87 protein-coding genes and 2 tRNA genes (1 of these 89 running past the window's edge) are annotated in these 95193 nt (G+C 72.3%); 34 read left to right on the top strand and 55 right to left on the bottom strand.

What is annotated here, in order from left to right:
- The 4 genes from E0H26_RS12495 to E0H26_RS12480 all read right to left on the bottom strand — a co-directional run.
- Positions 1-3142 (bottom strand): hypothetical protein (locus E0H26_RS12495; RefSeq protein ID WP_206025035.1); only part of this gene is annotated, 3142 nt, incomplete at its 3' end.
- A 14-nt stretch (positions 3143-3156) separates the two neighbouring features.
- Complete coding sequence (cutA, locus tag E0H26_RS12490) at positions 3157-3477, bottom strand: divalent-cation tolerance protein CutA (RefSeq protein ID WP_131303751.1); 321 nt, start codon at positions 3475-3477, stop codon at positions 3157-3159.
- A 9-nt stretch (positions 3478-3486) separates the two neighbouring features.
- On the bottom strand, positions 3487-4503 hold the full coding sequence (locus E0H26_RS12485; RefSeq protein ID WP_131303750.1) for a 1-acyl-sn-glycerol-3-phosphate acyltransferase: 1017 nt from the start codon (positions 4501-4503) through the stop codon (positions 3487-3489).
- Positions 4503-5333: a patatin-like phospholipase family protein gene (locus tag E0H26_RS12480; protein WP_131303749.1), complete on the bottom strand. Its 831-nt coding sequence runs from the start codon at positions 5331-5333 to the stop codon at positions 4503-4505. Before E0H26_RS12480 ends, E0H26_RS12485 begins: the two co-directional genes overlap by 1 nt.
- A gap of 238 nt (positions 5334-5571) precedes the next feature.
- Between E0H26_RS12480 and E0H26_RS12475 the strand changes: the two genes are divergently transcribed.
- Complete coding sequence (locus E0H26_RS12475) at positions 5572-7146, top strand: serine/threonine-protein kinase (protein ID WP_131303748.1); 1575 nt, start codon at positions 5572-5574, stop codon at positions 7144-7146.
- A gap of 15 nt (positions 7147-7161) precedes the next feature.
- Here the strand turns inward: E0H26_RS12475 and E0H26_RS12470 are convergent, their stop codons facing one another.
- The 7 genes from E0H26_RS12470 to E0H26_RS12440 form a co-directional block, all read right to left on the bottom strand.
- On the bottom strand, positions 7162-8223 hold the full coding sequence (locus E0H26_RS12470; RefSeq protein WP_131303780.1) for a glycosyltransferase family 4 protein: 1062 nt from the start codon (positions 8221-8223) through the stop codon (positions 7162-7164).
- A 159-nt stretch (positions 8224-8382) separates the two neighbouring features.
- Positions 8383-9057 (bottom strand): BON domain-containing protein, encoded by a 675-nt coding sequence (locus tag E0H26_RS12465; RefSeq protein WP_131303747.1) that lies wholly within the window; start codon positions 9055-9057, stop codon positions 8383-8385.
- A gap of 215 nt (positions 9058-9272) precedes the next feature.
- On the bottom strand, positions 9273-10847 hold the full coding sequence (locus E0H26_RS12460; protein ID WP_131303746.1) for a S1C family serine protease: 1575 nt from the start codon (positions 10845-10847) through the stop codon (positions 9273-9275).
- Positions 10848-10909: 62 nt separating this feature from the next.
- A complete protein-coding gene (locus E0H26_RS12455) occupies positions 10910-12463 on the bottom strand; it encodes a HAMP domain-containing sensor histidine kinase (protein ID WP_131303745.1) in 1554 nt (517 codons plus the stop codon).
- The gene (locus E0H26_RS12450; RefSeq protein WP_131303744.1) at positions 12460-13161 is read right to left on the bottom strand and encodes a response regulator transcription factor; all 702 of its coding nucleotides are present in this window, start codon (positions 13159-13161) and stop codon (positions 12460-12462) included. The genes E0H26_RS12455 and E0H26_RS12450 overlap by 4 nt, the downstream gene beginning before the upstream one ends.
- Positions 13162-13229: 68 nt before the next feature.
- A complete protein-coding gene (locus tag E0H26_RS12445; RefSeq protein ID WP_131303743.1) occupies positions 13230-14168 on the bottom strand; it encodes a lysophospholipid acyltransferase family protein in 939 nt (312 codons plus the stop codon).
- Positions 14165-14929 (bottom strand): GNAT family N-acetyltransferase, encoded by a 765-nt coding sequence (locus tag E0H26_RS12440; protein WP_131303742.1) that lies wholly within the window; start codon positions 14927-14929, stop codon positions 14165-14167. Before E0H26_RS12440 ends, E0H26_RS12445 begins: the two co-directional genes overlap by 4 nt.
- A gap of 164 nt (positions 14930-15093) precedes the next feature.
- Here E0H26_RS12440 and E0H26_RS12435 point away from each other — a divergent pair, with 164 nt between their 5' ends.
- From E0H26_RS12435 to E0H26_RS12410, 6 genes are all read left to right on the top strand, one after another.
- Entirely contained in the window at positions 15094-15741 is a 648-nt protein-coding gene (locus E0H26_RS12435) for a hotdog family protein (RefSeq protein WP_131303741.1), read from the top strand.
- 146 nt (positions 15742-15887) lie between these two features.
- Complete coding sequence (locus E0H26_RS12430; RefSeq protein ID WP_131303740.1) at positions 15888-16823, top strand: ABC transporter ATP-binding protein; 936 nt, start codon at positions 15888-15890, stop codon at positions 16821-16823.
- Positions 16820-17635 (top strand): ABC transporter permease, encoded by an 816-nt coding sequence (locus tag E0H26_RS12425; protein WP_131303739.1) that lies wholly within the window; start codon positions 16820-16822, stop codon positions 17633-17635. The genes E0H26_RS12430 and E0H26_RS12425 overlap by 4 nt, the downstream gene beginning before the upstream one ends.
- 279 nt (positions 17636-17914) lie before the next feature.
- A complete protein-coding gene (locus tag E0H26_RS12420) occupies positions 17915-21652 on the top strand; it encodes a multifunctional oxoglutarate decarboxylase/oxoglutarate dehydrogenase thiamine pyrophosphate-binding subunit/dihydrolipoyllysine-residue succinyltransferase subunit (protein ID WP_131303738.1) in 3738 nt (1245 codons plus the stop codon).
- 90 nt (positions 21653-21742) lie between these two features.
- Positions 21743-21922 carry a DUF6104 family protein gene (locus E0H26_RS12415; protein WP_131303737.1) on the top strand — a complete coding sequence of 60 codons (180 nt, stop codon included), beginning with the start codon at positions 21743-21745 and terminating at the stop codon, positions 21920-21922.
- A 5-nt stretch (positions 21923-21927) separates the two neighbouring features.
- Positions 21928-22974 (top strand): glycoside hydrolase family 6 protein, encoded by a 1047-nt coding sequence (locus tag E0H26_RS12410; protein ID WP_240742118.1) that lies wholly within the window; start codon positions 21928-21930, stop codon positions 22972-22974.
- A gap of 214 nt (positions 22975-23188) precedes the next feature.
- On the opposite strand, the gene E0H26_RS12405 is transcribed toward E0H26_RS12410, so the two are convergent.
- Entirely contained in the window at positions 23189-25414 is a 2226-nt protein-coding gene (locus tag E0H26_RS12405) for a bifunctional polysaccharide deacetylase/glycosyltransferase family 2 protein (protein ID WP_131303736.1), read from the bottom strand.
- A complete protein-coding gene (locus tag E0H26_RS12400) occupies positions 25407-26150 on the bottom strand; it encodes a hypothetical protein (protein ID WP_131303735.1) in 744 nt (247 codons plus the stop codon). The genes E0H26_RS12405 and E0H26_RS12400 overlap by 8 nt, the downstream gene beginning before the upstream one ends.
- Before the next feature lie 391 nt (positions 26151-26541).
- Between E0H26_RS12400 and pta the strand changes: the two genes are divergently transcribed.
- Together pta and E0H26_RS12390 are read left to right on the top strand one after the other, a co-directional pair.
- Positions 26542-28632, top strand: coding sequence for a phosphate acetyltransferase (gene pta / locus E0H26_RS12395; RefSeq protein ID WP_131303734.1), 2091 nt, complete (start codon positions 26542-26544; stop codon positions 28630-28632).
- Positions 28629-29744, top strand: a complete 1116-nt coding sequence (locus tag E0H26_RS12390) for an acetate/propionate family kinase (RefSeq protein WP_131303733.1) — start codon at positions 28629-28631, stop codon at positions 29742-29744. The genes pta and E0H26_RS12390 overlap by 4 nt, the downstream gene beginning before the upstream one ends.
- Positions 29745-29750: 6 nt before the next feature.
- On the opposite strand, the gene E0H26_RS29285 is transcribed toward E0H26_RS12390, so the two are convergent.
- Positions 29751-29921, bottom strand: coding sequence for a hypothetical protein (locus E0H26_RS29285; protein WP_165521829.1), 171 nt, complete (start codon positions 29919-29921; stop codon positions 29751-29753).
- A gap of 152 nt (positions 29922-30073) precedes the next feature.
- Here E0H26_RS29285 and E0H26_RS12385 point away from each other — a divergent pair, with 152 nt between their 5' ends.
- Together E0H26_RS12385 and E0H26_RS12380 are read left to right on the top strand one after the other, a co-directional pair.
- Positions 30074-30934, top strand: coding sequence for an alpha/beta hydrolase family protein (locus E0H26_RS12385; RefSeq protein ID WP_420812829.1), 861 nt, complete (start codon positions 30074-30076; stop codon positions 30932-30934).
- Positions 30935-31117: 183 nt separating this feature from the next.
- Positions 31118-32101 carry an alpha/beta hydrolase family protein gene (locus E0H26_RS12380; RefSeq protein WP_131303732.1) on the top strand — a complete coding sequence of 328 codons (984 nt, stop codon included), beginning with the start codon at positions 31118-31120 and terminating at the stop codon, positions 32099-32101.
- A gap of 63 nt (positions 32102-32164) precedes the next feature.
- On the opposite strand, the gene E0H26_RS12375 is transcribed toward E0H26_RS12380, so the two are convergent.
- The 3 genes from E0H26_RS12375 to E0H26_RS12365 all read right to left on the bottom strand — a co-directional run bounded on the left by E0H26_RS12375 (position 32165) and on the right by E0H26_RS12365 (position 34914).
- Positions 32165-33127 carry a zinc-binding dehydrogenase gene (locus E0H26_RS12375; protein WP_131303731.1) on the bottom strand — a complete coding sequence of 321 codons (963 nt, stop codon included), beginning with the start codon at positions 33125-33127 and terminating at the stop codon, positions 32165-32167.
- 76 nt (positions 33128-33203) lie between these two features.
- Positions 33204-34382: an NAD(P)-dependent malic enzyme gene (locus E0H26_RS12370; RefSeq protein WP_131303730.1), complete on the bottom strand. Its 1179-nt coding sequence runs from the start codon at positions 34380-34382 to the stop codon at positions 33204-33206.
- Positions 34383-34521: 139 nt separating this feature from the next.
- Positions 34522-34914 carry a S24/S26 family peptidase gene (locus tag E0H26_RS12365; protein ID WP_420812823.1) on the bottom strand — a complete coding sequence of 131 codons (393 nt, stop codon included), beginning with the start codon at positions 34912-34914 and terminating at the stop codon, positions 34522-34524.
- A gap of 25 nt (positions 34915-34939) precedes the next feature.
- On the opposite strand from E0H26_RS12365, the gene sodN reads away from it, so the two are divergent.
- Positions 34940-35344, top strand: coding sequence for a superoxide dismutase, Ni (gene sodN / locus E0H26_RS12360; protein ID WP_131303729.1), 405 nt, complete (start codon positions 34940-34942; stop codon positions 35342-35344).
- Positions 35345-35496: 152 nt separating this feature from the next.
- Positions 35497-35904, top strand: coding sequence for an ATP-binding protein (locus E0H26_RS12355; protein WP_131303728.1), 408 nt, complete (start codon positions 35497-35499; stop codon positions 35902-35904).
- 8 nt (positions 35905-35912) lie between these two features.
- Here the strand turns inward: E0H26_RS12355 and E0H26_RS12350 are convergent, their stop codons facing one another.
- On the bottom strand, positions 35913-36302 hold the full coding sequence (locus E0H26_RS12350) for a hypothetical protein (RefSeq protein WP_131303727.1): 390 nt from the start codon (positions 36300-36302) through the stop codon (positions 35913-35915).
- Positions 36303-36344: 42 nt separating this feature from the next.
- Between E0H26_RS12350 and E0H26_RS12345 the strand changes: the two genes are divergently transcribed.
- The gene (locus E0H26_RS12345) at positions 36345-37289 is read left to right on the top strand and encodes a diacylglycerol/lipid kinase family protein (protein ID WP_131303726.1); all 945 of its coding nucleotides are present in this window, start codon (positions 36345-36347) and stop codon (positions 37287-37289) included.
- A 444-nt stretch (positions 37290-37733) separates the two neighbouring features.
- Positions 37734-37991, top strand: a complete 258-nt coding sequence (locus E0H26_RS12340) for a WhiB family transcriptional regulator (protein WP_007072794.1) — start codon at positions 37734-37736, stop codon at positions 37989-37991.
- A 133-nt stretch (positions 37992-38124) separates the two neighbouring features.
- Here E0H26_RS12340 and E0H26_RS12335 read toward each other — a convergent pair whose 3' ends face one another.
- The 4 genes from E0H26_RS12335 to E0H26_RS12325 are packed head-to-tail and all read right to left on the bottom strand — an operon-like array spanning position 38125 to position 41585.
- Positions 38125-38904 (bottom strand): sirohydrochlorin chelatase, encoded by a 780-nt coding sequence (locus E0H26_RS12335; protein WP_131303776.1) that lies wholly within the window; start codon positions 38902-38904, stop codon positions 38125-38127.
- A gap of 26 nt (positions 38905-38930) precedes the next feature.
- Entirely contained in the window at positions 38931-39695 is a 765-nt protein-coding gene (locus tag E0H26_RS12330) for a phosphoadenylyl-sulfate reductase (protein ID WP_131303725.1), read from the bottom strand.
- A complete protein-coding gene (locus tag E0H26_RS29280; protein WP_165521828.1) occupies positions 39692-39850 on the bottom strand; it encodes a hypothetical protein in 159 nt (52 codons plus the stop codon). Before E0H26_RS29280 ends, E0H26_RS12330 begins: the two co-directional genes overlap by 4 nt.
- A gap of 22 nt (positions 39851-39872) precedes the next feature.
- The gene (locus E0H26_RS12325) at positions 39873-41585 is read right to left on the bottom strand and encodes a nitrite/sulfite reductase (protein ID WP_131303724.1); all 1713 of its coding nucleotides are present in this window, start codon (positions 41583-41585) and stop codon (positions 39873-39875) included.
- A 334-nt stretch (positions 41586-41919) separates the two neighbouring features.
- Here E0H26_RS12325 and E0H26_RS12320 point away from each other — a divergent pair, with 334 nt between their 5' ends.
- Complete coding sequence (locus E0H26_RS12320) at positions 41920-43449, top strand: glycosyltransferase family 39 protein (protein WP_131303723.1); 1530 nt, start codon at positions 41920-41922, stop codon at positions 43447-43449.
- A gap of 3 nt (positions 43450-43452) precedes the next feature.
- On the opposite strand, the gene E0H26_RS12315 is transcribed toward E0H26_RS12320, so the two are convergent.
- The gene (locus E0H26_RS12315) at positions 43453-45015 is read right to left on the bottom strand and encodes a PAS domain-containing sensor histidine kinase (protein WP_131303722.1); all 1563 of its coding nucleotides are present in this window, start codon (positions 45013-45015) and stop codon (positions 43453-43455) included.
- 25 nt (positions 45016-45040) lie between these two features.
- Positions 45041-46072, bottom strand: coding sequence for an SIS domain-containing protein (locus tag E0H26_RS12310; protein ID WP_131303775.1), 1032 nt, complete (start codon positions 46070-46072; stop codon positions 45041-45043).
- Positions 46073-46265: 193 nt separating this feature from the next.
- On the opposite strand from E0H26_RS12310, the gene E0H26_RS12305 reads away from it, so the two are divergent.
- The gene (locus tag E0H26_RS12305; protein WP_131303721.1) at positions 46266-48176 is read left to right on the top strand and encodes a tetratricopeptide repeat protein; all 1911 of its coding nucleotides are present in this window, start codon (positions 46266-46268) and stop codon (positions 48174-48176) included.
- Between the two features lie 127 nt (positions 48177-48303).
- Here E0H26_RS12305 and E0H26_RS12300 read toward each other — a convergent pair whose 3' ends face one another.
- Positions 48304-49884 carry an MDR family MFS transporter gene (locus tag E0H26_RS12300; protein WP_131303720.1) on the bottom strand — a complete coding sequence of 527 codons (1581 nt, stop codon included), beginning with the start codon at positions 49882-49884 and terminating at the stop codon, positions 48304-48306.
- A 108-nt stretch (positions 49885-49992) separates the two neighbouring features.
- Between E0H26_RS12300 and E0H26_RS12295 the strand changes: the two genes are divergently transcribed.
- The gene (locus E0H26_RS12295; protein ID WP_206025033.1) at positions 49993-50577 is read left to right on the top strand and encodes a TetR/AcrR family transcriptional regulator; all 585 of its coding nucleotides are present in this window, start codon (positions 49993-49995) and stop codon (positions 50575-50577) included.
- 98 nt (positions 50578-50675) lie between these two features.
- On the opposite strand, the gene E0H26_RS12290 is transcribed toward E0H26_RS12295, so the two are convergent.
- The gene (locus E0H26_RS12290; protein WP_131303718.1) at positions 50676-51176 is read right to left on the bottom strand and encodes a GNAT family N-acetyltransferase; all 501 of its coding nucleotides are present in this window, start codon (positions 51174-51176) and stop codon (positions 50676-50678) included.
- Positions 51173-51388: a biotin/lipoyl-binding carrier protein gene (locus E0H26_RS12285; protein WP_013735733.1), complete on the bottom strand. Its 216-nt coding sequence runs from the start codon at positions 51386-51388 to the stop codon at positions 51173-51175. The genes E0H26_RS12290 and E0H26_RS12285 overlap by 4 nt, the downstream gene beginning before the upstream one ends.
- Positions 51389-51586: 198 nt before the next feature.
- Here E0H26_RS12285 and E0H26_RS30585 point away from each other — a divergent pair, with 198 nt between their 5' ends.
- Positions 51587-51661, top strand: a complete 75-nt coding sequence (locus E0H26_RS30585; RefSeq protein ID WP_369752275.1) for a 50S ribosomal protein bL37 — start codon at positions 51587-51589, stop codon at positions 51659-51661.
- 85 nt (positions 51662-51746) lie between these two features.
- Here the strand turns inward: E0H26_RS30585 and rsrA are convergent, their stop codons facing one another.
- The 5 genes from rsrA to E0H26_RS12260 all read right to left on the bottom strand — a co-directional run bounded on the left by rsrA (position 51747) and on the right by E0H26_RS12260 (position 55091).
- On the bottom strand, positions 51747-52034 hold the full coding sequence (rsrA, locus tag E0H26_RS12280; protein WP_131303717.1) for a mycothiol system anti-sigma-R factor: 288 nt from the start codon (positions 52032-52034) through the stop codon (positions 51747-51749).
- Between the two features lies 1 nt (position 52035).
- The gene (locus tag E0H26_RS12275) at positions 52036-52851 is read right to left on the bottom strand and encodes a sigma-70 family RNA polymerase sigma factor (RefSeq protein ID WP_165521827.1); all 816 of its coding nucleotides are present in this window, start codon (positions 52849-52851) and stop codon (positions 52036-52038) included.
- 222 nt (positions 52852-53073) lie between these two features.
- Complete coding sequence (locus tag E0H26_RS12270; protein WP_131303716.1) at positions 53074-53688, bottom strand: alpha/beta hydrolase family protein; 615 nt, start codon at positions 53686-53688, stop codon at positions 53074-53076.
- A 101-nt stretch (positions 53689-53789) separates the two neighbouring features.
- Positions 53790-54182 (bottom strand): WhiB family transcriptional regulator, encoded by a 393-nt coding sequence (locus E0H26_RS12265; RefSeq protein ID WP_131303715.1) that lies wholly within the window; start codon positions 54180-54182, stop codon positions 53790-53792.
- 198 nt (positions 54183-54380) lie between these two features.
- Entirely contained in the window at positions 54381-55091 is a 711-nt protein-coding gene (locus tag E0H26_RS12260; protein ID WP_131303714.1) for an SOS response-associated peptidase, read from the bottom strand.
- A gap of 103 nt (positions 55092-55194) precedes the next feature.
- Between E0H26_RS12260 and aroA the strand changes: the two genes are divergently transcribed.
- Genes aroA through E0H26_RS12240 form a run of 4 tightly spaced genes read left to right on the top strand, consistent with a single transcriptional unit; the run spans position 55195 to position 59485 of the window.
- Positions 55195-56496, top strand: coding sequence for a 3-phosphoshikimate 1-carboxyvinyltransferase (gene aroA / locus E0H26_RS12255; protein ID WP_131303713.1), 1302 nt, complete (start codon positions 55195-55197; stop codon positions 56494-56496).
- On the top strand, positions 56466-57611 hold the full coding sequence (gene rsgA / locus E0H26_RS12250) for a ribosome small subunit-dependent GTPase A (protein WP_131303774.1): 1146 nt from the start codon (positions 56466-56468) through the stop codon (positions 57609-57611). Before aroA ends, rsgA begins: the two co-directional genes overlap by 31 nt.
- Before the next feature lie 54 nt (positions 57612-57665).
- Positions 57666-58469, top strand: coding sequence for a histidinol-phosphatase (gene hisN, locus E0H26_RS12245; RefSeq protein WP_131303712.1), 804 nt, complete (start codon positions 57666-57668; stop codon positions 58467-58469).
- Between the two features lie 59 nt (positions 58470-58528).
- The gene (locus tag E0H26_RS12240; protein WP_206025037.1) at positions 58529-59485 is read left to right on the top strand and encodes a hypothetical protein; all 957 of its coding nucleotides are present in this window, start codon (positions 58529-58531) and stop codon (positions 59483-59485) included.
- On the opposite strand, the gene E0H26_RS12235 is transcribed toward E0H26_RS12240, so the two are convergent.
- Positions 59440-60642: a glycosyltransferase gene (locus E0H26_RS12235; protein ID WP_131303710.1), complete on the bottom strand. Its 1203-nt coding sequence runs from the start codon at positions 60640-60642 to the stop codon at positions 59440-59442. The two genes, E0H26_RS12240 and E0H26_RS12235, sit on opposite strands and share 46 nt — an antisense overlap.
- A gap of 136 nt (positions 60643-60778) precedes the next feature.
- Here E0H26_RS12235 and E0H26_RS12230 point away from each other — a divergent pair, with 136 nt between their 5' ends.
- Both E0H26_RS12230 and E0H26_RS12225 read left to right on the top strand, forming a co-directional pair.
- Positions 60779-61777: an SDR family oxidoreductase gene (locus E0H26_RS12230; RefSeq protein WP_240742117.1), complete on the top strand. Its 999-nt coding sequence runs from the start codon at positions 60779-60781 to the stop codon at positions 61775-61777.
- A 74-nt stretch (positions 61778-61851) separates the two neighbouring features.
- Entirely contained in the window at positions 61852-62424 is a 573-nt protein-coding gene (locus E0H26_RS12225) for a DUF5709 domain-containing protein (protein ID WP_131303708.1), read from the top strand.
- A gap of 82 nt (positions 62425-62506) precedes the next feature.
- Here the strand turns inward: E0H26_RS12225 and E0H26_RS12220 are convergent, their stop codons facing one another.
- Positions 62507-63151 (bottom strand): response regulator, encoded by a 645-nt coding sequence (locus tag E0H26_RS12220; RefSeq protein WP_131303772.1) that lies wholly within the window; start codon positions 63149-63151, stop codon positions 62507-62509.
- Positions 63152-63165: 14 nt separating this feature from the next.
- On the bottom strand, positions 63166-64401 hold the full coding sequence (gene macS, locus E0H26_RS12215; protein WP_165521826.1) for a MacS family sensor histidine kinase: 1236 nt from the start codon (positions 64399-64401) through the stop codon (positions 63166-63168).
- Positions 64402-64518: 117 nt separating this feature from the next.
- On the opposite strand from macS, the gene E0H26_RS12210 reads away from it, so the two are divergent.
- Positions 64519-64989, top strand: coding sequence for an ATP-binding protein (locus E0H26_RS12210; protein ID WP_131303707.1), 471 nt, complete (start codon positions 64519-64521; stop codon positions 64987-64989).
- 1 nt (position 64990) lies between these two features.
- On the opposite strand, the gene E0H26_RS12205 is transcribed toward E0H26_RS12210, so the two are convergent.
- From E0H26_RS12205 to E0H26_RS12180, 6 genes are all read right to left on the bottom strand, one after another.
- Complete coding sequence (locus E0H26_RS12205; RefSeq protein ID WP_131303706.1) at positions 64991-65824, bottom strand: phosphoribosylaminoimidazolesuccinocarboxamide synthase; 834 nt, start codon at positions 65822-65824, stop codon at positions 64991-64993.
- A gap of 84 nt (positions 65825-65908) precedes the next feature.
- Positions 65909-66148, bottom strand: coding sequence for a hypothetical protein (locus tag E0H26_RS12200; protein WP_131303705.1), 240 nt, complete (start codon positions 66146-66148; stop codon positions 65909-65911).
- A gap of 113 nt (positions 66149-66261) precedes the next feature.
- Positions 66262-66335 (bottom strand) — tRNA-Met (locus E0H26_RS12195).
- A 330-nt stretch (positions 66336-66665) separates the two neighbouring features.
- Positions 66666-66739 (bottom strand) — tRNA-Met (locus E0H26_RS12190).
- A gap of 217 nt (positions 66740-66956) precedes the next feature.
- A complete protein-coding gene (locus E0H26_RS12185) occupies positions 66957-69959 on the bottom strand; it encodes a UPF0182 family membrane protein (protein ID WP_206025031.1) in 3003 nt (1000 codons plus the stop codon).
- A 192-nt stretch (positions 69960-70151) separates the two neighbouring features.
- Entirely contained in the window at positions 70152-71165 is a 1014-nt protein-coding gene (locus tag E0H26_RS12180; protein ID WP_206025029.1) for a YlbL family protein, read from the bottom strand.
- 114 nt (positions 71166-71279) lie between these two features.
- Here E0H26_RS12180 and E0H26_RS12175 point away from each other — a divergent pair, with 114 nt between their 5' ends.
- A complete protein-coding gene (locus E0H26_RS12175) occupies positions 71280-72578 on the top strand; it encodes a zinc-dependent metalloprotease (protein WP_165521825.1) in 1299 nt (432 codons plus the stop codon).
- 89 nt (positions 72579-72667) lie between these two features.
- Here the strand turns inward: E0H26_RS12175 and E0H26_RS12170 are convergent, their stop codons facing one another.
- Together E0H26_RS12170 and E0H26_RS12165 are read right to left on the bottom strand one after the other, a co-directional pair.
- Positions 72668-73330 (bottom strand): hypothetical protein, encoded by a 663-nt coding sequence (locus E0H26_RS12170; protein ID WP_131303703.1) that lies wholly within the window; start codon positions 73328-73330, stop codon positions 72668-72670.
- Positions 73331-73448: 118 nt separating this feature from the next.
- Positions 73449-73970, bottom strand: a complete 522-nt coding sequence (locus tag E0H26_RS12165; protein ID WP_131303702.1) for a M48 metallopeptidase family protein — start codon at positions 73968-73970, stop codon at positions 73449-73451.
- A 530-nt stretch (positions 73971-74500) separates the two neighbouring features.
- On the opposite strand from E0H26_RS12165, the gene E0H26_RS29275 reads away from it, so the two are divergent.
- The 3 genes from E0H26_RS29275 to E0H26_RS12155 all read left to right on the top strand — a co-directional run bounded on the left by E0H26_RS29275 (position 74501) and on the right by E0H26_RS12155 (position 77296).
- The gene (locus E0H26_RS29275; protein ID WP_012014940.1) at positions 74501-74668 is read left to right on the top strand and encodes a DUF5679 domain-containing protein; all 168 of its coding nucleotides are present in this window, start codon (positions 74501-74503) and stop codon (positions 74666-74668) included.
- 194 nt (positions 74669-74862) lie between these two features.
- Complete coding sequence (locus E0H26_RS12160; RefSeq protein WP_131303701.1) at positions 74863-75957, top strand: TOMM precursor leader peptide-binding protein; 1095 nt, start codon at positions 74863-74865, stop codon at positions 75955-75957.
- Positions 75958-75967: 10 nt separating this feature from the next.
- Complete coding sequence (locus E0H26_RS12155; RefSeq protein ID WP_131303700.1) at positions 75968-77296, top strand: ABC1 kinase family protein; 1329 nt, start codon at positions 75968-75970, stop codon at positions 77294-77296.
- 504 nt (positions 77297-77800) lie between these two features.
- On the opposite strand, the gene E0H26_RS12145 is transcribed toward E0H26_RS12155, so the two are convergent.
- The 3 genes from E0H26_RS12145 to E0H26_RS12135 form a co-directional block, all read right to left on the bottom strand.
- Entirely contained in the window at positions 77801-78166 is a 366-nt protein-coding gene (locus E0H26_RS12145) for a WhiB family transcriptional regulator (protein ID WP_131303698.1), read from the bottom strand.
- A 132-nt stretch (positions 78167-78298) separates the two neighbouring features.
- Entirely contained in the window at positions 78299-78559 is a 261-nt protein-coding gene (locus E0H26_RS12140) for a hypothetical protein (RefSeq protein WP_131303769.1), read from the bottom strand.
- Positions 78560-78723: 164 nt separating this feature from the next.
- Positions 78724-80874, bottom strand: coding sequence for an ATP-dependent DNA helicase UvrD2 (locus tag E0H26_RS12135; RefSeq protein WP_131303768.1), 2151 nt, complete (start codon positions 80872-80874; stop codon positions 78724-78726).
- 91 nt (positions 80875-80965) lie between these two features.
- On the opposite strand from E0H26_RS12135, the gene E0H26_RS12130 reads away from it, so the two are divergent.
- A complete protein-coding gene (locus E0H26_RS12130) occupies positions 80966-81208 on the top strand; it encodes a mycoredoxin (RefSeq protein WP_131303697.1) in 243 nt (80 codons plus the stop codon).
- 72 nt (positions 81209-81280) lie between these two features.
- On the opposite strand, the gene E0H26_RS12125 is transcribed toward E0H26_RS12130, so the two are convergent.
- Both E0H26_RS12125 and E0H26_RS12120 read right to left on the bottom strand, forming a co-directional pair.
- Complete coding sequence (locus tag E0H26_RS12125; protein ID WP_165521824.1) at positions 81281-82402, bottom strand: M14 family zinc carboxypeptidase; 1122 nt, start codon at positions 82400-82402, stop codon at positions 81281-81283.
- A 390-nt stretch (positions 82403-82792) separates the two neighbouring features.
- Positions 82793-84085, bottom strand: coding sequence for an MFS transporter (locus E0H26_RS12120; protein ID WP_131303695.1), 1293 nt, complete (start codon positions 84083-84085; stop codon positions 82793-82795).
- 221 nt (positions 84086-84306) lie between these two features.
- On the opposite strand from E0H26_RS12120, the gene E0H26_RS12115 reads away from it, so the two are divergent.
- From E0H26_RS12115 to E0H26_RS12105, 3 genes are all read left to right on the top strand, one after another.
- Positions 84307-85287: a helix-turn-helix domain-containing protein gene (locus E0H26_RS12115; protein WP_131303694.1), complete on the top strand. Its 981-nt coding sequence runs from the start codon at positions 84307-84309 to the stop codon at positions 85285-85287.
- Positions 85288-85355: 68 nt separating this feature from the next.
- Positions 85356-85592 carry a DUF397 domain-containing protein gene (locus tag E0H26_RS12110; RefSeq protein WP_131303693.1) on the top strand — a complete coding sequence of 79 codons (237 nt, stop codon included), beginning with the start codon at positions 85356-85358 and terminating at the stop codon, positions 85590-85592.
- 268 nt (positions 85593-85860) lie between these two features.
- Positions 85861-86127: a hypothetical protein gene (locus tag E0H26_RS12105; protein ID WP_131303692.1), complete on the top strand. Its 267-nt coding sequence runs from the start codon at positions 85861-85863 to the stop codon at positions 86125-86127.
- Between the two features lie 219 nt (positions 86128-86346).
- On the opposite strand, the gene nudC is transcribed toward E0H26_RS12105, so the two are convergent.
- The 7 genes from nudC to E0H26_RS12070 form a co-directional block, all read right to left on the bottom strand.
- On the bottom strand, positions 86347-87378 hold the full coding sequence (nudC, locus tag E0H26_RS12100; protein WP_131303691.1) for an NAD(+) diphosphatase: 1032 nt from the start codon (positions 87376-87378) through the stop codon (positions 86347-86349).
- Positions 87375-88700: a M16 family metallopeptidase gene (locus E0H26_RS12095; protein ID WP_131303690.1), complete on the bottom strand. Its 1326-nt coding sequence runs from the start codon at positions 88698-88700 to the stop codon at positions 87375-87377. The genes nudC and E0H26_RS12095 overlap by 4 nt, the downstream gene beginning before the upstream one ends.
- A complete protein-coding gene (locus E0H26_RS12090) occupies positions 88697-90007 on the bottom strand; it encodes a M16 family metallopeptidase (RefSeq protein ID WP_131303689.1) in 1311 nt (436 codons plus the stop codon). The genes E0H26_RS12095 and E0H26_RS12090 overlap by 4 nt, the downstream gene beginning before the upstream one ends.
- A gap of 76 nt (positions 90008-90083) precedes the next feature.
- On the bottom strand, positions 90084-90290 hold the full coding sequence (locus E0H26_RS12085) for a hypothetical protein (RefSeq protein ID WP_420812820.1): 207 nt from the start codon (positions 90288-90290) through the stop codon (positions 90084-90086).
- A 203-nt stretch (positions 90291-90493) separates the two neighbouring features.
- Positions 90494-90697, bottom strand: a complete 204-nt coding sequence (locus E0H26_RS12080) for a cold-shock protein (protein WP_013735772.1) — start codon at positions 90695-90697, stop codon at positions 90494-90496.
- 234 nt (positions 90698-90931) lie between these two features.
- Positions 90932-94288 carry an ATP-dependent helicase gene (locus E0H26_RS12075; protein ID WP_131303688.1) on the bottom strand — a complete coding sequence of 1119 codons (3357 nt, stop codon included), beginning with the start codon at positions 94286-94288 and terminating at the stop codon, positions 90932-90934.
- Between the two features lie 26 nt (positions 94289-94314).
- A protein-coding gene (locus E0H26_RS12070; RefSeq protein ID WP_131303687.1) for an ATP-dependent helicase crosses the window boundary here: on the bottom strand, positions 94315-95193 show its 3' portion. It continues 2643 nt past the right edge of the window; 879 of the gene's 3522 nt are visible here — the last part of the coding sequence; the start codon falls outside the window, past its right edge — the gene reads right to left on this strand; the stop codon is at positions 94315-94317.

The following is a 95193-nucleotide window of genomic DNA, read 5'->3' as shown; positions in this document are numbered from 1 at the left end:
AAGCCGGCGCCGTGAAAGCCGGCGCCGTGAAAGCCGGCGCCGTGAAAGCCGGCGCCGTGAAAGCCGGCGCCGTGAAAGCCGGCGCCGTGAAAGCCGGCGCCGTGAAAGCCGGCGCCGTGAAAGCCGGCGCCGTGAAAGCCGGCGCCGTGGAAGCCGGCGCCACCGGGGAAGGGGGCGTGACCGGGGAAGGGGGCGCGGCTGTGGTGGTGTTCCGGCGGCCGGGTACGAACGCGGCCAGGGCGAGCGCGACAACGGCGACGCCGAGCACCGCGAACGCGGCTGCCCGCAGCGGCAGGCCGCCGGCCAGCGGGGCGGCGATGGCGAAGCCGGTCGCCGAGGTGACGGCGATCAGCCAGCCGGACACGCGCACCGCGAAGTGGCGGGCGGCCACCCCGGCCACGGTCGCGGCGACCACCAGCAGGCCCAGCCCGGCGAGCGTCCCGACCCGGGTGGCCTGGAGGTTGAGCAGCCCGGCCCCGGTCAGTACCAGCCCCACCGGCACACCGACCGCGACGAACGGAGCCCGCGCGGGCCGTACCGCGACGAGCAGCAGGAGCGCCACGCCACCGAGCAGCACCGCCGCCGGTACCACGGGCCAGGGCGCGCCGGCGGCCACCAGCAGCACCGGCCCGGCGAGGGCCACGAACGGCAGCACCGCCGCGCCGAGGCGCCACCCACCGGCCCGGTCGGTCGGCCAGGTCACCAGCACCGCCGCCAGGGCCAGCACCGTCAGGGCCAGGCCGACCGGCACCGCGCCGGCGACCGGCTGCACCGCAGGCGCACCGGACCAGTTGGCCGGCGGCGGCCCGTACGGGGTGAACAGAGCGGTCAGGGCCACTGGGACGGCGGCCAGCACCGCCACGCCGGCCAGGCCGAGACCGGCCACCGACAACGCACCCGAGGGTCGGGTCCGGAACCCGGCCAGCGCGATCAGCAGGGCCGCCCCGGCCGCGTAGAGGGTCAACGGCTCGTCGGCCGGTACGGCGATTGGCGCGAGACCGGTCAGCGCGGCCACCACGGCGAGGCCGGTCGAGGCGTACGCCCGCAGGTCGGGCCAGTGTGGACGGAGCGTGACCAGCGCGATCGCCGGCAGCGCGAGGGCGGCCAGCGCGGCCCGCGACTGCCACCACGGCGGTGCCCCCGCGCCGATCAGCGCGATCGCCGCACCGGCCGGCAGCACGAGCACCGCCGCGAGCAGCGCGTACCCGGCCACGACGCGTTGCGCGGGACCGCCGCGCCGGCCGACGGCCGCCACCCCGAGGCCGGCGGCCAGCACCACCGCGCACGCCGCACCGGCCCCAGCCGCGCCGGCCAGGCCCACCAGTAGCCCGTGCCCGAGCAGCGCGGTTCCGGCCAAGGCCGAGGTCACCACCGTCGCGGCGCGGTCCACCGGACGGGCCACCGCGACGGCCAGCAGTGCCACGGCGACCAGCAGGTCGACGGCGACCACGGCCGGCCACGGCGCGGCCCACGCGGCCGGCAGGGCGAGCGCCGTCGCGGCGACCCCGACCGCCGCGATCGCCGGTCGGGCGGCCCGGGGCAGCAGCCAGGCCACCGCCGCCGAGCAGAGCGCCACCGCGACCGGCAGCTGCCAGCCCCACGCGAGGACCGACGCCGCCGTGGCCCCCCGCCACGGCGGCAACGACCGGCCCACCGTGGCACCGGCCAGTACCACCGCCGTCAGCATGGTCAGCTGCGCGGCGCCGGCCGCCACCAGCAGGGCGCCGATCCGTGGGCCGGCCCGCCAGCCCGCCGGGAGCAGCCGCACCACGCCGGCCAGCGCCGCCACCACCAGTGCCGCCACCACCAGCACCACCGACCCGCGCAGTTCCGCCACCGGGCGGATCAACGCGAGCGCCAGCACCGGCACCAGCGCGCCGGCCGTCACCGCCCGCGCCGTCGACCCCCCGAGCAGCAGCGCCGCACCGAACAGGGCCAACCCCACCAGCAGCATCGGTACGCCGGCCAGCACCACCACTCCACCGGCCTGGCCGACGAGCAGCGGCACCAGGGCACAACCGGCGGCGAGCAGCAACGCCACGGCATACCCGGCCCCGGCGCTGACCTGCCCGGCGAGCAGCGCCGCCGAGGTCGTCGTGGCCCCCTCGCCCGCGACGTCCCTCGGCCGGCGCCGCAGCGCCACCAGCACCGCCAGGTCGACCAGCGCCACCCCGACGAAGACCACCGCCCAGCCGGCCGGCTCCGGCCGGGCCTCGGCGGCGAGCAACGGCAGCACCGGCTGCCCGGCGAGCAGTGCCGCGAACCACGGCACGGTCAGCCGGCTGAGTCGGCCGTACCCGACGGCCAGGGCCGCGCTGCCGGCGGCGACCAGGGCGGCGTACCGGCTGCCCGGCCAGCCGGCCACCCCGAACAGGTTCACCGACCAGGCGGCGTACCCGTCGAGCACCACCAGCAGCAGCCCGACGGCGGCGAACGTCTCGGCGGTGCCCCGCAGCCCGCGCCAGCGCGCCACCAACGGCACGGCGAGCAGCAGCATCGTGAACGCCAGCAGGATCAGGGCCCGGCCGGCCACCCCGACCGACGCCCAGGCCACCGCCGTGAACACCGTCGCGGCGGTGCCCAGCAACAGTCCACCCAGGACGAAGAGCAGACCCTGTACGGTCCGTGTCGAGGTCTCCGCCCCACCCGGACGGGACGCCACCGCCGGGTCGACCGGCGTCATCCCCCGCCACCCGCCCGGCCCCGAACCCACCGCACCCGGCACCGGGCCAGTCGGCACGACCGGCGCCGGGGTGGGCGGTACGACGGAAACCGGAGCCGGCGGCACGACCGGGGCCGGAGCCGGCGGTACGACGCCGGGGCTGGCGGCGTGGCCCGGTGCACCGGGCGGGCGGGCCACGATCGGCGTCGGGAACTCGGTGCGGATCGCGGCGGCCAACTCGGCCCGCCGTCGCTGCATCGCCACCAGCCGACCGGTCAGCCCTTCGTACGCCGCCCGGGCCCGTTGCGCCTCGGCGCCGAGCTGGACGATCTCCCGGTCGAGCTGGATCACCTCGGCGGCGGCCGGGTACGGCGGCCGGCCGCAGCCGGAACAGCCCGAGGCAAGGGTCGCCGACGCACCACACGCCGGGCAGGGGTAGCCGTTCACGCAGTCATCCTCGACCCGGGTGTCCAGTCGCACCAGAGCCCGGGTACTCAGGGACGGGTGTGCTCGAACACCCAGGCGGCGTACTCGGGGTGGCCGCACTCCACCCGGCTGACCAGGATCTCCGGCACCTCGTACGGATGGCTGGCGCGAATCTGCTCCACCAGGGCGTTGACCCGGTCCGGTGCGGTCTTGAACTGCACCGACCATTCGGTGCTGGTCTCCACCCCGGACCGCCACCAGTACGTGCTCTCCACCTGGCCGCCCACCTGTGCGCAGGCCGCCAGCCGTCCAGCCACGGCAGCGGCGGCCAGCAGGTCAGCGACCGACCGCGCGTCGACCACCGTCGTCACCACGCTGATCTGGTCCATCCACGAACCCTACGCGGCGCCGTCCCGATTCGCGGCGACCCACGCGTCAATCCGACTCCACCAGTCGTAGAGCCAGTCGATGCGCTGTTGCCGCCCGGCCGGGATCTCCTCCGGTGGCACCGACCAGAACCGCATCAGCAGTTGCTTGTCCATCGGCAGTTCCCGCCACACGTCGGCGACGGTGAGCATCTTGTCCAGGCCGGTGTGCGCCACGAAGATGACCCCCGCGTCGGGTGCCGCGTCCAGCGCCGCCAGCAGCCCGCCGGGCTGCGGGGCGAGCACGTGCCGCATGGCCTCCGCCTTGAGTGCCATCCGCTCGTGCCCCCGGTCCCGCAGCCGGGCGATGGCCCGCAGCCGGCGCCTCGGGGTGAAGTTGCCCCCCTCCGGAAAGATCACGAAGGCGTCGTCGTCGTCCAGTCCGGTGGCGAGGTGGCCGACCTGCTCGCTGAGTGAGCCGCGACCGTCCCGCCCGGGTGCGATGAACCGGCTCGGCAGCCGGTTGAGCAGCACGTCGATCGCCGGATCCCACTGGAGGGTGTCCTTGAGGACGATCCGTGGCTCGCGCCGGAACCAGTTCACCAGGGCATGGATCAGGATGAACGAGTCGCCCGGCCCGGCGTGCCGGCTGACGACCAGCTCGGGCCGCCCCGGCAGGGCGGTGTCCGGGTCGGTGCCGACCACGTCGATACTCAGCCGCAGCGTCCACCGGGCCTGCCAGAACATCACCCGCAGGAACCAGCCGGCCAGCACGTAGTGGGCGCGCTGGAAGGCCGGCGCGTTCACCCGCCACCCGAACCCGGAGGCGACCCAGAGCACGAACAGGCAGATCAGCGCCGCCGCGTCCCAGAGCAGGTAGAAGATGCCGATCCAGAGCAACCGCAGCGGGCGCAGCCGCCCGGGTACGAACGGCGAGGCGGCCAGCGCCAGCAGGGCCCACAGTGGCACCGTGGTCACCAGCAGTACGGCCAGCAGCACCACGCCGGGTGCCAGCAGCAGCCGGCGCAGCCACCTGGGCGGAAGCGGCATCAGTGGTCCAGGTTCGCCAGGTAGTGCCGGGACGCCGCGTAGGCGCGGCTGATCCGCCGGCCCACCGCCGCCATGTCCCGGTACGCCCACGGGGTGTCGTCGCGGGGCTCCAGGCCACCCGTCGGCAACACGTGCACCTCCACCCCGGCGGGCAGGGCGGCCATCTCCCGGGCGAACCGGTGCCGGCGGGCGATCTCGAACGCGACCTGGGCGATCTCCCAGGGCCGCCGGGGCGGTGTCAGCGCCCGTTCGATCCGACCCACCTGGAGTACGAAGATCCGGCTGGCGCCCGCCGTGACCGCCTCGCCGATCGGGATGGAGTTGACGATCCCGCCGTCGACGTAGTGCTGGTCACCGATGCGTGCCGGCGGCAGCAGCCCTGGCACGGAGGCCGACGCGAGCACGGCGGGCACCACCGGACCGCTGACGAACCAGTGCTCGGCGGCCCGTTCGATGTTCGCCGCACAGCAGCGGAAGGGGATCTTCAGGTCGGCGAAGGTGGTCTCCGCGCCCAGTTCGCTCTCCAGCAGCTTGCGTAGCGGTCGAGGCGAGTGCAGGTGGGTACGGGCGGCGAAGCGCCGCAACTGTCGGGCGACCGAGTCGCCGTACACCTCGCTCGCCTCCGGCGAGGCCCAGAGCCGGACCAGCCGGTCGGTGACCGCTTCGGACGGATCGGCGGCGACCAACGCACCGTTGACCGCGCCGATCGACGTGCCGAGCACCATGTCCGGGCGGATCCCCGCCCGGAACAACGCACGCAGCATGCCCACCTCGACCGCGCCGAGCACTCCCCCGCCGCCGAGCACGAACGCCACCGGTCCCCGCGCCATGCCTTTCATCCTGGCACGCCGGGGCCGCAACCCGTTCACCCTGGTACGCCCGCCAGCACCAGCGCCACCCGACGCTCGGGCGAGCGCGGCGGCGCGCTGCGGCCAGCCCGGCGACGCCGATGGCCGGCAGCGTGTCCGGGTCCACCACCGACACCCGTCGTGTCGGGGCCGGTACCACCGGTACCCGAGGCCGTTGACAGGGAGGCAACATTCGCGCAACCTGATACCGCTCCCAGCTATGAGGCAGGTGCGAACCGTGAAGCCAGCACTGCAGCCCGGCCGGTTGCTGGCCACCCGATACCGGCTGATCGACCAGATCGGTGCCGGTGGCATGTCGGTGATCTGGCGGGCCCACGACGAGGTCCTCGACCGGATGGTGGCGTTGAAGGTGCTCGCCCCGTCGCTGGCCGCCGACGCCCGGTTCCGCGACATGGTCCGCGAGGAGGCCCGCGCCGCCGCGCAGCTCGTGCACCCGCACGTGACGTCGGTCCACGACTACGGCGAGACGGTGTCACCGGACGGCACCATCACCTCGTTCGTGGTGATGGAGCTGCTCTCCGGCGAGGAGTTGGAGTGCCGGCTGACCGAGGGCCCACTGCCCTGGCCGGAGGCGGTGGAGATCGCCGCCCAGGTCGCCGACGCGCTCGCCGCCGCGCACCGGCTCGGCATCGTGCACCGGGACGTCACCACGGCCAACGTGATGATGACCCAGGTCGGGGCCAAGGTGCTCGACTTCGGCATCGCGACCCGGATCGGTGCGCCCGACGAGGACGAGGACGGCGCCACCTTCGGCACCCCGGCCTACGTCGCCCCGGAGCGGCTCGACGGGGCACCGGCCCAGCCGGCCACCGATGTCTACTCCCTCGGTGTGCTGCTGCACGAGACGTTGACCGGCCGAGTGCCGTACCCGGCGGAGACCTGGGAGGAGCTCAGCGCCGCGCTGGCCGACCGGTCGCCGCCCACGCTCACCGAGGTGCCAGAGCTACCGCCCGCGGTGGCCCAGATCTGCCTGCGCTGCCTGTCCCGCGATCCGGCCGACCGGCCCACGGCCCGCCAGGTGGCCACCGCGCTGCGCGACCAGATGTTGCCCGCCGACCCGCAGGCGCTCACCATGCTCGCCCCGACGGTCACGCTGCCCGCGGTCCAGCCGGCAGCGGCCACCGCGACGGTCGCGGTGGCATCGACGCCGGACGCCGTAGGCGGAGCACCCGTCACCGCCGTACCGGGATCCTCTCCCGCTGCGGTCGGCGCGGTCCCGACCGGCGATGCGGACCCGCGCCCCACCGACACCGCCGACCGATCGTGGCTACGCCCGGTGCTCGCGGTGCTGGTGCTGCTCGTCGGGGCGGCGCTGGTGGTGCCGGCGTTCCTGCCGGACGACGCCGATCCGCCCGCCGGGCTGCCGACCAGCGGGCCGACCGAGCCGCCCCAGCCGGCCCCCTCAGCCACCGAGACCGCCAGCCCGCAGCCGCCGGCCCCCACACCGACCAGCCCGGCGGCACCACCGAGCCCGAGCCGGACCCCGTCCCCGCCGGCACCGAGGGACACCCTGGTCGAGGCGGCGAACCGGCTCGAAGACGTGATCGGCTCCGGGCTCGCCGACGGCGGCATCCGCGAGGACGTCGGCCTCGACCTGCGCAACGAACTGCGCAATCTGACCCGTGCGGTCAGCCTCGGCGAGGGGGAACTCGGCCCGGGGGTGGCCCGGCTGCGCGAGAAGGTGGCCACCCGGCTCCGCGAGGAAGGGCTGAGCCCGGCGTACGCCCAGCAACTCGACGCGGCGATCATCGCCCTGAGCGCCGCCCAGGTCTGACCGGGCGGGCGGGGATCAGCCCGGTGTGATCCGCGCGGGTTCCCGCACCACGGTTCGCGGCGTCGCCGCCACCAGGAAGCGGCGGTACACCTCCTCGTAGCCGGCCGCCATCCGCTCGGTGGAGAAGATCCGCGCGACGTGCTCGACGCAGTCGGCGGGCGCCAGGTGCGGCGCCTCGCGCAGCGCCGCCGGCAACTCCTCCGGCCGCTGGCAGATCAACCCGGTCACACCCGGCCGGACCAGTTCCGGTACCGCTCCCCGGTTCAGCGCCACCACCGGCGTACCGGTGGCCATCGCCTCCAGCATCACCAAGCCGAACGGCTCATCCCACTGAATCGGCATCACCAGACACCGCGCCTCCACCAGCAGGCGGAGCACGGCCTCCCGGTCGGCGTCGAGCACGACGGTGATGTCCGGGCCGAGCATCGGCGCGACGACCTCGTCGTAGTAGCGCCGCTCGGCCGGCTCGTTGCACTTGCCGGCCAACACCAACGGCAGGCCCGCCGCCCGGCACGCCTTGATGGCCAGATCCGGCCCCTTGTCCGGGCTGAACCGGGCCAGCCACAGCACCGGTCCGTGACTTGGCGCGCTCTTACGCGGGAAGTCGCCGACCTCCATCGCGTTGTGCACCGTACCGATCCAGGGCAGTCGGGGGTTCAGCCGCCGTTGGGCGTGCGAGATGGCCACCAGACCAACGCCGCGGTCGGTGTCACTGAGTACGGTGCCGTACTCCCCCACCGGGTTGCCGTGCACGGTCGCCACGGTGGGCACGTCGCGTCGCCCGGCGACCAGGGGACCGATCGTGCTGTGGTCGTGGACCACGTCGAAGTCGGCCGCGCTGATCAGATGGTTCACCCGGGCCAGGTGGGCCAGTTCGGGCAGCGACTCACCGAGCCGGTCGTACTGCAACTCGTCGACGGTGGCGAGGAATTCGCCCGTCGTGCCGTGTTCCTCACCGGCGCCCATCAACGTCACCGCGTGTCCCCGATCAACCAGCCCGTCCACCAGGCCGGCCACCACCTGTTCCAGCCCGCCGTAACCGGGTGGCGGCACCGACAGCCAGGGTGGCACCACCATTGCGATCCGCAACGGCCGTTCACCCCCAGCATGGTTGTGGGCCACGAATCCTCCCCCGTCGGTCGGTGGCGTCGGCCCGGTCCGCAGCTACTACGCGGCCCCGGGGATCGAAGCGGTTTCCCGGTGCCCGGCACCGGCAAACCGGACACGTGGCGATGCTCAACCGCCCACCAGCAACTCGTTGCGTACCCCGCAGACGCCCTCGGCCGACCATGCCACCCGGTCCGCCTGGTCCCGTTCCCACCAGGAACGCACCATCCCGGTCAGGGTCACCGTGTCGCCATGCACCTCGACCGTCACCCGCTCGGTGCCGATCCCCCGCAGCAGTGCCCGCTGCACGGCACGGCGGGTCCGGTCGGGATCCGGACGGGCCGGCGGCCGCACCTCGACCAGGTTGGTCACCCCGCGTACGCCCCGGATCCGGCGCAGCTCCCGTTCGGCGGTACGCCGCTGCCAGCCGAACTCCACCTCGCCGCGCAGCATCACCCAGCCGTTGGCGACGGTGAGGTCCAGTTGCTGCGCCGGCACGAAGCTGTTCCACTCCAGCGCCCGGCTGACCGCGATGGCCAGGGCACCGTCGGTGATGTCGACCGGCCCGACCGGGATCACCTCGATGTCGTCGGCGACCGCCCGTACCCCGCGCATCCGCTGCGCACCGCGCACCGCGGCCCACTTGCGGGCGGCGCTGTCCACCTGGCCGGTCAGGGTCACCACGCCGTCGCGCACGGAGACACCGATGTCGGTCGCGCGCAGTTGCGCGTCCCAGGCGAGTTCGTCGAGCACGTCACGCTGGATCTGGTCGTCGGTCCGGTAGACCGATGCGGTGGTGGCCATGTCACCCCCTGAGGTCTCACCGCAGAGGCTGCCCCGGCAGGGGGTGAGCCGGGCTCATCCGCTGCGGGTGATCCCGCGCGCCGCACCGAGGGGACGTGCGGGCCGCGAGCCAGGGACGGGACCGGGGTGCCGCGACCAAAAGGAGGGGCGGCGGGTGCCGCGACCAACCCCCTTGGCCGCGCCACCCGCCGCCCGGGAGGGAGGCAGGTCTTGACTTATGACGCTTCGGCGAGCGTCACGGTTGCCGTGGTTTCGGCACCATTTCGCTGATAGGTCACCTCGACCTGGTCACCGACCTTGCCGGCCTGTACGGCACCGACGAGATCGTTCGAGTCGTTGATCACCTTGTCACCGAACCGGGTGATCACGTCGCCGCGTTGCAGCCCGGCCCGCTCGGCCGCGCTGCCCGGGTTGACCGCGTTGATCAGCGCGCCGCCGTCGGCCGCGCCGGTCACGCTCACCCCGAGCGACGGATGCGTGATCTTCTCACCCCGCTGGAGCTTGTCCGCGACGTCCTTGGCCTTGTTGCTCGGGATGGCGAACCCGACCCCGATGTTGCCGGTGTTGCCCTGCCCGGCGGTGGCGATCGCGGTGTTGATGCCGATCACCTCGCCCCGGGTGTTGACCAGGGCCCCACCGGAGTTGCCCGGGTTGATCGGCGCGTCGGTCTGGAGCAGCCCGGAGATCGAGCTGACCCCCTGGCCGGGCAACTGCTGGCCGCTGCCGGCCTGGATGGTGCGGTCCCGGGCGCTGAGGATGCCGGCGGTCACCGAGCCCTGGAGGCCGAGCGGGCTGCCCAGCGCGAGCACCTGGTCGCCGACCTGCATCGCGTCGCTGTCGCCGAAGGTGGCCGCCTTGAGGTCGCTCAACCCGTTGACCTTCAACACCGCAAGGTCGGTCTTCGGGTCGGTGCCGACAATCTGCGCCTGGGCGTTGGTGCCGTCGGCGAAGATCACCCGAACGGTGTCACCGCCCCCGGCGATCACGTGGTTGTTGGTCAGCACGTAACCGTCGGCGCTGAGCACCACACCAGAGCCCTCGCCGCTGCCAGTGGTGATCGACACGACGCTGTCCTGTACCGACGCGGCGATGCGCGGCAGGTCGGCTCCGTCGATCACGGGAGCGGCGGAGTAGGTGCGGGTTACCGAACCGCCGTCGGACAGCGCCAGGGCGAGTGCTCCACCGGCGACGCCGCTGCCGAGCATCAGCGCGAACACCGCGACGCCGGCGCCGATGAACTTGGCGACCCGCCCCGGGCCAGGCCCGTTGGACGGCGGCGGCGCCCACGGCGCCGGCTGGCCCGGGTAGCCGGTGGACTGAGTGCCCGGATGTCCGGGCTGCCCCGGGTATCCCGGGTGCCCACCCGGCGCGCTCGACTGGGGCGGCCCGGCCCAGCCGGACTGGCCCGGATACCAGGGCGCACCGGGATAACGCTGCCCGGGCTGGTACGGCTGAGGGCCGGCCGGAGCCCAGGCGGGCTGGCCGGAGCTGGGCGGGCCGGGATGCGGCGGCGGGCCGGCGGGCGACTGCGGGCCGGCGTGCGGCGGCGGGGGCGAGCCGGCGACGGGCAGCCCCGCCAGCGTCGGCTCGGCGTACTGGCCGGCGGGGGCCGGCGGCTCGACGGCACGGACCGGGACGGTCGGTGCCTCGGCGGTGGAATCGGCACTGGCGCCGACCGCCGGACTGGATGGGGAGTCGGACCGCGCGTATTCGGCGCGGGGCAGCTCGGGGTGCGACGGCTCGGCGTCGGTGGGGGCCGGCCGGCGCGGGTCGGACTCGTACTCGGTCATGTACTCACCTTCTCCCATCGCTCTGCGTTCCGCCTTAGCCTGAACTGAGCGTTCGCTGAAAGTCACTCGGGCTCGTCGTCCAGGTCCGGGGCGAGCGGCAGCCGGACCCGGAACGTGGCGCCGCCGCCCGGCGTGTCGCTCACCTCGACGGTGCCCTGGTGCACGGTCACCAGCGCGGCGACGATGGCCAGGCCGAGTCCGGTGCCGGTGTTGCCGCCGACCCGCCGGGTCCGGGCGGCGTCCGCCCGGTAGAAGCGCTCGAAGACCCGCTCCGACTGCTCGGCGGTGAGCCCGGGGCCGGTGTCGGCCACCTCGATCACCGCCAGGTTGCCCGGTTCGGCCCGCAGTCGCAGCGTCACGGACGCCTCCGGCGGGGTGTGCCGCAGCGCGTTGGTCATCAGGTTGCCGATGACCTGCCGCAACCGCGCGTCGTCGCCGCGTACGACCAGTGGTCCCGAGCCCGGTTCGATCTCCAGCTCGGTCCGCCGGTCGGGTGCCATCGCCCGGGCGGCGGCCACCGCGTCGGCGGCCAGCACCGGCAACTCCACCGGGGCGAGCGAGAGCGGGCGCTCGCGGTCCAGCCGGGCCAGCAACAGCAGGTCTTCCACCAGCAGGCCCATCCGGGCCGCCTCGTCCTCGATCCGGCGCAGCAGGTCGGCGGTCTGCTCGGGGGCGCGGGCGGCACCCTGCCGGTACAACTCGGCGAAACCGCGGATGGTGGTCAGCGGGGTACGCAGCTCGTGCGAGGCGTCCGCGACGAACTGCCGCATCCGTTCCTCGGAACGGCGGGCCCGGGCCTCGGAGGCGCGGGCCGCCCCGGCGGCATCCCGGGCCGCCGCCTCGGCGGACCGGGCGGCGGACTCGGACGCCGCGCGGGCGGTGAAGGCCATCTCGATCTGGCTGAGCATCGCGTTCAACGCCCGGGACAGCCGGCCCAGCTCGGAGGTGGGGCAGGGCTGCCCGTGCTCCGGGTCCGGTACCCGGCGACTGAGGTCACCGCCGGCGATGGCGGCGGCGGTACGTTCGATCTCGACAAGCGGTTTCAGGCTGGTCCGGACGATCGCCGCACCGATCGAGGCGAGCAGGATCAGCACCGCCCCACCGACCAGTACGTCTATCCAGACCAGCCGGGTGACCGCCCGATCGACGTCGATGAGGTGCTGGGCGATGGCGACCCGCTGCCCGTTGGGCAGTTGGGTGTAGAGGATGCGCCAGCGCACCTCGCTGCCCTGGGCCCGGGCGGTACGCGGCTCGCCGGCCAGATCGTCGAACCCGGCCGCGTTCCCCGGCAGGCGGGGCAGGTCGGCGCTGCTGAACCGCCGGTTGTCGAAGTAGATCCAGTCGGCTTCCCCGGTCCCGGCGTCGGTCGCCGCCAGCAGGTAGTCGGTGGGAATCGGCGCGCTGGGCCGTTCCAGGGCCGCCACCTGCTCGATGCTGCGCGCCTGGGCGGCCAGCTCCGAGTCCACCTCGCCGAGCAGGTAGCTACGCAGGAAGAACGTGGTCAACGAGCTGATCACCAGCAGCGCGGCGGCGACCAGTGCGAGCACGGCCGCGACCAGCTTGACCCGCAGCGGTACTGCGCGCAGCCGGGTCTTGCCCTGCTGTAACGCGTTCACGCCGCCGGCTTGCGCAGCACGTAGCCGACCCCGCGCAGGGTGTGGATCAGGCGCGGCTCGGCGGTGTCGACCTTGCGCCGCAGGTACGAGATGTACGACTCGACGATGTTGTCGTCGCCCCGGAAGTCGTAGTTCCACACGTGGTCGAGGATCTGCGCCTTGGACAGCACCCGGTTGGCGTTGAGCATCAGGTAACGCAGCAGCTTGAACTCGGTCGGCGAGAGCTGAACCCGCTGGCCGGCGCGGTAGACCTCGTGGGTCTCCTCGTCCAGTTCCAGGTCGGCGAAGGTGAGGCGGGCCGGCGCCTGCTCGCCGGTGCTGGTGCGGCGCAGCACCGCGCGGATCCGGGCGGTCAACTCCTCCAGGCTGAACGGCTTGGTGACGTAGTCGTCGCCGCCCAGGGTGAGGCCCCGGATCTTGTCGTCGGTGGCGTCCCGGGCGGTGAGGAAGACCACCGGGGTACGCGTACCGCCCTCGCGCATCATCCGGATCACCTCGAAGCCGTCGAGATCCGGCAGCATCACGTCGAGCACCACCAGGTCGGGCCGGTGGTCGCGGGCGGCATTGAGCGCGGCGCTGCCGCTGGTCGCGGTGGCCACGTCGAAACCCGCGAAACGCAGGCTCGCGGAGAGCAGTTCGAGGATGTTGGGATCGTCCTCGACGACGAGCAGTCGCGCCTCGGTCTGGGTAGCCGCCATGCCGCCCATCATCCGCGTCATCGCTGCACCCATGCTGGGCGGTTACTGAAAAAAGCCTGTGAGCTGGATCAGGCTGCCAGGGAAAGCCCGCGACCGGGCGGACCGACCGGCGATCTCGGCTGGGTGGGCAGTTGCGGGGGTGGCGCCGACGGGGCCGCCGGACGTGACGATACCGCCACCGACGGCACGAGATGGACCACCGATTCGGCGACCCGGGCCAGGGCCCGGCGGTCGGTGTCGGCGCCGGGATGCAGCGGGGCACCGATCTCCACGCTGACCTGCAACTGCCGGGCGGCCAGCAGGCGCCGCACCGACCGCAGCAGGGTGTCGTCGCCGACGAAAGCCGCGACACTTGTCGACGTGCCGGTCGCGGCACACCGATAGCCGATCCGCAGCGGCACCACGGGCGCCCCGGTGTCGATCGCGGCCTGGAACATCGCCGGCCGGAAGCCGGTGGCCGGCCGGCAGTCGGTCCGCTCGCCGCACCAGGTGGTCCCCTCCGGGAACACCGCGACGGACCGGCCGGCACGCAACGCCGCCGCGACCCGACCGACGGCCCCGGGCAGTTCGCGGGGGCGGGCTCGATCCACGAAGATGGTGCCGGCCGCACGGGCCAGCAGTCCGACCAGCGGCCAACGGCCCACCTCCTGTTTGGCCACCAGCCGGGCCGGTGCGACCGTCAGGATCGCCAGGATGTCCCACCACGAGACGTGGTTGGCCACCAGCAGCGCCCGACGTCGCGGCAACCGGCCCCGAACCGTCAGCCGTACGCCGCAGGCGCGGGCCGTCGCCCGCGCCCAGCCGCGGGTCGCGGCGTGCCGCTCCCGGGCGGGCAGCACCGGAAGCAGCGCCGCCAGCCCGATCCCGAGCCCGAGCATGCCCAGCAGAGCCACGCCCCGCCCCAGTTGCCGGGCCAGCGGCACGGCCGGTGACCGCCCGGGCAGCGGCAGGCAGCCGGGGCCGCAGCCGGAACTGGGCCGCCACAGCGGGTGCGTCGCCGTGGTCACGGCTGCCCGCCGAGGAAGTGCCGCAGGTAGCGGGGATTCATCCGGTCCATGGACAGCAGCACGTAGAAGTCGGCGACCCCGAAGTCCGGGTCGTACGCCGGCTCGCCGCAGATCCAGGCGCCGAGCCGCAGGTACCCACGCAGCAGTGGGGGGACCAGCCGGGTGGATCCGGTCACCGGCTGCCCGGGTACGCCCGGTTCGGCGAACCAGGGCCGCAGTGGTCGTACCCGCAGCGGCGGCGGCGCCAGGTGCCGGGCCTGGGCCTGGGCCCACACCTCGGCGGCGGCCAGACCGCCGTCGGCCACCGGCACCGAGGCGCACCCGCCCAGCCAGCGCAGGCCACGCAGGTGCAGGTAGCGGGCGATACCGGCCCACATCAGGTTGATCACCGCACCGCTGCGGTGATCCGGGTGCACGCAGGAGCGTCCCGCCTCGACCAGTTGGGCGCGCAACGGGTCGAGCGCGGCCAGGTCGAACTCGCCCTCGGCGTAGCGGCGAACGGTCCGGCCCGGCGGCAGCAGCCGGTACGTCCCGACCACCTCGCCGGTGCTCTCCTGCCGTACCAGGAGGTGGTCGCAGTAGGGGTCGAAGGCGTCCCGGTCCAGGCCGGCCGGGTCCGTGGACACGGTCGCACCCAGCTCACCGGCGAACACCCGGTGACGCAGGCGTTGCGCGGCCTCGACCTGACTGTGGTCATCGGCGACGGAAAGGGTGTAGCCGCTGGTGGTCAGAGACACGTCCGCGGCGGGTAGAGCGGCCATGCCCTCTGTGTAGTGCCCGGCGGGTTGCCGGCCCTGGTGGGCGGCGGTGTCGATCCGGTGAACGCCGGCCGGCGATCGGGCGCTGGCCCACCGGCGGGGCTCCGGTGGGGCCGTGCGAGGCTGCCGGGGTGGCCGGCGACGGCCGGTACGGCGGGAGGACTCCGATGATCATCGAGGCGCGGTTCAACGGACCGCCCGGCTCGGGCAACGGCGGCTGGAGTGCCGGTGTCTTCGCCTCGGCGTACGGCGGGGACCGCCAGGTCGAGGTGACGCTGCGCCGACCGCCGCCGCTGGACACCCCGCTGACGCTGACCGGCGACCAGGTGCACGACCCGGCTGGGGAGGTGGTCGCCCAGCTCCGTCCGGCGGAGGAGCTCGACGACGTGGTGGCGCCGGTCGACCTGGCGACCGCACGGGCCGCCTCGGCGGCGTACCCGGGGCTGGCGGAGCACCCGTTTCCCGGCTGCTACGTCTGCGGACCGCAGCGCGTCGACGGGCTCCGGATCTTTCCGGGGCGGTTGCCCGACGGCCGGACGGCCGCGCCGTTCTCGGTGCCGGCGCAGGTGACCGCCGCCACCGTCTGGGCCGCCCTGGACTGCCCCGGCGGCTGGGCGGTGATCGAGGCCGACCGGCCGTACGTGCTGGGCCGGATCGCGGCGCGGGTCGAGGCGCTGCCCCGGCCCGGCGACGAGTGCGTGGTGACCGGCGAGCTGGTCGACGTCGTGGGGCGCAAGGCGATGGTGCGGACCAGCCTGTACGGACCGGACGGCGCCCTGCTCGGCCGCGCCCGCGCCACCTGGATCGCTGTGTAGACACGATCGTCGATCGGGTCGTACCTGGGGATGAGGCGACTCCTGCCTGGGGTGGATCACGATCTCCGGAGCGCGCCCGATTGATTTGGTTGACCTCTACCGTCACGCTGTGCAACGGCGCACCCCGGCGCCACGGGAGGAGAATGATGTCCGACGGGCAGTCACGCCCCACCAATGACGCGCAGATCGTGGTTTCCGGCCTGAGCAAGCAGTACCGCAACGTGCTCGCGGTCAACAACCTGTCGTTCACGGTCGAGCCAGGTCGGGTCACCGGCTTCCTCGGCCCGAACGGCGCGGGCAAGACCACCACGCTGCGCATGCTGCTGAACCTGGTCACTCCGACCGCCGGCACGGCGACCATCGGTGGCCGCCGGTACCCGGAGTTGGCGGAACCGCTGCGGCACGTCGGCGCGGTGCTGGAGGCGTCCAGCGCGCACAAGGGCCGCACCGGGATCAACCACCTGCGGGTGATCAGCGCGGCGGCCGGGCTACCGCGACAGCGGGCCGACGAGGCGCTCGCGCTGGTCGGCCTGACCCCGGCGGCGAAGCGCAAGTTCAAGGGCTACTCGCTCGGCATGAAGCAGCGGCTCGGCATCGCCGCCGCGATGCTCGGCGACCCGCGGGTGCTCATCCTCGACGAGCCGGCCAACGGGCTGGACCCGGAGGGCATCCGCTGGATGCGCGGGTTCCTCAAGGGCCTGGCCGCCGAGGGCCGTACCGTGCTGGTCTCCAGCCACCTGCTGTCGGAGATGCAGCTCCTCGCCGACGACGTGGTGATCATCGCGGCCGGGCAGCTGGTCCGCCAGGGCCCGGTCGACCAGGTGATCGGATCGATGGCGCAGGGCGTCCGGGTTCGGGTCCGCACCCCGCAGGCCGAGGCGCTGACCAGTGCGCTGGCCGGTGGGCCGGCCAGGGTGCAGACCGACGAGCACGGCGCGTTGCTGATCGCCGGGGTGGACGCCCCGACGGTCGGCCGGGCGGCGCTGGGCGCCGGTGTCGAGCTGCACGAGCTGACCACCGAACGACCCGACCTGGAACGTGTGTTCCTGGAGCTGACGGCTGGAAAGGCGGGCATTCGATGAGCAACCTGGTCCGCTCCGAACTGCTCAAGATCCGTACGACCAGCACCTGGTGGTGGCTGGCGATCGGGGCGTTCCTGTCGATCGCCATGGCCTTCCCGCTCAACGCCTGGCTGTTCAACACGGCGGTCGAGGGCAACGCCGAGGACGTCGGGCTCACCGGCGACGCGGCGTCCGCTCCGGCGCAGGCGGCGAACCTCTACACCTCCGGCCAGTACCTCGGCCTGATGTTCGTGATGCTGATCGGCATCCTGATGGTCACCAACGAGTTCTTCCACCAGACCGCGACCACGACCTTCCTGGCCACTCCGCGACGCACCGCGGTGATCGTCAGCAAGCTGATCGCGGCCAGCCTGCTCGGGTTCGTGTTCTGGCTGGTCACCACGGTGATCGACCTCGGCGCCGGGGCCATCTTCCTGACGTTGAACGACCACGGCACCCTGCTCGGTGAGTGGGAGGTGCAACGGGCGCTGCTGCTCAACCTGATGGCGTACGCCATCTGGACCGTGCTCGGCGTGGGCATCGGCACCCTGATCACCAACCAGCTGGGCGCGGTGATCACCGCCTCGGTGCTCTACCTGATCGGCACCCAGGTCGTCAGCGTGCTCTTCTTCATGCTGTCGAGCTGGCTGGACAGCCTGGCCGTACTGAAGTGGCAGGTGCTCTGGCCGGCCGTCGCGTCCCAGGTCATGATCACGCCGGGCGAGAACGAGATGCTGCCGGCCTGGTGGGTGGGCGTGCTCGTGCTGATCGGCTACGCGCTGGTCAGCGGCATCATCGGGGTACTACTCACCCGGCGGCGCGACATCTCCTGACGTCTCGCGGGCCGCAACCGCCCGCTCGACGGCCCACGATGGGCCCGGCACACCGGCGAACGACCGGTGTACCGGGCCCATCAGGTCGTTACCGCAAGCATCCGGACACGCGGCGCTTACCGAACTTCTAGCATCTCTTGTGAATCGGACCACGCGGCGGAGGCGGAAATGCCTTAGCGATCGGTACGGCGTAGCCTGGGATCCGTCCTGTGCGCCCGTCCCGGCGCTGGCGGACCCCGCGTGACACACAAACCCGCGTGAAAGAGGCGATTACCGGCCGTGTCGACCCAGCAGACTTCGCAGGAGAACCCACTGGCGGGTTTCGGCCCGAACGAGTGGGTCGTCGAGGAGATGTATCAGCGCTACCTCGCCGACCCCAGCAGCGTCGACCCGGCCTGGCACGACTTCTTCGCCGACTACCGGCCCGGCCCGGGCACGGCCCGCTCGGCCGACGGTGACGGCGCGGGCCGGTCGACGACCACCACCGCCACCCGCAAGGAACCGGCCCCGGCCAAGACCGAGGCGGCGGCCAAGCCGGACTCGGCCACCAAGACCGCGCCGGCCGCCAAGGCCGAGCCGCGTACCGCGCCGGCTCCGGCGAAGGCCCAGCCGGCGAAGACCCCGGCCAAGGCCGCGCCGGCGAAGACCGCGCCGACCGCCACCGGCCCGCAGAACACCCCGTTGCGCGGCGTGGCCGCCAAGATCGTCCAGAACATGGACGCCTCGCTGGCCGTGCCGACCGCGACCAGTGTGCGCGCCGTGCCGGCGAAGCTGCTGGTGGACAACCGGATCGTGATCAACAACCACCTGGCCCGAGGGCGTGGTGGCAAGGTCAGCTTCACCCACCTGGTCGGCTACGCGCTGGTCCGGGCGCTGGTCGCGCACCCGGAGATGAACAACTCCTTCGCCGAGGTCGACGGCAAGCCGACCATGGTCCGCCCGGAGCACGTCAACCTGGGCATCGCCATCGACCTGGCCAAGCCCGACGGCAGCCGCAACCTGGTGGTTCCCTCCATCAAGGGCTGCGAACAGATGGACTTCCGGCAGTTCTGGCAGGCGTACGAGGACGTCGTCCGGCGCGCTCGCCGCAACGAGCTGACCATGGACGACTACTCCGGCACCACCATTTCGCTGACCAACCCGGGCGGCATCGGCACCGTGCACTCGATGCCGCGCCTGATGCAGGGCCAGAGCGCGATCATCGGGGTCGGCGCGATGGAGTACCCGGCGCCGTACCAGGGCATGAGCGAGGCCACCCTGGCCGAGCTGGCGGTCAGCAAGGTCATCACGCTGACCAGCACGTACGACCACCGGATCATCCAGGGCGCGCAGTCCGGCGAGTTCCTCAAGGTGATGCACGAGCTGCTGCTCGGCGAGCACGGCTACTACGACCAGATCTTCACCTCGCTGCGCATCCCGTACGAGCCGGTGCGCTGGATGCGGGACGTCGCGGTCGACAGCGAAGGCCAGATCAACAAGACCGCACGGGTGCACGAGCTGATCCACTCGTACCGGGTGCGCGGCCACCTGATGGCCGACACCGACCCGCTGGAGTTCAAGATCCGCAAGCACCCGGATCTGGACGTGCTCCAGCACGGGCTGACCCTGTGGGACCTGGACCGCACCTTCCCGGTCAACGGCTTCAACGGCCGGCAGCGGATGCGGCTGCGGGAGATCCTCGGTGTGCTGCGCGACTCGTACTGCCGGCGGGTCGGCATCGAGTACATGCACATCCAGGACCCGGCCGAGCGCCGCTGGATCCAGGAGCGGGTCGAGCGCAGGTACGAGAAGCCCCCGGCCGACGAGCAGAAGCACGTGCTGAACCGGCTCAACGCGGCCGAGGCGTTCGAGACCTTCCTACAGACCAAGTACGTCGGCCAGAAGCGCTTCTCGCTGGAAGGCGGCGAGTCGCTGATCCCGCTGCTCGGCGAGGTGCTGGAGGCCGCCGCCGAGGGCGACCTGGACGAGGTCGTGATCGGCATGGCCCACCGGGGCCGGCTCAACGTGCTGGCCAACATCGTCGGCAAGCCGTACGAGAAGATCTTCTCGGAGTTCGAGGGGCACCTGGACCCGCGTTCCACCCAGGGCTCCGGTGACGTGAAGTACCACCTCGGCCAGAACGGCAAGTTCACCACCCCCGACGGTGACCACTCGGTCAAGGTCTCGGTGGTGGCGAACCCGTCGCACCTGGAGGCGGTGGACCCGGTGCTGGAGGGCATCGTCCGGGCCAAGCAGGACCGCATCGACCTCAAGCTGGAGGGCTACACCGTGCTGCCGCTGGCGGTGCACGGCGACGCCGCCTTCGCCGGTCAGGGTGTGGTGGCCGAGACGCTCAACCTCTCCCAGCTGCGCGGCTACCGCACCGGCGGAACGGTGCACGTGGTGGTCAACAACCAGGTCGGCTTCACCACCGCCCCGGAGTACAGCCGCTCCAGCCTCTACAGCACCGACGTGGCCCGGATGATCCAGGCGCCGATCTTCCACGTCAACGGCGACGACCCCGAGGCCGTGGTCCGGGTCGCCCGGCTGGCCTTCGAGTACCGGCAGACGTTCAACAAGGACGTCGTGATCGACATGGTCTGCTACCGGCGGCGCGGCCACAACGAGGGCGACGACCCGTCGATGTCCAACCCCCAGATGTACAAGATCATCGACTCGAAGCGTTCGGTCCGCAAGCTCTACACCGAGGAGCTGATCGGCCGCGGTGACATCACCGTGGAGGACGCGGAGGAGCTGCTGCGCGACTACCAGGCCCAGCTGGAGCGGGTCTTCAAGGCCACCCGCGACGCGGCCACCACGCCGCGCCAGCTCAGCCGGCCGGCCCGGCAGGACGAGCCGGAGCCGCAGGTCGAGACGGCCACCGAGGCGTCGATCGTCAAGGCCATCGGCGAGGCGCACGTCAACCTGCCCGACGGCTTCACCCCGCACAAGCGGATCCAGCAACTGCTCGACCGGCGGGCCAAGATGGCCGTCGAGGGCAGCATCGACTGGGGCTTCGGCGAGATCATCGCCTTCGGTGCCCTGCTGCACGACGGGGTCACCGTCCGGCTCGCCGGGCAGGACTCGCGGCGCGGCACCTTCGTGCAGCGGCACGCCTCGATCGTCGACGCCCGGACCGGCGACGACTACCTGCCGTTGAAGTCGCTCACCGGCGACGGTGAGCGCTCCCGGTTCTTCGTGCACGACTCGCTGCTCTCCGAGTACGCCGCGATGGGCTTCGAGTACGGCTACTCGGTGGAGAACCTCGACGCGCTGGTCTGCTGGGAGGCGCAGTTCGGCGACTTCGTCAACGGTGCCCAGTCGGTTATCGACGAGTTCATCTCCTCCGGCGAGGTGAAGTGGGGCCAGCGCTCGGCGGTGACCCTGCTGCTGCCGCACGGCCACGAGGGACAGGGCCCGGACCACACCTCCGGCCGCCCGGAGCGCTTCCTCCAGCTCTGCGCCGAGGACAACATGCGGGTGTCCATCCCGACCACCCCGGCGAACTACTTCCACCTGCTGCGTCGTCAGGCACTGTCGCCCAAGCGCAAGCCGCTGGTGGTGTTCACGCCGAAGTCGCTGCTGCGGCACAAGCTCTGCGTCTCCTCGGTGGAGGACTTCACCACGGGCACCTTCGCCCCGGTCCTCGGCGACCAGGCGGCGCCGGCTCCGGAGCAGGTCAAGCGGGTGCTGCTCTGCTCGGGCAAGGTCTACTACGACCTGTTCCAGGCCCGGCAGGAGCGCGGCGTCACCGACACCGCGATCATCCGTCTGGAGCAGCTCTACCCGATGCCGGTGGAGGAGATCCGGGCCGCTCTCGCCCAGTACCCGAACGCGGAGGACTTCGCCTGGGTGCAGGAGGAGCCGGCCAACCAGGGTGCCTGGTCGTTCGTGGCGCTCAATCTGCTGGAGCACCTGGACGGGGTCCGGCTGCGCCGCATCTCCCGCCCGGCCGCCGCCGCCCCGGCGGTCGGCTCGGCGAAGATGCACGAGGTCGAGCAGAACGCCCTCATCGAGGCGGCACTTCCCCGATCCTGACGAGATCCATCCCGGTCCCGTTCCACCCTCGGGTGGGGCGGGACCGGCCGGCTTCACCGGTACGGCACCGGTGAGGAAGCGAGTAGGCGGATGTACTTCACCGACCGGGGCATCGAGGAGCTGGTCGAGCGGCGCGGCGACGAGCAGGTCAGCCTGGAGTGGCTGGGTGAACGGCTGCGCGACTTCGTCGACCTGAACCCGGAGTTCGAGACGCCGATCGAGCGTTTCGCCACCTGGCTCGCCCGCCTCGACGACGAAGACGACGACTGATCGCGGTGCGTACCTCCCCACCGGGCCGCCCGGCTTCCCGGCTGGCCGCCGGCCAGCGGCGCGGTGGCATCGCGGCGGCCGGGCTCGCCCTGGCGCTGCTGGCCGGGTGCAGCGACCAGGCCGCGCCACCGCCGGTAGCGCCCGAGGTGGCCGGCTCCGCGCTGCCGCCCGCCCCGCCGGAGTTCTTCGTCGACCCGGCGAACCCGGCCGACGCGGAGGCGCAGCGACGTGCGGCCCGTGGCGACCTGGCCGACGCGGAGGCGTTGCGTGAGCTGGGCCGCCGGCCGAGCGCGAAGTGGCTGACCGGCGGACCGGCCCGCGACGAGGTCGACGCCTTCCTGGCGCAGGCCACCCGCTCCGGCCAGACACCGGTCCTGGTGCTGCACAACGTGCCGCAGCGGGACTGCGGGCGGCAGGGCAAGGGTGGTGCTCGTTCCGGCACGGCGTACCAGTCCTGGATCCGTGAGGTCGCCGCCGGCATCGCCGGCCGCCCGGCCATCGTGGTCCTCGAACCGGGCGCCCTGCCCGACGCGGTGACCGGCTGCGTGGCCGACCCCGAAGGCCGCATCGCGCTGCTTCGGGACGCGGTCGCCGTGTTGGCCAGCACCGGTACCGCGCGGATCTACCTCGACGCGGGCCACCCGGACTGGGTCTCCGATGTCGAGAAGCTGGCGGCGGGACTGCACCGGGCCGGCGTCGACGAGGCCGCCGGGTTCGCCCTCAACGTGGCCAACTTCGTCCGTACCGAGGACACCGTCGACTACGGCCACCGGATCTCCGACGCGCTGGGCGGCGAGACCCGCTTCGTCGTCGACACCAGCCGCAACGGCAACGGCCCGTACCCGGCGGACCGGGTGAAGGGGGCGCCGAGCTGGTGCAACCCGCCGGGCCGGGCGGTCGGCGAGGATCCCACCACGGACACCGGCCTGCCCCGGGTGGACGCGCTGCTCTGGGTCAAGTTCCCCGGCGAGTCCGACGGCGACTGCCGACCCGGCGAGCCGGACAGTGGCGAGTTCTGGCCCGAGTACGCCATCTCCCTGACCCAGGACTGACGCTTAACCTCGCGCGCCGTACGGCGGCCCGGCCGGCGCCTACACCGCGCTGCCCGACCCCCACCTCCCCCGACGCACCCCTTTGCTCTGCTTCAACCCGCGCAACGATTTCCGCGCGATACCGCCGCCTGCGTTGAAGCAGAGCAAAGGGCGGCTGAGGGGACTTCCCTGCCGGCCGGGGAGGCGGGTGTGGTCTCCCACCGCAGCGCGACGATCAACGTGGCGGGATCGGCGCCGGGTGCGGGTTGGCCGACTGGTCGGGGGTGAGGCCGGTGCGGCGGAGTTTCTGCCAGCCCAGGCGTCCGCCGGTGAGGGCGGTGACCACCGATTGGATCATGACCAGGTACATCAGCTGCCGGTACGCGAACTGCTGCAACGGCAGCACCCACAGCACGCTCAGCTTCTCCCGGTCGAGCCGGAACGCCACCACCGCGGTCAACAGCTGCAATCCCAGCATGACCAGCCAGGCCACCGCCGTGGCGGTCCGGTCGAGGAAGAACAGGCCGTAGAGCGCGAGCAGGTCGATCACCGGCGCCAGCAGCGGCAGGAGCACCCCGAACAGGCTGAGGAAGAGCAGGCAGCGGCGGGTGAACCGGCCCGACGCGCCGCTGTCCAGCAGGGAGCGGCGGTGCTTCCACATCGCCTGCATGGTGCCGTAGCTCCACCGATACCGCTGCTTCCACAGCTGGCCCAGCGTGGTCGGCGCCTCGGTCCACGCCCGCGCCGTCTCCTCGTAGACCACCTTCCACCCGGCCCGGCCCAGCGCCATGGTGATGTCGGTGTCCTCGGCCAGGGTGTCGTCGGTCATCCCGCCGGCGTACGTCAGCGCCTGGCGGCGGAACGCGCCGATCGCCCCGGGCACGGTGGACATGCAGCGCAGCGACTCGTAGAGCCGACGGTCGAGGTTGAAGCCGATGACGTACTCGATGTGCTGCCACTTGGCGATCAGGCTGTCGCGGTTGCCCACCTTGACGTTGCCGGCGACCGCGCCGACCTGCGGGTCCGCGAACGGCTGGACCAGCCGGCGTACGGAGTCCCGCTCGAACACGGTGTCCCCGTCCACCATGACGATCAGCTCGTTACGGGCCAGCGCCACGCCGGTGTTCAGGGCGCTCGGCTTGCCGCCGTTGGGTTTGCGGACCACCCGCACGTTGGGCAGGCCGAGCGCCTCGGCGATCTCCGCTGTCCCGTCGGTCGAGCCGTCGTCGACGACGATCACCTCGATCCCGCCCGGATGGTCCCCACCGGCCAGCGAGCGGACCGCCGCCGCGATCCCCTCCTTCTCGTTGTACGCGGGCACGATCACCGACACCGGCTCGGTCACCGGCGGTCCCCACGCCCAGTCCTTGGCGCGGCGACGACGGGCGTGCCGGCCGGCGAGCAGGAACAGCAGGACGCTGCGCCCGACGGTGAGCACGCCCACCCCGATGAATAGCCAACCGAGTACGCCGAGCGTCCGGTCTGCCCCCTGCACCGCCCAGATCAGCATCCGGCCGCGCCAGCGCTCCCCCGGTCCGGCCGGCTGGTTGGCCTCGGCCCGGTGCTCGATTCCGGCCTCGGCGAGCGCGAGGTTTACTCCTTCGGTCACCGTCACGAACCGGTAGCCACGGTCCTTCATCAGCGGGATGAACCGGTCGAGCGCGGCCAGGGTCTGGGCCCGCTCACCGCCCGCGTCGTGCCAGAGCGTGATGGCACCCGAGTATCCGGCCGGGGTCACGTTGGCGATGATCTGGTCCAGTCCGGGCCGCGCCCAGTCCCGGCTGTCGGTGTCGTTGAGCACGCTGAGGTAGCCCAGGTCGCCGGCGTGGGTGAACACCGGCCAGTCGTCGTTGCCGATGGCCATGGGAAACGACGAGTACGGAAACCGGATCAGCGCGGTACGCACCCCGGCCGCGCTGGCCACGGCCAACTGGGTCTGGGTGTACTCCAGCTGACGTCGCCAACCGGGCAGGGCGGCCAGGTCCGGGTGGGTGAAGGTGTGGATGCCCAGTTCGTGGCCCTTGGCCACCAGCTCCCGAACCTGGTCCGGATGGCGAGCCACCTGTGACCCGACCACGAAGAACGTTCCGGGTACCTGGTGCGCCTCCAGCACCCGCAACACGGCCGGCGTCCAGACCGGATCCGGGCCGTCGTCGAAGGTGAGCGCGATGGTCCGCGGCGGCAGCCGGTAGGACTGGTGCTGGTCACCGCTGGTGCTGATGATCGGGCCGCCGCTGATCACCGATTCCGGTACCTGGTCCTGACGGACGGGCTGCGCCTCGACCAGTTCCGGGTCGCTCTCGTCGCGGTCCGGGGCGAAGGAGGCGTTGGCGTACGCGCCGACCAGCAGCACGCCGGCCAGCACCGCGCAGAGCACACCGAGCAGCGTCCAACTTGGTGGCGGCACAACCCGGCGACCCAGTGCGGGCCGGCGGTACCGCCGCGATCGCGGCTCAGCCATCGACGCGCGCGGCGACGTCCGGGCTCGGCGGCGGGTCGATCACCGGCGACGGGTCCGTGGACGGCGGTTCAATGCTGGGCGGAGGCGCCGCCGGGGTGCTCCGGCTGGGGCGAGGTTCGGCCGATGGCGACGACACGACGCGGCTCGGCACGGTCGTGACGGCCCGCGACGGGGTGGCCGACGCCCGGGTGGTGCCGCCAGACGAAACGACCGGCGCGGCCGGGCGGGTCGGGGTGGCCGACGTGGGTGCCACAGCGGGTAGCGACGGCGCCGGGGGCGGCTGCCAGGGCTGCTGCTGCCGGGTCGGCTCCACGAAGGGCAGCACCGTCTCGGAGTTGACCGGAGCGCCGACGAAGCTCGCCGCGACCAGCCCGGTGTAGAGCGCCCCGGCCAGCCCCAGGCCGTACGCGATCCACCGCAGCCGGGACCGGCGGCGGCCGCTGGGGTCGACGAACACCGGTGGTGGCGAAGGAATCGCCGCGATCACGCTGGTCGGGCTGTCCCCCCGGACCATCAGCACGGTCGGCGCGTCCACCGTCGCCGGCTGCACCGTCGGGGCGGCGGTCGCCGGCTGGACCACCGTGGGGGCGTCCACGACCCGTCGGCCCGGGCCGACCCCGTCGGCCTCCGGCCACGCCAGCCGCGCGAGATCGGCAGCGCGTTCCTGCGCTGCGGGCTGCCGGCCGTCGTGCGCGCCGGGTGCCCCATAAGCGCCGGTCAGCCGGTCCCCAGTCATGGGTCGGCAGTCTAGGAGTGAGGGGTGTTCGAGTTGCGCGCGGAGTCGGCGACCGAGATGCAATTTGCATCCCGACAATCATCGCGTGGCCGGGTTGCTGCGGAGCGTCACAATCCGCTCGTCCGCCGGGTCCACCAGGAGCCCACACCGGCGCCCTGAGCTGGCCGATCCCCATCCCGACCGGGTCGAACGGCCAGATGTTGATCAGATCAACGGCGACCAAGGTCATCCGGACCGGTCTCCGCGACCGGCGAAGCGGCCATAAATGCAGGTCCGCCCAGTGGTTCCCGGGTCGACCCTGGCCGCCGCCAGCGTGCCGACGACACCGACGCCGGGCGGCCGGAATGCCCGGGTACGAGGACCCGGGCGGGAGTGACCTGGATCTTGTAGCGTGAGTCCCGTGGCCCGAAGCGTGTACCTGACCAGCGTCGGCTCGGGCGGGGGGAAGTCGACGATCGCCCTCGGCCTGGCCGAGCTGCTGTCCCGGCAGGTCGGCCGGATCGGCGTGTTCCGTCCACTTGTCACGCCAGGCCGGCCGGACCCGATTCTCGCCCTGCTCAGCGAGCGGTACCGGGTCGGGTTGCCGGTCGCCGACCTCTCCGGCACCACGTACGCCGAGGCGACCGCACTCGTCGCCGACGGCCGGCGCGAGGAGCTGATCGCCCGGATCGTCGAGCGCTACCGGAACGTGGAACGGCAGTTTCCCGCCATGGTCGTGGTGGGCAGCGACTTCGCCGACGCCGGTGACAGTGCCGGGCCGCGCGAACTGGCGTTCAACGCCCGGCTGGCCACGGAGTTCGGCAGTGTCGTGGTGCCCGTGGTGGACGGCTTCGGGCAGCAACCGGCAGCCATCACCGCGGCCAGCCGAGGGGCGTACCACGATGTGGTGGACCTCGGCGCGACCGTGCTCGCCGTGCTCGCCAACCGGGTGCCGGGCACCATGTCGCTGCCCCGCCTGCCGGTGCCCGCGTACGCCATTCCGGAGGTGCCCAGCGTCTCGGCGCCGACGGTGGCCGAGGTGGCGGCGGCGCTCGGCGCCACCCTGCTGGCCGGCGACGACACCGCGCTCGCCCGCGACGTGCTCGACTACGTGGTCGGCGCGGCACATGTGCCGACCCTGCTGGAGCACCTGACCGAGGGAGCCCTGCTGATCATGCCGGGCGACCGCGACGACCTGCTGGTCGCCGCGAGTGCGGCGCACGTGGCCGGTCAGGTCTCACTGGCCGGGCTGGTGCTCACCCTCGGCGTGCCCCCCGACCCCCGGGCGATGCGGCTGGTGGAGGCGCTCAACGCCCGCCTCGCGGTGCTCTCGGTGCCCACCGACAGCTACCACACGGTGGCCGCGTCGAGCCGCATCGAAGGTCGGCCCAGCACCGCGAACCCGCGCAAGGTGGAGGCCGCCCTCGGTGCCTTCGAGGCGCACGTCGACACCGCCGAGCTGGCCAGCCGGTTGCGGGTCAGCCGCTCCGCGCGGGTCACCCCGCTGATGTTCGAGTACGACCTGATCGACCGGGCCCGGGCCCAGCGGCGGCACCTGGTGCTGCCCGAGGGGAGCGAGGAACGGATCCTGCGCGCCACCGAGATCCTGCTGCGCCGGGGGGTGGCCGACCTGACCCTGCTCGGTCGACCCGAGGAGGTCGCCCGCCGGGCCCGGGAGCTGGGCGTGGACGTCGGCGCGGCCCGGGTGGTGGATCCGGCCAGCAGCCAGTGGCGCGACGAGTTCGCCGAGGCGTACGCGAAGCTGCGCGGCCATCGGGGCGTCACCGTCGAGCTGGCGTACGACATCGTCGCCCAGCCGAACTACTTCGGCACCATGATGGTGTGGGCCGGCTACGCCGACGGCATGGTCTCCGGTGCCACCCACACCACCGCCGCCACCATCCGGCCCGCGTTCGAGATCGTGAAGACCGTGCCGGAGGTTTCCGTCGCCTCCAGTGTCTTCTTCATGCTGCTCGCCGACCGGGTGCTGGTCTACGGCGACTGCGCGGTCAACCGCGATCCGGACGCCGCCCAGCTCGCCGACATCGCGATCTCCTCGGCCGACACCACGGCCCGGTTCGGCATCGAACCCCGGGTGGCCATGCTGTCGTACTCGACGGGCAGTTCCGGCGCGGGTGCGGACGTGGAGAAGGTCGCGGCGGCCACCGCGCTGGTCCGCCAACGCCGGCCCGACCTGGCCGTGGAGGGTCCGATCCAGTACGACGCCGCGATCGACCCGGCGGTGGCGGCGACGAAACTGCCGGACAGCACGGTCGCCGGGCGGGCCACCGTCTTCATCTTTCCGGACCTGAACACCGGCAACAACACGTACAAGGCGGTGCAGCGCTCGGCCGGGGCGGTGGCCGTCGGGCCGGTGATGCAGGGCCTGCGCCGCCCGGTCAACGATCTCTCCCGAGGGGCCACCGTGCCGGACATCGTCAACACCGTCGCGATCACCGCCATCCAGGCCGCCGCGCTCGCCGACGGCGGGGCCGCGTCGTGACCAAGGCGCTCGTGCTCAACTGCGGCTCGTCCTCGGTCAAATACCGGCTGTACGACGCCGATCAGGTCCTCGCCAAGGGCACCGTGGAGCGGGTCGGCGAGCCGGGTGGCGGGCCGCCCGACCACGCCGCCGCCGTCCGGCAGATCCTCGGCGGGCTGGACCTGAACGGGCTCACCGTGGTCGGGCACCGGGTGGTGCACGGCGGTCGGCGGTTCACCGCGCCGACGCTGGTGGACGACGCGGTGCTGGCCGCCATCACCGACCTGGTGCCGCTGGCCCCACTGCACAACCCGGCGAATCTGGCCGGCATCGCGATGGCCCGCGAGGCACTGCCGGAGGTGCCGCAGGTCGCCGTCTTCGACACCGCGTTCCACCACACGCTGCCCGACTCCGCCGCCACCTACGCGATCGACCACGACATCGCGCAGCGGTACGGCATCCGGCGGTACGGCTTCCACGGCACCTCGCACTCGTACGTCTCCCGGCGTACCGCCGAACTGCTGGAGCGTCCGTACGACCAGGTCAACACGGTCAGCCTGCACCTGGGCAACGGGGCCAGCGCGTGCGCGGTCGCCGGTGGGCGCAGCGTCGCCACGTCGATGGGCATGTCCCCGCTGGAGGGCCTGGTGATGGGCACCCGCAGCGGCGATCTGGATCCGACCATCGTGTTCCACCTGCGCCGGGAGGGCGGGATGGGGGTGGACGAGATCGACGACCTGCTCAACCACCGCAGTGGCCTGCTCGGGTTGACCGGCGCCAACGACATGCGCGAGGTACTGACCCGCCGGGCGGCCGGGGACGCGGCGGCGGCGCTCGCCTTCGACGTCTACTGCCGCCGGATCACCGGGTACGTCGGGGCGTACTACGCCCTGCTCGGACGGGTGGACGCGGTCACCTTCACGGCCGGCGTCGGTGAACACGCGGCACCGGTGCGGGCCGCCGCCCTCGCCGGGCTCGACCGACTGGGCATCACCGTCGACGCGGACCGCAACGCGGGCAGCGGCGACCGGTTCATATCACCGGCCGGCGCCGAGGTGGCGGTCTGCGTGATCGGCACCGACGAGGAACGGGAGATCGCTCGCGCGGCCCGGGCGGTGGTCGCCGCCGGCTGACGCCGCTCAGTTGACGGCGAGCCAGCCGGCGAGGGCGACCAGCAGCACCACGAGCACGGCCACCCCGATGATCAGGCCGGTACGGGACGACGACTCGGCCGGTGTCTCGGTGGTGTCGGCGGCGAAGGCGCGGAATGCCTGTGTGTTGCCGCTGGGGTCGGTGTAGTTCTCAGCCATGCCGGGAACCATAGCGAAGCTGGACCGCTCGGACGGCCCGTGACGGTCGGCCGAACGGCTGGCGTACGCCACCGGGCAACCGGACCCGGGCGGACGGCCGGTGGCTCTACCGTGATGCCGTGGGGATCAGGCGGCGGCTCGCCGCGTCGACGATGACCGTGCTGTTGGCCTGGCTGACGGGTTGCGCCTCGGCCAGCGTCCCGCCCGCGCAGCCGGCACCGACCGGGCCGGCACCGCAGATGTCGTACGCGGTCGGGGTCCGCACCTTCGTCGTGGATCCCCATTCGGCCCGCCCACTGCCGGTGACCGTGTGGTATCCGACCGTGGGCACCCGGGTGGCCGACGGCCGGTTCCCGGTGGTGCTCTACAGCCACGGTCTGGCCAGCCTGCCCGAGCTGCACGCCGGCCTGACCGCCCGGTGGGCCGCCGCCGGTTTCGTGGTGGCCGCCCCCGCGTACCCGCACACCCGGCGCGGCGCCGCCCACTTCTCCCGGGCGGACGTACGCCACCAGCCGGCCGACGGGTGGCGGGTGATCCGGCATCTGGTCCGGCTCGACCGCCGGGCCGGTGAACCACTCGCCGGTCACCTCGACGTGCAGCGGATGGCGGCGGCCGGCCATTCGGCCGGCGGCTTCACCACCTCGGGCATGTTCACCAGCGGGCGCCCGGCCCGGCTACGGGCCGGCATCGTGATCGCCGGTGGCGGGATGGCGGGCGGCTTCGCCGAGCCACCCGCGCCGATGCTCTTCGTGCACGGCACCGCCGACCAGGTGGTACCGCTGAGCGTCGGGCGGGCCGCCTACCGCCGGACGATCGGCCCGGCCAGCTTCCTGAGCCTGCTCGGCCAGGGGCACGGCGAGTACCTCATCCCCGGCCGCCCCGGCTTCACCCAGGTCCTCGGCATCACCACCGACTTCCTCCGCTGGACCCTCTACGGCGACCAACAGGCCGCCCGCCGCCTCCCCACCCACGCCCACCCCCCCGCCATAACCACCCTAGAAACCCACCCCTAACCCACCCCTAACCCACCCCACCCCCACGCCGCCCCCCGCCCCACCCGCCACGTCGATCTTGCACTTTCTGCCGCGACATCTACTGCCGAAAGGTGCATTTCGGCGACGAGAACTGCAAGATCGGCGCGGCGGGAGGGGGTGGGGCGGCGTGGGGGCGGGGTGGGGGTGAGGGAGGATTGGTTCATGTTTCGTCGTGGTGCTGCTTTGGTGCTCGCTGGTGCGTTGGCCGCTGGGGCGTTGGTGGGGTGCTCCAGCGACACCGAACCCGCCTCGACAGCGGGTGCCACCGCCACACCGGAGGCCACTCCGGCGCCCTCGGCCAGCGCGTCGGCGCCGACGATTCCCGCCGGTAGCGCACCGGAACAGAGCTTCGCGGTCGGCGTACGGCAGCTCAAGCGCAACCGCGACGGCGACCGGCCGTTGCCGATCACCATCTGGTACCCGGCGGCCGGACGGGCCGGCGGAAAGGCCACCAACTCGGCCCGGGCGGCCGACGGGCGGTTCCCGGTCGTCATGTTCAGCCACGGCCTGGGCGGCCGGCCCGCGGACTACCAGGCCCTGCTGACCCGGTGGGCGGCGGCCGGCTTCGTGGTGGCCGCGCCGACCTTCCCGCACACCTCCGGATCGGGCCAGCCCAACGTGCTCGACGTGCTCAACCAACCGGCCGACGTGTCGTACGTGCTGACCCAGGTGCTCGCCCTGGACACCCGCGACGGTGACCTGCTGCGCGGCCGGCTGGCCACCGATCGGGTGGCCGCCGCCGGGCACTCGGCCGGCGCGGTGACCACCATCGGGCTGTTCACCGCCGGACGGGACGAGCGGCTGGCCGCCGGGATCGTCTTCGCCGGCACCGCGCTGGGCGTCGGCACCGCCTTCGCGGGTGCGGCGGCACCGCAACTGTTCGTGCACGGTGAGGCCGACGAGGTGGTGCAGTACGCGGCCGGCAAGGCGGTGTACGACAAGGTGCCCTGGCCCAAGGCGATGCTGAGCCTGCCCAACGGCGACCACGGCCGGGCCCTGCTGGGTAACGGCACCTCGCTACGGGTCGTCGCCGACACCACCATCGAGTTCCTGCGCTGGACGCTCTACGGCGACGGCGACGCGAAGGAGCGCATCGACGCTGCCGCCGCCCGCGACGACGTCGCCACCCTCGACAACCGGCTGTAACCGAAGGAAGGGCACCTTCTTAACGCCTCAGGTAGAGGAAGGGCCCCCTGTTAACACCTCGCGTCACGCGGTGTGGTCGACCACGACCTTGCCGAAGACGTCTCCCGAGTGCAGCCGGGCGAAGGCCTCCTCGACCCGGCTGAACGGCACCACGCTGTCCACCACCGGGCGCACGTCCCGCTCGGCGCAGAAGGCGAGCAGATCGGCCAGGTCGGCCGGGGTGCCCATCGAGGTGCCCAGAATCTCCAGTTGCATGGCGAAGACCCGGCGCAGGTTGACCTTCGGTTCGTGCCCGGCGGTCGCGCCGGAGACCACGATCCGGGCCCCGGCAGCGGCGGACTTGAGCGAGTGGTCGAAGGTGGCCGCGCCGACGGTCTCGATCACCACGTCGACCCGTTCGGGCAGCCGCGCACCGGGTTCGACGGCGGTCGCGCCCAGGCCGGCGATCCGCTCCCGCTTGGCGGCGTCGCGGCTGGTCGCGTACACCCGTTTGCCCATCGCGGCGGCGAGCGCGACCGCCGCGGTGGCCACGCCGCCCCCGGCGCCCTGGACCAGGACGGCCTCGGCCTCGGCCACGCGGCCCTTGGTGGTGAGCATCCGCCACGCGGTCAGCCAGGCCGTCGGCAGGCACGCCGCGTCGGTCGCCGCCAGGCCCGCCGGCAGCGGCAGCAGGTTCCACCGGGGTACGGCCACCCGCTCGGCGAGCGTGCCCGGGAAGTGCTCGGAGAGGATGGACATTCCGCGCGGGTCGCCCGGGGTCGGCACCACCGGGTAGACCACGACCTCGTTGCCGTCGGGGTCGATGCCGACCGCGTCGCAGCCGAGGATCATCGGCAGTTGGTCGGCGCGCAGCCCGACGCCGCGTAGCGACCAGAGGTCGTGGTGGTTGAGCGAGCTGGCCGTGACGCGCAGGGACACCCAGTCGTCGTCGGGCAGGCTCGGCTCGGGCTGATCACCGACGGTGAGCGCGGCGAGCGGGTCGGCGTCGTCGAAACGGGAGGCGAAGGCGGCACGCATGATCGGCACGGTAACAAGCCGCCCGCCTGTTAAGAAGGGCCCCTTCCTATACACGAGGCGTTAAGAAGGTGCCCTTCCTTACACCTCAGGCGCGGGCAACGCCGTCGCGGCGGGCGGCTTCGGCGACCGCTGCGGCGACGGCGGGGGCGACCCGCGGGTCCAGCGGGGAGGGCACGATCGCCTCGGGAGTGAGCGTCTCGGCCACCACGGAGGCGATGGCGTCGGCCGCCGCGACCTTCATCGCGTCGGTGACCCGGCTGGCCCGGGCCTGCAACGCTCCCCGGAACACGCCCGGGAAGGCCAGCACGTTGTTGATCTGGTTCGGATAGTCGCTGCGACCGGTGGCGACCACCGCGACATGCCGCGCGGCCACCTCGGGGTGCACCTCCGGCGTGGGGTTGGCCAGCGCGAAGACGATGCCACCGGGCGCCATCCCGGCGACCGCGTGCTCGGGGATCTGCCCGCCGGAGACGCCGATCAGCACGTCGGCGTCGCGCAGCGCCTCGGCGACGTCGCCCTGCCGCCCGTCGGCGTTGGTCAGCTCGGCCAGTTCCGCCTTGGTGCCGGTCAGCCCGTTGCGGTACGCGGAGATGATGCCCTGTGAGTCGCAGACCACCACCTGGTCCGGGTCCACTCCCCCGGCCACCAGCATCCTGGTCACCGCCACGCCGGCCGCGCCCGCGCCACTGACCGCCACCCGCAGGTCGCCGAGCTTGCGGTTGAGCAAAGCGGCGGCGTTGCGCAACGCGGCCAGTACGACGATCGCGGTGCCGTGCTGGTCGTCGTGGAAGACCGGGATGTCCAGCGCCTCGTCGAGCCGGCGTTCCACCTCGAAGCAGCGGGGTGCGCTGATGTCCTCCAGGTTGATTCCGCCGAACGAGGGTGCCAGCGCCTTGACCACCGCGACGATCTCGTCGACGTCCTGGGTGTCCAGGCAGACCGGTACCGCGTCGACCCCGCCGAACTGCTTGAACAGCACGGCCTTGCCCTCCATCACCGGCAGCGCGGCGCGCGGGCCGATGTTGCCGAGACCGAGTACGGCAGAGCCGTCGGTGACGACCGCGACGGTGTTCGACGCCCAGGTGTAGTCGTGGGCGAGCGTCGGGTCCTCGGCGATGGCCTCGCAGACCCGGGCAACCCCCGGGGTGTACGCGAGGGAGAGGTCGTCCCGGCTGGTCAGTGGCACCGTCGAGACGACGGCCATCTTGCCGCCCCGGTGCAGTTGGAAGACGGGATCAGCAGGGTCCACGGTGGACGAAGGCATGGTGACTCCAGGATCTGGCGAGCAGATGGACCAGCCGGTCGGGCACACGGTGAGGCAACGAGCGGCGGCACGTGGTGCGGGGGGTCACCCGGGCACTTCCGAGCATAGTGGGGTGGGTAGGTCCAGTATGTGAGCAGGGTCATAACGGTCTGGGCGGCACCCGGCCGGGGCGCGGCCAGTACCGGGCCACCACCCGACCCACCACGTCGGCCACTCCGTACGCCCGGGAGTCGTCGGTGACCAGATCGTTGTCCCCGTGCAGCCACCATCCGCCGTCGATCGGGCGGACCGCACGCTTGACCACCAGCAACTCGGGGCGGCTGCGGAAGACCGCGATCACCACGTCGCCGGGGCGGATCGCCCGGCCACCGCGACGGACCAGCACCGCGTCGCCGTGCCGCAGCGTCGGCGACATGGAGGGACCGGTGACGAGTACGGGGGACAGTGGCCACCGCAGCCAGGGCGCGGACACCGGTTTCACCTCCAGCGGCCTCGGGGACCCACCTCCAGGAGTAATGTCGTCTTGGATCATCGCAAACTTCCCATGGAGGATCCTGATGCGACTTGCACGCATCCTCGCGCCTCGCGTGACCGCCAGCGCGCACTGCGACCTGCCCTGCGGTGTCTACGACCCCGCCCAGGCTCGGATCGAAGCCGAGTCGGTGAAAATGATCTGCGAGAAGTACCAGGCCAACACCGACCCCGAGTTCCGTACCCGGGCCATCCTGATCAAGGAGCAGCGGGCGGAACTGGTCAAGCACCACCTCTGGGTGCTGTGGACCGACTACTTCAAGCCGCCGCACTTCGAGAAGTACCCGCACCTGCACCAGCTGTTCAACGAGGCCACCAAGCTGGCCGGTGCGGCCGGCGCCAAGGGCGCCACCGACCCGGCCAAGGCCGACGAACTGCTGCAGAAGATCGAAGAAATCTCCAAGATCTTCTGGGAGACCAAGCAGGGCTGAATGCCTGCCGACGGCGGCCGGCCCACCCCGACCGGGGCGGGCCGGCCGCCGTCGTCTGTGGCGGCTGCCCGGCGGCAACCGTCGGTAATGGTGACGTGCGCCAACCGTCCGCCCGACTGAGCGGGTAGAGTCCCCGACCGGGGGGATGAGTGGTGACTCAACTGACCGGCCAACCGACGACCGACGACGACATCGTGCACCTCACCGTGCCCGCCGACGGCGGGTACCTCGGCGTGCTCCGCACCGCCACCGCCGGCCTGGCGGCTCGTCTCCAGTTCGCTCTCGACGAGATCGAGGATCTGCGCATCGCGGTCGACGAGGCCTGCGCCATGCTGCTCGCGATCGCGCCCCGGGGGGCCGAACTCGACTGCCGCTTCGCGGTCACCGAGGATGCGCTGACCGTCGAGGTGACCGTGCCCACCGTACCGGGCGCCAGACTGCCGGCCGAGAGTTCGTTCGCGTGGAAGGTACTCACCGCGCTGACCACCTCGGCGTCGGCGGCCGCGGTCGACGGCCGGGCGACCATCTCCCTACTCACCCGCCGCGCGTCTGGCTGGTGAGGACGCGCTCACTCGAACCCGAGGGCGCGGGTGGTGGGCGGGCTCACCAGCAGCCAGGTGACGCCGAGGCCGAGCGCGATCAGCGGTACGCCGAGCCAGCCCATCCCCCCTTGGATCATGAACCAGCCGATCGGCAGCAGCATGAGCTGAAGCACGATGGCGGGCGCCCGGGCGCCGGCCCGGTGGCGCAGCAGTGCGCTTCCCAACGCCCAGAGCGCGACCGCGGCACCGATGGCGAAGGCGGTGACCAACAACGCCGACGTCAGGTGCGTGGTGGTGGCCGTGAGGTCGGCGACGACCAGCCAGGCGGCGACCAGCCCGACGGCGACCGCCTCGACGCGCAGCAGTCGAACCGCCCAACGGAGTGTGACAGGGGTCGGGTCGGAGTCGATGGTCACGCGGTCACGATACCCGTGCCGTCGCGGAGTACAGTGCCGCCCATGCGGGCCGTCCTGCTGGTCAATCCGAAGGCCACCACTACCAGCGAGCGTGCGCGGGACGTACTGGTCCGGGCGCTGCGCAGCGAGGTCGATCTCTCCGTCCGGTACACCCGGCAGCGAGGTCACGCCACCACACTGGCCAGAGAGGCCGCCGCCGAGGGCGTCGACGTGGTGGTCACCCTCGGTGGAGACGGCACGGTCAACGAGGTGGTCAACGGGCTGATGTCGGCGACCAGCGCCGACGGCCAGCCGCCCACCGCCGACCGGCTGCCCGCGTTGGCCACCGTGCCGGGCGGCTCGACCAACGTCTTCGCACGGGCGCTGGGCCTACCCCGGGAGTGGGCGGAGGGCGCCAGCATGATCCTGGAGGGGCTGCGGCTGGGCCGGCGCCGCACGATCGGCCTCGGTCGCGCCGACGACCGCTACTTCACCTTCTGTGCCGGCTTCGGGCTCGACGCGGCGGTCATCCACCGCGTCGAGGAGGCCCGTCGCCGGGGTCGGGTCTCCTCGCCGGGGCTCTACTTCCGCGCCTTCACCGCGCAGTTCCTGTTCGGCGCCGAGCGGCGCCACCCGGCGATCCAACTGGAACAGCCGGGCGAGGCGACAGAGGGTGAGCTGGCGAGCATCATCGTGCAGAACACCGCCCCGTGGACGTACGTCGGTGACCGGGAGGCCAACCCGAACCCGGAGGCGTCCTTCGATCTGGGGCTGGACGTGATGGCCTTTCGCCAGCTTGGCGTCGCCAGTACGACACGTACCGTGACGCAGTTCCTCTCCAACACGCCCAATCCGCGAGGACGTCAGGTGTTACGCCGACATGACGTAGCGGAGTTCACGCTGGTCGCAAGCCGTCCGCAGGCGTTCCAGCTCGATGGGGACTATCTTGGCGAGCGGGAAAAAGTCAGATTCACCTCCGTTCCCGCCGCACTCAGAGTAATCTGTTAGGTCTCCGGTACCACGGGGCGGAGTTGGCCGGCGCGACCCCCAGCGCGCGACGACCGCGACACCCCGGGACCATGCCGGAAATGTCAGCATTGTCCGGCGGACTGTACTATATTGATCCTCGACTGTGGTAAGCCGGGTGCCTGGAGCAATCCAGAACCCGGACAAATGGGTTGTGGGCTTGCTCACCGCACGGAGTTTTTCCGAGCGCCACCCTTGACATTCCGTGAGTTCGTGAAAGTATTCACAAGCGAACTTGAGTTACCGGGACATTGCCTGGATACGCTCGGGAGGTTGAGCGTTCCGGCAGGTCCTGGAGCTAGCGAGCCTGCTCACGCACTGCCGAATTGACGGACGCAAACCGTCACCATCGGCATTGCGGACGCATATAGGAAAAGCACCAACAGCAACATCTGCCACCCATCCAGAATGAGGAGTGTTGCCGCCATGGACTGGCGTCACCATGCTGTCTGCCGCGACGAGGACCCGGAGCTGTTCTTCCCGATCGGGACGTCCGGTCCGGCTCTCCTGCAGGTCGAGCAGGCCAAGGCCGTCTGCCGGCGCTGCTCCGTGACCGACCAGTGCCTGCAGTGGGCGCTGGAGTCCGGTCAGGACGCTGGCGTCTGGGGCGGGATGAGCGAGGAGGAGCGGCGCGCTGTCAAGCGGCGCGGCGGCCTCCGGGTGCTGCGCGCTCACTCCGCCTGACCCAACCCACACCCACATCACAAGCAAGCAGGTACGCCCCGGTCGGCTAACCCCACCGGGGCGTTCTGCTGCCCGCCCTCCCCGTCGCGCGTCGGTCCTACCGTCAGCGGCGGACGCGAGAGCAACGACGCCACTACCCAGCGTGATCAATGCGGGTGGTCGGAAGGTGGGCGGTTGCTCGGTGCAGGACCAGGTCGACCACTTCGGGTGCGTCCGTCAGGGGGGCGGCCACCGCCACGGCGCCGGCGGCGCGGGCTGCGGCGGCCACCGCGTCGTGGAACAGGCCAGGAGCCAGGAAGTACGCGGCCACCGCGACCCGGCGCGCACCGGCGGTACGTAGCCGCTGGACCGCGACGTCGACGGCCGGCGGCGCCGCCGAGGCGTACGAGACCCGGGTCGGTGTGCCGAGAGCGGCACCGAGCGCCCTGGCCACCCGACCCACGGACGCGCGGGCGGCCGGATCGCGGGTGCCCGCCGCCGCCAGCACCAGCGCGTCGAACCGGCCCGGATCCGCCTCGGCCAGTCGTCGCCGCAATCCGGCCAGGAGCGCCCGGTCCACCTCATCGCCCACCGGGCCGAGTACGTCGGTGACGGCGACCCGGATCGGGGGCCCGGACTGCTGGGCGGCGGCCACCGCCGCAGGAATGTCCACCCGCCGGTGGTACGCGGCGGTGAGCAGGAGCGGCACCAGGACCGCCCGGCGATGCCCGGCGGCAGCCAGCCCTCGCAACGCCTCGGTCGGACCGGGCTCGGTGTGGTCGAGCCAACTGGCCAGCACCGGTGTGCCGGGCCGGGCGGCCGAGATCGCCCGGGCCAGGGCCCGGGTCGCGTCGGCCGCCCGGGGATCACGGCTGCCGTGGGCTACCAGGAGCACGGGATCCCCGCCCGGCCCGTGCCCCCCGGGCCGGACCAGGCCGCCGGGCGGCTCCGCCCGTTCGGTCAGAGGTGCAGCCCGCACTCGGTCTTCTCGAACATCGCCCACCGTCCGGCGCGCGGGTCCTCGCCGGCCCCGGTCCGTCGGGTGCAGGGCCAGCAGCCGATGGAGCCGTAGCCGCGCCGGAACAACTCGTTGACCGGCACGTTCCACCGGGCGATGTAGCCGTCGACGTCCGCCTGGGTCCAGGCCGCGATCGGGTTGACCTTGACCTTGCCCCGGCGGGGGTCGAAGGTGACGACCGGGGTGTTGGCCCGGGTCGGCGACTCGTCGCGCCGCAGCCCGGCCGCCCAGGCGTCGTACCCGGCGAGGGCCCGTTCCAGCGGCTCCACCTTGCGCAGCTGGCAGCACTCGTCCGGCGACTTGTTGAACAGCCGGGGCCCGTACTCGCCGTCCTGCTGGCCGACGGTGAGCCGGGGCCGGATGGACCGGACGTTGACCGGCAACCGCCGGGCCACCTCGTCCCGCACCGCGAGAGTCTCCGGAAAGTGCAGCCCGGTGTCGAGGAAGACCACGTCCACCCCGGGCGCCACCCGGGAGACCAGGTGAGCCAGCACCGCGTCGGCCATCGAGCTGGTCACGCAGAACCGGTCGCCGAAGGTTTCCGCGGCCCACCGGGCGATCTCCAGTGCCGGCGCCCCCTCCAACTCCCGGCCGGCCCGCTCGGCCAGCTCGCGCAGTTGGGCCGAGTCACGCCGGGTAGGGTCGGCGGAAGCGGACGGGCCGGTGCCGACCAGCCCGAGGCCGGCGGCGGAGAGCAGGGCGCTCATCGGGCCACCCCCCGCGACAGCAGGCCGGTGAAGCGGACCGTGAAGACCCGGGCACAGGCGTGGCACTCCCACGCGCCGTGCCCGGTCTCGCTCGGCCGTAGGTTCTCCTCACCGCAGTACGGGCAGTACAGCGGCGCGGAACGGGTCTCACTCATCGCGTCACCTCGCTACGCTCGGTCATCGCAGTTGCTCCTCGTCGGCCCTGATCACCCAGTTGGCGAAGCTCTCGCCCTCGGTCCGGCCGGCCAGGTAGCCCCGGGCCAGCCGCTCGACGTACTCGGGAAGTTCCTCGGCGGTCGTCTTGAGCCCGCGTAGCTTGCGGCCGAAGCCGGCGGTCTGGCCCTCGGCCATGCCCAGCCCGCCGCCGAGGTGCACCTGGAAGCCCTCCACCTGACGGCCGTCCGGCCCGGTCACCAGTTGCCCCTTGAGGCCGATGTCGGCGACCTGGGTGCGGGCGCAGGCGTTCGGGCAGCCGTTGATGTGGATGGAGATGTCCGTGTCGAAGTCGCGTAGCCGCTGCTCCAGCCGGGCCACCAGGTCCTCGCCACGCGCCTTGGTCTCGACGATGGCCAGCTTGCAGTACTCGATGCCGGTGCAGGCCATGGTGCCGCGCCGCCAGGCCGACGGACGGGCTTCGAGGCCGATCTCGCGCAGGCCCGCGACCAGTGACTCGGTCCGCTCCGGCGGCACGTCGAGCACCAGCAGCTTCTGGTACGGCGTGAGCCGCACCCGGCCGCTGCCGTGCGCCTCGACCACGTCGGCAAGTTGGGCGAGCTGGCTACCGGAGACCCGCCCGACCACCGGGGCGGCACCGACGTAGTTGCGGCCGTCCCGCTGGGCGTGCACGCCGATGTGGTCGATCGGCTTGTCCGGCAGCTCCGGGGCGGGCCCGTCGAGCAGCGTCCGGCCCAGGTACTCCTTCTCCAGCACCTCGCGGAACTTCGTCACGCCCCAGTCGGCGACCAGGAACTTCAGCCGGGCGCGGTGGCGCAGGCGTCGGTAGCCGTAGTCGCGGAAGATGCCGACCACACCGGCCCAGACGTCGGGCACCTCCCCGAGCGGCACCCAGACGCCGAGCCGCTGGGCCAGCATCGGGTTGGTGGACAGCCCGCCACCGACCCACACGTCGAAGCCGGGGCCGTATTCGGGGTGGTCGACGCCGAGGAAGGCGATGTCGTTGGCCTCGTACGGGGTGTCCACCAGCCAGGAGATCGACGACTTGAACTTGCGGGGCAGGTTGGAGTACTGCTTGTCGCCGACGTACCGCCGGACGATCTCGTCGATCGCCGAGGTCGGGTCGATCCGCTCGGCCTCGGCCACCCCGGCGACCGGGCTGCCGAGCACGATGCGGGGGCAGTCGCCACACGCCTCGGTGGTCTGCAGGCCGACCGACTCCAGCCGCCGCCAGATCTCCGGCATGTCCTCCACCCGGATCCAGTGGTACTGGATGTTCTGCCGGTCGGTGATGTCGGCGGTGTCCCGGGCGAACTCACGGGAGATCTCGGCGATGGTCCGCAACTGGGCCAGGTCGAGCTGCCCGCCGTCGACGCGTACCCGCAGCATGAAGTACTCGTCTTCCAGCTCGTGCGGTTCGAGCACGGCGGTACGCCCGCCGTCGATTCCCGCCTTGCGCTGGGTGTAGAGGCCCCACCAGCGGAACCGGCCACGCAGATCCTGCGGGTCGATCGAGGCGAAGCCACGGTGGGCGTAGATGTTCTCGATCCGGTCCCGCACGTTCAGCGGGTTGTCGTCCTTCTTGATCCGCTCGTTGGGGTTGAGCGGCTCGCGGTGCCCGAGCGCCCACTGGCCCTCGCCCCGGGCGCGGCGCGGGGCCCGTGCGGGGCGCGCCGAGGGGTCCCCGGTGCGGGCCGGAATGTCGCTGACCGCCATCGCGGCGTCCTCCGTTGTCTGCGGTGCCTCGGGTGGGTACGCGGACGTGACGACCGGCTCCCGGTGGGGCCGTGGACAACGGTGTCTTGGGCGGCCGGCGCGCTGCGTACCCGAGGCAGAATGGTCGGGCGTCGTCAGTGGGCCGGACAGATGGCGCTGCGCACGCGGCCGTAATCGACGTGGCGGCGAGCCACGAAGCGGCGGACCACAGCGGCAGTCATGACCGCCATGCTGCCACACCTCCCATGGGCCAGCCAATGAGCAGGTGCGGGATCCCACATCACGGGCGGCCGCTGCCGCCACCGACGGGCCGGCCGTGTGGCAGGCTCGCGTCATGGGGGATTTGTCCGGTAGGTCGGTCCCGGCCGCCGGAGTGGGCGTTCGGCTCAGCGGAGTCGGGCTGCGCGCCGTACCGGTGTGGCTGGCGCCGGCCGGCCTCACCCTGATCGTCACGCTGGTCGGGCTGGACGCCGCACAGCCCTGGCGGGACGAGCTGGCCACCTGGAGCGCCGCCGCCCGCCCGGCGGGCGGCCTGCTCCGGCTCGCCGGCACCATCGACGCCGCCACCGGGCCCTACTACCTGCTCATGCACGCCTGGCTGACGGTCGCCGGCGACTCGGTGGCCGCGCTGCGACTGCCGTCCGCGCTGGCGATGACGGCCGCCGCCGGACTGATCGCCGTACTCGGCCAACGGCTGTGGGACGCCCGCGTCGGCGTCCTCGCCGGGCTGCTGTTCGCGGTGCTACCCGCCACCTCCCGGTACGGCCAGGAGGCTCGGCCGTACGCCCTGGCCACCGCGCTCGCCGTGTTGAGCACCCTGCTGCTGGTCGACGCCCTACGCCGGCCCGGCTGGGTTCGGTGGGCGGCGTACGCCCTCGCCACGGCCGCGCTCGGGCTGACCCATCTGATCGCGCTGACCCTGCTCGCCGCGCACGCCGTCGTGGTGCTCGGCCAGGGCGGTCGACGTACTCCCCCGGCCGACGCCGCATCCCGCTACTCGTCGGCGGGCCGCAGCCCCAGCCGGCGCGCCCCGCTGTGGTGTTTCCTGCTCGCCCTGGTGCCGGTGGCGCTGGTGCTGACGCCGCTGGCCCTGCGCGCCCGGCAGCAGCGCTCCCGCCAGCTGGACTGGGTGGACCTCGTCCGGCTCGGCGACCTGGCCGCACTTCCGGGCGGCCTGACCCAGAGCGCGGCGGTGGGCGGCCTGCTGGTGGCGCTGGCGACACTCGGCGCCGGGTGGCTCGGCCGACGCGCGGCGCTCCCGGTGGCCTGCGTGCTGCTGCCGGTGCTGCTGCTGTTCGCCGCCGGACTGGTCGTCCCGCTGTGGGTTCCCCGCTACCTGGTCTTCGTGCTGCCCTTCGGTTGCCTGCTGGCCGGCGCCGCGCTGGCCTCGGCCCGCCTCGCGGTGGCGCTCGTCGTGGTGAGCCTGGCCGGACTGCTCGGGCTGCCGGACCAGGTCGCGCTGCGTCGTACGCACGAATGGCCACGCACCGCCACCGTCGACTACCAGGGCGCGGCTCAGCTCATCGCGGCCGGCCAGCGCCCCGGCGACGCGGTGGTCTACTCCCCCCGCGACAGCTGGCTCTTCCTCGACCTGGGCCTGCGCTACCACCTGCGCGGGCAGGCACCCCGCGACGCGCTGCTGGCCGAGGAGCAGAACCGCCGGGGCGACCTGTGGGCCACCGAGTGCGACCGCCCGGCGGAGTGCCTGGCCGACGCGGAGCGGGTCTGGCTGGTGGTGGCCGGCCGTCAACCCGACCCGCTGGGCGCCGTCCCCGGCCCCAAGGGAGACGCCCTGCGCACCCGCTACACCGTCGCCCGCACCTGGCCCCGCCCCGGCCTGACCATCGCCCTGCTCACCCGGTGACGCTCAGGACGCGGGGCGGGCCAGCGGGACGGTGAGGACGGCTTCGGTGCCCCCCTCGGCGCCGTTGCGCAGCTCGATGCTGCCGCGCAGTTCGCCGGTGACCAGCGCTCGGACGATCTGCAACCCGAGCTTGGCACCGCCGTCGGCGTCGAATCCGTCCGGTAGTCCTCGACCGTTGTCGGCGACCGTGACATGCAACGTCTTGCGCAACCGGTGCGCGGAGACCACGACCTGTGGCGGCTGCTCCCCCGCCGCCGGCTGGGGCGGGGCGGGAGCCGGCTCCGGCACGCCCTCGTCGGCCTCACCGGTCGGCGGGAAGCCGTGTTCGACGGCGTTGAGCAGCAACTCGTTGAGCACCATCACCAGCGACGTGGCGATCTCGGCGGGCAGTACGCCGAAGCTTCCCGTACGCCGCATGCCGACCGGCACCTCGGTCGCCGCCACCTCGGTCGCCGCGCTGGCCACCCGGTCGACGATCCCGTCGAACTCGACCGCCTCATCGCTGGACATGGAGAGCGTCTCGTGCACCAGGGCGATCGACGCCACCCGGCGGACGGATTCCTCCAGGGCGACCCGCGCCTCGGGCATGGCGACCCGGCGGGCCTGTAGCCGCAGCAGGGCCGCGACGGTCTGCAGATTGTTCTTCACCCGGTGATGGATCTCCCGGATGGTGGCGTCCTTGGTGATCAGAGCGCGGTCGCGGCGGCGTACCTCGGTGATGTCGCGGACCAGGACCAGCGCGCCGATCGGCACTCCGGCGGGCATCAGCGGCAGGGCCCGGGTGAGCATGGTCGCGCCGCGGGCGTCGATCTCCCGCCGGGGCGGCGCCTCGCCGCGCAGGGCGGCGAGGATGCCGTTGGCGGCTTCCGTGCCCTCCAACGGATCGTTGGCCAGTCGGCGGTGCAGCGCCGCGAGATCCTCGCCCACCAGGTGCGAGGCGTAACCCAGCCGCCGGTACGCCGACTGCGCGTTCGGGCTGGCGTAGGTGACCTTGCCACCGGCGTCCAGCCGGACCAGGCCGTCACCGACCCGGGGCGCCGAGGTGGTCTCGCCCGGATGCCGGGGCGGCGGGAAGGTGCCGTCGGCGATCATCTGGGCCAGGTCGTCGGCCGTGGTCAGGTAATTCAGCTCCAGCTGGCTGGGGGTGCGCGCGGTGGACAGGTTGGTGTCCCGGCCCACCACGGCGATCACCTCGCCGGACTCGCCGTCGGCGGCCCGCAGCCGGACCGGGATCGCCTCGTGCCGGGCGGGCACGTCGCCGTACCAGACCGGGTCACCCTCCCGCCAGATCCGCCCCTGCCCGTACGCGATCTCCAGATGCGCCACCTCCGGGCCGCCGACGATCCGCCCCACCTGGTCGTCCTGGTAGGCGGTGGGCGCCGTCGTCGGGCGCACCTGGGCGACGCAGAGGAAGCTGCCCTCGCCGTCCACCGGCACCCAGAGCAGCAGGTCGGCGAAGGAGAGGTCGGACAGCAGTTGCCAGTCACCGGCGATGCGGTGCAGGTGGTCGATGTCGGCCGGGCGGAGACGGGTGTGCTCCTCGGCGAGGTCGCGCAGCGTGGACACGCCGACCAGGGTGCCACGCGGGCGGTCACATCGTCGCGGTGACCTTCTTCAACCCTCGTGGCGCGTCCGGGTCCTCACCTCTGGCCAGGGCCAGCGCGAGCGCCAGCCGTTGCAGCGGCAGGATGTCCAGCAGCGGGGCGTACCGCTCCTCGACGTCGGGTACCGCGAGCCGGGTGGCCCCCGCGATCTCGGCGGAGCCGACCACGACCACGTCGGCCCGCCGCTCGCCCAGCCGGGGCAGCACCTCGCCCATCGCCCGACCGCCGGGGCCCGAGCCGACCACCGCCAGCACCGGCACGTCCGGATCGGTCATGGCCAGCGGGCCGTGCAGCAGGTCGGCCCCGGAGAAGGCCAGTGCCGGCAGGTAGGAGGTCTCCATCAACTTCAGTGCCGCCTCCCGCGCGGTCGGGTACGCGTACCCCCGGCCGGTGGTGACCAGTTGGCCGGCGAACCGGTAGCGCGGTGCGAGCTGGGTCGGGGTGGGGTCGGCCAACGTACGGGCGGCCAGCTCGGGCAGGTCGGCCAGGGCCCGGCGTTCCGCCTCGGGCAACACCCCGTCGCCGGCTCGGATCCCCTCGACCAGCAGCAGCAGGGCGAGCAGTTCGGCGGTGTACGTCTTGGTGGCCGCCACCGCCCGCTCGTGTCCGGCCGCGATGTCGATGCCGAGTTCGGCGGCCGCCGCCAGCGGCGAGTCCGGTGCGTTGGTCACCGCGAGGGTGAGCGCCCCGGCGTCGCGGGCGACCCGCAGCACCTCGGTCAGGTCCGGCGAGCCACCGCTCTGGCTGACCCCGACGACCAGGGCGTCGGACAGGTCCGGCCGGGCGCCGAAGAGGGTGATCGCGCTCGGTGAGGCGAGACCGGCCGGCAGGCCGAGACGGATCTCGGCGAGGTACGCCGCGTAGAGCGCGGCGTGGTCGGAGGTGCCCCGCGCGGTGAACACCACGTGCCGTGGCCGACGCTCGGCGATGGCCGCCGCGACGCGGGCGATCGGCGCGGCGTACTCGGCGTCGAGCAGTCGCTCGTAACCCGTTGGCTGCTCGTCGATGTCGGCGGCCATGCCGCTTCCTGGGCGCGTCACGAAAGCTCCTCCCCTGCGCGATATCCGCGCGTTTCCTGCTCAGTCTTGCACCTTTCGATCCATTCAGGCAATTGAACGAGCACTATCGCGCAGCTGATCACCAAAACTAGATGCCGTCACCTACGCTGACCCGGCCTCACCGCCATCCGGTACCGACCAGTGAGAGGACGACGTGGCCGAGGGAACGGACGATCGGGCGTTGCCGGTGACGGAGGAACTGGCCCGGGCCCGAACAGCCCTGGACGCCGGTGACCTCACGCACGCGGCCGGCCATCTCGCGGGCGCGCTGGCCCGCGCTCCGACCATGCCCGAGGTGCACGAGACGCTCGCCCGGTTGGCCACGGCCAGTGGTTCCGGCGGGTTGGATCTCTTTCCGCTGCAACACCACACCTTCGTCGGGGCGGTGGTCGCCCGAGCGCACCTGCTGGCCGCGGCCGGCCGCCCGGCCGAAGGTCTCGACCTGCTGGTCGCCGCCAGCGCGCACGCACCCGGTACGAACTGGGCCGGGGTGCCCTGGGTGACCTCGCCCGACCTGGCCGAACGGATCGGCCCGGACCAGGCGGCGCGGGTGCTGATGCAGGTCTGCGCCGCCGCCCCCGACCCGGTGCCGCCGGCCGACCGGGCTGCCCTGGCGCCGTACCTGACGCTGGCCCACAACGCGGTCACCGTCCACCCCGAGCACGCCCTGCTGCTGGGCACGGCGTCCGCGCTGGCCCGGCGGGTGGGCGAGGTGCCGCTCGCGGTCCGCTGGGCCACCCGGGGCGTACGCGCGGCGCCGTCGAAGATGGGCGAGGTCTGGCTCGGGTACGCGCTGCGCAGCGCCGGCCGGACCCGGGAAGGGCTCGCCGCGCTCCGCCGCGCCGTCGACCACGACCCGGACGACCTGGCGGTGTACGCCGACATCGCCGGCACGCTGGCCGACCACGGCCGGCTGGAGGAGGCGCTGGGCTGGATCGAGCAGGCACTGGTCCGTAACCCGTCCTTCGACTGCGCGGTACACACCGCGCACCGGCTGCGTTTCCAGCGTGACGGCGAGGTACGTCACCTGGTCGCGCTAGCCGACTTCATCCGCGACAATCCGGACGACTCGCACGAGCACGCCGATCTGGCCGAGTGCTGCCGTGGCCGTCCGTGGTTGGGACAGTTGACCCCACCGCCGACCGCCGACCCGGCGCTCGCCCCGCCGTCGGCCAACTCCGGCATCGCCTCGCCGCCGACTGACCCGTCCACCACCTCGCCATCGACCGACTCCGGCGTCGCCTCGCGGCCGACAGACCGGGCGCTCGTCTCGCCGCCGACCGACCCGGCGCTCGTCTCGCCGCCGACCGACCCGGCGATCGTCTCGCCGCCGGCCGAGTCGGACGTCGCCTCGCCGTCGAACGGTTCGGTGGCCCGGCCGGAGTCGTCGCCGGCCGGCGGGGCCGATCCGGTGCGATCGGCGGCACGTCGGGTCCCGTCGCCCCCCTCGGCGGAAGCGGCCCGCCGGCTGCGCGAGTTGGCCCATCCGGCCTGGCCGCACCCGCCGGCGGCGTACGACACGGCGGTCGCGCTGGCCACCCTCGACCTGACCGACCTGCTGGGCCTGCTGGCCCACCCGCCCGAGACCCCGCAGACCGCACTGGGTCGGGTGCTGTCCGGCCAGGATCCCGCGCTATGGGTCCGTTGCGTGCGGGTCTGGACCTGCCTCGGCCTGCTGCACCACCGCACCGACGAGCCCTGGGCCTCCTCGACCCGACGCCGGGTGCTGGTGGAACTGGCCCAGGCGGCGGAGGTCACCGAGGCGGCCCTGTTCGCCCTGGTGACGGCCGCCTGGGTGGATCCGGCGGTGCGGCCCGACGTGGCCCGGGTGGTCGCCGAACGACTGACGGCGGTGGCCGAGGCGGCGCAGGCCGGCCGGGTCTCCATGGCCGTCTCGCTGGCCCATCTGGCGCTCGCCACCCCGGATCTCGATCCGGACAGCCTGGCCCTGGCGCGCACACTGGCCCGGGTACCCGCCCGGCCCGGCCGTGGCGTGCTGCGTGCCCTGCTGCGCCGGCTCCTACGCCCGTTCCGGCCGCGCCTGCCCGGCCCACCCCCGCCCTGACCGCACCAGCCCGCCGGCCGCCCCGGGCGGGGCGGCACGTACGCGGCGACGGTCAGCCGGGCGACGGCCGGGAAGTGTTAAAAGGGCCCCCTGCTATACGCGAGGCGTTAACAGGGGGCCCTTCCTTTCAGGCGGCCGGGGTGCGGGCGAGGGCGGTTTCGGCCTGCTCCTCGGGGGTGCCGGTGGGCTCGTTGCTGGTGCGCAGCGGAATCTCCCGGACGAACCAGGCCAGCACCGGCACCAGTACGGCAAAGAGCACCGCCCAGAGGAAGACGTGCGAGATCGCGTCCGCCAGGCCACCCAGCACCAGTTCGCGGGCCTGGGCCGGCAGTTCCTTGAGCGCCTCGATGTTCATCGCCGCGCCGCCCTCGCCGCCACCGCCGAACGCCTCGCCGGCCGCTGATCCGGCCAGCCGGTTGGCGAAGATGGCACCGAACAGCGAGATGCCGAACGACCCACCGATGGAGCGGAAGAAGGTGGCCGCACCGCTGGCCGCACCGAGGTCCTTCTGCTCGACGCTGTTCTGCGCGATCAGCATCGTCGTCTGCATGAGGAAGCCCATGCCGACCCCGAGCACGATCATGTAGATCGACGACTCGACCTTGCCGGTGTTCGCGTCCAGCAGGCTCAGCAGGGCGAGCCCGACGGCCATCACCACACCGCCGACGATCGGGAAGATCCGGTACCGGCCGGTTCGGGTGATCGCCCGGCCGACGACCAGCGAGACCACCAGCATGCCGAACATCAACGGCAGCAGCAGCAGGCCGGAGTTGGTGGCCGAGGCGCCCTGCACGGTCTGCTGGTAGAGCGGCAGGAAGTTCATCGCGCCGAACATCGCGAAGCCGAGCAGGAAGCCGATCACCGAGATGAGGGCGAAGTTCCGGTTGGCGAACAGAGCCAGCGGCAGAATCGGCTCGGCGGCCCGTCGCTCGACGAACCCGAACAGCACCAGCGCGATGGCCGCGAGCACGACCAGGCCGAGGATCTGCGGCGAGCGCCAGGCGTACTCGTTACCGCCCCAGGTGGTGATCAGCACGACCGACGTGATGCCGACCGACAGCAGCGCGGCGCCGAGCCAGTCGATGCGGTGCTCGGTGCGGTACTTCGGCAGGTGCATGGTGGCGATGAGCACGGCCAGTGCCACGCCGCCCAGCGGGAGGTTGACGTAGAACGCCCACCGCCAGGACAGGTGGTCGGTGATGAAGCCGCCGACCAGCGGACCGGCCACCATCGCGATGGCCATGATCCCGGCGATCATGCCCTGGTAGCGGCCCCGCTCCCGGGGCGGAACCAGGTCGCCGATGATCGCCATCACGCCGACCATCAGGCCGCCGGCGCCCAGGCCCTGCACGGCCCGGAAGGCGATCAACTGGACCATGCCCTCCTGCGGACCGCCGAGGAATCCGGACCCGGACATCCCGCACAGCGCCGACCCGATCAGGAAGATCACCACTGCGGTGAGGAACACCGCCTTGCGGCCGTAGAGATCACCGAGCTTGCCCCAGATCGGGGTCGAGACCGTGGTGCCCAGCACGTACGCGGTCACCACCCAGGTGAAGTGGTTCAGGCCGCCGAACTCGCCGACGATGCGCGGCAGCGCAGTGCTGACGATCATATTGTCGAGCATCGCCAGCATCATGGCGATCATCAGACCGAAGAGCACGACGCGGACGTTGGGTCGCGCTACGGCCTGTGTTTGCTGAGCCATGGGTAAGCTCTCCCCCCGAGATACGGCGCACTTACTTGCCGTCCGGCTAGCCACCTTACTAGCCGGACGGTAAGTTCGACAGCGAACAACGGTCAAGCGATTTGGGTGGTGCGGGTGAGCCAAAGCACAGGCGGCACGCGGGAGCGGATCAAGGCCGTCGCGCTGGAGCTCTTCACCGAGCAGGGCTACGAGGCCACCTCGTTACGCGAGGTCGCCGAGCGGCTCGGTGTGACCAAGGCCGCCCTCTACTACCACTTCAAGAGCAAAGACGAGATCGTCACCAGCGTCGTCGAGGACCGACTGGTCCGGATGGACGCCCTCATCGCATGGGCGGAGACCCAGCCGCCCACGCTGGCCACCCGCCACGCGGTCATCGAGCGCTACGCCGAGACCATGTTCAGCGGGGGGCAGCCCTCGGTGATGCGCTTCTTCGAGCAGAACCAGACGGCGCTCAAGAGCCTCTCCGCCGGCCGCGAGATCCGCGAGCGGATGTTCCGGCTGGCCAACGTGCTCTGCGCCGGGGACGACTCACCCGGCGGGCAGTTGCGTGCCGCCCTGGCCCTGTTCGCGGTGCACAGCAGCTGGTTCGCCGTACGCACCCCCGGCATCACCGACGCCGAACGCAAACAGGTCGCCCTGGAAGTCGCCAACGAACTCCTCACCGCCATCGCCCCACCACCCCCCACCCCCTAACCTCCCCCGCGATCTTGCACTTCCCGTCGGGGCAAAGCCGACAAGAGGGGCATTCCGCCGACCAAAAGTGCAAGATCGAGGCGGAAGGGTGGGCGGGGTTAGAGGGGGAGGGTTAGGGCGAGGAGGTTTATGCCGGGGTGGGGGGACCAGTCCTGGGCGGGGACGCGGGTGAAGCCACGGCGGCGGTAGAGGTGGTGGGCCGGCTCGGCGAGGCCCTCGCGTACGCAGATCACCAGGGCGGTGCGGTGCAACTCGGTGGCTCGGGCGACGCACGCCTCGACCAGCGCCGCGCCCACACCCTGGCCCTGCGCCACCGGGTCCACCGCCAGCATCCGGAACTCGGCCTCCCCCGGGCCGCACAGTTCGGCGTACCGGCTGCCGGGCAGCACGAAGGTGACCGAACCGAGCAGGTGGCCGGTGACCGGGTCGGCGGCGACCAGGATCTCGCCATGCTCCGCCCGGCCGGCCACGTCGGCCAGCACCTCGGCGTACCCGCCCTCGTCCTTGAGCTGACCGTCCGCCTCGTACGCGGCGACGGTCAGCCGGGCGATGGCCGGGAAGTCGGCCGGCTCGGCCGGCCGGACCAGCAGGCCGGTCAACCGATCACCGCGATCAGGTCACCGTCCTGCACCACGTCGCCCTCGTTCACCGCGAGCTGCTGCACCACGCCGTCGGACTCGGCGACCACCGGAATCTCCATCTTCATCGACTCCAGGATCACCAGGGTGTCTCCCTCGGAAACGGTGTCCCCGGCCGCTGCGACGACCTTCCAGACGTTGGCCACCATCTCGGCACGGATCTCCTCGGCCATCTCCGGCCCCTTCCCTCACGACTGCCTGCGACGTATCAAATCATGCGCCGCTCGCCCATGGGCCAGGAGCAGCCCCGGCCGCGCCCGCCAGGGCCGGCCTCTAACATCAACAGGTCGGACCCTGGCGCCGGGAGGACCGGTGGGTGCACCGGCGCCGAGGTCGTGCCCAGGCGATCCGACCATCACGAGGAGGTCAGCATGGCGAAGAAGGCCCGCAAGAAGAAGGCCCGCAAGAAGAGTTCCGCCAACCACGGCAAGCGGCCCAACTCCTGAGCCGACGCACGGTTCGCATCGCGGACCGGACAACCGAACGCCGGTGGCCCGTCGGGCCACCGGCGTCGTCGTACGCGGCGTCGGCTCAGTCGGCCAGTTCGCGCGACTCGGTGGTCTCGAAGACGACGAGCTCGCTCAGCCGTACCCGCAGCCGCTCACGCAGTTCGTCCGGCGCGGACTCGTTTCCGCAGCAGCGGGCCACCAGCGCCCTGACCTCCTGCTCGATGCCGTACTCCCGCAGGCACGGGCCACACTCGTCGAGATGGTGCCGGATCAGTGTCCGGCGTTCCTGCGCGCACTCCAGGTCTAGGTAGAGGTAGACCTCGGCGAGAACCTCACGGCAATCCGTCTCGTGCGGGTCTCCACAGCTCACGTCACACCTCCCGGCCACTGGCAGCGGCCGAACTCCGGGCCGACGGCGCGGCGGAGAAACCGCGCTCCGCGGCATAGCCCTCAAGCAGCTTGCGCAGATTACGACGACCGCGGTGCAACCGTGACATCACGGTACCGATCGGGGTGCCCATGATGTCGGCGACCTCCTTGTAGGAGAAGCCCTCGACATCGGTGAGGTAGACCGCGAGCCGGAACTCCTCCGGCAACTGCTGGAGGGCCTCCTTGACGTCGCTGTCGGGCAGCCGGTCCAGCGCCTCGGTCTCCGCGGACCGCAGCCCACTGGAGGTGTGCGACTCCGCCTCGGCGAGCTGCCAGTCGGTGATCTCGTCGGTCGGCGCCTGCACCGGCTGACGCTGCCGCTTGCGGTAGGAGTTGATGTAGGTGTTGGTCAGGATCCGGTAGAGCCAGGCCTTCAGGTTCGTACCCTGCTCAAACTGGTGAAAGGCCGCGTAAGCCTTCAGGTAGGTCTCCTGGACCAGATCCTCGGCATCCGCCGGGTTACGCGTCATCCGTAGACCGGCCGCGTACAACTGATCGACGAATGGCATCGCGTCCCGTTCGAACCGGGCCCTGCGCTCGTCCGTCTTCTCGGTGGTCAACCGCACATCCCCTCGGGTCGGATGCTTCCCCGCTGAGGATACGCGCCCGGACCTACCGGAAGATTCGGTTCCGACGGGTGTGCCCGTCGCCACCTCGGCCGGCGGCACCACCGCAGGCCACTCCGGGCCGGCCAACAGCTGCCTGAGCTGCCGGGCCTCACGCTCGTCGCGTTCCCGGTTCCGGAACTGGGTCGACACCCGCCTCACCCCCCTCGCACAGTGTTCGTCCGTGGGGTGTAACACCCGCCGCAGGTCCGGGCATTCCGCGTATCGCGCTCCATTCCTGGTCCCAGCCACCGGGTAGCACGGCTGGGACCAGGAAGGGCCTGGGAGCCCGGTGTCGCCCGGTCCGGGCGACACCACCGGGTGCAACGACCGGGCGCGGCCGGCGGAAACGGTGCCGTCGACCCGGCCCAGCGGTCAGCTCGGCGCCCAGCCCTGGCCACGCAGCCAGTCGAGCACCACCCCCGCCGTACCGGCCGGGTCGCCGCGCAGGTCGTGCCGCTCGCCCGGCCGGACCACGACCCGTACCCCCGGGCCGGGCTCCGGCACGCCGAACGGATCCCGGTCGCCGTTGACCACCAGGGTCGGCAGACCGGTGGCCAGCTCGCCGGCCCGGCTGCGCTCCGGACGCCCGGGCGGATGCAGCGGAAAGGCGAGCGCGACCACCCCGGCGGCGCCCACGGTGGTCGCCGTCCGGCAGGCCACCCGGGCTCCGCTAGATCGGCCACCCACCAGCAGGGGTACGCCGGGGCAGCCGTCCCGGAGCACGGCCAGCACCGCCCGCCACGCCTCGTCGAGCTGCCCGGCCGGTGCCGGCGCACGCCGACCGGCGACCCGGTACGGCTGGGTCACCCGAGCCACGAGCAGTCCGGCGGCCACCGCGGCATCGCGGAGCGCGAGCAGGTCGGGGGCGTCGACGCCACCGCCCGCCCCGTGCCCCAGCACCAGCAGCGCCCGGGGCGGTCCGGCGGGGGGATCGAGGTCCACCCGCGCCGGACCACGCGGTGTCTGGACGATGTCGTCAGCTGGCACAGCACCATTCTGCGGCCCCGCGCCATGCCGACTCACGCCATCCGCGCCACGCCCGCTACCCGGGCGTCATGCCATGCGACCGAGGTCTGCGCACGGCCGCGTCAGCGGGATGGGACCAGCGTGAGTAGTTGGTCGCGTACCGGCGGGCCCGCCTCGCTGGCGACGTCGGGATCTGGCTGTACCTCGTCGCGCCAGGCCACCAGCATCGCCCGCCGCTCGCGTGGTGTGGTGCCGCCCCACACGCCGTGGCAGTCACCGACCTCCAGCGCCCACGCCAGGCAGGAGCCCTGCACATCACAGCTACGGCACAACGCGACTGCGGCGTCGGCCGGCTCGTTCGGCGCCGGAAAGAACGTTTCCGGGTCGACACTCTGACAGGTGCCCCTGGTACGCCAGGCTTCATCCTGTCGACGTTCCCGCAGCGCCCGCAGTAGTCGCGGATCACGCCGCGCGGCGGCCACCTCATGTGGACGGGGCATACGTGCCCGGGTCATCCACCCACCTCCCCCGTGGGACCAGCAATATCGATAAGCATCGCTCACATGGAGTAAACGACACCCACCACCGGCGCTGTGTTCTATCGCACTTCTGGACACCGGGACAAGACTCTGCCGGGAAGTTGGCAAAACGATCGGCTGACCTTTCACCCGCAACTGCGGCAAATCACTCCCGACAATGTGCCGGGCGTGCGGTCAGAACAACGTCGGGTCGGCCGGCTCGGCGGCAGGGGCCAGTGACACCCGGGCGGTCAGTTCCGGACCGTCGTTACGGACGTCGCCCACGGCCGCGCCCACCGGTCGGATCTCCAGGGAGGCCAGCCAGTCCAGCGGCGGCGGCGCGAGCAGTTCCGCCGGCTCGTCCGCCGGGCCCAGCCAGGTCGCCCACCGCTCCGGCGGCAACAGCAGCGGCATCCGGTCGTGCACCTCGGCGAGTTCGCCGAGCGCGGCCGTGGTCACCACGCTGAAGGTCAGCAGCGGTCCGGTGGGGGCGTCCCACACCGACCAGATGCCGGCGAAGGCGAGCACCGAGCCATCCGCCGAGGTCATGTAGTACGGCTGCTTGGACCCGCCCGGCTGGCGGACCCACTCGTACCAGCCGTCGGCCGGCACCAGTGCCCGGCGGCGGGCGAAGGCACGGGCGTACGCCCGGCTGGTGGCGACCGTCTCGGCCCGAGCGTTGATCATGCGGGCGGCATTGGCGGGCGACCGGGACCAGCCCGGCACCAGCCCCCAGCGCCCGAGCGAGAGCGCGCGGTGTCCCGGCGCGCTGAGCCGGACCAGCGGCACCGGATCGGTCGGTGCGACGTTGTAGTCGGCGACCAGCCCGCCCGCGGTCTCGTCCGTGGCCTCGAACAGTCCGCTCAGGTCACCGGCGCTCCGGGTCGTGGCGTACCTCCCGCACATGCCGCACACGCTAGCGCGCCGCCAGCCGTTCTGACGTCCCGTCCACCGGGAGCGGCGACGGTGGCAGGGCGCCTGCCCGGTCCCGACACGGCAGAATGTAGCTGTGGGGAACCTGACCGCGACCCGGCCGCTACAGCCGTGGACCGCCCCGACCGCCAGCGATCCGGTCACCGCTTCGCTGCGCCTACCCGGCTCCAAGTCGATGACCAACCGCGCCCTGGTGCTCAGCGCCCTGGCCGCCGGCCCCTCGACCCTGGCCAAGCCGCTGCGCGCCCGGGACACCGAGCTGATGGCCGGCGGGCTGCGCGCGATGGGCGCCCACGTGTCGATCGCCGACGACGAGCGCTGGCTGGTCCGGCCGCACCGGCTGGTCGGTCCGGCACACGTCGACGTCGGGCTGGCCGGCACGATCATGCGCTTCGTGCCGCCGGTGGCCGGGCTGGCCGAGGGGCGGGTCACCTTCGACGGCGACCCGCACGCCCGCACCCGGCCGCTCGGGCCACTGATCGAGGCGCTGCGCTCGCTCGGCGTACGCATCGACACCACCGGTCCCGGCAGCCTGCCGCTGGCCGTCCTCGGCACCGGCCGGGTGACCGGCGGAGAGGTCGTGATCGACGCCTCCGCCTCCAGCCAGCTGGTTTCCGGGCTGCTGCTGGCCGCGCCGCGCTTCGACCGTGGGCTGGTGGTCCGGCACGTCGGCCCACCGGTGCCCTCCGCGCCGCACCTGCGGATGACCGTGCAGATGCTGCGGGCCGCCGGTGCGGCGGTCGACGACAGCACCCCGGACGTCTGGGTGGTCGAGCCGGGCCCACTGACCGGCCGCGGCTGGGAGATCGAGCCGGACCTCTCCGGCGCGGTGCCGTTCTTCGCCGCCGCCCTGGTCACCGGCGGCGAGGTGACCCTGCAAGGCTGGCCGCGCGGCAGTGCCCAGCCGGTGGAGCGGCTGCGCTCGCTGTTGCAGCAGATGGGTGCGCAGGTCGCGATGACCACCGAAGGGCTCACCGTGCGGGGCACCGGGACGGTACGCGGGCTGCGCGCCGACCTGTCGGACGTCAGCGAGCTGACTCCCGTGCTGACCGCGCTGGCCATGCTCGCCGACTCCCCGTCCATGCTCACCGGGGTCGGTCACATCCGGGGCCACGAAACCGACCGGCTGGCCGCGCTGAACCGCGAGTTCGCCTCGCTGGGCGCGGACGTCACCGAGTCGGCCGACGGGCTGGAGATCCGCCCCCGGCCGCTGCGCGGCGGAGTGTTCCGCACCTACGATGACCATCGGATGGCACACGCCGCCGCGGTGGCCGGACTGGCCGTGCCCGGCATCGAGCTGGACGACGTGGCGTGCACCTCCAAGACGATGCCCGAATTCCCGGCACTGTGGTCGGCGATGGTGACCGGCAAGAGCTGAGCGGACAGACAGGAGCGGCCCTGGCGACCAGGCGGCGAGAGTACGACGAGGACGACGTACGGGTCCGGCCCGGCAGGTCCTCCCGTCCGCGTACCCGCACCCGACCGCAGCACGCCGACGCCGAGCACGGCTTCGTGATCGCGGTGGACCGGGGGCGGTACACCTGCGTGCTGACGGCAGCGCCGGACGCCCCCACCGTCACCGCGATGCGCGCCCGCGAACTGGGCCGCAAGTCGGTGGTGGTCGGTGATCGGGTCGGCCTGGTCGGCGACACCTCGGGCGCACCCGGCGCGTTGGCCCGCATCGTTCGGATCGAGCCACGCCGGTCGGTGCTGCGTCGTACCGCCGAGGACGACGCCAGCACCGCCGAGGGGCGGCTGGAGCGGGTGGTGGTGGCCAACGCCGACCAGCTCGTGATCGTCAGCGCGCTGGCCGATCCGCCGCCCCGAACCGGCTTCATCGACCGGTGTCTGGTGGCCGCGTACGACGCGGACATCGAGCCGTTGCTCTGCCTGACCAAGGCCGACCTGGCCGGCCCGGAGGCGGTGCTCGACTACTACACCGAGTTGGAGCTGCCGTACGTGCTGATCCGGCCGGACTCGCCGCTGGACGCGCTACGCAACCTGCTCGCCGGCCGGGTCTCGGTGCTCGTCGGGCACTCCGGGGTCGGCAAGTCGACGCTGGTGAACCGTCTGGTGCCGGAGGCCGACCGGGCGGTCGGCACGGTCAGCGCGATCGGCCGGGGCCGGCACACCTCGACCAGCGCGGTCGCGCTGCGGCTGCCCGCCGTGGCCGGCACGCCGGACGATCCGGGTTGGATCGTGGACACCCCGGGGGTACGCAGCTTCGGGCTGGCGCACGTGTCGGCCGAGAGCCTGCTGCACGGCTTTCCGGATCTGGTCGAGGCCACCGTCGACTGCCCGGCGAACTGCCCGCACACCGCCGACGAGACCGACTGCGCCCTGGATGCCTGGGTCGCCGACGGTCGGGCCGATCCGCGTCGGCTGGCCTCGTACCGCCGGTTGCTGGCGTCCCGGGCCGGTGAGACCGACCCGCGCGGCGCGACGAACCCCCGCGACGAGACCGAGCACGATCCGCGCGGGCGCGTGGAGTGAGCCGGCGTCGCCCCCGTCCGGTGGGACGCCGGTGACGTCGCTACGGTGCAACGCATGACCGGGTACGCCGACGACCTCGCCCTCGCCCACCGGCTCGCCGACGCCGCCGACGCCATCTCCATGGCCCGGTTCGGCGCGCTCGACCTGCGCGTCGAGTCGAAACCGGACCTGACCCCGGTCTCCGACGCGGACACCGCGGTGGAACGCGAGATCCGTGCCCTGCTGGCCGAGCAGCGGCCCGACGACGGCCTGCTCGGCGAGGAGTACGGCGCCACTGCCGCCACCGGAGCCCGGCAATGGGTGGTGGATCCCATCGACGGCACCAAGAACTTCGTCCGGGGCGTACCGATCTGGGCCACCCTGATCGCGCTGCTGGAGCAGGGGCGTCCCGTGGCCGGCGTGGTCTCCGCGCCGGCGCTGGGCCGCCGCTGGTGGGCGGCGCGGGGCACCGGGGCGTACGCGGGCCCGGACGCCACCCGGGGCGAGGCGATCCGGGTGTCCGGGGTGCGCGAGCTGGCCGACGCGAGCCTCTGCTACTCGTCGCTGGGCGGTTGGGAGGAGGCCGGCCTGCTGGAGCCGGTGCTCCAACTGATGCGGGACACCTGGCGCAGCCGGGCCTACGGCGACTTCTACGGTTACATGCTGCTGGCCGAGGGTGCACTCGACGTCATGATCGAACCCGAGTTGTCGCTCTGGGACGTGGCCGCGCTGGTACCGATCGTGACCGAGGCCGGGGGCACCTGCACCGACCTGGCCGGTCGTCCGGCCCCCGCCGGAGCCGAGACCAGCGCCGTGGCCAGCAACTCGCTGCTGCATTCCGACATCCTCGACCGGCTGGCTCGGCCGGCCGCGCGCTGACGCCCGGTAACCTCTATCCTCGCCAGGTGGCTACCGCAGGTTGGTGTTTTCTGGCGGCGATGATCGTCGCGTACGGCATCGCCAACCTGTTGCAGTCGGTCGCCGCCGCCCGCACCACCGTGCACCACACCTTCGATCCGGGGCTGTTGCTGCGCCTCGCCGGACACCGCACCTATCTGGTCGGCCTGGCCTGCCAGGTGGCCGGGTTCGTGCTGGCCTTCCTGGCCCGCCGGGACCTGCCGCTGTTCCTGGTGCAGGCGAGTGTGGCCGCCGGGCTGGGGGTCACCGCCCTGCTGGGTGTGATCGTGCTGAAGTGGCGGCTGCCGATGTCCGAGGTCGTCCTGCTGCTGTTGCTCTTCGCCGGGATCACCGCGCTGGTGCTCTCCGCCCGGCCGGCACCGTCCAAACCGCTGGGTACGGCAGGGATGGTCGCCCTGCTGGTGACCCTCGGGGTGATCGCGGTGCTGGGCTTCTTCGCGGTGCGGCTACACGGCGCACCCGGCTCGGTGGCGCTCGGCTCCCTCGCCGGCCTGGGCTTCTCCGCCGCCGCGGTGGCCGCCCGCCCGCTGGCCTCGGCGCCGACCTGGGACGCCTTCCTCACCGATCCGCTGCTCTACCTGCTCATCGGCCATTCCATCGTCGGTCAGCTGCTGCTGGGGCTGGCGATGCAGCGTGGTTCCACGACGGCGGCGGTGGCCGCCATGGACGCGGCCGGCGCGGTGCCCGCCGCGATCATCGGCCTACTACTGCTCAACGACAAGATCTGGCCGGGCCGGGAATGGCTCGCCGGCATCGGTTTCCTGGTCACCCTCGCGGCGGTCATCGGGCTCACCCGGTACGCCGAGCCGCAACATCATCACGCGGTGGCCCGGGAGACCACCCGCGCCGTGCTGGACGGCGGCAAGGGCACCCGGCCGACGCCTCGGGTGGCGTCGGCCCCGCTGCTCGGCACCGAGCCGACCGAGCCGGCTCAGGCCGCCTCGACCGGTTTACGCCGGCCGATCACCCGCTCGTAGAGCCGCTCCAGCGCGCTCGCTGTCCGTTCCCAGGTGTAGCTGCACCGGACCCGGTCCACCGCGGCGTGCCCGTACGCGAACCGGCCCGCGTTGTCGGTGATCAGCCGGCGCAGGGTCATCCCCAGGGTGCGGACGTCTCCCGGTGGCACCAGCTTGCCGGTGACCTCGTCGACGACCGCATCGGCGATGCCGCCCATCGCGTAGCCGACCACCGGGACACCGCAGGCCATCGCCTCCAGTGACACCCGGCCGGCGGAGGAGTAGTGCGGGGTGCAGGCCACCACGTCGGCCGAGCGGTACCAGGTGGCCATCTGGTCGTGCGGCACCGCACCCACCAGGTGCACCTGGTCGCCCACGCCGACCCGCTCGGCCAGTTCACGCAACCGGCGGGCCTCGGCGTGACCGGCCAACTGACTGGCCGGCGGCCCTCCGGCGATCACCAGTTCCGCGTCGCCGACCAGACGCATCGCGCGGATCAGGTCCTCCTGACCGTGACCGGATGCCAGGCCGCCCACGGAGAGGATCCGGGACCGCTGGTCACGCGGGGCGGCCTCGCCGTCGGGGTGGAACAGTGCGGTGTCCACACCGGTCGGCACCATCGCCACCGAGGTGCGTTGCAGACCCATCCGGGTCAGCTCCTCCACCTCGTCGTTGCACTGGGCCACCGCGATGTCCACCGCCCTGGTCAGCGCCCGCTCCAGCGGGATGCGGGTCCCCGGGCCGTCGTACTGCGGGCCGAGGTGACGCAGTTGCTCCATGCCGATCGAGTGGAACGTCTGCACGACAGGGATGTCGGTCTCCCGTACGGCGTGCGCGGCGGCCAGCCCGCCGACCCAGTAGTGGCCGTGCACCACCTCGGGTGTCCAGTCGACCGCCCACCGGTCGGCCAACCACTGGCCGAACTCCGACACGTACGGCACCAGCTCGGCGGTGGGTATCGGGGTCACCGGTCCGATCGGCGCCCGCTCGATCCGGTAACCGTCGACCAGGTCGCTGTCGGCCGCGTCCGGATCGTCCCGGCGGGTGTAGACGCGCACGTCGTGACCACGCCCGGCGAGTTCGGCGGCCACCCGTGCGATGTGCTGGTAGGTGCCGACGACGGTTCCGTCGCCGGAGCTCGGCGCAGCGGCATGGGCGCAGACGAGGCCGACGCGCATGGTCACCTCCATGCGGGATTGGGCGGTGGTCCTCCGGTCAGAGCGTCCCATTAACCGGGTCCGCAGGAGTCGAAACCTGGCAGATCGGGATGTGACCGGCGGCATGACCGGCGACGTGGTGGGGTATCGGTGCGGAATGCCCCTCGCCCGACCGCTCCGCGACACCACGGTGGTGATCACCGGTGCCTCCAGCGGCATCGGCACGGCAACGGCGTACGCCCTGGCTCGGCGCGGGTGCACCGTGGTGCTGGCCGCCCGGAACAAGCTGGCGCTGCGGACGGTCGCCCGACGCTGCGGCGAGCTGGGCGGCGCGGCGCTGGTCGTACCCACCGACGTCACCGACCCGGCGGCGGTCGAGCGGCTCGCCGCGACCGCGGCCGGGCAGTGCGGCCGGATCGACGGCTGGGTCAACAACGCGGCGGTCGGCGTGGTCGGGCTGTTCGACGAGATCCCGGTGGCGGAGTTCCGCCGGGTGCTGGAAGTGGATCTGCTCGGCACCGCGTACGGCATGCGGGCGGCGCTGCCGCACCTCGACGCGGCCGGTGGCGGTGTCGTGGTCAACAACGCGTCGGTGCTGGCCGAGGTGGCGATGCCGTACCAGTCCGCGTACAACGCCGCCAAGCACGGCATCCGGGGCCTGGCCGACACGGTCCGCCAGGAGTTGCGGCTCACCGGGCGCGGCAACATCTCGATCTGCACGGTGCTGCCGGCCGCCATCGACACGCCCTTCTTCCGGCACGCCGCGAACCACAGCGGCCGGACGCTGGCACCACCGCCGCCGGTCTACCCGCCGGAGCTGGTCGCGGAGACCATCGTGCGGCTGCTGCGCCGGCCCCGGCGCGAGACGTACGCCGGGGGCGCCGCCCGGTTGATCGGCCTGCAGTGGCGACTCGCCCCGGCGCTGGCCGAACGGGCCCTCGCCTGGTACGCCCACCGCACCCAGTTCGGCCCCACCCCCCACCCCGACGGCGCCGGGAACGTCTACCGGTCGGCCGCCGAGGGCGTACCGGAGGGTGGCTGGCATGGTCGTCGTCGGCAACTGATCCGGATCACCGCGGCCCTCGGCCTGGCCGCCGCCGGCACCGCGGTCGGCACCGTCGCGGCACTGGCCCGTCAGCGCCGCGACAGCCGCTGACCGGGGCGGGGTCCTTGCCGATCCGCCCCGCCGATGCCGGTTATGGCGCAGGGGCAGCGGGTAGTGGAGCAGGTATGCGCGAAGACGAGTACCCGACTCCGCTGTCCGACCCCGAGGCCGACGGTCTGCCCGACACCGCCGACGACGACTCGACGGCCGGGGACGACGTACTTACCGGCCGGGAGGCGGACGGACCGGCCCCCGCCCAGCTGCCCGGTGACCGCGTGCCGGTCGCCGTGGACGAGTTCGGCACCACCGCCGACGAGCAACTCGACGGTGAGTCACTGGACTACAAGCTGAACCGGGAGCAGTTCGAGCTGCCGGTGGACGATCCGCTGGCCGGCCCGGTGGACCCGGACATCGCGGCCGAGGCGGACAGCCGGGAACAGGCCGCGCAGGCGCAGCTCGACGCCGACATCATCGACCCGGGCCCCACCTCCGACCCGAAGTCCCCGGTCTCGATCTACGACCACGGACAGTTGGGCACCGTCGCGGACGCCACGGTGGGTCGGCTGGTCGAACCGGACGAGGGTACGCACACCGACCAGGAGACCGATTCGATCGCGTACGACGCGGGTGCCGCCGGCGGCGGGGCCAGCGCCGAGGAGTTGGCCATCCACGAGACCCGCCCCCCGCACTCGGTGTGACGCCCCTAGGTTCTGTCTCGCGGATCTTGGTACGAAGTGGCCTTCATGGGAGCCATTTCGCACCAAGATCTCGCGGCTGAACCTAGTCGTCGAGGCCGCGTTCGATGGCGTAGCGGGTCAGTTCGACCCGGTTGTGCAGCTGTAGCTTGCCGAGCGTGTTCTGCACGTGGTTCTGCACCGTACGGTGCGACAGTCCGAGCCGCTCGGCGATCTGCTTGTAGGACATCCCCTTGGCCACCAGCCGCAGCACCTCCGTCTCCCGGTCGGTGAGCCGGGGTGTGCTGGCCCCGGTGCCGGTCGGCGCCGGCCCACCGGCAGCCGCCAGTCGGCGGTACTCGCCGAGCACCAACCCGGCCAGACCGGGCGTGAAGACGGGTTCGCCGGCCGCCGTCCGCCGCACCGCGTCCAGGAACTCGGCGAGGGCGGCGGACTTGAGCAGATAGCCGGTGGCGCCGGCCTTGACCGCGTCCAGCACACCCTGCTGTTCGCCACTGGCGGAGAGCATGAGCACCCGGACCTGCGGCCAGGCAGCGCGCAGCCCACGGATCACCTCCACCCCGGAGACGTCCGGCAGTTGCAGGTCCAGCACCACCACGTCGGGTCGGGCGGCGGTCACCACCCGGATCGCCTGCCGCCCCTCGCCGCAGCTGGCCACCACCTGATGGCCCGCCTCGGTGAGGTCGCGCGCCACCCCTTCCCGCCACATCGGGTGGTCGTCCACCACCATCACGCGCAGGCCGCTCACGGGTTTCTCCTCGGCACGGTGAGTTCGACTTCGGTACCGGCGCCCGGGGTGGAACTGATCGTGGCGGTGCCACCGAGATCGGTGAGCCGGCCCTGGATGGCCTGGGCCACGCCGAGCCGGCCCTGCGCGGCGGCCTCCGCGAGCCGGTCCGGCGCGAAGCCCGGGCCCTCGTCCCGGATCGACACGGTCACCGTCGCACCTTCGTCCTCGACCAGGATCCAGGCCCGCTCGCCGCCGTGGCGGGCCACGTTGTCGAGCGCCGCCCCGGTCGCCGCGGCCAGTTCGCGGGCCACCGCCGGGGGTAACGGCACCACGCTGGCGGGAGCGGACAGCGAGACGGTGGCCGAGGCGTACCGGCCGAGCAGTTCGCGCAGATCCACCGGTGCCTCGACCCCGTCGGACCGGACCGGACCGGCGCGGAAGACCAGCTCGCGCAGGCCCAGCGTCAGGCCGCTCACCCCGGTACGGGCCGGGTCGGTGCCCGACGCGCTCCGCTCCGCCGGCACGCCGGCCGCCAGGGGGCCGGCAGCGGAGATCAACGCGCGGAGCGCCGCCTCCTGCTCACCGGCCAACCGGGCCAACTCGCCGGCCTCGCCGTCGAGTCGGGCGCCCCGGCGCTGCACCAGGGCGAGCACCTGGAGTACCGAGTCGTGGATGTCACGGGCCAGCCGTTCCCGCTCGCGGGTGGCCGCCTCCAGTTCGACGGCGTGCTGCAACCGCTCCTCCGCGCGTACCGCCAGCCGGGCGACGTGCCCGACCACCACGCCGGCGAGCAACATCAGGATCGCCCCGTTGAGCGCGGTCGGGGTGACCATGCCCCGGGTCGCGAGGTCGGTCCCGCCGAGGACGAGCGCGGCGGCGGTACCGCGGCGCCGCCCGCCGGAGACGGCCCAGGCCAGCACCGGCCCGCTCAGCCAGGCCACCGCCAGCGTCGGTAGGCCGGCAGCGAGCGCTTCCCGACCCATCACCCATGGGGTGACCAGCAGGATGGCCACCACGACGCCCAGATCGGCCAGGAGCAGTGGCCAGCCGCGCCGGGCCGGTGCCGCGTAGCCGACCGCGGTGGCGACGGTCCAGCCCGCCATCGCCAGTACCAGCGCACCGGCGGCGAGCGGATGCGCGTACCGGTCCGCGTCGCGGGCCACGACCACGCAGACGTACGCCAGGGAAGCCACCCGGAAGACGGCGACGGCACGCCAGAGCGGGACCTCGAATCCACCGGGCGCGGGCACGTGCGCCACGATGCCACAGGCGGTCCGCCGGCACCTCAGCCAATGCGGCCCAGTGAACCCTGACGTACGGTGGTAAATGCCGCGTAAACCTCTGCGATCTCCTGTCGGGACGGGGCCATGACGAACGCAGAACCCCCCACACCGCGTACGGTGGTGCCCATCGAACACGCCCTCCTGATCGCCGACGCCTTCGACCAGGCACAGGTGACCGAGCTTCGACACTCGGTCACCTCCTGCGCGCACGCCGCCGGGCTACGCGACGAGCGCCTGGACGACTTCGTGCTCGCCGTCAACGAGCTGATCACCAACGCCGTGCGGCACGGCGGCGGTCAGGGCTGGCTGCGGCTCTGGGTGGAGCCCGGTCTGCTGGCCTGCGAGGTCTCCGACCACGGCCAGGGCATCAGCGATCAGCGACTCGACGACCGCAGCCGCCCCGCGCCCGACACGGCCGGCGGCTGGGGGCTCTGGCTGGCCCGCGAACTGACCGACGCGATGGACGTCGAGACCGGCCCGGCCGGCACCACGGTACGCATCATCACCGCGACCGTCCCCACCGAGCAGCACACCGGCCGCCACCGGCTGGAGTGAGTCACTCCCAGCGGTTGCCGGTGAGCTTCTCGTAGACGTCCACGTAGCGGGCCCGGGTGGCCTCCACCACCTCGGCCGGCACCTCGGGCGCCGGGTCCTGCTTGTTCCAGCCGCTGCCGGCCGCCCAGTCCCGCACGTACTGCTTGTCGTAGGAGAACTGCGCCCGACCGGGCTGGTACGACTCAGCCGGCCAGAACCGGGACGAATCCGGAGTGAGCACCTCGTCTGCGAGCACCAGCGTGCCGTCCACCGCCCACCCCAACTCGATCTTGGTGTCGGCGACCAGGATGCCCCGGTCCGCGGCCAGTTCGGTGCCCCGGCAATACACGTCGATCGTCAGTTTGCGCAGCCGTTCGGCGGTTTCCGTGCCGACCTTGTCGACGACCTCGGCGAAGGTCATCGGCTCGTCGTGCTCGCCCATCGGCGCCTTGGTCGACGGGGTGAAGATCGGCTCGGGCAGGATGGACGCCTCGACCAGCCCGCGCGGCAGCTCGACACCGGACACCGCGCCGCTGTGTTCGTACTCCTTGAGACCGCCGCCGGTCAGGAAGCCCCGGGCGACACACTCGATGGGCACCATCTCCAGGCGGCGACAACGGATCGCCCGGCCGGCGAACTCCGCCGGCACGTCGGTCGCCGAGATGACGTGGTTGGGCACCAGGTCGGCCAACTGCTCGAACCACCACAGCGACAGCGCGGTGAGCACCTTGCCCTTGTCCGGAATCGGGGTCGGCAGCACCACGTCGTAGACGGAGATGCGGTCCGAGGCGACCAGGACGAGATCATCGCCGTCGGCGTAGACGTCCCTCACCTTGCCCGAATGCAGAAGTTCCACGGCGACAAGTAGACCACGCGCCGCGCACACCCCCGAAAAGGAAGGGCCCCTTCTTAACGCCTCCGGTAGAGCAGGGGCCCCTTCTTAACGCCGACGGCCGCGAGTCATCCGGATCACCAGCAGCACGACCACCGCCACCACCACCAGGCAGCAGAGCAGGCTCACGAAGCCGAAGAAGCCGCCGCCGCGCCGTCGGCGGGCGGCCTCGACGACCAACTCCCCGGTGCCGGTCGAGGCCCAGGCGGCAACCGGGACGAACACCGACAGCACGACCGTGCCCAGGAGCGTGCCGAGCCGCCCCCACCACTTGCTGAACGAAGACATGGCCTCATCCTCGCCGACCGGCACAACCCGGGCCGTTGAATGGGGCTCGTGTCGGCGGTGGTTGGTGGAACGACGATGGCCCCGGACCAAGGTCCGGGGCCATCGTCGTGCAGTAGCGGGGACAGGATTTGAACCTGCGACCTCTGGGTTATGAGCCCAGCGAGCTACCGAGCTGCTCCACCCCGCGTCGGTGGAATTACCTTACCGCACCCACCATCGCACCGATCACCCACCCCGTCATCGACCGCGACATCCGGCACGAACCCCGCCCGACCAGGCCCGTCCGCGACTGGCGGAGACGGCCACGACCCGACCTGGTGATCCAACTGGGCGCCGACCGACCCGCCGCGCTCCTGGCCGCCGGCCACGCTGCCCGGTGCCGCCCGGTGCCGCCGACGGCTGTCCTGGCCGTCCGCCGCCCGGAACCGTGCGGGGCGTACCGGAGAACACCCCGGCCTTGAGCGGACCGGAAACGGACGATGGCCCCGGACCGAAGTCCGGGGCCATCGTCGTGCAGTAGCGGGGACAGGATTTGAACCTGCGACCTCTGGGTTATGAGCCCAGCGAGCTACCGAGCTGCTCCACCCCGCGTCGCTAGATCCAACCGTAGCGCACCACCCCGGGCCGCCGCAAAACGACCCCCGGAACCCGCCGCTGCCAGCTCCGTCCCGGCCGGTGCCGACGCCGGGCGATGCCGCAACGACGCTGGTCACGCGGCGGACGGCCGCGTCGAAGCGGGCCAGGCAGACCGAAGGGCCTGCGGCGACGATCGAGGGATCGCCGGGCCGCAGGCCCTTAGGGTCGACCGTCAGCCGTTCGGTGACGGGCTGCCCGTGGGCGTCGCACCCTGAGCGCCGCCTCCGCTGGCCGCCTGCTGGGCCTGCTGGAACGCGGTCAGCGCGTCGTCCAACTCCTTCAACGCGCGGCCGTACCGCTCGAAGTCGCCGGACGTCTGCGCGGCCCGCACCTCGGTGATCGCGGTCCGCACCCGGTCGGCGGCCACCGCCAGCTCGCCGGTGAGCGGCGGCGCGTCACCGGCCGGTGGCGTGGGCGACGGGCTGGCCGTCGGCTCCTCACCGTCGGCCGGCGGCTCCTCCGTGGCCGGCGGCGGATTCCCGGCGGCGGCCCGCTTGCCCTGCTCTACGAGCTGCTTGATGCCGTCGGCCGGGTTGTCGGCCAACACCACGAAGGAACCACCGTCGCCATAGGACATCAGTACCTTCTGCAGCAACGGGTACGCGTCGGTCTGGTTGCTCTTCACGTAGACCGGCTCGACGTACAACATCCCGTTGCCGAACGGCAGGGAGAGCAGGTTGCCGTACTGCACCTGGGCCTGGTTCGAGGAGAGCAGGTTCAGCTGCTGGCGGATGTTGGCGTTGTTGGTCATCTGCTGGTGCACCTGCACCGGACCCGAGACGCGGGTCTGGTCCGGCAACTCCAGCACCTGCAACGTCGGCCGCCCGTCCTGGTACGACCCGGAGATCAGCGCGGCCAGGTTCTGCCGGCCGTTCGGGGTGACCGCGCTGGTCAGCTGGAAGCGCGGCGCGTCCTGCTCGGGCAGCTGGGTGTAGAGGTAGTACGGCGGCTGCTTCACCCCGCTGTCCGGCGCGTCCGGCACGTTCGGCACCTGCCAGAAGTCCTGCCCCGAGTAGAAGTCGCCGGGGCTGGTGACGTGGAACCGGGTCAGCAGGTTGCGCTGCACCTTGAACAGGTCGGCCGGGTAGCGGAAGTGGTCGGCCAGCGCCGGCGGGATCTCCGCGCGCGGCTTGACCAGGTCGCCACCGAACGCCTTGTTCCAGGCCTTGAGCACCGGGTCGTTCTCGTCGAACTCGTAGAGGGTGACCGTGCCGTCGTACGCGTCGACCGTCGCCTTGACCGAGTTGCGGATGTAGTTGACGTTCTCCCGGGCCAGCTGGATGGTGCCCCGGCCGGTCAGCTCGTCGGTGGTCTCCTGCTGGAGGTTGACCCGCTCGGCGTACGGGTAGGTGGCCGAGGTGGTGTAGCCGTCCACGATCCACAACACCCGGCCGTCGACGACCGCCGGGTACGGGTCGCCGTCCAGGGTGAGGAACGGCGCGACCTTCTCCACCCGGTCCCGCGCGTTACGCACGTAGAGCAGCTTGGAGTTCTCGTTGACCGCCTCGGAGAGCAGGAAGTTCGCCTCCTGCTCCTTGATCGCGTAGAGCAGCCGCCGGGTGAACGAGCCGATCTCGACGCCACCCTCACCGCTGTAGGTGTAGTAGGACTCACGGCCCTCGCCGCTCTCGCCGGCCGGCCGGTCGAACTCGGCCGGGCTGGCGTCCGGGTTGGGCCTACCGACGATGGCGTAGTCGCCGTCCTGCATCCGCTCGCCGTAGTAGATCCGGGGCTGGCTGGCCGGGATCAGGTCGCTCGGCGAGGAGCAGGACTCCTGCGACCGCTCGCCGAGGAAACCGGAAACGAAGTACGGCTGACCACCGCAGACCACCTGGTTGGCGGGGGCGGCCACCACCCCGTACCCGTGGGTGTAGACGGTGTGCCGGTTGATCCAGTTGCTCTGCTGGGCGGTCAACTCGCCGTAGTTGATCTCGCGTACGCCGACCACGTAGTCCTGGGTCTTGCCGGCGACGGTGTAGCGGTCGATGTCCAGCTTCGGGCCGAAGTCGTAGAAGCCACGGACCTGCTGCAACTGGGTGTAGGTCTCGCTGACCAACTGGGGGTCGAGCAACCGGGCGTTCGGCACCACCGAGGTGTCGGTGGCCAGGCTCTCCGGCGGGGTCAGGTTGTTGGCGGCGTACGCCGAGTGTTTCGCGATGTCCAACCCGTACGAGGCGCGGGTGGCCTCGATGCTGCGCTGGATGTACGGCGCCTCCTTGTCCCGGGCGCTGGGCTTGACCTCGAAGGTCTGCACCGCCCAGGGATAGATGCCGCCGATCGCCACCGCGGAGACGCCGAGCAGCGCCAGCGAGATGCCCGGCCAGACCAGGTTGCGCATCCAGGCGTTGGAGAACACGATGATCGCGATCGCCACCACCACGGAGATGTAGGCGAGGATCTCCTTGGCCGGCAGCAGCGCGTTGATGTCGGCGTAACCGGCACCGTAGACGCCCACGCCGTCGTTGTACTCAAGCAGCATGGAGCGCCGGTCCAGCACGTACGCGACCGCCTTGAGCAGCACGAAGACCGCGACCAGCGAACTCAGGTGAGCACGGGCGGCGTTGGTCATTCGGTCACCCACGCCCTGCAGGCGCACCCCGCCGAACAGGTAGTGCACGGCCAGCGAGCCGATCAGGGCCAGCACCACGGCGGTGAAACCGAGGCCGAGCAGGAACCGCCAGAACGGCAACTGGAAGACGTAGAAGCCGAGGTCGGCACCGAACTCCGGGTCCTTGACGCCGAAGTCGCCGCCGTTACGGAAGAGCAGCCACTGGGTCCAGCGGCTCTGGGCGGACAGTCCGGCGAACAGCCCCACGATCACCGCGGACAGCGCGATCCACAGCCCGAGGCGCGGCCCGAGCAGCATCCGGTACCGCTCCAGCGTGGCCTGTTCCGGCGAGTGCGGCCGGTTGCGCGGCCGCAGTCGTTGGGCGAGCCAGAGGTTGCCTCCGATGATCAACGCCATCCCCGCGGCGGCGGCCAGGAAGAGCACCAGCCGGGTGAGGAGTACGCCGGTGAAGACGGACGTGTAGTCGACCTCGGAGAACCAGAGCCAGTCCGTCCAGGCCTGCACCCCCCAGCCAAGCAGGGTGAACAAGACGAACACCCCGATCAGTACGCCGACTGTGACGCGTCCGCGTCGGCTCATCCTCGGCAGGGGGCTGCTGCTACGCATGACCACTGTTGGCTCCGCACGCTCGATATGATCGGCACCGACCAGGCACCCAGAGTACGGGGTGTTCCTGAACGCATCCGCGCAAGGTCGCGTGGCTGCTGCCGCGAGGGCCCGCCGGCCGCCGGTACGCGCCCCGCGTCATCCCTGCTCAGAGGCTTGATCGTCAGCCGGGGCGGCAGGCCACCGGACGGGTCAGCAATGGGTCGGTTCACCGCCGGCGCGCATCGTCTCCAGCGCGGCCAGCGCCTCGTCGAGCGTGCCCACCTTCACCAGCGGCAGGTCCGGCTGCCGGTTGCGTACCGCCTCGGCGCAGTTGGCCGCCGGCACCAGGAAGGCCGTCGCCCCGGCGCGCTTCGCCCCGACCAACTTCTGCGGGATGCCACCGATCGGACCGACCTGACCAGCGTCGTCGATGGTGCCGGTGCCGGCGATGACCCGGCCACCGGTCAGATCCTCCGGGGTCAACTTGTCGATGATGCCCAGCGCGAACATCAGGCCGGCGCTGGGACCGCCGATGTCCTTCAGGTCGATGGAGAGGGTGAACGGGTGCGGCTGCTGCTGCCCGATGTCGACCCCGATGCGGGGGCGGCCGTCGATCTCCCGGCTGGTGATCGTGGCGGTGTCGGCGGCCCCGTCGCGGGTGTACCCGATCCGCAGCGCCGTGCCCGCCGGTTTCGCCCTGATCAGCTCGGTCAGCCGGGAGGCCAGCGGCACGGTCTCGCCGTCCACCGAGGTGATCACGTCGCCCTCCTGGAGCACCCCGGCGGCCGGGCCGTCGGCGGACACCCCCTTGACCACGACCTGCACCTCGTACCCGAGCTTGCGCAGCGCGGCGGTCTCCGCGCTGGTCTGTGAGACCTGGAAGTCCTCGGCGTTGCGCTGTTCGACCTGCTCCCGGCTCTCTCCCGGCGGGTAGACCAGCTCGCGTGGCACCACCGCCTGGTCGTCGGCGAGCCAGCCCTGGATGGCCGCCCGCAGCTTGACGCTGGGCTGCACACCCACCGTGGTCAACCGCAGTTGACCAGCGGAGGTGGAGGTGTCCCGGCCGGTAACCTGGATCACCTGCTTGCCGTCCTCCTGACCGAGGGTGTCGACGGTCGGACCAGGACCGAGAACCACGTACGGGACGGGCGCACCGAGCACCCCGATGCTGAGTAGAGCGGTGAGCAGAGCACCGAGAAGGACGGTCACGCCGCGACGTCTCATGCGGCAGAGCGTACCGATCCGGGCCACAGCGTCCGGGCGGCACGACGGCGACTTCGCCCTCAGCGCAACAGCGGCGCGGGCGACCTGGGGTGCGGCACGCGTACCGTAGACGTCGTGCCTGATATTCCGTTCGGTTTCGCGCTACCGGGTGGGCAGCCGCCCGATCCCAACGACCCCGCGCAGATGCAGCAGTTCATGTCGCAGTTGCAGCACCTGCTCTCCGCGCCGGGAAGCGGGCCGGTCAACTGGGACCTGGCCCGCCAGGTCGCGGCCAGCCAGCTCGCCGCGGCGGGCGACCCGGCGGTCTCGCCGTACGAACGAAATTCCGTCGAGGAGGCGCTGCGCATCGCCGACCTCTGGCTGGAGCCGGCCTCCGCGCTGCCCTCGGGCATCCGGACCGTGGTGGCCTGGAACCGCAACGAATGGATCTTCAAGACTCTCGACGTCTGGCGCAAGCTGTGCGATCCGGTGGCCAGCCGGATGGTCGGCGCGATGGGTGACCTGGTGCCGCCGGAGGCCCGCGCCCAGCTCGGCCCGATGCAGTCGATGGTGGCGACGCTGGGCGGCGCGCTCTTCGGCGGGCAGCTCGGCCAGGCACTCGGCTCGCTCGCCGCGGAGGTGCTCTCCGCCGGTGACATCGGCCTGCCGCTCGGCCCGGCCGGCACGGCCGCGCTGATCCCGGCCAACATCCGCAGCTACGGCGAGGGCCTCGAACTGCCCGAGGACGAGGTACGCCTCTACGTGGCGCTGCGTGAGGCGGCACACCAGCGACTCTTCGAGCATGTGCCGTGGCTGCGCGGGCACGTGCTCAACGCGGTGGAGACCTACGCCGCCGGCATCCGGGTCAACCGGGAGGCGATCGAGGAGGCGATGGGTCGCGTCGACCCGACCGACCCGGAGTCGATGCAGGCCATCGCCCTGGAGGGGATCTTCACTCCGGAGGACAGCCCGACGCAGAAGGCGTCGCTGGCCCGGTTGGAGACCGCCCTCGCGCTGGTGGAGGGCTGGGTCTGTCACGTGGTGGACGGCGCGGCGGCCGGCCGACTGCCGAACCTGGTGGCGCTGGGCGAGGCGTTCCGTCGGCGCCGGGCGGCCGGCGGGCCGGCCGAGCAGACCTTCGCCGCACTTGTCGGTCTGGAGCTGCGGCCCCGCCGGCTGCGGGAGGCTGCGGCGCTCTGGGCGGCGCTCACCGAGCACCGGGGCATCGGCGGCCGGGACGCGCTGTGGGGACACCCCGACCTGCTCCCCTCCGACGAGGACTTCGCCGACCCGGTGGCCTTCGCCATGGCCGACGTCGACCTGATGAGCGAGTTGGAGAACTTCGACTTCACCGCGCCCGGCGGCCCGGAGGAGAAGGCCCCGGGCGAGACGGACCGGCGGGACGAACCGCCGGGCGGTGGCACCCCGTCCTGATCACCGCTGGGGTGCGGGATCCGGCGGGATCGGGTTCGAGTGGTTTTCGCGGCGTCGCCGAGGCCACTCGAACCCGGATCGGGCAGCTGTCAGGCCATCCCGTGCCGGCCGGCGCCGGACAGTAGCGCCCGGGTGTTCTCCCAGCCGGCCAGGGCGGGGTCGAGCCGGGCCAGGTCCGCCGGGCCGCGCAGCCGGTGCCAGGACGGCGTGACCGCCAGGTCGCCCGGGCGGGGCGCCGCCGCGCGCACGGCCGCCGGCACCGCAGCGTCGAGATCCAGCGGCGGCAGCCAGCGCGGTACGGGCAGCCGGGCCGCCGCACCCAGCAGGCCCGAGCCACCCTCGACGGGTGCGACCGCGACCGGACGGCTGGTCAGCGGGCGCAGCAGTTTGCCGATGGTGAGCCCCGGCAGGTCCGGTGCGTCACCGGCGACCACCGCCGCCTGCTCGTACCGGCCGGGCACCGGTTGGACGTCGCCCGGGTCCGGCGCTGCTCCGTCACCGCCACCCAGCGCGGCGAACACGGCGTTCGGGGTCGGTTCGGGCACTTCGTAGACGCTGGTGCCGGGCCAGATCACCGCGTCGGCCAGCCAGCGGTCCGCCGGGGTGACCGCCACTGCGGTGTCCGCCTCGTTGAGCGTGGCGAGCAGGTCCACCACGTCCTCGGCGAGCGCCGTACGCCAGTCGCCCGGGTCGATGCCGGGCGGCGCCCAGGTGACCGGCGCGAGCAGAGCCACCACCACACGTCGGGCCATCCCCCGACCCTACGCCGGCCAGATCTGGCGTGCCCCACCGGCGGGGCGCTCCCGGGGCCGTCCGGCCGCGCCTACCCGGGCGCGGTGCTGCGGGCGGTGTTGCCTGGCTCGTCGGCGGTCAGGGGGTACCGGAGACGGCCGCCACACCCTCCAGGTAGCCGCGGGCGCGTTCGGTCTTCGGGTACCTGCCGACCAGCGCCCAGAACTCGGCGTTGTGACTGGCCACGATGAGGTGCACGAGTTCGTGCAGCAGCACGTAGTCGATGACCCAGTCCGGCATCTCCTGGATCCGGTGCGACAACCGGATGGACCGGTCCGCCGGGGTGCAGGAGCCCCAGCGGCCGTTCTGGTTGCTCACCCACCGGACGCTGGCCGGTAGCGCCTGGTTGCCGTACTCGGCCAGGTAGAGCTTGATCAGTCGGCCGGCGCGCACCAGCAGTTCCGCGTCCGAGCGGGCCAGCCGGCCCTCCCGGGCGGCGAGCCGGGCGAGCATCCGGTCGACCCACTCGCTCTCCTCGGCCCGGGAGAACTGGTCCGGGATGAGGACGACGACGCGCTCACCGTCGCGGTAGGCGGACACCGTGCGTCGCCGGCGCTGGCTGCGCCGTACCTCGACGACCGGCTTCCGCGGCCCAGCCATCAGTGGACCGCGCAGCCTCGGTTTGCTGTCACGATGGCAAGGTAATGCGTTGCGACCAGGGGTCCGCAAGGGTCAACCCCACGACACGCGCCCGGAAAATGGTGATTGGTCGCCAGGAGTCCCGAAAAATTTCTTGCCGGACCGGCGTCCGGCATCACGATCACGCTTCGTGAGGGCCGACGAGCTGTCACACCAGCCACGCACCACGCTAGGTGATCATTGCAGCAGGACACCGAACGGGGGCGCCGGGCCCCGCCAGGCGGGCACGACCAGCGAATTTGCGGGCCTCCGGTCGGCGTGTCCCCGCGAAACTGGCTGATCTGGCCCGATTCGGCGTGCACACTCTCGACGTCGCCTTGCTCACAGTGGCAATGCGCAGCTGACATGGAACCGCCCACACCTGGGTAGGGTCCGCCAACCAGCGGTCACGTGGGTGGCCGCGGAAAAGACCAGCGCCGGACGCCGTACGCGACCGCCGCCGGTAACCCGCCGGGCCGGTATCGACCGGCGGACGAGACGAGGAGGGCAACGTGGCCGACCAGGCCCAGACCTACAACGGTTACTGCGTCAAGTGCAAGGAGAAGCGGGACTTCGAAGGCCGCGTCGAGGTCTCGAAGACCGGCATGAACATGGCCAAGGGCAAGTGTCCGGTGTGTGGCACAACAGTGAACCGCATCCTCGGCAAGGCCAAGGTCTGACGTACGCGTTCCGCGAGCGGGGGTGGCCACCGGCCACCCCCGCTCGCGTGTCCGGCTGACTGTCGGACGGCCGACTCCAGTTACCCGCCGGTTGTGGATATCTCGGCAAATCCTGTGGACAGCGCTGGATCTGGGGCTGCCCACCTGTGGACAACGATCGACGGAGAGCGGGGATTCGGTCACTATTCGTGCCCATGCCGTCATCCCTTCCGTCCCCCCGCCCCACCCTGTTGCCCGGACTCAGCCGACTCTGGCGCGACCGGCACACCCTCCAGCTCGGGCTCGACCAGGAACGGGCCGTCCTCGTGGAGATCGCGGACCCACGGGCCGCCGGGCTACTCGACCTGCTCGACGGCGCCCACAGCGAACGGCAGGTGTTGACCGGGGCGGATGCGCGTACCGAGCACGCCCGCACCCTGCTCGACGCCCTGCGCTCCGCCGGACTGGTGGTGCCGGCGCACACCCTCGTGCCCCGCGAGCTCACCGGAGCACGCCGCGCCCGGCTGGCCACGGAGGCCGCCGCGTTGGCGCTCGTCGCCGCCCGGCTCCCGGGAACCCCCGCCCAGGTGCTCCGTCGCCGCCTGGCCAGCCGGGTCACGGTCACCGGCGCCGGCCCGCTCGGCGCCGCCATTGCCGTGGCCCTGGCCCAGGCCGGCGTCGGCCACGTCCACCCCGACCTGCCCGGCCCGGTCCGGCCGATCGACCTGGTCGGCACCGGCATCGCAGCCGGCGAGATCGGCCGTCCGCTCAGCCCGGCGGTCCGGGCCGCCGTGGACCGCTCGGCACCCGGCACCGGCACCAACCCGCCGCGCCGGCCACGACCCGACCTGGTGATCCAACTGGGCGCCGACCGACCCGCCGCACTCCTGGCCGCCGGCCACGCCCAGCGGCGGCAACCACACCTGCTGGTCGACATTCGGGAGGGTGTCCCGGTGATCGGGCCGCTGGTCCGGCCACCGGACGGGCCCTGCCTGGGCTGCCTCGACCTGCACCGCACCGACCGTGATCCCGACTGGCCGACGCTGGCCGCCCAGCTCGCCAGCCGCCCGGTCACGCCGAGCTGCGCCGCGAGCGTGCTGCTGGCGGCCACCGCGGTCGCGGTCGGCGAGGCCCTGCACCAGCTCGACGGAGGCACGCCGGAGACCCTCGGCGCAGCGATCGAGATCATTTCGCCGGGCAACCTCCGGCGCCGCCACTGGCCGCCGCATCCCCGCTGCGGGTGCTCGCGTACCAAGGTGCCTGGTGGCCAGCCCGGCCGCACAGCAGCAGCGGGCCCACGGAGTCGGTAACAATGGCCAGGTGACCGACATCCCGCGCCGGGCCGTCTCCCGGACCGCCAAGCTCGCCGCTCTGCCGCTCGGCTTCGCCGGCCGGACCGTCCTCGGCATGGGAAAGCGCGTCACCGGGCTCGCCTCTGACGTGATCTCAGCGGAGATCCAGCAGCGTACGGCCGAGCAGTTGTTCAGCGTCCTCGGCCAGCTCAAGGGTGGGGCGATGAAGTTCGGCCAGGCGCTGTCGGTCTTCGAGGCCGCGCTGCCGGAAGAGATCGCCGCGCCCTACCGGCAGGCCCTGACCAAACTCCAGGAAGCCGCCCCACCGCTACCGGTCGCCAGCGTGCACAAGGTGCTCGCCGAGCAACTCGGCCCCGCCTGGCGGGACCGGTTCGTGAGCTTCGACGACTCCCCGGCCGCCGCGGCCAGCATCGGCCAGGTGCACCGCGCGGTGTGGCGGATGCCGGACGGCACGGGTCGCGCCGCAGCCGTCAAGATCCAATATCCGGGCGCCGGTGACGCGCTGCTCGCCGACCTCAAACAGCTCTCCCGGTTGGGCGGCATGTTCCGGGCCATCCAGCCGGGGCTGGACGTCAAACCGCTCCTGGCCGAGTTGCGGGAGCGAATCACCGAGGAGTTGGACTACGAGTTGGAGGCGGAGTCGCAGCGCGCCTTCGCCACCGCGTACGCGGACGACGCCGAGATCTACGTACCGATGGTGTTCTTCGCCTCGCCCCGGGTGCTGGTCACCGAATGGGTCGAGGGCACGCCGATGGCCGACATCATCCGGGAGGGCAGCGAGCAGCAGCGCAACGAGGCGGGGCGGCTGATGGCCACCCTTCACCTGTCGGCACCCGCGCGGGCCGGATTGCTGCACGCCGACCCGCACCCCGGCAACTTCCGGCTGCTCCCCGACGGCCGGCTCGGAGTGATCGACTTCGGCGCGGTGGCCCGGATGCCGGACGGAACCCCGGAACCCATCGGCCGCATCGCGGGTCTCGCCCTGCGCGGCGACGCCGACGAGGTGGTCGCCGGCCTACGGTCCGAGGGCTTCGTCAGCTCCGACGCTCCGATCGACGCCCACGGGCTGCTGGAGTTCCTGCGTCCGATGCTCGATCCGATCGCCACCGACGAGTTCCGGTTCACCCGGGCCTGGCTGCGGGCCGAGGCCGCCCGGCTGGCGAACCCACGCTCACCGGCGTACCAGTTCGGTCGGCAGCTCAACCTGCCGCCGTCGTACCTGCTCATCCACCGGGTGACCCTCGGGTCGATCGGCGTGCTGTGTCAACTGGAGGCAAAGGCGCCCTATCGCGGCATCCTGGAACGCTGGCTGCCCGGCTTCGCCGCGGTCAGCTGACCACGCCACCGCCCCGCGCCACCACTCGCCCGCATCACGGCGCGTCCGCCACGGCCCGCCGACGCCACCGCTCGCATGCGCCACCGACCTTGCCGCGCCACCGGCCGCATGCGCCACCAACCTTCCCGCGCGACCGGTCGCAAAAGCACTTTGTTAACAAGGGGCCCCTTTACCACCGGAGGCGTTAACAGGGGGCCCTTCCTTGCACACGCGTCGGCGGGCGGGGACTTGACGTCCCCGCCCGCCGGTTCGGTGTGGTGGTACTACAGAGCGCCCAGTTCGCGGGCCGACCGGGTGCGGACGGCCATGGCGACGGTACGGGCGGATCGGGTTGCCTCAGTGCTCGTGGTGATGCGACCGGCCTGAGGCCGGAGCATTCGAGCCCTCGACAACGCTTCGTGAAGTAGTTGCATTTCGGCGACTCCGCTGGGCAGGTGCAACATGGGGGTCTGCTTTCTCTCGGCCGGTGCGGTACCGGCGGGGATGGTCCGGTTCGGGAACATGTCAGGCAGCCAGCCGGACGGCGCTGCGCGAGGTGGCAAGGCCATTGGCCGCCAACCGCGCCTCGGCCTCGACCCGCAGCGCGGCGTCACGGGCGAGGTCCTCCTTACGCGGGCGGCCACGGGGCCGCTTGCGCGGTACGACCGCGCCACGCTCGAAGATCTCGCCACCCCAGACGCCCCAGGGCTCGGCCCGCTCGACCGCGCCGGCGAGGCACTCGACGCGCAGCGGGCAGTCCCCGCAGAGCGACTTGGCCACGTCCAGGTCGGTGGGCGAGTCGGAGAACCACAGGTCGGGGTCGAACTTCCGGCAGGGCAGGTTCGCCTCGGTCTCGACGTTCAGGTCGAGCGGGGCCAACGCCAGACTCATCTCCCGGTCACCTCTCTCTCATTTCGATCTCGTGGATCGCTGGTCCGACGTACTTCGGCGGTGCAAAAAACTAAGGCCGCGGATCCCGGTATGCGGGTTCCGCGGCCTCAAGGTGAGCCGGTGGTCTGGTGGTCAGACCGGTCTACCTCGAGGTGGAACACCGCGGACGTCCATCCGCTTGTTGGCGCCATCGACGCCCTTACCCGTGAAGCCACTGGTGCCCTGGATCCCGTTCGGCGCCGACGCAAGGATCAGCTCGGCCTGAACCTCGCCCTGGTGCACCTGCGGAGCCCACGGTCGCGCATTGGCAACGGTCGCCCGGACAGCCGACAGCGGAACCACGGCGACAGTCAGGGCAGCCGACAGCGGAGCGACGGCAACGGGCAGCGCCATCGGACGCTGGTAGACGGAGCTCTCCATTGGGGCCACCTCCTTCGACGTTCACTCGTGGTCGACTCGGACATCCCCCGTGAGCAGCCCGAACAGGGCCCCTCCCGAGGTGTGTCCTGAGGCTATGCCGGCCGGTAGGGCGAGGGCAAACGAATTAACGGCCTGATTCAGAAACTTTTCTGTGGGCAGATTTCCTCGACCGCCGCGCCGCCCACCAACGCCAGCACGGCCTCGCCGTACAGGCCCAGCTTGCGGGGGCCGATCCCGGCGATGGCGACGAGTTCCTCGGCCCGGCCCGGGCGCCGTTCGGCGAGCGCGACCAGGGTGGCGTCGGTGAAGACGACGTAGGCGGGCACCTTCTGCGTGTCCGCCACCCGGGACCGCCACTCACGCAGCCGCTCGTGCAGTTCGTCGTCGATGTCGGAGGGGCAGGTCGCGCAGCGACCCAGCTTGCGGTCCGGCCCGGCGAGCAGGGTCGTGCCGCAGATCCGACAGGAGACGATCCGGTTGGCCCGCCGCTGGGCACCGGGGGCCGGGCGGGTACCGGCGGCCCGCTCCGCCGGGCCGGACGGGGAGAGCTGGGGCAGGAAGCGGCAGGGCCGCCGGGCCCGCCCGCCCGGCGAGCGTGCCGAGGCGTACGACAGCCAGAGCCACTGGCGGGCCCGGGTAATGCCGACGTAGAGCAGCCGGCGCTCCTCCTCGACCTGCTCGGTGGTGCGGGCGTACGTGGTGGGCAGGGTGCCCTCGGCCAGGCCGACCAGGAACACCGCGTCCCATTCCAGGCCCTTCGCCGAGTGCAGGGAGGCCAGCGTGACGCCCTCCACGGTCGGCGCGTGCTGCTGTGCCGCCCGCCGGGCCAGTTCGTCGGTGAAGTCGGCCAGGGTGACCGGGCGCTCGACGGTGGCCGCCGCGCCGAGCGGCAGGAGCTGCGGTGTGGCCGCGTACTCCTCGGCGAGCTGGACCAGCGCGGCCAGCGCCTCCCAGCGTTCCCGGGCGGCCCCGCCGGGCGGAGGCGAGTCGGCGGCCCAACCGACGGCCGCCAGCGCCTCGACCACCGCCACCGGCAGTGGCGTCTCGCCGGGTATCGATCGGGTGGCCGCGCGCAGCGCCACCATCGCCTGGCGTACCTCGACCCGTTCGAAGAACCGCTCGGCCCCCTGCACCACGTACGGCACACCCGCCTCGGCGAGCGCCTTCTCGTACGCCTCAGACTGGGCGTTGGTGCGGAACAGCACGGCGATCTCGCGGGCCGGCGTGCCGGCCTGCACCAGCGCACGGCAGCGGGCGGCGACCGCGTTGGCCTCCGCCGGCTCGTCGGTGAAGATCCGCCGCTCCGGCTCGGGACCGGCCGGGCGCTGGCCGACCAGTTCCAGGCGCAGCCGGGCCTCGGTGCCCCGCGCCTGGGAGATGACGGCGTTGGCCAGGCCGACCACCTGCGGGGTGGAACGGTAGTCGCGGACCAGCCGGACCACGGTGGCGTCACGGTGCCGGCGCGGGAAATCGACCAGGTACGACGACGTCGCCCCGGTGAACGAGTAGATCGTCTGGCTGGCGTCGCCGACCACGGTCACGTCGTCCCGGCCGCCCAGCCAGGCGTCCAGCAGCCGTTGCTGCAACGGGTTGACGTCCTGGTACTCGTCGACGACGAAGTGCCGGTACTGGCTGCGGACCTGCTCGGCGACGTCCGGGTGCTCCTCGATGCCCCAGACCGCGGCCCGTAGCACGTCCTCGAAGTCGATCACCCCGTTGGCGCGCTTGAGTTTCTCGTACGCGGCGAAGACCTCGGCGACCTTGGCCGGCTCGTACGGTGTCTCGCGCAGCGCCTTGGCCGCCGCCACCACGTACTCCCCCGGCTCTACCAGGGAGGACTTGGCCCACTCGAACTCACCGGCGAGGTCCCGGGCGGCCGTCCGGTCGGCCCGCAGCCCGGCCCGGGCGGCGGCGAGGGTGACCAGCCGGACCTTGCTGTCCAGCAGCTCCGGCATGGCCCGCCCGCCGAGCAGCCGGGGCGCGAAGTAGCGCACCTGGCGCAGCGCCGCCGCGTGGAAGGTACGTGCCTGCACGCCGGCCACGCCGAGTTGGGCGAGCCGATGGCGCAGTTCGGCGGCGGCCCGGGCGGTGAAGGTGACCGCGAGCACATGCCGGGCGGCCATCTCACCGGTCAACGACCGGTACGCGATCCGCGACGTCACCGCCCGCGTCTTGCCGGTGCCGGCACCGGCCAGTACGCAGACCGGCCCGGCGGGGGCGGTGACCGCCGAGCGTTGCTCGGGGTCGAGCCCGGCGAGCACGCGTTCAGCCGCGGAGTTGACCACCACAACGGGGAATTGTCTCAGCTGCCCCGGACGTTGCAGCGGATAGCCTGTGCTGATCAGCACCCAGCCGGGCCCGACGTTGGAGGATCTGACCATGCTGACGATGTACTCGACTCCCTGGTGCGGCTACTGCCACCGGCTGAAGTCGCAGCTCGACCGGGAGGGGATCGCCTACCAGGTGGTCGACATCGAGCAGGATCCGGCGGCCGCTGACTTCGTGATGAGCGTCAACGGCGGCAACCAGACCGTCCCCACGCTGCGTTTCGCCGACGGCAGCTCGCTGACCAACCCGTCGATCACCCAGGTCAAGCAGCACCTGGCCAGCATCGCCGCGTAACCAGACAGTGGCGGTTCACCCCGACGAGAGAGGGGTGAACCGCCACTGCGGTGTCAGCAACCGTGCCGGGGATCAGAACTCACACTGGTTGGGGAACTTGATGCAGGTGGTGATCGTGGCGCCCCGCGCCGGGATCTCCGCCCACCGGTCGGCGTCCACGGTCGCCAGCGAGCCGTCGCTCATCGCGTCGACGATGGCCCAGAGCCCGACGACGTTCTGCTTGACGATGTAGCCGCTGCTCTTGTGGCCGATGCCGCCGCGCGACTCGAAGAACATCGCGTTGGTGCGCCAGTTGGCGTACTCACCCTGCGGGCCGGGCCCGTTCAGCATCGAGGCCGAGGTGACGCCCTCCGGAATGTTGATGTACGGGTAGCGGGTCACGTTGACCACGCCGCTCTTGCCGGCGGCGTCCGCGGCCACCACGCCCATCCGGCGTACGGTGTTCCACTGCTCGGAGGTGAGCATGCCGGGGTCGAGCGAGATGCCCACCGAGAACGTCGTCATCTCGTCGGTGTCGTCGACGTAGTACGTGCCCTGGTGGTGCAGGTCGATCATGTGGTGCGGCAGGAAGTCGGCCCAGGCGTACCAGAATGCCTGTGACTCGACGGCGCGGTGCCGGGTGTAGCTGGTGAAGTTCCGCTCGGGCAGCGGGGCTTGGCCAAGGCCGACCCGGACGGCGTTGAGCTGGTCGAAGATCCGGCGGTCGACCCCCCAGTCGCGGTTGAGGTCGATGTTGTGGATGCTGTCCTGCCGCCGGTACGCCTCGAAGCCGTCGGGGTTGTAGAGCGGGATGATCGCGAAGCTGACGTTCTCCAGGACCTCACGCGCGTGCTTGCCGCCGGACACCAGGGTCTTCAGGAAGTCCAACGAGGCTTCGGCGCCGTACGGCTCGTTTCCGTGGATCCGGCCCTGGATCCAGACCCGGGTGCTACCGGTGCCGATGTATGCGACTTCCAGCGGGCGGCCCTGGCCGCTGCGGCCGACCTCCTCCACCCGGAGAGCACCCTTGCTGCGGGCCTCCAACGAGCGGAGTTCGGCGGAGACCTCCGCGGCGCTGAGCATCGAGGAGCGGTTGACGGTCTCTTGGCTTGGCGGAACGAACGGCCCGTTCGCGTTCGCCACCCCGGGCGCCACCGTGGGGGCGAGGAGCAGCGCGGCAAGCAGGGCTACGTGGCGGCGGCGTGGTCTGGTCACTGGGTGACGTCCCTTCTGAGGTTTGTCGCGGCAGCACCCCAGCCAGATCTCGCTGCGACCCCCTTTCGCGCTGCGGGCTGGCCGGAATGCAGCCTTCCTAACCGGAAGGCCATGCGGTGTGATCATTCAACGAGGGCCGTTTTTGCAGGTCAAGGCTCGATGTCAACTTCCGTCGAATGTGCAGCGATGGACGGGCGAGCCGCTGCCGAATGTTCGGCGTCTGGCGGATGGATTTCGCTCAAATCCCTGGCAAAGACGAAAAAGGATCTGATCATCGGGTTTGCCGCAGTCATGGCGGTTGCTGCGGAGGACACAGCCGGGCAGCGCCAAACCGTCTAATACGGCGTACTCCTCGTCTTCCGGCCATCCGCGCCGGAGCCCGGGCTGCGGTCAGCGGCCCGGGTTTCTGGCCAGAATGACGGCATCGTCCTTCCGGTCCTCGATGGCCGGACGCGGTGCCGGAATCCGGGGACGCGCCGGCCGCCCGGCCGGCGGGCTGAGCCGGCGCCCACCCCAGAGGTAGCCGGCGGCGAGCAGGGTGGCCAGTCCGACCAACGTGAACACCTGCCGGTAGTCGAGCACGCCGACGAGCAACGCCCCCAGGCCGATCGAGATCGCCTGCGGCAACCTGACCACGGCCTCGGAGGCGGCGGCGACCCGGCCGAGAAGTTCGGGCGGGGTGCGTCGCTGGACCAGCGTGTGCAGACCGACCAGGGTCAGCGGCAGCGACACGCCGGCCATCAGCACGGCGACGAAGCCGAGCCACATGTTCGGGTACCCCAGCGCCAACGCGGCCGGCCCGAAGAACGCCACACCGGCGGCGAGGGTGCCCAGCTCGCCGAGCCGGCGCAGCACGGCGGCCGAACACAGCCCACCGACCAGCCCGCCGACGCCCTGCACGGTGACCAGTACGCCGACGAACGCCGCGTCCCGGCCGAGCCCCTGGTCGACGTACGCGAAGATGAGCGACTCCGTGAAGCCCATCACCAGCGAGCCGAGCCCGTAGCCGACCAGCGCCCGCCGGATCGCCCGTTCGTGGACGAGGTGGCGCAGGCCGGCGACGAGCTGGCTCGGCCAGCGCCGCGCGGCGGTGGACTCGTCGCCCGGACGGTCGGGCGAAGCGGCGAAGCGCCGACCGCCCACCACAGCGGCGGCGATCAGGAAACCGGCCATCCCGGCGGCGGCCAGCATGCCGCCACCGAGCAGCGCGTAGAGTCCGGCGCCGGCCAGCGGGCCGATCAGCCGCAGGCCCTGGCGGACCGTCTGGAGCACCCCGTTGGCCTCACCGAGCAGGTCGGCGGGGACCAGTTCGCGGATCAGCCGGCTGAGCACCGCGCCGACCGTGAGGTTCGACAGGCCGTAGAGCGCGGCCACCCCGTAGATGATCCACATGTGGCCCGCGTCGCGTACCGCGAAGAGCGGGGTGAGCAGCAGCGCCATGGCGAGGTTGGTGGCCACGAAGACGCGACGCCGCGGATACCGGTCGACGAACCAGCCGACCAGCGGCGCGAGCGCCCGTGGGGCGATGATCACGAAGATGGTGGCGCCGGCGAGGCCGTCCGATCCGGTCAGGTCCTTCACCCAGATGGCGAGCGCCAGCAGCAGGATCGACTCCGCGGTCATGCTGGCCAGCAGACCGCCGAAGAGCAGGCGAAAATCCGGGTGTCTCAGGACGGTGCGCATTGGTCCCTCCGGGGGTGGCGCGACGGGCGCGGCAGACGCCTCGGCCGGGCTCCGGCGACGCAGGTCGCGGTGGCCCCACCCGGTGTCGGGTCTGCGCATTTCTGATGACACGCCCTCCGCCGGAACCTCCGGCGCCGGTCGCGACGTCCATACTGACCGTGGGGGGCGAATTTCATACAGTTACCGTCGCGTCCGCGGCGGTCGACGGAAAAGAGGACACCGTGCCTCCAGCCTCACCCGGCCCGATCCGGCGCCGCCGCCGGCTCGGCCTTGAGCTGCGCCGACTGCGCGAGGCCGCCGGCCTTACCGGGGACCAGGTCATCGAGCACATCGGCTGGGCCTCCGCATCCAAGTTGTCCCGGCTGGAGAACGGTCGCAGCCGGCCGGACCCGCAGGACGTCCAAAACCTGCTCGACCTGTACCGCGTCGATGAGACGGTACGGTCCGAACTGCTCGGCATCGCCCAGGAGGCCGGCGACATCCGTGGCTGGCTGAAGAACTTTCCGGCGATGACGCAGCAGCAGCGCAGCTTCGCCGAACTGGAGGCGGGCTGCGCCGAGATCTCCGAGTACAACCCGGTTCTGGTGCCGGGGCTGTTGCAGACCCCCGGGTATGCCCGGATGCGGATCTCCTCGGCCTGGCAGGTCGACCAGGAGGCCGGCGATCCGGATACCGGGGAGGACATCGAGACCGAGATCAAGGCGCGGCTGGCGCGACAGTCACTGCTCAATCGAGGGACCGGCGCAGCCCGTTACACCGCGGTCCTGGAGGAGGCGGCGCTGGGCCACCGGGCCGGCCCGCCGGAGGTGCTCCGGGAGCAGTTGACGCAGCTGTGCGAGCTGGCCATGCTGCCGAACGTCACGCTGCACGTGCTGCTGCGGGACACTCCGATCGGCCAGTGGTACGTGCCGCCGACGGCGTTCTCCCTCTATCGGTTCGCCGATCCGCTCGATCTGGAGACGCTGGCCATCGAAGGTGGCTTCACCGACGTCATGTCGACCGACGTTATCGTCCTAAATCGCTATAAAGTGGTGTTCGAGTGGCTATGCACGGCGGCGCTCTCCGCAACGGACACCCTCACCTGGCTGATGGAATCGTCGGGACGGATGTCCAGCGCGGTAGCCGCGTCCGCCGTGGCGGCTGGCTCGGCAACGGCGCCGACCCAGCGCCGCGGCTCCGCAGGGCGCCTGACGGAACGGTGACCGGAACCGGACACCGTCGGGACGTGTCCCGCCGCTCGTACCCGTCGGTTCACCTCAGGAGCGCAACGATGCACAAGATCCGCAACACGCCGTCCGTCCTCGCCCAACTCGCCAACGCCCCCTGGCGCACCAGTACCCGCAGCCAGACCTCCAACTGCGTCGAGGTCGCACCGCTGCGAAACGGCCCCGCCGCAGTGGCGCTGCGCGACAGCAAGGACCGCGGCGGCCCGGTGCTGCTGTTCAACCGGGCCGGCTGGCTCGGCTTCATCTCCGGCGCCAAGAACGGTCAGTTCGACCTCAACTAGGCCCGGTGTCGAAGTCCTCGGTCGAGCCGAGGACTTCGGCACCCACGCCCTGGGCGCGTACCGCCCCACGGGACCGCCGGCACCGATGCCGGCGGTCCCGTCGTCGTCCAGTCTCGACGACCCCGATGAGCAGGGGTCGGATGATCGGGCGGGCCTGCACATCGATCCGCGCGTTTCACTTGCTGAGATGCGGTCCGGGCGTACGATGGCGGAGTAGTGACGTGGAACTTCCACCGTTCCACCCGTCGCGGCACATCCGGAGACCCCCATGCGTTTCCTGATCGTTCGCACCAGCATCCGCGCCGCCGCCGACGCCGACATCACGGCCGCCTGGGCCGGTGGCCGCCGGCTACGGGACGAGACCGCCCGGCCTGAGCCGCGCTGCCAGGTCGTGCACGCCGAGGACCGGGACGCTGCGCTCGTGCTCGCCCGCGCCCTCTCCACGGTCGGTGCCGTACGCGCCGGCAAGCAGCGGGTCAAGGTACTCCCGCTGGACGATTCCCGGCGGGCCCGCCCGGACGGGCCCGGCACCTGACCCGTACACGTCCGTCGTGGTCGACCGGCTCCCCCGCCGTGTTCCTCACCCAGCCGACCACGACGGCCCGTGTCCCCGACCCGTGGCCACCGCGGCAACGACGGTCACGGGTCGGGGCCGCACTCCCCCGCTCCCGCCCGCGCTCCCGCTCGGCGCGACGGTGTTAAGAGGGGCACCCTGCTATACACGAGGCGTTAATAGGGTGCCCTTCCTTACACCTCAGCTGTGGCCGTCGAACCAGCGGTGGATCAGGAACAGCGCGATCGACGACCGTGGGGGTAGGCGCAACTCGGCGCCGCCCACGTCGACCGGTCGACCGGCCAACGCCGCGCCGATCTCCTGCCGGGTGAACCAGCGGGCCTGGGCGATCTCGGTGGAATCGACCCGCACCGGGTGCGTCGGGTCGGCGGTCGCCAGGAAGCCGAGCATCAGCGAGCCGGGAAACGGCCACGCCTGGCTGGTCACGTACGTGACGTCGGCGACCGGGAGGCCGACCTCCTCGTGGACCTCCCGCAGCACCGTCGCCTCGGCCGACTCACCTGGCTCGACATAACCGGCCAGGCAGGAGAAGCGGCGCTGCCCCGCGGTGCTCGGCCAGGTGGCGTTGTTGCCGAGCAGGCACCGCCCGTCGACGCCGTCCACACCGTCGTGCACCAGCACGATCATCGCCGGATCGGTACGCGGCCAGACCCGCTCGCCCCCGGCGTCCACCCGGGACCAACCCCCCTCGTCCGCCCGGGTCGGCTCGCCGGTGACCGGGTGGTACAGGTGTCGCAGATGCCAGTTGGTCAACGCCAGTGCCGTGGTGAACAGGCCAGCGTCCCGGTCGCCGAGCAGGTGGCCGACCTGCCGCAGGTGCGCCGCCCGGGTGTCCGGCACCGTCGGCAGCTCGGCGTGCACGCAGAACACCGGGACCCCGTCCGGCTCCACGCCCAGGAACATCGCCCCGGTGGCGAGTTCCGGCGGCACGTCGTCGGCCTCGACGAGGACCAACGTCGGCACCGGCGTGTCGGTACGCACCAGGGCCCGCCCATCGGACGCGACGTCCAGCACCAGCACCCGCGCCCCGGCCCACGCCTGGGCCAGCCACTGCGGGTCGGTACGCCGGTGTGCCGCCCGGTCGAGCGTGGAACGGGCCAACGGTGGGGCGGCCTCGCCACGCGCGTGCAGGGCCTGCCCGGCGCCCTTCGCACGGGCACCGCCCTGCGAACCGGCGGCGCCGTCCGAACGGGCCGCGGCTCGCGGGCTCATGCCGACACCGGCGTGGTCTCGATCGACGTCAACGTGCCCAGCGAATCCGCGATCCGTTCGGCGTCACCGAGCACCACGGTGACCGCCCGCGCCGGAGCGAGGTAGCGGGCCGCCGCCGCGGCCACGTCATCGACGCTCGCCCTGGCCAGTCGGGCCGCGTGCTCGGACAGGAAGTCCAGTCGCAACCCGTTGCCGGCGTAGGCACTGACCAGCGACGCCAGCCCCGCCTGGGTGGAAACACCGAGTTGGAGCGTGCCGAGGGCGTACTGCCGGGCCTGTTCCAGCTCGTCCGGTGTCGGCGCCACGGTGGCGAGCCGGCCCAACTCGTAGCGGGTCTCCAGCAGCGCCGGGGCGGTCACCTCGGTGGCCACCTCGGCGGCGGCCACCAGCAGGGAGCCGGCCACCGAGTGCTCGACCAGTGAGTGCGGCCCGTACGTGTAGCCCTTGTCCTCCCGGATGTTCTCCACCCAACGGGAGGAGAAGTAGCCGCCGAAGATCAGGTTGGCCAGTTGCAGCGCGGCGTGGTCGGGATGGGTGCGCGGGACCGCCGGCAACGCCAGCCGCAGCGACGACTGCACCGAACCGGGCCGGTCGACCAGCAGCAGCGGCCCGGACACCAACGGCGGGGCCGGGGGCAGTTCGGTGGCGTACCCGTCGCCGCTCCAGCCGCCGAGCGCCTTCTCCGCCGCGTCCAGTGCCCGCTCCGGCCGCACGTCGCCGACCAGCACGAGCACCGCGCCCGCCGGATGCACCCGCTGGGCGTGCAGCGTACGCAGCGCCGCCGGCCGGACGGCCCGGACCTGCTCCGGCTCCGGCGTCTGCACCGCGTACGGATGCCGGCCGTAGATCCGCTTGAGCAGCGCGGTACGAGCCAGGTGGGCCGGCTGGCTGCGGGCGACCTGGATCCCGTCGACCAGGCGATCCCGCTCGGTGGCCACCCACTCGGCCGGGTAGGTGGCGCCGGTGAGCACCTCGGCGAGAATCTCCAGCAGGCGATCCAGGCCGGTGGCCAGGCCGGTGCCGGAGAGCATCAGCCGATCCGGGTCGAGCCCGGCGGACAGGCCACCCCCGATCTTCTGTAGTTCGGCGGCGATCTGCACGCTGCTCATCGTCTCCGTGCCGGAGAGCATGGTCTGCGCGAGCAGGTGCCCCCGGGCCAGGTGCGCGCGGCCGAACGGCATCCAGAGCCGCAGTTCGACCAGCGGCACCGCCGTACGCCGTACCGCGATCACGGTCAGTCCGTTGCCAAGCGTCCGCTCGGCCTGGCTCGGCAGCTTGAGCCGACGGGTCGGGCCGAGCGGCGGCAGCGGTCGCGCACTCACTGGTTACCTCCGGGGATGACCTCGACGGATGCGCGGCGTTCCGGCCGCAGGGTGGCGGCGGCGGCGCGGACCTGCTCGTCGGTGACCTCGCCGACGAGTCGGGGCAGTTCGCCCAGCAGGCCCGGTTCGCCGCGTTGCTGTTCGAGCACCGCCATCCGCAGCGCCCGGCCGAGCACCGCGTCGGTGTCACGCAGCAGGTGGGTCGCCATCCTGGCCTGGGTACGGGCCAGTTCGCCGTCGGTGAGCCCGTCGGTGGCCAGCCGGTCCAACTCCTCGTCGAGGGTGCGCAGCACCTTGTCGACGTCCCCGCCCGGCGGCAGGTGCGCCTGGAGCAGCAGGGCGGTGGGGTCGCGTACGTCGAACGGGTCGCCCATGAACCCGAGGTAGCCACCCACGCTGGTCACCGCGCGGTCGGTGTGCACCAGCCGCTCGACCAGCCGGGAGGCGTCACCGTCGGTCAGCACCTCGGCCAGCACCACGTACGGCAGATAGGCGGCGAAGTCGCCGACCGGGTCGGGCACCCGCCACGCCGACGCCACCGCCGGCAGTGGAGCCAGCTGGTCGGTGTACGCGGTGCGCCGCTCGGCGGTCAACTCCGGCTCGGCGAAGTCCGGCCGCTCCGGCGCCGGGCGGGCCGGCACGTCACCGAAGTGCCGCTCGATCAGCCTGGTCGCCTCGGCCACGTCGATGTCGCCGCTGACCGCGAGCACCGCATTGCCACTGGCGTAGTAGCGCCGGAAGAAGTCGGCGGCGTCGGCGACGGTGGCCGATTCCAGGTCGTCGAAGGAGCCGTAGCCGTCGTGTGCGTTGGGGAAGGTGTCGAACATGACCGGCGGCAGGGTCAGCCACGGGAACCCGCCGTACGGCCGGTTGAGCACGTTGACCCGGATCTCTTCCTTGACCACGTCGACCTGGTTGCGCAGGTTCTCCTCGGTCAGCCGGGGGCCGCGCATCCGGTCGGCCTCAAGGAACAGCGCCCGCTCCAGGGCGTTGCTCGGCAGGGTCTCGTAGTAGTCGGTGTAGTCCAGGTGGGTGGACCCGTTGAAGGTGCCACCGGCGCCCTGTACGTGTCGGAAATGGGCGAGCTTCTCCAGGTTCTCCGAACCCTGGAACATCAGGTGTTCGAAGAGGTGGGCGAAGCCGGTACGCCCCTCCGGTTCGGAACGTATGCCCACGTCGTAGACGACCGCCACCCCGATGACCGGGGCGCTGCGATCGGGGGTGAGGACCACCCGCAGGCCGTTGTCGAGGGTGAAACGCTCGACTGGATACCTCGTCGCTGGGATTTTCGCTCTGCGCGTCGGCACGGATCCGACCCTAACGTCTCCACGCGACCAAAACGGCCACCTACCCACCGGAGGCGTAAGGAAGGGCACCTTCCGTTCAGCCGGAGGTGCTGCCGGCGGGGTCGGGGGTGTCCGGCGGACCATGCAGGTCCACCAGGCCGGAGGGCGCGGAGCCGCCGGGCGTGACCGGCCAGGGCGTGAAGGCCGCAGCCGTGGCGAGCAGTAGTCCGACGGCCGCCATCGCTACCACCAGCAGTAGCTCGCGTGCCGTCGCGGAGCCCACCATGGTCCTGTTTCCCCGCACCGCGCCGCCCCCCTGCACTTGCCCCGAGCCCAGCCTTCCCCGGCGCAACGGTGGCTGGCAGTCGCCCACCCGACGCTCGGACTGCTGATTCCCGACTCAGGTTCCGGCGAATGGCGCCGGATGTGCGAACGGTCGGGTCGCCTCCGGCCAGACGTTCACCGGAGGCGACCCGACCGTCTACGGTCAGGCAGTGCCGCTCTGGATCAGAGCGGGCGGATGTTCTCCGCCTGCGGGCCCTTCTGGCCCTGGACGACCTCGAACTCCACCCGCTGGTTCTCGTCCAGGCTCCGGTAGCCGGAGGACTGGATCGCCGAGAAGTGGGCGAAGACGTCGGCGCCGCCGCCGTCCGGGGTGATGAAGCCGAAGCCCTTGTCAGCGTTGAACCACTTGACGGTGCCAATAGCCATGCTTGTTACGTCTCCTTGACGGAACGTCGAACCCGCACCGGTTGCGGGGTCGGAGAGAGGAATGCGCCGGGCGGACCTGCCCGGAACACCTGTCGCTTCTGGTCGCCCCGCCCGGAGAACTCCGGACACAACAAAGTGCGCCTGGGGCCACGTATCCGCCAGGCGCACACAGAGCTGGTAACCAAAACTGCAACGCGGGGCACTCTACCACGGATCCGGCCAACCGTCAGCAGTTCAGGACAGCGCCGGAACCGAGGTGATCAACGCGGTGAGCCCGTCGAGGTCGAGCAGATCCGCCGGACGGACGGTGGCTCCCTCCCGCACATAGTGGAAGGCCGCGCCGACCCGGTCGACCGGCACTCCGGCCAGCTCGGCCCAGGCCAGCCGGTAGACCGCCAACTGCACGGCGGCCACCTCGGCGGGGGCACCGGTCGGCCGGGCGCCGGTCTTCCAGTCGACCACGTCGAAGCGATCCCCCGGCCGGCGGAACACCGCATCCATGCGGCCACGCACCACCACGCCACCGATCACCGTGGCGAACGGCACCTCGACCTCGACCGGCGTACGGTCGGCCCACTCGCTGGCCAGGAAGCGTCGCTGAAGCTCGGCCAACGCCTCGTCCGGCGCCGCGTCGGCGTCGGCCGCACCGGGCAACTCGTCGGTGTCGAGCAGCCGATCCGCCCCGAACCGCTGCTCCAACCAGGCGTGGAAGGCGGTGCCCCGGCGGGCGTACGGGTTCGGTTCGGCGGGCAGCGGGCGGCGCAGCGTACGGGCCAGCGCCGCCGGATCCCGACGCAACGTGACCAGCTGCGTCACCGACAGGTGGGCGGGCAACGCCACGTCGATCGGGCCGGACAACCGGCTCAGCTCCGCCCGCTCGGCCAGCAACAGGTCGGCCTCCCGCCGCCACCTGGCCACCTCCGGGTCCACCGCCGCCGGGTCGTCCGGACCGGCGGCATCGCCACCGTCGGTCAGGAACCGGCGCACCAGCGCCGCCGCCTCGGCCAACACCGGCCGGCGTACGCCCAGCGGGTCCGCCGGCCACTCGGCCCGCAGCACCACCTCGGTGGTCGGGTTGGCCGCGTCGGGCGCCGGTTCGGGCGCCCACTCGTCGACCAGGTGACCGGCCCCGGCGTCCAGGCAGGCGTCGTGCACCTCGCGCAGCAACGCCGACGGTCCACGCGGTCGTTTGGTGCCCTCCCCCCACCAGTGGCCGGAGCAGAGCAACAGCCGCCGTGGCCGGGTGACCGCCACGTACGCCAGCCGCCGTTCCTCCCGCTCGTCGTGGGCCCGCCAGGCGTCGGTGAAGTCCGCCATCGTACGGGCCACCGCCCGCTGGTCGGCGGCCTCGGCCAGGTCCAGTTCGGGCAGGCCGTCGGCGTCGCCGCGCAGCGGAAACGGCAGTACGCCCAGCCCACCGAGCCAGTGATCGGAGTTGCGTACCGGCCCCGGCCACACGCCGCTGCTCAGCCCCGCCACCGAGACGACATCCCATTCCAGCCCCTTGGCCGCGTGCGCGGTGAGGATCTGCACCGCTCCCTCGACCACCTCCACCTCGCCCGGGGCGAGCCCGCGCTCCTCGTCCTCGGCGGCGGCGAGATAGGCCAGGAAGCCGGCGAGCGTGGCGCCCGGAGTTTCCCCGCTGAACCGGGCCGCCACGTCGCCCAGCGCGTCCAGGTGCCCCCGGGCCAGGCCGGCGTCACCGGCGCCGTCGCCACCCGCCCGTACCGCCACCTCCACGTCCAGGCCGGTGGTCCGCTCGATGTCCGCGATCAGCTCCGGCAGGGACTGGTCCAGCCGGTAGCGGAGCAGGCCCAACTCCCGGGCGTACGCACGCAACCGCGCATACCCCTCGGCCGAGTACGCCTGCGCCGGACCGAGGTCGGCCAGCGCCTCGACCAGGGTCGCCTCGTCCAGGCGATCCGGAACGATCTCCGGGTCACCGTCGTCGGCGAGTTGGCGACGGGCGGTGGCGATGGCCCGGGCCCGGCGGTGCAGCGCGACCAGGTCCCGCGGCCCGATCCGCCACCGTGCCCCGGTCAGCAGGCGCAACAACGCGGCCCCGTCGGTCGGGTCGGCCAGTACACGCAGCGTGCACACCACGTCGCGGACCTCCGGGGTGTCCAGCAGACCACCCAGCCCGACCACCTCGACCGGTAGTCCGCGCTCCCGCAACGCGGCGGCAAGCGCCGGGATCTGGCTGCGCAGCCGGACCAGCACGGCCGTGGTCGGGCGGGCGGTGACCGGGATCTGCTCGGGCAGCACCCCGGGCATCCGGGCCGCCCCCTGCCAGGCCGCCAGCAGGCTGTCGGCGATCCAGTCGGCCTCGTCGGCGTACGTCGACAGCAGGGCACAGTGCACGGTGCCGGCAGCGACACCGCGCGGGCTGCGGTGCGCGATGGGATCGTCGACACTGAGCGCGGCGTGCAGCTCGGGCACCCGGGCACCGGCGGCGCGCAACGGGGTGGCCAGCGCGTTCGCCACCGCCAGGATCTCCGGACGGTTGCGCCAACTGGTGGTCAACCCGAGCACCCGCGCCGGTTCCCCGCCAGCTCGGGCGAACTCGGTCGGGAAGCGGTCCAGGGTGCCGGCGCTGGCTCCCCGCCAGCCGTAGATGGACTGGCAGGGGTCACCCACGGCGGTCACCGGATGCCCACCGCCGAACAGTGCCCGCAGCAGCACCACCTGGGCGTGGCTGGTGTCCTGGTACTCGTCGAGCAGCACCACGCGGTACCGGCCCCGTTCGATCTCGCCGACACCGGGATGGTCGCGGGCCACCCGGGCGGCCCGGGCCAACTGGTCGGCGAAGTCCATCGCCTCGAAGTCGTCCTTGCGGCGGGCGTAGGCGCGCACCAGCGGCAGCAGCTTCAGCCGGGTCTGCTGGAGGGCGAGGGCCTTGCGCACGTCGGCGTAGACCCGGCCGGGGCGGGACTGCACGTCGGCGAAGAACCGGCCCGTCCAGGCGGCCAGCTCGTCCGGCTCGACCAGGTGCTCGTCCAGCTCCCCGGCGAGGGCCAACACCGCGTCGGTGACCGTGCTCGGCATCCGGTCCACCTCGGCCATGTCACCGTCGTAGTTGCGCACGATGAGGTCCACCAGTTGCCAACGGGAGGCCTCGGTGAGCAGCCGGGTGGACGGCTCGTAGCCGGCTCGCAGGCCGTGCTCGGTGACGATCCGGCCGGCGTACGAGTGGTAGGTGGCCACCGTCGGCTCCCCGGCCAGCGGGTCGTCGAGCGGATCACGCCCGCGCCGGCCGAGGCGGCGGACCAACTGGTCGAGCCGGGTACGCACCCGGTGCGCCAGCTCACCGGCGGCCTTGCGGGTGAAGGTGAGGCCGAGCACCTGCTCCGGCCGCACGTACGAGTTGGCCACCAGCCACACCACCCGGGCGGCCATCGTCTCGGTCTTGCCCGAGCCGGCGCCCGCGACCACCAGCAGCGGCTCCACCGGCGCGGCGATGATCGCCGCCTGCTCCCGGGTCGGCGCCGGCAGGCGGAGCAGCTTCGCCAACTCCACCGGGGTGTACCGCGGGCCGGAGTCGGCCGCCCGGGGAGTCGGCGCACCCGGACTGAACAGGGCAGGCTGGGTCATGCTGCCTGCTTCGCCGGCTGGCACGCTCACTCCTCGCGGTCGGGTCGACGCACGGTCGGCGGCTCGACCACCTGCCGCCCCTGGCCGGACACCGGGCAACTGGTGCGCACCGGGCAGACCCGACACTTCGAGTTGGCGACCGCGGCGAAGGTGGACGCGGCCATCGTATCGGCGGTGCGGCGGACCAGGGCGGTGGCCCAGCCGGCCTCGGGCCCGTCGGTGGCCGGTGGCTGGGCCTGCTCCCGCGCGTCACGCGCACCGGTGCCGAGCTGCACCAGGGCCGCCCCGCCCGACTCGTCGCCGAACTCGGCGAACGCCCCCGCCTCCACCGCCGCCTGGTACGCGCCGAGCTGTGGGTGCTCGGCCACCTCACGTTCGGTGACAGTGGTGGACTTGCCGGTCTTGAGGTCGATCACCACCAGCCGCCCGGCCTCGTCCACCTCCAGCCGATCCACCCGGCCGACCAGGTCGACGGGCCGGTTCGGGTCGTCGAGGCGTACCGCGAACTCGTGCTCGATGGCGAGCAGCCGGCGTGGGTTGGCAGCCAACCAGCGCAACAGCTTGTCGACCATCGCCTCGGCGCGGGCCCGTTCCGGACCCACCATCCAACGGGCGGCCAGCTCGATCGCGTCGAACCGGGCCGCCACGTAGTCCAGCAGCGCACCCCGGTCGGCGCGAGCGTCCTCGGCGAGCATCGCCGCCGCGTGCACCAGGTTGCCGACCCCCTGCGCGGTACTGGCCGACGCGCTGCCGCCGTGCCGCTCCAGCAGCCAGCGCAGGCTGCACCGCAACGCGCTCTCCATGCCCGACGGGGTGACCCGGACCGGTTCCCCCTCGTCGACCAGCGGCCGGTCGTCGGACAGTGGTCGCAGCCCCCACCAGTCGTCGGGATGCGCCCCGGACAC

The organism is Micromonospora zingiberis, assembly GCF_004331455.1.
Classification (GTDB): domain Bacteria; phylum Actinomycetota; class Actinomycetes; order Mycobacteriales; family Micromonosporaceae; genus Micromonospora; species Micromonospora zingiberis.
This window is presented reverse-complemented; position numbering and strand designations above follow the sequence as displayed.

What these genes read in the sequence shown, in the direction of transcription:
- E0H26_RS12450 (WP_131303744.1), bottom strand. Translation starts at nt 13,161, where the DNA reads ATGGCGGCTACCCAGACCGAGGCGCGACTGCTCGTCGTCGAGGACGAT.
- E0H26_RS12320 (WP_131303723.1), top strand. Translation starts at nt 41,920, where the DNA reads ATGGGGGATTTGTCCGGTAGGTCGGTCCCGGCCGCCGGAGTGGGCGTT.
- E0H26_RS12260 (WP_131303714.1), bottom strand. Translation starts at nt 55,091, where the DNA reads ATGTGCGGGAGGTACGCCACGACCCGGAGCGCCGGTGACCTGAGCGGA.
- E0H26_RS12310 (WP_131303775.1), bottom strand. Translation starts at nt 46,072, where the DNA reads ATGGCCGCCGACATCGACGAGCAGCCAACGGGTTACGAGCGACTGCTC.
- E0H26_RS12130 (WP_131303697.1), top strand. Translation starts at nt 80,966, where the DNA reads ATGCTGACGATGTACTCGACTCCCTGGTGCGGCTACTGCCACCGGCTG.
- E0H26_RS12120 (WP_131303695.1), bottom strand. Translation starts at nt 84,085, where the DNA reads ATGCGCACCGTCCTGAGACACCCGGATTTTCGCCTGCTCTTCGGCGGT.
- E0H26_RS29285 (WP_165521829.1), bottom strand. Translation starts at nt 29,921, where the DNA reads ATGGCTGAGAACTACACCGACCCCAGCGGCAACACACAGGCATTCCGC.
- E0H26_RS12165 (WP_131303702.1), bottom strand. Translation starts at nt 73,970, where the DNA reads ATGGCTGGGCCGCGGAAGCCGGTCGTCGAGGTACGGCGCAGCCAGCGC.
- E0H26_RS12160 (WP_131303701.1), top strand. Translation starts at nt 74,863, where the DNA reads ATGCCGTCATCCCTTCCGTCCCCCCGCCCCACCCTGTTGCCCGGACTC.
- E0H26_RS12325 (WP_131303724.1), bottom strand. Translation starts at nt 41,585, where the DNA reads ATGGCGGTCAGCGACATTCCGGCCCGCACCGGGGACCCCTCGGCGCGC.
- E0H26_RS12475 (WP_131303748.1), top strand. Translation starts at nt 5,572, where the DNA reads ATGAGGCAGGTGCGAACCGTGAAGCCAGCACTGCAGCCCGGCCGGTTG.
- E0H26_RS12185 (WP_206025031.1), bottom strand. Translation starts at nt 69,959, where the DNA reads ATGCGTAGCAGCAGCCCCCTGCCGAGGATGAGCCGACGCGGACGCGTC.
- E0H26_RS12370 (WP_131303730.1), bottom strand. Translation starts at nt 34,382, where the DNA reads ATGCCTTCGTCCACCGTGGACCCTGCTGATCCCGTCTTCCAACTGCAC.
- E0H26_RS12340 (WP_007072794.1), top strand. Translation starts at nt 37,734, where the DNA reads ATGGACTGGCGTCACCATGCTGTCTGCCGCGACGAGGACCCGGAGCTG.
- E0H26_RS12265 (WP_131303715.1), bottom strand. Translation starts at nt 54,182, where the DNA reads ATGACCCGGGCACGTATGCCCCGTCCACATGAGGTGGCCGCCGCGCGG.
- E0H26_RS12240 (WP_206025037.1), top strand. Translation starts at nt 58,529, where the DNA reads ATGATCGTCGCGTACGGCATCGCCAACCTGTTGCAGTCGGTCGCCGCC.
- E0H26_RS12105 (WP_131303692.1), top strand. Translation starts at nt 85,861, where the DNA reads ATGCGTTTCCTGATCGTTCGCACCAGCATCCGCGCCGCCGCCGACGCC.
- E0H26_RS12235 (WP_131303710.1), bottom strand. Translation starts at nt 60,642, where the DNA reads ATGCGCGTCGGCCTCGTCTGCGCCCATGCCGCTGCGCCGAGCTCCGGC.
- E0H26_RS12385 (WP_420812829.1), top strand. Translation starts at nt 30,074, where the DNA reads ATGACCGTGCTGTTGGCCTGGCTGACGGGTTGCGCCTCGGCCAGCGTC.
- E0H26_RS12080 (WP_013735772.1), bottom strand. Translation starts at nt 90,697, where the DNA reads ATGGCTATTGGCACCGTCAAGTGGTTCAACGCTGACAAGGGCTTCGGC.
- E0H26_RS12180 (WP_206025029.1), bottom strand. Translation starts at nt 71,165, where the DNA reads ATGAGACGTCGCGGCGTGACCGTCCTTCTCGGTGCTCTGCTCACCGCT.
- E0H26_RS12470 (WP_131303780.1), bottom strand. Translation starts at nt 8,223, where the DNA reads ATGGTGGTGCCACCCTGGCTGTCGGTGCCGCCACCCGGTTACGGCGGG.
- E0H26_RS12145 (WP_131303698.1), bottom strand. Translation starts at nt 78,166, where the DNA reads ATGAGTCTGGCGTTGGCCCCGCTCGACCTGAACGTCGAGACCGAGGCG.
- E0H26_RS12075 (WP_131303688.1), bottom strand. Translation starts at nt 94,288, where the DNA reads ATGACCCAGCCTGCCCTGTTCAGTCCGGGTGCGCCGACTCCCCGGGCG.
- E0H26_RS12380 (WP_131303732.1), top strand. Translation starts at nt 31,118, where the DNA reads ATGTTTCGTCGTGGTGCTGCTTTGGTGCTCGCTGGTGCGTTGGCCGCT.
- E0H26_RS12170 (WP_131303703.1), bottom strand. Translation starts at nt 73,330, where the DNA reads ATGGCCCGACGTGTGGTGGTGGCTCTGCTCGCGCCGGTCACCTGGGCG.
- E0H26_RS12465 (WP_131303747.1), bottom strand. Translation starts at nt 9,057, where the DNA reads ATGGCCACCACCGCATCGGTCTACCGGACCGACGACCAGATCCAGCGT.
- E0H26_RS12430 (WP_131303740.1), top strand. Translation starts at nt 15,888, where the DNA reads ATGTCCGACGGGCAGTCACGCCCCACCAATGACGCGCAGATCGTGGTT.
- E0H26_RS12460 (WP_131303746.1), bottom strand. Translation starts at nt 10,847, where the DNA reads ATGACCGAGTACGAGTCCGACCCGCGCCGGCCGGCCCCCACCGACGCC.
- E0H26_RS12225 (WP_131303708.1), top strand. Translation starts at nt 61,852, where the DNA reads ATGCGCGAAGACGAGTACCCGACTCCGCTGTCCGACCCCGAGGCCGAC.
- E0H26_RS12200 (WP_131303705.1), bottom strand. Translation starts at nt 66,148, where the DNA reads ATGTCTTCGTTCAGCAAGTGGTGGGGGCGGCTCGGCACGCTCCTGGGC.
- E0H26_RS12400 (WP_131303735.1), bottom strand. Translation starts at nt 26,150, where the DNA reads ATGACTGGGGACCGGCTGACCGGCGCTTATGGGGCACCCGGCGCGCAC.
- hisN (WP_131303712.1), top strand. Translation starts at nt 57,666, where the DNA reads ATGACCGGGTACGCCGACGACCTCGCCCTCGCCCACCGGCTCGCCGAC.
- E0H26_RS12415 (WP_131303737.1), top strand. Translation starts at nt 21,743, where the DNA reads ATGTACTTCACCGACCGGGGCATCGAGGAGCTGGTCGAGCGGCGCGGC.
- E0H26_RS12140 (WP_131303769.1), bottom strand. Translation starts at nt 78,559, where the DNA reads ATGGCGCTGCCCGTTGCCGTCGCTCCGCTGTCGGCTGCCCTGACTGTC.
- sodN (WP_131303729.1), top strand. Translation starts at nt 34,940, where the DNA reads ATGCGACTTGCACGCATCCTCGCGCCTCGCGTGACCGCCAGCGCGCAC.
- E0H26_RS12210 (WP_131303707.1), top strand. Translation starts at nt 64,519, where the DNA reads ATGACGAACGCAGAACCCCCCACACCGCGTACGGTGGTGCCCATCGAA.
- E0H26_RS12220 (WP_131303772.1), bottom strand. Translation starts at nt 63,151, where the DNA reads ATGGTGGTGGACGACCACCCGATGTGGCGGGAAGGGGTGGCGCGCGAC.
- E0H26_RS12365 (WP_420812823.1), bottom strand. Translation starts at nt 34,914, where the DNA reads ATGATCCAAGACGACATTACTCCTGGAGGTGGGTCCCCGAGGCCGCTG.
- E0H26_RS12345 (WP_131303726.1), top strand. Translation starts at nt 36,345, where the DNA reads ATGCGGGCCGTCCTGCTGGTCAATCCGAAGGCCACCACTACCAGCGAG.
- nudC (WP_131303691.1), bottom strand. Translation starts at nt 87,378, where the DNA reads ATGAGCCCGCGAGCCGCGGCCCGTTCGGACGGCGCCGCCGGTTCGCAG.
- E0H26_RS12440 (WP_131303742.1), bottom strand. Translation starts at nt 14,929, where the DNA reads ATGGCCGCTCTACCCGCCGCGGACGTGTCTCTGACCACCAGCGGCTAC.
- E0H26_RS12285 (WP_013735733.1), bottom strand. Translation starts at nt 51,388, where the DNA reads ATGGCCGAGGAGATCCGTGCCGAGATGGTGGCCAACGTCTGGAAGGTC.
- E0H26_RS29280 (WP_165521828.1), bottom strand. Translation starts at nt 39,850, where the DNA reads ATGAGTGAGACCCGTTCCGCGCCGCTGTACTGCCCGTACTGCGGTGAG.
- E0H26_RS12425 (WP_131303739.1), top strand. Translation starts at nt 16,820, where the DNA reads ATGAGCAACCTGGTCCGCTCCGAACTGCTCAAGATCCGTACGACCAGC.
- E0H26_RS12330 (WP_131303725.1), bottom strand. Translation starts at nt 39,695, where the DNA reads ATGAGCGCCCTGCTCTCCGCCGCCGGCCTCGGGCTGGTCGGCACCGGC.
- E0H26_RS12480 (WP_131303749.1), bottom strand. Translation starts at nt 5,333, where the DNA reads ATGGCGCGGGGACCGGTGGCGTTCGTGCTCGGCGGCGGGGGAGTGCTC.
- E0H26_RS12230 (WP_240742117.1), top strand. Translation starts at nt 60,779, where the DNA reads ATGCCCCTCGCCCGACCGCTCCGCGACACCACGGTGGTGATCACCGGT.
- E0H26_RS12435 (WP_131303741.1), top strand. Translation starts at nt 15,094, where the DNA reads ATGATCATCGAGGCGCGGTTCAACGGACCGCCCGGCTCGGGCAACGGC.
- cutA (WP_131303751.1), bottom strand. Translation starts at nt 3,477, where the DNA reads ATGGACCAGATCAGCGTGGTGACGACGGTGGTCGACGCGCGGTCGGTC.
- E0H26_RS12485 (WP_131303750.1), bottom strand. Translation starts at nt 4,503, where the DNA reads ATGCCGCTTCCGCCCAGGTGGCTGCGCCGGCTGCTGCTGGCACCCGGC.
- E0H26_RS12110 (WP_131303693.1), top strand. Translation starts at nt 85,356, where the DNA reads ATGCACAAGATCCGCAACACGCCGTCCGTCCTCGCCCAACTCGCCAAC.
- E0H26_RS12405 (WP_131303736.1), bottom strand. Translation starts at nt 25,414, where the DNA reads ATGGCTGAGCCGCGATCGCGGCGGTACCGCCGGCCCGCACTGGGTCGC.
- E0H26_RS12300 (WP_131303720.1), bottom strand. Translation starts at nt 49,884, where the DNA reads ATGGCTCAGCAAACACAGGCCGTAGCGCGACCCAACGTCCGCGTCGTG.